The 115,343-nt window shown below is 49.0% G+C and carries 107 protein-coding genes, 1 tRNA gene and 5 pseudogenes (2 of these 113 cut by a window edge); 47 read left to right on the top strand and 66 right to left on the bottom strand.

Features of this window, described 5'->3' with window-relative positions; all coding sequences use genetic code 11:
- The 4 genes in view from AWQ24_RS11930 to AWQ24_RS11915 are tightly spaced (at most 58 nt apart) and all read right to left on the bottom strand, a layout consistent with a single transcriptional unit that may run on beyond the window.
- Positions 1–214: the beginning of a type I restriction-modification system subunit M gene (locus tag AWQ24_RS11930; RefSeq protein ID WP_065716939.1), read on the bottom strand. The gene continues 1,391 nt to the left of window position 1, outside the view; the window shows 214 of its 1,605 coding nt (coding positions 1–214); it begins with the start codon at positions 212–214; its stop codon lies off the left edge, out of view.
- Between the two features lie 28 nt (positions 215–242).
- Entirely contained in the window at positions 243–1,622 is a 1,380-nt protein-coding gene (locus tag AWQ24_RS11925) for a DUF3370 domain-containing protein (protein ID WP_065716938.1), read from the bottom strand.
- Positions 1,623–1,680: 58 nt separating this feature from the next.
- Positions 1,681–2,523 (bottom strand): type I methionyl aminopeptidase, encoded by an 843-nt coding sequence (map, locus tag AWQ24_RS11920; RefSeq protein ID WP_065716937.1) that lies wholly within the window; start codon positions 2,521–2,523, stop codon positions 1,681–1,683.
- Positions 2,520–3,998: a peptidoglycan-binding protein gene (locus AWQ24_RS11915; protein ID WP_065716936.1), complete on the bottom strand. Its 1,479-nt coding sequence runs from the start codon at positions 3,996–3,998 to the stop codon at positions 2,520–2,522. The genes map and AWQ24_RS11915 overlap by 4 nt, the downstream gene beginning before the upstream one ends.
- A 72-nt stretch (positions 3,999–4,070) precedes the next feature.
- Here AWQ24_RS11915 and sbcD point away from each other — a divergent pair, with 72 nt between their 5' ends.
- Entirely contained in the window at positions 4,071–5,297 is a 1,227-nt protein-coding gene (sbcD, locus tag AWQ24_RS11910) for an exonuclease subunit SbcD (protein WP_065716935.1), read from the top strand.
- A gap of 11 nt (positions 5,298–5,308) precedes the next feature.
- Here sbcD and AWQ24_RS11905 read toward each other — a convergent pair whose 3' ends face one another.
- From AWQ24_RS11905 to AWQ24_RS11880, 8 genes and pseudogenes are all read right to left on the bottom strand, one after another.
- Positions 5,309–6,658 carry a UDP-glucose/GDP-mannose dehydrogenase family protein gene (locus AWQ24_RS11905; RefSeq protein ID WP_065716934.1) on the bottom strand — a complete coding sequence of 450 codons (1,350 nt, stop codon included), beginning with the start codon at positions 6,656–6,658 and terminating at the stop codon, positions 5,309–5,311.
- Between the two features lie 39 nt (positions 6,659–6,697).
- Positions 6,698–7,309 (bottom strand): annotated as a pseudogene (locus AWQ24_RS16580) (NAD-dependent epimerase/dehydratase family protein); the annotation flags it as partial.
- A gap of 21 nt (positions 7,310–7,330) precedes the next feature.
- Positions 7,331–7,486: pseudogene (locus tag AWQ24_RS16760) on the bottom strand (LAGLIDADG family homing endonuclease); the annotation flags it as partial.
- A 701-nt stretch (positions 7,487–8,187) separates the two neighbouring features.
- Positions 8,188–8,623 (bottom strand): annotated as a pseudogene (locus AWQ24_RS16575) (GDP-mannose 4,6-dehydratase); the annotation flags it as partial.
- A 66-nt stretch (positions 8,624–8,689) separates the two neighbouring features.
- Positions 8,690–10,180: a BCD family MFS transporter gene (locus AWQ24_RS11895; protein WP_065716932.1), complete on the bottom strand. Its 1,491-nt coding sequence runs from the start codon at positions 10,178–10,180 to the stop codon at positions 8,690–8,692.
- A gap of 48 nt (positions 10,181–10,228) precedes the next feature.
- Positions 10,229–10,651, bottom strand: coding sequence for a YraN family protein (locus AWQ24_RS11890; RefSeq protein ID WP_065716931.1), 423 nt, complete (start codon positions 10,649–10,651; stop codon positions 10,229–10,231).
- A 9-nt stretch (positions 10,652–10,660) separates the two neighbouring features.
- Positions 10,661–11,179 (bottom strand): hypothetical protein, encoded by a 519-nt coding sequence (locus tag AWQ24_RS11885; protein WP_065716930.1) that lies wholly within the window; start codon positions 11,177–11,179, stop codon positions 10,661–10,663.
- Between the two features lie 124 nt (positions 11,180–11,303).
- Entirely contained in the window at positions 11,304–11,846 is a 543-nt protein-coding gene (locus AWQ24_RS11880) for a type II secretion system protein (RefSeq protein WP_012307931.1), read from the bottom strand.
- A 322-nt stretch (positions 11,847–12,168) separates the two neighbouring features.
- Here AWQ24_RS11880 and AWQ24_RS11875 point away from each other — a divergent pair, with 322 nt between their 5' ends.
- A complete protein-coding gene (locus AWQ24_RS11875) occupies positions 12,169–12,477 on the top strand; it encodes a penicillin-binding transpeptidase domain-containing protein (protein WP_049761638.1) in 309 nt (102 codons plus the stop codon).
- A gap of 533 nt (positions 12,478–13,010) precedes the next feature.
- Here the strand turns inward: AWQ24_RS11875 and AWQ24_RS11870 are convergent.
- From AWQ24_RS11870 to serS, 10 genes are all read right to left on the bottom strand, one after another.
- Positions 13,011–14,168: an aminotransferase class V-fold PLP-dependent enzyme gene (locus AWQ24_RS11870; RefSeq protein WP_065716929.1), complete on the bottom strand. Its 1,158-nt coding sequence runs from the start codon at positions 14,166–14,168 to the stop codon at positions 13,011–13,013.
- Between the two features lie 40 nt (positions 14,169–14,208).
- Positions 14,209–14,769 (bottom strand): hypothetical protein, encoded by a 561-nt coding sequence (locus AWQ24_RS11865; RefSeq protein WP_232318814.1) that lies wholly within the window; start codon positions 14,767–14,769, stop codon positions 14,209–14,211.
- 113 nt (positions 14,770–14,882) lie between these two features.
- The gene (locus AWQ24_RS11860) at positions 14,883–15,677 is read right to left on the bottom strand and encodes a type 1 glutamine amidotransferase (RefSeq protein ID WP_065717373.1); all 795 of its coding nucleotides are present in this window, start codon (positions 15,675–15,677) and stop codon (positions 14,883–14,885) included.
- Between the two features lie 55 nt (positions 15,678–15,732).
- Entirely contained in the window at positions 15,733–16,407 is a 675-nt protein-coding gene (locus AWQ24_RS11855; RefSeq protein WP_083993527.1) for an urease accessory protein UreF, read from the bottom strand.
- Positions 16,408–16,448: 41 nt separating this feature from the next.
- Positions 16,449–17,351 (bottom strand): glycosyltransferase family 2 protein, encoded by a 903-nt coding sequence (locus tag AWQ24_RS11850; RefSeq protein ID WP_065716926.1) that lies wholly within the window; start codon positions 17,349–17,351, stop codon positions 16,449–16,451.
- Positions 17,352–17,397: 46 nt separating this feature from the next.
- Positions 17,398–17,967: a hypothetical protein gene (locus AWQ24_RS11845; RefSeq protein WP_065716925.1), complete on the bottom strand. Its 570-nt coding sequence runs from the start codon at positions 17,965–17,967 to the stop codon at positions 17,398–17,400.
- A gap of 95 nt (positions 17,968–18,062) precedes the next feature.
- Positions 18,063–23,462 carry a tetratricopeptide repeat protein gene (locus AWQ24_RS11840; RefSeq protein WP_083993526.1) on the bottom strand — a complete coding sequence of 1,800 codons (5,400 nt, stop codon included), beginning with the start codon at positions 23,460–23,462 and terminating at the stop codon, positions 18,063–18,065.
- A gap of 262 nt (positions 23,463–23,724) precedes the next feature.
- Positions 23,725–24,234: a hypothetical protein gene (locus AWQ24_RS11835; protein WP_065716923.1), complete on the bottom strand. Its 510-nt coding sequence runs from the start codon at positions 24,232–24,234 to the stop codon at positions 23,725–23,727.
- Positions 24,228–26,720, bottom strand: a complete 2,493-nt coding sequence (locus AWQ24_RS11830; protein ID WP_157096864.1) for a hypothetical protein — start codon at positions 26,718–26,720, stop codon at positions 24,228–24,230. Before AWQ24_RS11830 ends, AWQ24_RS11835 begins: the two co-directional genes overlap by 7 nt.
- A 936-nt stretch (positions 26,721–27,656) precedes the next feature.
- A complete protein-coding gene (gene serS, locus AWQ24_RS11825; protein ID WP_065716921.1) occupies positions 27,657–28,940 on the bottom strand; it encodes a serine--tRNA ligase in 1,284 nt (427 codons plus the stop codon).
- A gap of 247 nt (positions 28,941–29,187) precedes the next feature.
- Between serS and AWQ24_RS11815 the strand changes: the two genes are divergently transcribed.
- Positions 29,188–30,840, top strand: a complete 1,653-nt coding sequence (locus AWQ24_RS11815) for an NAD(P)H-quinone oxidoreductase subunit 4 (protein ID WP_065716919.1) — start codon at positions 29,188–29,190, stop codon at positions 30,838–30,840.
- Between the two features lie 164 nt (positions 30,841–31,004).
- Here AWQ24_RS11815 and petF1 read toward each other — a convergent pair whose 3' ends face one another.
- Entirely contained in the window at positions 31,005–31,298 is a 294-nt protein-coding gene (petF1, locus tag AWQ24_RS11810) for a ferredoxin PetF1 (protein WP_012307922.1), read from the bottom strand.
- Between the two features lie 363 nt (positions 31,299–31,661).
- Positions 31,662–31,955, bottom strand: coding sequence for a ferredoxin (locus AWQ24_RS11805; protein WP_012307921.1), 294 nt, complete (start codon positions 31,953–31,955; stop codon positions 31,662–31,664).
- Between the two features lie 116 nt (positions 31,956–32,071).
- Here AWQ24_RS11805 and AWQ24_RS11800 point away from each other — a divergent pair, with 116 nt between their 5' ends.
- Together AWQ24_RS11800 and AWQ24_RS11795 are read left to right on the top strand one after the other, a co-directional pair.
- The gene (locus AWQ24_RS11800; RefSeq protein WP_065716918.1) at positions 32,072–33,073 is read left to right on the top strand and encodes a Gfo/Idh/MocA family protein; all 1,002 of its coding nucleotides are present in this window, start codon (positions 32,072–32,074) and stop codon (positions 33,071–33,073) included.
- A 25-nt stretch (positions 33,074–33,098) separates the two neighbouring features.
- Positions 33,099–33,731, top strand: a complete 633-nt coding sequence (locus tag AWQ24_RS11795) for a hypothetical protein (protein ID WP_157096863.1) — start codon at positions 33,099–33,101, stop codon at positions 33,729–33,731.
- Here the strand turns inward: AWQ24_RS11795 and AWQ24_RS11790 are convergent.
- Positions 33,728–34,093 carry a hypothetical protein gene (locus AWQ24_RS11790; RefSeq protein ID WP_030006827.1) on the bottom strand — a complete coding sequence of 122 codons (366 nt, stop codon included), beginning with the start codon at positions 34,091–34,093 and terminating at the stop codon, positions 33,728–33,730. The two genes, AWQ24_RS11795 and AWQ24_RS11790, sit on opposite strands and share 4 nt — an antisense overlap.
- A 39-nt stretch (positions 34,094–34,132) precedes the next feature.
- On the bottom strand, positions 34,133–34,885 hold the full coding sequence (locus tag AWQ24_RS11785) for a TIGR00297 family protein (RefSeq protein ID WP_065716916.1): 753 nt from the start codon (positions 34,883–34,885) through the stop codon (positions 34,133–34,135).
- 117 nt (positions 34,886–35,002) lie between these two features.
- Between AWQ24_RS11785 and AWQ24_RS11780 the strand changes: the two genes are divergently transcribed.
- Complete coding sequence (locus AWQ24_RS11780) at positions 35,003–37,234, top strand: cation-translocating P-type ATPase (protein ID WP_065716915.1); 2,232 nt, start codon at positions 35,003–35,005, stop codon at positions 37,232–37,234.
- Between the two features lie 91 nt (positions 37,235–37,325).
- Here the strand turns inward: AWQ24_RS11780 and AWQ24_RS11775 are convergent, their stop codons facing one another.
- The 5 genes from AWQ24_RS11775 to AWQ24_RS11755 form a co-directional block, all read right to left on the bottom strand.
- Positions 37,326–37,586 (bottom strand): type II toxin-antitoxin system RelE/ParE family toxin, encoded by a 261-nt coding sequence (locus tag AWQ24_RS11775; RefSeq protein ID WP_065716914.1) that lies wholly within the window; start codon positions 37,584–37,586, stop codon positions 37,326–37,328.
- A gap of 5 nt (positions 37,587–37,591) precedes the next feature.
- Positions 37,592–37,828 carry a hypothetical protein gene (locus AWQ24_RS11770; RefSeq protein ID WP_065716913.1) on the bottom strand — a complete coding sequence of 79 codons (237 nt, stop codon included), beginning with the start codon at positions 37,826–37,828 and terminating at the stop codon, positions 37,592–37,594.
- A gap of 77 nt (positions 37,829–37,905) precedes the next feature.
- Positions 37,906–38,151, bottom strand: coding sequence for a YgiT-type zinc finger protein (locus AWQ24_RS11765; RefSeq protein WP_232318812.1), 246 nt, complete (start codon positions 38,149–38,151; stop codon positions 37,906–37,908).
- A 4-nt stretch (positions 38,152–38,155) separates the two neighbouring features.
- Entirely contained in the window at positions 38,156–38,380 is a 225-nt protein-coding gene (locus AWQ24_RS11760; RefSeq protein ID WP_065716912.1) for a DUF2281 domain-containing protein, read from the bottom strand.
- A gap of 23 nt (positions 38,381–38,403) precedes the next feature.
- A complete protein-coding gene (locus AWQ24_RS11755) occupies positions 38,404–41,148 on the bottom strand; it encodes a DNA methyltransferase (RefSeq protein ID WP_065716911.1) in 2,745 nt (914 codons plus the stop codon).
- Positions 41,149–41,295: 147 nt separating this feature from the next.
- Between AWQ24_RS11755 and AWQ24_RS11750 the strand changes: the two genes are divergently transcribed.
- Both AWQ24_RS11750 and AWQ24_RS11745 read left to right on the top strand, forming a co-directional pair.
- Complete coding sequence (locus AWQ24_RS11750; RefSeq protein WP_030007371.1) at positions 41,296–41,502, top strand: hypothetical protein; 207 nt, start codon at positions 41,296–41,298, stop codon at positions 41,500–41,502.
- A complete protein-coding gene (locus AWQ24_RS11745) occupies positions 41,502–41,909 on the top strand; it encodes a type II toxin-antitoxin system VapC family toxin (protein ID WP_012307908.1) in 408 nt (135 codons plus the stop codon). The genes AWQ24_RS11750 and AWQ24_RS11745 overlap by 1 nt, the downstream gene beginning before the upstream one ends.
- A gap of 92 nt (positions 41,910–42,001) precedes the next feature.
- Here the strand turns inward: AWQ24_RS11745 and AWQ24_RS11740 are convergent, their stop codons facing one another.
- On the bottom strand, positions 42,002–43,384 hold the full coding sequence (locus tag AWQ24_RS11740) for an NAD(P)/FAD-dependent oxidoreductase (protein WP_065716910.1): 1,383 nt from the start codon (positions 43,382–43,384) through the stop codon (positions 42,002–42,004).
- 149 nt (positions 43,385–43,533) lie between these two features.
- Here AWQ24_RS11740 and AWQ24_RS11735 point away from each other — a divergent pair, with 149 nt between their 5' ends.
- Positions 43,534–44,244 (top strand): 16S rRNA (uracil(1498)-N(3))-methyltransferase, encoded by a 711-nt coding sequence (locus tag AWQ24_RS11735; protein ID WP_065716909.1) that lies wholly within the window; start codon positions 43,534–43,536, stop codon positions 44,242–44,244.
- Positions 44,245–44,250: 6 nt separating this feature from the next.
- Here AWQ24_RS11735 and AWQ24_RS11730 read toward each other — a convergent pair whose 3' ends face one another.
- A complete protein-coding gene (locus AWQ24_RS11730) occupies positions 44,251–44,487 on the bottom strand; it encodes a hypothetical protein (RefSeq protein ID WP_012307905.1) in 237 nt (78 codons plus the stop codon).
- 163 nt (positions 44,488–44,650) lie between these two features.
- Here AWQ24_RS11730 and mtnA point away from each other — a divergent pair, with 163 nt between their 5' ends.
- Positions 44,651–45,691, top strand: coding sequence for an S-methyl-5-thioribose-1-phosphate isomerase (gene mtnA, locus AWQ24_RS11725; RefSeq protein WP_065717371.1), 1,041 nt, complete (start codon positions 44,651–44,653; stop codon positions 45,689–45,691).
- 41 nt (positions 45,692–45,732) lie between these two features.
- Here mtnA and AWQ24_RS11720 read toward each other — a convergent pair whose 3' ends face one another.
- Positions 45,733–47,007 (bottom strand): MgtC/SapB family protein, encoded by a 1,275-nt coding sequence (locus tag AWQ24_RS11720; RefSeq protein WP_065716908.1) that lies wholly within the window; start codon positions 47,005–47,007, stop codon positions 45,733–45,735.
- Between the two features lie 100 nt (positions 47,008–47,107).
- A complete protein-coding gene (locus AWQ24_RS11715; RefSeq protein ID WP_065716907.1) occupies positions 47,108–47,722 on the bottom strand; it encodes a hypothetical protein in 615 nt (204 codons plus the stop codon).
- 295 nt (positions 47,723–48,017) lie between these two features.
- Here AWQ24_RS11715 and AWQ24_RS11710 point away from each other — a divergent pair, with 295 nt between their 5' ends.
- The 3 genes from AWQ24_RS11710 (at position 48,018) to AWQ24_RS11700 (ending at position 50,541) form a co-directional block, all read left to right on the top strand.
- On the top strand, positions 48,018–48,368 hold the full coding sequence (locus tag AWQ24_RS11710; RefSeq protein WP_065716906.1) for a hypothetical protein: 351 nt from the start codon (positions 48,018–48,020) through the stop codon (positions 48,366–48,368).
- Between the two features lie 286 nt (positions 48,369–48,654).
- Positions 48,655–49,851: an HhoA/HhoB/HtrA family serine endopeptidase gene (locus tag AWQ24_RS11705; RefSeq protein ID WP_065716905.1), complete on the top strand. Its 1,197-nt coding sequence runs from the start codon at positions 48,655–48,657 to the stop codon at positions 49,849–49,851.
- Positions 49,852–49,860: 9 nt separating this feature from the next.
- On the top strand, positions 49,861–50,541 hold the full coding sequence (locus AWQ24_RS11700) for a pantothenate kinase (RefSeq protein ID WP_071819472.1): 681 nt from the start codon (positions 49,861–49,863) through the stop codon (positions 50,539–50,541).
- A gap of 2 nt (positions 50,542–50,543) precedes the next feature.
- On the opposite strand, the gene AWQ24_RS11695 is transcribed toward AWQ24_RS11700, so the two are convergent.
- From AWQ24_RS11695 to AWQ24_RS11675, 5 genes are all read right to left on the bottom strand, one after another.
- Positions 50,544–51,512: a hypothetical protein gene (locus AWQ24_RS11695; protein ID WP_065716904.1), complete on the bottom strand. Its 969-nt coding sequence runs from the start codon at positions 51,510–51,512 to the stop codon at positions 50,544–50,546.
- Positions 51,513–51,693: 181 nt separating this feature from the next.
- Entirely contained in the window at positions 51,694–53,619 is a 1,926-nt protein-coding gene (locus AWQ24_RS11690) for a penicillin-binding protein 2 (RefSeq protein ID WP_065716903.1), read from the bottom strand.
- A gap of 60 nt (positions 53,620–53,679) precedes the next feature.
- Entirely contained in the window at positions 53,680–54,150 is a 471-nt protein-coding gene (locus AWQ24_RS11685; protein ID WP_065716902.1) for a hypothetical protein, read from the bottom strand.
- A 232-nt stretch (positions 54,151–54,382) separates the two neighbouring features.
- Complete coding sequence (locus tag AWQ24_RS11680; protein ID WP_065716901.1) at positions 54,383–55,918, bottom strand: cryptochrome/photolyase family protein; 1,536 nt, start codon at positions 55,916–55,918, stop codon at positions 54,383–54,385.
- A gap of 254 nt (positions 55,919–56,172) precedes the next feature.
- Positions 56,173–57,753, bottom strand: a complete 1,581-nt coding sequence (locus AWQ24_RS11675) for a Na+/H+ antiporter (protein WP_062436653.1) — start codon at positions 57,751–57,753, stop codon at positions 56,173–56,175.
- Between the two features lie 288 nt (positions 57,754–58,041).
- On the opposite strand from AWQ24_RS11675, the gene AWQ24_RS11670 reads away from it, so the two are divergent.
- The gene (locus AWQ24_RS11670) at positions 58,042–58,419 is read left to right on the top strand and encodes a DUF805 domain-containing protein (protein WP_198161463.1); all 378 of its coding nucleotides are present in this window, start codon (positions 58,042–58,044) and stop codon (positions 58,417–58,419) included.
- Between the two features lie 91 nt (positions 58,420–58,510).
- Here AWQ24_RS11670 and AWQ24_RS11665 read toward each other — a convergent pair whose 3' ends face one another.
- On the bottom strand, positions 58,511–59,611 hold the full coding sequence (locus tag AWQ24_RS11665; RefSeq protein WP_065716900.1) for a peptidylprolyl isomerase: 1,101 nt from the start codon (positions 59,609–59,611) through the stop codon (positions 58,511–58,513).
- Between the two features lie 161 nt (positions 59,612–59,772).
- Positions 59,773–59,846: transfer RNA gene (locus AWQ24_RS11660), tRNA-Arg, on the bottom strand.
- Positions 59,847–59,906: 60 nt separating this feature from the next.
- Between AWQ24_RS11660 and moaC the strand changes: the two genes are divergently transcribed.
- The 5 genes from moaC to AWQ24_RS11635 are packed head-to-tail and all read left to right on the top strand — an operon-like array spanning position 59,907 to position 62,347.
- Entirely contained in the window at positions 59,907–60,416 is a 510-nt protein-coding gene (gene moaC, locus AWQ24_RS11655; protein WP_065716899.1) for a cyclic pyranopterin monophosphate synthase MoaC, read from the top strand.
- Positions 60,417–60,471: 55 nt separating this feature from the next.
- Positions 60,472–60,729 (top strand): 2TM domain-containing protein, encoded by a 258-nt coding sequence (locus tag AWQ24_RS11650; protein ID WP_012307888.1) that lies wholly within the window; start codon positions 60,472–60,474, stop codon positions 60,727–60,729.
- The gene (locus AWQ24_RS11645) at positions 60,722–61,021 is read left to right on the top strand and encodes a DUF3181 family protein (RefSeq protein ID WP_012307887.1); all 300 of its coding nucleotides are present in this window, start codon (positions 60,722–60,724) and stop codon (positions 61,019–61,021) included. Before AWQ24_RS11650 ends, AWQ24_RS11645 begins: the two co-directional genes overlap by 8 nt.
- 13 nt (positions 61,022–61,034) lie before the next feature.
- Positions 61,035–61,490 (top strand): tRNA (adenosine(37)-N6)-threonylcarbamoyltransferase complex ATPase subunit type 1 TsaE, encoded by a 456-nt coding sequence (tsaE, locus tag AWQ24_RS11640; protein ID WP_012307886.1) that lies wholly within the window; start codon positions 61,035–61,037, stop codon positions 61,488–61,490.
- Between the two features lie 47 nt (positions 61,491–61,537).
- Complete coding sequence (locus tag AWQ24_RS11635; protein ID WP_065716898.1) at positions 61,538–62,347, top strand: DUF2993 domain-containing protein; 810 nt, start codon at positions 61,538–61,540, stop codon at positions 62,345–62,347.
- A gap of 315 nt (positions 62,348–62,662) precedes the next feature.
- On the opposite strand, the gene pstA is transcribed toward AWQ24_RS11635, so the two are convergent.
- The 3 genes from pstA to AWQ24_RS11620 form a co-directional block, all read right to left on the bottom strand.
- Positions 62,663–63,574 carry a phosphate ABC transporter permease PstA gene (pstA, locus tag AWQ24_RS11630; protein ID WP_065716897.1) on the bottom strand — a complete coding sequence of 304 codons (912 nt, stop codon included), beginning with the start codon at positions 63,572–63,574 and terminating at the stop codon, positions 62,663–62,665.
- Positions 63,571–64,509, bottom strand: coding sequence for a phosphate ABC transporter permease subunit PstC (pstC, locus tag AWQ24_RS11625; protein ID WP_012307882.1), 939 nt, complete (start codon positions 64,507–64,509; stop codon positions 63,571–63,573). Before pstC ends, pstA begins: the two co-directional genes overlap by 4 nt.
- Before the next feature lie 130 nt (positions 64,510–64,639).
- Entirely contained in the window at positions 64,640–65,701 is a 1,062-nt protein-coding gene (locus AWQ24_RS11620; RefSeq protein ID WP_065716896.1) for a PstS family phosphate ABC transporter substrate-binding protein, read from the bottom strand.
- Positions 65,702–66,584: 883 nt separating this feature from the next.
- On the opposite strand from AWQ24_RS11620, the gene AWQ24_RS11615 reads away from it, so the two are divergent.
- On the top strand, positions 66,585–67,529 hold the full coding sequence (locus tag AWQ24_RS11615) for a spermidine synthase (RefSeq protein ID WP_065716895.1): 945 nt from the start codon (positions 66,585–66,587) through the stop codon (positions 67,527–67,529).
- Positions 67,530–67,578: 49 nt separating this feature from the next.
- On the opposite strand, the gene AWQ24_RS11610 is transcribed toward AWQ24_RS11615, so the two are convergent.
- Positions 67,579–68,433 (bottom strand): type II CAAX endopeptidase family protein, encoded by an 855-nt coding sequence (locus tag AWQ24_RS11610; protein ID WP_065716894.1) that lies wholly within the window; start codon positions 68,431–68,433, stop codon positions 67,579–67,581.
- A 91-nt stretch (positions 68,434–68,524) separates the two neighbouring features.
- Positions 68,525–68,812: an ATP-dependent Clp protease adapter ClpS gene (clpS, locus tag AWQ24_RS11605; RefSeq protein WP_012307878.1), complete on the bottom strand. Its 288-nt coding sequence runs from the start codon at positions 68,810–68,812 to the stop codon at positions 68,525–68,527.
- Positions 68,813–69,037: 225 nt separating this feature from the next.
- On the opposite strand from clpS, the gene AWQ24_RS11600 reads away from it, so the two are divergent.
- The 10 genes from AWQ24_RS11600 to AWQ24_RS11555 all read left to right on the top strand — a co-directional run bounded on the left by AWQ24_RS11600 (position 69,038) and on the right by AWQ24_RS11555 (position 81,191).
- Positions 69,038–69,922: an alpha/beta fold hydrolase gene (locus tag AWQ24_RS11600; RefSeq protein WP_065716893.1), complete on the top strand. Its 885-nt coding sequence runs from the start codon at positions 69,038–69,040 to the stop codon at positions 69,920–69,922.
- A gap of 22 nt (positions 69,923–69,944) precedes the next feature.
- Complete coding sequence (locus tag AWQ24_RS11595) at positions 69,945–70,487, top strand: hypothetical protein (protein ID WP_315862305.1); 543 nt, start codon at positions 69,945–69,947, stop codon at positions 70,485–70,487.
- 90 nt (positions 70,488–70,577) lie between these two features.
- Positions 70,578–71,183, top strand: a complete 606-nt coding sequence (locus tag AWQ24_RS11590) for an SH3 domain-containing protein (protein WP_157096862.1) — start codon at positions 70,578–70,580, stop codon at positions 71,181–71,183.
- Between the two features lie 110 nt (positions 71,184–71,293).
- The gene (gene recF, locus AWQ24_RS11585) at positions 71,294–72,460 is read left to right on the top strand and encodes a DNA replication/repair protein RecF (RefSeq protein ID WP_065716891.1); all 1,167 of its coding nucleotides are present in this window, start codon (positions 71,294–71,296) and stop codon (positions 72,458–72,460) included.
- Between the two features lie 85 nt (positions 72,461–72,545).
- On the top strand, positions 72,546–73,070 hold the full coding sequence (locus AWQ24_RS11580) for a hypothetical protein (RefSeq protein WP_065716890.1): 525 nt from the start codon (positions 72,546–72,548) through the stop codon (positions 73,068–73,070).
- Between the two features lie 29 nt (positions 73,071–73,099).
- Positions 73,100–74,380: a histidine--tRNA ligase gene (gene hisS, locus AWQ24_RS11575; RefSeq protein ID WP_065716889.1), complete on the top strand. Its 1,281-nt coding sequence runs from the start codon at positions 73,100–73,102 to the stop codon at positions 74,378–74,380.
- A 19-nt stretch (positions 74,381–74,399) separates the two neighbouring features.
- Positions 74,400–76,610, top strand: coding sequence for a hypothetical protein (locus AWQ24_RS11570; protein WP_065716888.1), 2,211 nt, complete (start codon positions 74,400–74,402; stop codon positions 76,608–76,610).
- A 59-nt stretch (positions 76,611–76,669) separates the two neighbouring features.
- Positions 76,670–77,461: a hypothetical protein gene (locus tag AWQ24_RS11565; protein ID WP_065716887.1), complete on the top strand. Its 792-nt coding sequence runs from the start codon at positions 76,670–76,672 to the stop codon at positions 77,459–77,461.
- A 159-nt stretch (positions 77,462–77,620) separates the two neighbouring features.
- On the top strand, positions 77,621–79,162 hold the full coding sequence (locus AWQ24_RS11560) for a hypothetical protein (protein WP_157096861.1): 1,542 nt from the start codon (positions 77,621–77,623) through the stop codon (positions 79,160–79,162).
- Between the two features lie 157 nt (positions 79,163–79,319).
- Positions 79,320–81,191 carry an MASE1 domain-containing protein gene (locus AWQ24_RS11555; protein WP_232318811.1) on the top strand — a complete coding sequence of 624 codons (1,872 nt, stop codon included), beginning with the start codon at positions 79,320–79,322 and terminating at the stop codon, positions 81,189–81,191.
- Positions 81,192–81,208: 17 nt separating this feature from the next.
- Here AWQ24_RS11555 and AWQ24_RS11550 read toward each other — a convergent pair whose 3' ends face one another.
- On the bottom strand, positions 81,209–82,828 hold the full coding sequence (locus AWQ24_RS11550; protein ID WP_315862336.1) for an ABC transporter ATP-binding protein: 1,620 nt from the start codon (positions 82,826–82,828) through the stop codon (positions 81,209–81,211).
- Positions 82,829–82,941: 113 nt separating this feature from the next.
- On the opposite strand from AWQ24_RS11550, the gene AWQ24_RS11545 reads away from it, so the two are divergent.
- From AWQ24_RS11545 to AWQ24_RS11525, 5 genes are all read left to right on the top strand, one after another.
- Positions 82,942–83,943 carry a glycosyltransferase gene (locus AWQ24_RS11545; RefSeq protein WP_232318810.1) on the top strand — a complete coding sequence of 334 codons (1,002 nt, stop codon included), beginning with the start codon at positions 82,942–82,944 and terminating at the stop codon, positions 83,941–83,943.
- Positions 83,944–83,998: 55 nt separating this feature from the next.
- Complete coding sequence (locus AWQ24_RS11540) at positions 83,999–85,333, top strand: TrkH family potassium uptake protein (RefSeq protein ID WP_065716883.1); 1,335 nt, start codon at positions 83,999–84,001, stop codon at positions 85,331–85,333.
- A gap of 166 nt (positions 85,334–85,499) precedes the next feature.
- Positions 85,500–86,204 carry a TrkA family potassium uptake protein gene (locus AWQ24_RS11535; protein WP_065717367.1) on the top strand — a complete coding sequence of 235 codons (705 nt, stop codon included), beginning with the start codon at positions 85,500–85,502 and terminating at the stop codon, positions 86,202–86,204.
- 13 nt (positions 86,205–86,217) lie between these two features.
- On the top strand, positions 86,218–86,892 hold the full coding sequence (locus tag AWQ24_RS11530) for a M15 family metallopeptidase (RefSeq protein ID WP_065717366.1): 675 nt from the start codon (positions 86,218–86,220) through the stop codon (positions 86,890–86,892).
- 22 nt (positions 86,893–86,914) lie between these two features.
- Positions 86,915–87,868 (top strand): DUF6208 family protein, encoded by a 954-nt coding sequence (locus AWQ24_RS11525; RefSeq protein ID WP_065716882.1) that lies wholly within the window; start codon positions 86,915–86,917, stop codon positions 87,866–87,868.
- Here the strand turns inward: AWQ24_RS11525 and ribE are convergent.
- Positions 87,863–88,546 (bottom strand): riboflavin synthase, encoded by a 684-nt coding sequence (gene ribE, locus AWQ24_RS11520; protein ID WP_062436645.1) that lies wholly within the window; start codon positions 88,544–88,546, stop codon positions 87,863–87,865. The two genes, AWQ24_RS11525 and ribE, sit on opposite strands and share 6 nt — an antisense overlap.
- 161 nt (positions 88,547–88,707) lie before the next feature.
- Between ribE and AWQ24_RS11515 the strand changes: the two genes are divergently transcribed.
- From AWQ24_RS11515 to bchI, 7 genes are all read left to right on the top strand, one after another.
- A complete protein-coding gene (locus AWQ24_RS11515; protein ID WP_030007331.1) occupies positions 88,708–89,214 on the top strand; it encodes a bifunctional nuclease family protein in 507 nt (168 codons plus the stop codon).
- 22 nt (positions 89,215–89,236) lie between these two features.
- Positions 89,237–90,562, top strand: a complete 1,326-nt coding sequence (locus tag AWQ24_RS11510) for a recombinase family protein (protein ID WP_065716881.1) — start codon at positions 89,237–89,239, stop codon at positions 90,560–90,562.
- Between the two features lie 41 nt (positions 90,563–90,603).
- On the top strand, positions 90,604–90,798 hold the full coding sequence (locus AWQ24_RS11505) for a DUF2862 domain-containing protein (RefSeq protein WP_012307858.1): 195 nt from the start codon (positions 90,604–90,606) through the stop codon (positions 90,796–90,798).
- 158 nt (positions 90,799–90,956) lie between these two features.
- Positions 90,957–91,352 (top strand): hypothetical protein, encoded by a 396-nt coding sequence (locus AWQ24_RS11500; RefSeq protein WP_030007329.1) that lies wholly within the window; start codon positions 90,957–90,959, stop codon positions 91,350–91,352.
- A 274-nt stretch (positions 91,353–91,626) separates the two neighbouring features.
- A complete protein-coding gene (locus AWQ24_RS11495; RefSeq protein WP_030007328.1) occupies positions 91,627–92,466 on the top strand; it encodes a pentapeptide repeat-containing protein in 840 nt (279 codons plus the stop codon).
- On the top strand, positions 92,467–93,225 hold the full coding sequence (locus tag AWQ24_RS11490; protein WP_065716880.1) for a DUF429 domain-containing protein: 759 nt from the start codon (positions 92,467–92,469) through the stop codon (positions 93,223–93,225).
- Positions 93,226–93,279: 54 nt separating this feature from the next.
- Entirely contained in the window at positions 93,280–94,362 is a 1,083-nt protein-coding gene (gene bchI, locus AWQ24_RS11485; RefSeq protein WP_012307853.1) for a magnesium chelatase ATPase subunit I, read from the top strand.
- A 67-nt stretch (positions 94,363–94,429) separates the two neighbouring features.
- On the opposite strand, the gene uvrB is transcribed toward bchI, so the two are convergent.
- Entirely contained in the window at positions 94,430–96,451 is a 2,022-nt protein-coding gene (uvrB, locus tag AWQ24_RS11480; protein WP_065716879.1) for an excinuclease ABC subunit UvrB, read from the bottom strand.
- Between the two features lie 187 nt (positions 96,452–96,638).
- Between uvrB and AWQ24_RS11475 the strand changes: the two genes are divergently transcribed.
- A complete protein-coding gene (locus tag AWQ24_RS11475; protein ID WP_065716878.1) occupies positions 96,639–97,013 on the top strand; it encodes a hypothetical protein in 375 nt (124 codons plus the stop codon).
- A gap of 75 nt (positions 97,014–97,088) precedes the next feature.
- Here AWQ24_RS11475 and AWQ24_RS11470 read toward each other — a convergent pair whose 3' ends face one another.
- The 12 genes and pseudogenes from AWQ24_RS11470 to AWQ24_RS16755 form a co-directional block, all read right to left on the bottom strand.
- Complete coding sequence (locus tag AWQ24_RS11470; RefSeq protein WP_065716877.1) at positions 97,089–97,556, bottom strand: GNAT family N-acetyltransferase; 468 nt, start codon at positions 97,554–97,556, stop codon at positions 97,089–97,091.
- Between the two features lie 94 nt (positions 97,557–97,650).
- Positions 97,651–100,524, bottom strand: coding sequence for an RNA helicase (locus tag AWQ24_RS11465; RefSeq protein WP_065716876.1), 2,874 nt, complete (start codon positions 100,522–100,524; stop codon positions 97,651–97,653).
- 178 nt (positions 100,525–100,702) lie between these two features.
- Entirely contained in the window at positions 100,703–100,951 is a 249-nt protein-coding gene (locus AWQ24_RS11455) for a DUF5340 domain-containing protein (protein WP_041443595.1), read from the bottom strand.
- Positions 100,952–100,993: 42 nt separating this feature from the next.
- The gene (locus tag AWQ24_RS11450; RefSeq protein WP_065716875.1) at positions 100,994–101,989 is read right to left on the bottom strand and encodes a hypothetical protein; all 996 of its coding nucleotides are present in this window, start codon (positions 101,987–101,989) and stop codon (positions 100,994–100,996) included.
- Positions 101,958–102,578, bottom strand: coding sequence for an aminoacyl-tRNA hydrolase (gene pth / locus AWQ24_RS11445; protein ID WP_065716874.1), 621 nt, complete (start codon positions 102,576–102,578; stop codon positions 101,958–101,960). Before pth ends, AWQ24_RS11450 begins: the two co-directional genes overlap by 32 nt.
- 15 nt (positions 102,579–102,593) lie before the next feature.
- The gene (locus AWQ24_RS11440) at positions 102,594–102,824 is read right to left on the bottom strand and encodes a DUF2811 domain-containing protein (RefSeq protein ID WP_030007319.1); all 231 of its coding nucleotides are present in this window, start codon (positions 102,822–102,824) and stop codon (positions 102,594–102,596) included.
- 488 nt (positions 102,825–103,312) lie between these two features.
- Positions 103,313–103,668, bottom strand: a pseudogene (locus tag AWQ24_RS16730) (zinc ribbon domain-containing protein); the annotation flags it as partial.
- Between the two features lie 26 nt (positions 103,669–103,694).
- On the bottom strand, positions 103,695–106,133 hold the full coding sequence (locus AWQ24_RS11430) for a hypothetical protein (RefSeq protein ID WP_065716872.1): 2,439 nt from the start codon (positions 106,131–106,133) through the stop codon (positions 103,695–103,697).
- Positions 106,134–106,176: 43 nt separating this feature from the next.
- Positions 106,177–107,295 carry a PilW family protein gene (locus tag AWQ24_RS11425; RefSeq protein ID WP_065716871.1) on the bottom strand — a complete coding sequence of 373 codons (1,119 nt, stop codon included), beginning with the start codon at positions 107,293–107,295 and terminating at the stop codon, positions 106,177–106,179.
- Positions 107,246–107,701 (bottom strand): prepilin-type N-terminal cleavage/methylation domain-containing protein, encoded by a 456-nt coding sequence (locus tag AWQ24_RS11420; RefSeq protein ID WP_065716870.1) that lies wholly within the window; start codon positions 107,699–107,701, stop codon positions 107,246–107,248. Before AWQ24_RS11420 ends, AWQ24_RS11425 begins: the two co-directional genes overlap by 50 nt.
- A gap of 202 nt (positions 107,702–107,903) precedes the next feature.
- The gene (locus tag AWQ24_RS11410) at positions 107,904–109,034 is read right to left on the bottom strand and encodes a prepilin-type N-terminal cleavage/methylation domain-containing protein (RefSeq protein ID WP_065716868.1); all 1,131 of its coding nucleotides are present in this window, start codon (positions 109,032–109,034) and stop codon (positions 107,904–107,906) included.
- 279 nt (positions 109,035–109,313) lie between these two features.
- Positions 109,314–109,458, bottom strand: a pseudogene (locus AWQ24_RS16755) (IS5/IS1182 family transposase); the annotation flags it as partial.
- A gap of 49 nt (positions 109,459–109,507) precedes the next feature.
- On the opposite strand from AWQ24_RS16755, the gene AWQ24_RS11405 reads away from it, so the two are divergent.
- A complete protein-coding gene (locus AWQ24_RS11405; protein WP_012307843.1) occupies positions 109,508–110,611 on the top strand; it encodes an aromatic ring-hydroxylating dioxygenase subunit alpha in 1,104 nt (367 codons plus the stop codon).
- Positions 110,612–110,620: 9 nt separating this feature from the next.
- Here the strand turns inward: AWQ24_RS11405 and AWQ24_RS11400 are convergent, their stop codons facing one another.
- A complete protein-coding gene (locus AWQ24_RS11400; protein ID WP_012307842.1) occupies positions 110,621–111,013 on the bottom strand; it encodes an SHOCT domain-containing protein in 393 nt (130 codons plus the stop codon).
- A 122-nt stretch (positions 111,014–111,135) separates the two neighbouring features.
- Here AWQ24_RS11400 and AWQ24_RS11395 point away from each other — a divergent pair, with 122 nt between their 5' ends.
- On the top strand, positions 111,136–111,453 hold the full coding sequence (locus AWQ24_RS11395) for a DUF1825 family protein (protein WP_065717365.1): 318 nt from the start codon (positions 111,136–111,138) through the stop codon (positions 111,451–111,453).
- The gene (locus AWQ24_RS11390) at positions 111,453–112,226 is read left to right on the top strand and encodes an HAD family hydrolase (protein WP_065716867.1); all 774 of its coding nucleotides are present in this window, start codon (positions 111,453–111,455) and stop codon (positions 112,224–112,226) included. The genes AWQ24_RS11395 and AWQ24_RS11390 overlap by 1 nt, the downstream gene beginning before the upstream one ends.
- 3 nt (positions 112,227–112,229) lie before the next feature.
- Here AWQ24_RS11390 and AWQ24_RS11385 read toward each other — a convergent pair whose 3' ends face one another.
- The 3 genes from AWQ24_RS11385 to AWQ24_RS11380 all read right to left on the bottom strand — a co-directional run bounded on the left by AWQ24_RS11385 (position 112,230) and on the right by AWQ24_RS11380 (position 114,228).
- Positions 112,230–113,003 carry an ABC transporter permease gene (locus tag AWQ24_RS11385; protein WP_012307839.1) on the bottom strand — a complete coding sequence of 258 codons (774 nt, stop codon included), beginning with the start codon at positions 113,001–113,003 and terminating at the stop codon, positions 112,230–112,232.
- A 26-nt stretch (positions 113,004–113,029) separates the two neighbouring features.
- On the bottom strand, positions 113,030–113,197 hold the full coding sequence (locus tag AWQ24_RS16455) for a hypothetical protein (protein WP_012307838.1): 168 nt from the start codon (positions 113,195–113,197) through the stop codon (positions 113,030–113,032).
- 74 nt (positions 113,198–113,271) lie between these two features.
- A complete protein-coding gene (locus tag AWQ24_RS11380) occupies positions 113,272–114,228 on the bottom strand; it encodes a ParA family protein (RefSeq protein WP_065716866.1) in 957 nt (318 codons plus the stop codon).
- A gap of 184 nt (positions 114,229–114,412) precedes the next feature.
- Here AWQ24_RS11380 and AWQ24_RS11375 point away from each other — a divergent pair, with 184 nt between their 5' ends.
- A protein-coding gene (locus tag AWQ24_RS11375) for an acyl-CoA dehydrogenase family protein (protein WP_071932322.1) crosses the window boundary here: on the top strand, positions 114,413–115,343 show its 5' portion. 170 nt of this gene lie beyond the right edge of the window; only the first 931 of its 1,101 coding nucleotides appear in the window; its start codon is at positions 114,413–114,415; the stop codon falls past the right edge of the window.

The following is a 115,343-nucleotide window of genomic DNA, read 5'->3' as shown; positions in this document are numbered from 1 at the left end:
GATCCTCTTCCGACTCCTCATCAATCTCCAGAAAATCGATCCCATCCTCCGCCAAAATCTCATTGGCATAGAGATGCTGCCGCTCCGAGAGGTATTTGTAGAAGATAAACCCCAGACAATAATCTCGAAATTCATCAGCGTTCATCTTGCCCCGTAGTGTATCGGCAATATTCCAAAGCTGAGTCTTGAGTTTATTTTTCTGATCGTTCGTCATTGTGTCGCCTGAAGTTTGTCGGGAGAATTTACCACTTGGATAATCTTGATGAGTGATTTTTCTTGCCCAAGTTATTCATATTGTCTGACTGGGTTTTGACAGTCAAGACCTGGGGTGGGGTGGCATCGGGGGGATAGCGCAGTTGGATATTCACCAAACGGCGATCGCCTGGGGGCATTTCCAAGGTGACGAGGGGTTCCCCGGCTTGGCCACGCTTTTGTACGAGGTGGAAATAATCGGTACGCAAACGGCCCGTATCGTCTTTGTAGTTGACCCGCACTGGCCCCCGGAAAAAGGTCGCCGTCGGCAGGGGATCAAAAAAGCGCAAAGCCTCGTCCGTGGCATCTTGTTTGATAGGAGTTTCAAGGGCGATCGCCACGGTTTGGGTTGCCTCGGTGGGATTGTGGAGGGGCAGCGTCAAATCGTAGAGCACCCCATAGTTGCCGTGGGCAGCATAGGCAGTATCAGGATAGCGACGCAACATTTCTGCCGTTTGGATTTGACCCGTGCCATGGGTACCGCCGACGAGGGTGCTAATGCCGTAAGAAAAAGCTTCCCCTGGGGCAGGAATCGTGAGATCCCAGGTGGGACTGTCATAAATTTGGGTTTTCCAAGTGCTGCCTTCAGAAACGCCAGCCACCCGACCATAGATTAGTCCCCCTGGAGCACCGGGAACGGAGGGAGGGCGATCGCGGGGGCTAGAAAGTTCTCCGGTTTCTAAGAGCGCTTGCCATTCTGCCAGGGTGGGAGGCCGGAAATCACCTTGACCATCGGGTTTTTCAAAGAGGGCTAAACTCGCCACATACACGGGGCCAGTGCTGTTTAACTCTAGGTAGGTCGAACGGCCATTGAGGGGCGGTTCCAACTCCCGCACCGGAATCGGCAGATCAAAAATCATCTGGTAGCTCTGGGGGGCGATGGTCAACTGCTTCGGGAACTGTTCCTGGAGACGACGGCGCAGCAGATTATCCATTACCCGACTGCCCGGCCCGGCGTAAACATTCCCCCTCGGATTCGGCACTTGGGGATCAAGGGCAATAAAAGGGGCATCCGGTTGACTTAAATAACTGGCTCCATTGAGAAAATAAAGGGTAACGGGTTGATCGCTCGGATTGTAGGCGATCGCCCCAATGTGCAGACTGCGTAGATCCTCCGGGGAACCCTGGGCGACGTGGTGGGCAAACAGATCAAACCGTCCTGAAAAAGGAAAATCTAGGTGGGCATCTGGATGGGTTTTGCCAGTGGCGGGAAATGTGGACAGCAGAATTCCTTCCCCCAACACCTTTTCTGGGCTGTTGCTATTAAACACAGGGATTTGGTCTAACTGCCCTGGTAAAACTCGTACTTCCTGGGGACGGACAATTTCAACTGGGGGCGGCGCTTGGGCAATAAAGAAGGGAAAAAACATACCAACATTCCACACACATTGCCGCCCATTGTATTGAGTTTTTTCGCTTTTTGGGTAATTACACCAGATCGCGATCCGTGAGGATTTCGTAGCCCGTTTCCGTCACCAGCACCGTATGTTCAAACTGGGCCGACAGGGACTTATCGGGGGTAATCACCGTCCATTTGTCTTCGAGGGTAATGGTTTCCTTGGTTTTAGCATTGACAATCGGTTCGATCGCCAACACCATGCCCGCTTCTAGGATGACATTGGGCAGGTCACGGGTACGGAAGTTAAACACCGATGGCTCCTCATGGAGCGCTTGGCCGACCCCATGGCCTGTAAAATCTTCCACCACCTGGTAACCGTAGCTGTGCACATGGTCTTCCACGGCCCCGGCAATATCCAGGAGCGTATTGCCTGCTTTTACCTGCTCAATGCCTTTGTAGAGCGCTTCTTCGGCTGCCTGCATTAGCCGTTTGGCCTCTGGTTTAATCTTTTTGCCAACGCCGACGGTAATACAAGAATCGCCATGGTAGCCATTGAAGAAGGCCCCCGTATCGACTTTGACGATATCCCCTTGGTGGATGCGTTTATCGGCCCGGGGAATGCCATGGACGACTTCATCGTTGATCGAGATACAGATCGAACCGGGAAAACCGTAGTAGCCTTTAAAGCTCGGTGTCGCGCCCATTTCGCGGATCCGCTGTTCGGCATAGGCATCCACTTCGAGGGTCGTCATCCCCGGCTTGATGATCTCACTCACTTCCTTAAGGACGGTGGCGACAATCCGCGCCGATTGCCGCATAATCGCAATTTCAGCGGCGGTTTTGATTTTGACTTTGCTTTTTTTACGGCGACGGGGGAGGCCCACTTGGGCTTTTTTGGGTTCGGGAATGAGGAGGTTGAGTAACTGTTTCAATGGAGTACCTTGAGGAAATCAATGGCAGATTGGGCAATTATTGCGGCGGCGGGATCGAGATCTGCGACAATGCGCCGGGCATGGTAAAAATCTTGGCGATCGCCATTGAGGTAATCGTCTAATTTTTGGCCCGTAAACGAACCGTCGCGTAGCCCCAGCACGAGGATGCTCGCCGCGAGGTGAGGTTCGGCAGCAAAGTCTGGGTGATCGACAAGGTTAACCCCGGTGCGATCGCCCCACCGGGTATAGTTTAACCGACCCGCAATTTTTACGAAGCCCCGGCCCTGGTAGCGCAGTCCATCACCCGGTTGGATATTCCCCAAATCGCGGCGACTTTCGAGGTTTGGGTCTGGGGTCGGCTCCACAAGACTGGCACCAAAATCGCCTGCATGACCCGCCGTAGCGAGAATATAGGCCACCTGGGTCGGTTCGATGATCCCGCAACGTTGGCAAGTTTCTAAAAGCATCGGGATCGTTTTGCGGGCGGCATCCTGATGGGGATAATTTTCTAAGGAGGCAATCAGGCGATCGCCATAGCTTTTGAGGGGGCGTAGGGGCAGATAAACTTCCACCCATTGATTCAAAAGCGTCATCCAAGTTTGAGCACCAACGACGCCATCAATGGTTAATTCTGCAATCATCTGAAAGCGTTTAACCGCCTGTTCGGTTTGGGGGCCAAAGTGACCATCAATGGGGAAATGCTCCAGGGACAGCAGCCGCTGCAACAAGCGTTGTAAATAACGCACCGAGGCGTGGAGTTGAGGCGTCGCTAAACCATCGCCCAAGTGAAGGATGGGATATTTGCGGTCACTGGCTTGAAATTCCCCACTGGCAAAATGTTGCAAATCAGCATATTTTTTGGCGATCGCCTTTTGATCCTGAATAAACTGCTCTAAAGCTTCCCAGGTAGACAGCCCCACAATCCCATCGGCCACGAGTTTTTGGCGCACCTGAAAAAATTTCACGCCATTTTCCGTTTGCCGACCAAACTTGCCGTCCAGCTTGGCCGTTTCTGGGATAAATAAACCCCGTTGCAATAATTTTTGCAGATAATATACGGCCTGCTGTTGGGGCGAAATTTCAAAGCCTGCCCCCCGTCGCAACAGGAGTTTTTCGGGCCTATCTTGTTGGAAAAATAGAGCGGGTTCCGGAGCCTGTTGGGGTGGAGGTTCAGCCGTCGCGGGAGACGTTAAAAATAATCGTTGGTAGCGTTCAATGGTTTGCCAGGTGCGGGGATCAACGGTGCCTGTTTTCGGCAATTTATTCGCCCGTTGAAATGACCGAACCGCCGCTTCTGTGGTGCGCCCAAAAATACCGTCAATCACCGCTGAACGGGGTAAAAATCCGGCGGCCCGCAAAAAAGTTTGCAAATAACCCACATTATCATTGGCGATCGCCTGGCATTGCAGTTGTCGGGGGCGTTTGAGGGAGGGACGTTCACAGACAGTGCTGGCGGACTCACGGTGACGCTTCATATTATGATTGGGGGTGATGGGAGGGGCGATCGCCTTCCATTGTAAGAAATAAAAAAATCAACCACCGCCACCATGTTTAGAATTCTTCACTTCGCCGATATCCATATGGGCAGCGGTTTTTCCCATGGTCGAGTGAACCCAGAAACCGGCCTCAATTCCCGCCTCGAAGATTTTGAACAGACCCTAGGGCTTTGCATCGACCGGGCGATCGCCGACCTCGTAGACCTCGTTATTTTTGCCGGGGACGCTTTCCCCGATGCCACCCCAGCCCCCTATATCCACGAAGCCTTTGCGGGACAATTTCGCCGCCTCGTCGCCCACAATATCCCGGCGGTGCTCGTCGTCGGCAACCACGACCAATATTCCCAAGGTAATGGGGGGGCTAGTTTAAATATCTATCGCACCCTGGCGGTGCCTGGTTTTATCGTGGGCGATCGCCTCCGCACCCACACCCTCGAACTGCCCAAAGGCCCCCTGCAAATCATTACCCTGCCCTGGCTGAACCAAGCCACCCTCCTCACCCGGCAACAAACCGAAGGCAAAACCCTCAACGAAATCCACCAGATCCTCCTTCAGAAACTCGAACCGATCCTCGAAGCAGAAATTCGTCGCCTCAATCCCGAAATCCCCGCGATCCTGGTGGGTCATCTCATGGCCGACCGCGCCAACCTGGGGGCCGAGCGCTTCCTCGCTGTAGGCAAAGGCTTTAATATTCCAGTGGCTTTCTTGAACCGTTCTGAACTCGATTATGTAGCCCTCGGCCATGTGCACCGCCACCAAAACCTGAATCCCAGCAATGATCCCCCCATCATCTATCCTGGCAGCATTGAACGGGTTGATTTTAGCGAGGAAAAAGAAGCAAAGGGCTATGTTTTAATCAACCTCCGCAAAGGTCAAGCGGATTGGGAATTTGTGCCCCTCCCGGCCCGGGCGTTCCGCACGATCAAAATCGATGTGAGCGACGTAGACGAGCCAGAAACCGCGATTCTCAACGAAATTGCACAGGTTTCGATCACCGATACCGTTGTCCGCCTCATCTACAAAATTCGTCCCGAACAAACAGAACTCATCGACCAACGTGCCCTCAGAAAAGCCCTCAAAGCCGCCCACCAAGCTTCCATTCAAGCGGAACTGGTGAGCCAACTGTCCCGGCCCCGTCTACCGGAACTGGGCATTGGTCAATCCCTCGATCCGATGAATGCCCTAGATACTTACCTCACGAACCGCGAGGATTTGCAGGATATTGCCCTGGCTATGCGCGAAACCGCCACAGAACTGATGTCACAAACCTCAACTTGAAGCTTACAACACTAATGGCCAATACCCACATAGCGAAACCCTAGTGCTTCGAGGGCGTCTCGGTCGAGGAAATTCCGGCCATCGATAATCAACCGATTTTGGAGGCGATCGCCTAACTGTCCATAGTCGAGGTGCAAAAATTCTTGCCAGTCCGTGACTAAAACCAGAGCATCACAGGTATCTGCTAACATTTCTGGGCTATTTTCAATCAATACGCCCGAAAGACCGTGACTAATGCCATTTTGGGACACAATCGGGTCATAGGCTTTCACCCGTGCTCCTAGACGATTAAGTTCTGCAATCAGCTTCAGGGATGGAGCATCGCGCATATCATCGGTGTCTGGCTTGAAGGTTAACCCCAACAAACCAATGGTTTTCCCCTTAAGAATTTTCAATTCCTGTTGAAGCTTTTCGACGACGATTAATTTTTGCCGATTATTCACCGTCACTGCCGCTTCGAGGAGTTGCGCTTGGTAGCCATAATCTTCGGCAGTGTGTACTAAAGCGGCCACGTCTTTCGGGAAACAGGAACCGCCCCAACCCAAGCCTGCCTGGAGAAATTTATTGCCAATGCGACTATCGAGGCCGATGCCCTGCGCCACCTGGAGAATGTCTGCCCCCACGCGATCGCACACATTCGCCACTTCATTAATAAAGCTAATTTTCGTTGCAAGGAAAGCATTGGCGGCATATTTAATCATTTCGGCGGAATTTAGGTCAGTTTCCACCACCGGAATCGGTTTGGGATGTTCTGGCGCGCTAAATTGCCCTTGGATGAGGGGATCATAAAGCTGTTTCATCAGGGCGATCGCCTTGGAGTTGCTGCTACCTAGAACAATCCGGTCGGGGTTAAAAGTATCGAAAATTGCTGACCCTTCCCGCAGAAATTCGGGGTTACTGACCACATCAAACTGCACCGTATGGCCGTTTTGCTTCTGTTTGACTCCATCGAGGACAATCATCCGCACCCAGTCCCCCGACCCAATCGGAACCGTTGATTTGTTAACAATTACTTTGTAACTATCGGCGGGTAAATGTTCACCAATACCCTTCGCCACGGCCTCCACATAGCGGGTGTCGCTTTCCCCCGTTGGCAAGGCTGGGGTACCCACAGCGATAAACAGAATTTCCCCATGATTGACACCAAAACTGAGGTCTGTACTAAATTGCAAGCGTCCGGTGGCCATTTCTTGCTGCATTAGTTCCGCTAGACCGGGTTCATAAATCGGCGATCGCCCCGCCTGCATGAGCTTGATTTTCTGCTCGTTATTGTCGATGCAGATGACATCATGGCCCATGTGCGCCAGGCAAACCCCTGTGACCAAGCCCACGTAACCCGTTCCAATTACACAAACTTTCATCGCAATCTCTAGTGAATTTCTCGTGTTGTTGTCCGTAAATTATTCTGCGAGGCGATCGCGGAAATAGGCGATCGTTTTTTCTAAGCCCACCTTGAGGGGCACCGTTGGCTGCCAATCCAAGTAGGTTTTAGCACGGGTAATGTCCGGTTGCCGTTGACGCGGATCATCCTGGGGTAGCGGCTCAAAGGCGACTTCAACATCAGGATTGACCATATTCTGAATCGTTTGGGCCAACTCCAAAATCGTGTACTCATCGGGATTCCCTAAATTGACGGGGCCGATAAAGTTTTGGTTCATCAAACGAATCAAACCTTCAACCAAATCACTCACATAGCAAAAACTGCGGGTTTGGGAACCATCCCCATAGACCGTCAACGGTTTCCCCTGGAGCGCTTGAACGATAAAGTTACTCACCACCCGCCCATCATTCGGCAACATATTGGGGCCATAGGTATTAAAAATTCGGGCGACACGGATATCAACATTATTAGAGCGGTGGTAATCAAAAGCCAGGGTTTCCGCCATCCGCTTCCCCTCGTCGTAACAGTTACCACAAAAAGCAACCCGACCATTACGACGTACCAAAACCACATGGTTTTTGACATTGACGCAGTACACATTCCCTTTGTAAAAAACTTTTTCTGGTTCTACCAGAGCCGCATCTTTAGCTACGCGAATATTAACCCGATATAAATCCCGTCCGACCGCATGGGACACAACAGAAGCAGCAAAGCCACACCGTAAGGCTAATTCTTGTACATTATCCGCTAGTTGCTTTGATTTAGAGTAATAGGTAAAACAATTACCCCGTTGAGAACCGTCACCCATGATCAGCGCATCAAACAAAATGCGAGATTGCCGTGGTGATAACCGCAGATATTCACGGGGAATATATTTTTCACCAGATTTACCCAATGGCAATAGAATCTCAGCAAGTTGTTTGCTACAAATCCTAAATTGATGATGATCAGAATCAAAATATTTAAAGCCCAAACGATTTAAACAAGCAGCAATCTTGGTGCGTCCTTCAGGATTTTCTTGGGCAATCAGAACATTATAATCAGCAACGTCGTAATTACTGCCATTTACCACCCGTACACGACGACGAACGTGGGTGCAGCCTTCGGACAGATAATAGCCCAGGAATTCCAGCCAATCGTCCATGAAAACAGTATTAAAGCGAACTTTGGCATTTAGAGGGGGGGGACCAAACGTAAAAGTTTTAAGCTCTTCACCTTGAAAAATTGCGCCTGTAATGACTTTCCATGAATGCCAGTGACGCTTTTCATCAGCCTGAAGAAATTTGAGTTTTCCTGTCTTACTGCGGACGTACATTTTGTGGTTTGGAGTCACACAAAGATCGAATTTGCTGTTATTAAATCTCAGCAAGTGACCAAGATAGGGTTGAATAATGAACTCATCGGGAAGATGATATTCCACTTGGTTTTGTTCGTTGAGGGTGGCAACTTTTTGGTTGGGTTGTAATTCGGGGAAGAGTACCCAACCGGAATCAGTCAAAATTTCGGTTTGGTCGTCGTAACAGGAGCGAACCCCAATTGGATTCACATTGCCATGGTAAGTCTCGGGCTGGGGATGGACATCTGGATCGCCATAGACTTCAGAGGTGGACGCCAACAGAATTCTCGCTTTGACCCGTTTGGCTAACCCCAGCATATTTAGGGTGCCCATGACATTGGTTTTAACGGTTTTGATGGCGTTGAACTGGTAATGGATCGGTGAGGCAGGACAAGCGAGGTGGTAAACCTGATCCACTTCGAGGCGGATCGGTTCGGTGATGTCGTGGCGCACCATTTCAAAGTAGGGGTTGCCAATCCACTGCAAAAGGTTATGCTTGCGGCCTGTGTAAAAGTTATCGAGGCAAATGACTTCATGGCCTTCGGTCATCAGGCGATCAATGAGATGGGAGCCGATGAACCCTGCGCCGCCGGTCACTAGAATTCGCATGGTTAGTTCTGGAACGATGACTGTTCAGATGGTTTTCCTAACGGTAGCGAGAGATAGACACTTTGTCTAGCCATCTAGTTCTCCTTCGAGGATCGTGGCGATCGCCTGCCTGGTATTTTCTTTGAATTCGTGGATATTCACGTTATTGAGAATAAAAATGGCACTGAACATCCCCACGGCTTGGAGCACAAAAACAGAACTGTAGGCCAAGAGGGGGGTTTGAAAAATTGCCCGCCCAATATCTAACACGACTCCCCCCATTAAAGTGGCGATCGCCCGGGACATCGCTTGGGCCAGCGCCCAGGTGCCAATGAAAGTACCAGCGGTTTCGGCGGCGGTGAGATCAAGCATTAAACTAATCGCGCCAATGGTGCCGATCCCCGTGGCCATCCCAAAGAGAACGAGGGCATATCTGAGGATCTGGGGCTGTTGGGTGAACCCTGCCAAAATAATTAAAAAGAAACAAGCCGCTGTGAGCAAACAACCTAAACGGGCAGTATTTTTCTTCCCTAGGCGCGGCACCACCAAAAATCCGGTCACGCTATAGCCCACGAGAACACCGATCCCCCAGTAGGAATTGAGCAGGGTACTTTCGCCGATGGACATCCCAAACACTTCACCGCCATAGGGTTCCAGCACTGCTTCTTGCATAAATAGGCTGATTGTAAAAGTTACCAGAAAGCTAAAGAAAATGGCTGTTTGTGGACTGCTACGGACGACTTTAATAGAATCCTGAAAGGTGATTTGGTCTTCCCGCGTTGTGGGGGCAGTCCGCCGACTAAAACGAGAATATTTGCGTTCGATCCCAAGGATACCGAGTAACCCTAAACCAAAGGCGATCGCCGGCACGACTAGAAACAGAGAATTAATTGGCCCCTGTAAACTTTCGATGGGCGTATTCAGGAGCTTTTCCCCTTGGGTGATGATTGCTCCGGCATTGGCCCCCAGGATGACCCCGGCCTGTTGTACCTGATCGAGGAAAATACTGCCACTAATCCCGCCAATCACAACCCCCAGCAACAACATCGACCAGACCACCGCCACAATTTTTGAGCGATTATTTTCATCGGAAATATCCACTAACAACGCCGTAAAGGGGGTGGACGTAGAGCTGAGGGCCAGGCCATAGAAACCGAGCACTGCCCCCAGGGCGATCGCCCACAGCAACATCTCTCCAGACCAGGCCCAGCCGCCATTTTCCCGCACCGCTAGGGCCAACTGCCAGACAATTTGTACCGCCACAAAGATTGCCGAACCGAACAACACCGTGCCAATCCAGACATAACCACTGCGGTGGAGCTTAAAAATCTTTTTGCTGTCGGACAGTTGCCCGAACCACACCCGCGCTGGAGCCATAAATTGTGGTACCGCCAAAGCCCCCGCCGTCACCGTCGCCGGAATATCCAGTTCACTAATCATCACCCGGTTGAGTACCGCCAGGGTCAACACCGCCATCAGACCCAAGCCCAGGTTAAAAAGTCCCAGGCGAAACATGGTAAAGGGGCCAACGGTGGGTAAATTTTGCGCGGAGGTGGGGCTAAGTTCAGAAGTGGTCATGGGGCGATCGCCACAGGGCTTTAAGAATCACGGAAAACACCCTACATTCTAGGACGCATCGGCCTCGAATGCCCCTTCCAAGTAAGTAGCTAGGCGGAAACCCTGGGGAAAGGTTGCAGTTTTGCTATGGGTAACAAGGGCCACATCAAAGCGGCACCCGTAGGTTTCATATTGGGGAAATTCACTTAAAAATTGCATCGCCGCCCGGACAGTTTTGCGTTGTTTGCTGGGGGTGATCGCCAGTAAGCCTTGATAATCCAAGCTGTGCTGTTGGCGGGTTTTTACCTCTACAAAAGCGAGCATTTTTGTCTGGGCATGGAACGCAACCAGATCCAATTCTCCCCAACGACAGCGCCAACGGGTTGCGACAATCTGCCAACCTTGGCTTTTGAGATGCTGCTGCACAAAAAGCTCTCCCTGCTCACCAACGGCAAGGGCCGCTAATTTTTCGGGTGAAGGGGTGTCGGCCATGGCAAATGCTTACATCCCTCCAGATTCTGAATAGCCCTGGAGATTTTCCGGATTTTGCTCCTGGAGTAGATGGGTCACCAAATCGCGGTATTTGTTCAACTCATATTTATAAATCACGAGGTATTTCCCTGCATTGAGGCGATTACGATAGGGCAGGGCATCGCCACTCCCCACCGCCAAGCCAACGGTTGTGCCAACGAAATAGCTCCCCATGGCCCCGCCAACAGCTCCAGCGAGACCCCCGACAATATGATTACCCGGTGTGCCAGCCCAGGCGAAGGTATCTAACCCCGTAATGTAATCGAAGACAAACCCCCCAAAGAAGCCGAAGGGGATTAGCCAATAGGCCATCAATTTTGCCCGCTTGCGCCCCTGCTTAGAGGGATCGATAAAGCCAAATTCATCGGCGGTTTGGTAGCCTTGACCAACAATAGCTAGATTTTTGGTGGGAACTTTAGCTTTTTCCAGTTGGGTATAGGCTTCTTCGGCGGTCATACGGTCTGGGAATACGGCGATCAGATAATTCATAGCAACGACAAACCAATGGAATCTTCAAAGTTTGATTGTAGGCGATCGCCTCAACCTCCGGTTCAAAGTTGTAAGAATTTAGGCCTAGTTTTATATTGGTTACAACTTAAAATGAAATATTTTTTTAATCACAGGGACTATCAGTAATATCCACAACCAAGACCAAATCATCATCAGTTCCATCATAGAAATGAAATCCAGTGGTGGATATTTCATTAATGGCAGCTTGAGTAAATCTTCTCAGACCATTTTTGCCAAAAAATGTCACCGCAATATAACAGCCAGAATTGTAATCCCAGCGTTCATAATCATAGACAGAATGAAATGGAATATCTGTATTATTATTTCGATTGATATCCGGTCTATCCCTAACATACCCTGTATGTACCTTAAAACACTCAGACCCAGGATAGTAAGGAACATTTCGATTTTGATCCGGGGGGTAACTGCCGTGATTCAGGCGATAAACTTTGAGCTCTTGAAGCATACAGCGCATTTGCAGCCGCGCTTTAGCATATCGGGACTTGTCCACTTGATTTAAAAAGGCAGGCAAGGCGATCGCCGTTAAGATGCCCGTGATTATCATTACAATCATGAGTTCAATCACGGTGAAACCTTGGAAATCTTGGGCTGCTTTCTTACGATGGAGAAAGAGAAGACGCAACATACATAAAGATATTTTTTGGAATTTTAAGAGAACTTTAGATTTACAATACCCAATTTATTTCTGACTCCATCTTTTACGCTAAAGAAAATTTCTATTGACCATGAAGCTACAGATCTCTACTTGATTAGAGGCCACAGTACTCGCTCATTACAATTGATTTTTAAGTAAAAGCTTACTTGTTTCTTTTATTTCTAGCCTACCTAAAATTTTAAAGAATTTAGTCCATCAGAAGTAAGAGTTTATGGCGTATAACGGGTGCTGCATCTGTAGTGATTTTAAGATTGAGGCATTTGACTTAGGATGCTCAACAGCAATAGATTTTATGCGTGGAGCCCTCCGTTTTACGGCAGCTTTGTCTTGTATGGAAAGATTATTTATGTCGATGGAAAGCTCAGTCAAAGAGATCATGATCGCTGAACAAATCCCCAATTACACGATTCGAGCAAAAACAGGCTGGTTTGGTTTTGGGAACCCCGGAGTTCAGAATATCGGTTGGTATGTGGGCTATGCGGAACGGGGCGATGATGTGTACTTTTTTGCGACCAACATTGATATCAATAGTCCCCAAGATGGTTCCGCTCGCCTGGAGGTTACCCGTCGCTGTTTACAGGAATTGGGGATTTTGCCTTGACCGCTTCCGCCCTTCAGCGTGGCAATTGATCAATCGGCTGTATTCTTTCCATCGCACCATACTGTCCCAGGCAACTACAGGTTTGTCCGCCAGAGTTCTGTGGCGATGTGCTGCTGGATTGATAGCCATGATAACGACAATAGTCGTGACAACGTTCTTGTGGAGATTTGGGGCCGAGGTTGCCATTACCCAACTGATGGAGCAAGATAATCGCGATTGGTAGTAAGGTTGCCCATAGAGATAGCCAAAGGTGTTTGCTTTTAAACCCTGACCTCGCCTCTAATTTTTTGCCGACACGGTAGCCCGCTACGGTAATTGTTAGCCATGAGCCAGAGAATATTAACAAAAACAAGACAGATATCAGCGGCTCTATCCACGTTGGCCATGGATTGTCGCCAAAGACATATAACCAGAGTATTCCGAGGACAGTACCCATTATTATCCAAGTACCCAGTAGAGAGACAGAGAAGCCAGGTAATAGGAACAATAATGAGTAGATATAGCGCTGTTTCATCTAAAAGGTTTTGGGAGCCTCAGGTGAGGGTGGTGAGGGCGATCGCCAATTGGTCGATGTCTGCGGGGGTGGTGAAGTAGTGTGTACAGGCGCGGATACAGTCCGGGAAGCGGATCGTCCGGAGACAAAACCCCTGGGCTTCGAGGGCTTTGACAATATCACTGTGGCTTTGGGCGGTATCGACTTGAAAGGAGACTAACCCCGAAGTGGGGGGGGTGGTTTTGAGACATTGCACCTGGGGGATCGCGTTGAGTTTTTCCCAACAGTAGGCACTGCGATCGCAGATTTGTTGATAACGGCTGGCCGTATCGCCCCATTGTTGGTGGAAATGGATCGCCTCCATTAAGCCAACGTAGAGAGGATAAGCGGAAGTTGCGACTTCATAACGGCGGGCATCCTGGGCGAGGGCTACTTCAGTTGTTTTCTCCCACTGGGTTACCCCCCGCCAGCCAATAAAGGTCGGTCGATGCTGGGCGATCGCCTCGGTGGAAATATAAAGTCCGCCGACTCCAGCCGGGCCGCACCACCACTTATGACCCGTAAAGGCATAGAAATCGACCCCCAAGGCTGGCAAATCAAGGGGTAGCATCCCGAAGGATTGGGCCGCATCCACCAGCACCAGGATATTTTGGCTATGGCAGAGGGTACAAATTTCCTTTAAAGGCAATATCTGGCCTGTATTCCAAAAAAGATGGCTAATCACCAAGAGGCGAGTTTGGGGGGTTAAATGTTGGGCGATCGCCGCCGTGGGATCACCCCCATTGAGGGTGTCGAAGAGGGGACAGATGCGAATCTTCACGTCGAAGCGGGCCGCAATCTCCTGGACAATGCCAACAATGCCTGGATGCTCACAATCACCGAGGAGGATTTCGTCCCCCGGTTGCCAGTCGATCCCCCAGAGGGCAATGTTGCAGCCAGCGGTTACATTTTCGGTGAGGGCAATATTTTGGGGTTGAGCTTGGAGTTCAGCGGCGATCGCCCCCCGCAATTTTTGAATGATGCCCGTTTCCCATTGACCCTGGGCGAGGGAAAAAGGCCCCTGGCGATCGCCCTGGTGATAACTGTCTAGGATGCCATTAAGGCTCGACTGGGGTAACGGCCCCTGGCCACCGTAGTTAAAGTAAGTTTTGTGGGCGAGGGCAGGAAACTGTTGGCGATGTTGGTGCAGATCGGGCATGGGAGAATGAATTAAATTATGGGGGTAAAAACGAACAGGGTTATTGCTGGGGCGAAAACTGACGGGTATTGGGATCGTAGCGCCAGGAAATATTATCGGGATCTTTAGCCTGACTCCATTCAGCAAAATTATCACGGCCCCGGCGTTTGCGGAGGGTGCTGGGATGCACGGAAAAACGTTTCGCCAATTCCGTTTGAATCATCGGCGCTGGCGGCGATTTTGGCGCTAAAGATGATGGGGGCGTGGATTCCTGGGGCTCTGGCTCTGGGATTTCGGGATCACTGCCATTGAACATACTGCCTAGGGCACCGCTGGTCAAAAAGTAATAAACAATGCCTGTTTTTTGATAAACAACAGCCTGGGCGGCGTACTCCTTTGCTTTGCGTTCGAGAAACCAACGGACATCATTCCCCGATAAGCCCGTAGCAAGGGTTAAGTCGGCTACGGTAATTTTTCCTTGGTTTACTTCGATCAGGCGACGGAAATCGGGGGTGAGGGTGATTGAGAGTTGCTGCCAGCGGTACTGTTGCCAGAGATACCAGGCCACCACACAGGCGATCACCACCACACAGATCGTCCAAACACTGAAAAATACAGTCATTAACAGGGTGCAGGGAATGATCAGGATCAAGGGGCTTTTCGCATCTTTCTCCATTGGTTTTGTCAGGCAATGCTGGTGAGAAGGGTCTACTTGCTAAGTTTAAACGGGGTTGCCTAAACGGGGCTGCTCGGTACAGACAATGTAAGCCGCTGGAACATGGTCTGGCGCGCTTGGCGAGCCAGTTGATCATCGAGGGGATCAAGGTGAATTTCGGTGTTGTACTTCCGTTCCAGGGCTTTTTCGAGGAGCCAATCGGCCAGGAACGGATTTTTCGGTAGCAGTGGCCCATGGGCATAGGTGGCGATCGCCTTTTGGTAAAACGCTCCTTCCCAACCATCTTCGCCGTTGTTACCATAGCCCTTGAGGACTTTCCCTAGGGGTTGCACCTCTCCTAAGTAAGTACGCCCACCGTGGTTTTCAAAGCCGATGGCAATGGGGCGATCGCCGAGTTTTGCTTTCAATTCTGTAGCGAGGGGTTCGGCGGTGATTTCAAAGGCGACATTCCCGATGCAACGTTTTGCCCCAAAGCCTGGATGTTTGCTGACAAGATCTAAGATGCCGAGACCTTCGATGCGTTGGCCGAGGGCAGGTTCATAATATTTACCGAGCAGTTGTGGTGAGCCGCAGGTGAAGACCCCTGGCACTTGATCTTCGATGAGGGCTTTTAATTGTTCGGCCTTGGCTCCCTGGAGATCCCGCATGACAATCTCCTGTTGGCGATCTTGGGCGCCGCCGCCCACAATCAAATCTACTTCTTCCCAAACGTTTAGGGGCGCTTCTTTATCGAGGGGGATCACTTCAACGGTAATCTGTCGCCATTGGGCCCGTTTTTCTAGGCAAATCACATTGCCGCGATCGCCATAGGTGCCCATGAGGGTGGGGTAGAGCCAGCCGAGCTTGAGGTGCATCGTCATTGAGCCATTCACCGAAAAAAAGAATGCCCCTTATCTTAACCCCTGGGGGTCAACTCCGAAAAAGGCGGGTGTATTGGGTTTCATGGTTCATACTCGCCAAACTTAAACCCCAGGTACAGGCATAAAGATCCATCTCTTTTTGCGTCACCAAAGTTTCTGCCGTCTCAATAATTAGGGGTTGTAACTGGTAGATGATCCGTTGGCCTTGGGTTTGTCCGAGGGGAATCAACTTTACCCCCGCACTCACCAAGTTATTCAGCCAGCTATGGAGATAACCTAAAACGGCCTGGTGCGGCTCAATGTCCCAGAGGGCGATCGCTATCCCAAAGGCGATCGCATAATGGCAGCTTTTGCCGATCTGCTCCCGGCAAGCCCCTAGCTGTGGTCGTTTGTTTTCGTCTAAATCCCCCAACAGTTTCAACAAACTATTGCCCATCTGGATACTTTGTTGCCGGAGTTCCTTGGTTTCCCGCGTGCCATTGAGCCAAGTGTTCCAGTAGCGAAGCTGTGTCCAATCATCAGCGGCGATCGCCCGCACAATAATCAGCATTACTTGGGTATCAAGACGAATTGAGCCATAGGTCAACTCTCTTTGTAACCACTCCTGAAACGTCGTCAAAGAATGATCTTGCCGAGTGCATTCGATAAAAAACTCTAGCCCTTCTGAATAGTTATATGAGCCTAAAGGAAAACTAGAATTAATAATCTGAAATAAAAAGCTCATACTGTTTGTTCCAAGCATTAATGGGTTTCGATATTAAAGAGTCAGTGATCTGACATTTTAAAAACCTGGGGAAAAAGAGTATTGTAGGCTTCTCTTTTTTTCTCAAGTCGCATCAATACGTCTTGATTGATAGTCCTTAATTTTTCTTTAAACCATATATTGTCAAATTCCTGCTCATGGGGTAGTTCACCGACATACTCTCCATAGGGAAGTGACACCCTTGGCATTTGTTTATCAATAGCATTACCAGGGTATCGTTTATACTCAACCGTCTCTACGTCATAAAAACGACCTGACTCAAAAAAATGATCTAACATTTCTCGATAAAGACAATCTTCACTCCCTCCCATGATTTTAAAAATAGGTTCTTCAGAAAAGCCATTAATAAATTCGTGACAAGCACGATGTACACAGATGTTAATTGTTAGACTATTCGCTAAAATTTGCTTCCAGGAAGAATGAATTTCTGGATCGAGTTTTACACCTGTCGCCACATATCCTATTCTTTTTTCGGGCACTGAAACTGTCCAATGATATGATGGCGCTTGAACTTCAACTATAGATTTTTTTTCTAAATTGGCGTTAAGAATTGAATAACAAAAAAGAATATGTTCAGCTTCAAAAAAATCATCTCCGTCACAAAAAAACAATATTTCTCCTATTGATGCTTTCACGCCTGTATTTCTGGCAACTGAAGCACCACGATTATGAGGATGTGAAATAATCTTGAGTTGATACTCACCAGTGGAATGTAGCAAGCTTAAAATATCAGGAGTTTTATCTGTGGAACAATCATCAACTATAATCACTTCAATTTCAACGGGTTCAGAACTATTAAAAGATTTCTGAAAAAAAACGATGCTTTCTTCTATTTTTTGAAATGTTTTGACAATTCTATATCCGCAGTTATAACAAGGAATAATAATAGATATGGATTCGATCATAACTAGCTCTCCATAGCCAAAATCCAAAAATATACCTTCAAGTAATCTACTTGATAACTACCATTTTTATATGTACTTCCCCAAAAACATTATTGAAGTTTCTAGCAGCTTGGGATAGTTCATCTAAGGTGATACTTTTTTCATTCCATCTGCTAGCCCACTCTCCATCAGGTACATAGGTTGCAGAAGTGACTTCAAAATCAACATCCAAATATAACCCTAATGTTGTTGTCGCTACGCCTGCTGCTTGCCACTGAAGATTTGCTTTTTTTGAAAACATCGTCAAGCCTTCAACGGTAATTGGTCTAACATGGGTTGGATCAATAATAAAGTTGTCGTGGCGGTGGTGCGGTACTTGAATATCAATAACGGCTTGGTTTTTGCAGATACGATAAATCTCTTGGATAATTTTCAAGTAGGTATTTGTATCTTGACCTAAATGCTCTAGGACATGATGCATGACAATTTCGACGACACTATCATTTTCCCAAGGCCAAGGAAAGGTTTCTAAATCAAAAACAACATCAGGATTGCCATATTTATCGACATTAATATAGTCTGGCAGGATTTTGTGGCCACATCCTAAATGAAGTTTGAGGTTTTCTTGGTTTATCATTCTGAATTTTTTAGGATTAAATTAATAGAAATGCTACGTGATTTTAGCTACTAATATCAAAGTCTATTTTAGTTCTAAAGTGGAGTTAAAACTTGCTAGTATGACAAAATACTTTGAATGACATTTAGTGCCTTGTATGCTGCGGCTTGCCAAGACCAGTCTTGCCTAACTTGAGCCGATGAGGCGATCGCCTTTTGTTGATAGTGTGAATAATTTTGATAAACAGCCCTCATTTTTCTACGGAGATCCTGGGTTTTTGGCATTGCCCAGGTACCATAATCCCCATCCATTCGATTAAAAAAGAGATCTACATCCTGAATGGGAACATCGAAATAATCAAGTAGAATCGCATTATTTTCATTGGCATACTCTGTAACGGCGCTATAGTTCGTGGCAATCGTCGGTTTACCGAGAGCCATCGATTCAATAATTGGTAATCCCCATCCTTCCGCTTTGGTTGGAAAGACACCACAATGGCAAGCATTCACAATTTTAGCAACGTCTGCATAATCACTTTTTCGAGAAATATAAATAAACTTATGATAGTTTCTAAGCCAAAGGTTTTCAACGAAAGCTTGCATATTAAACTGGTGCACAAAAACATTGTCACAAGCTAGCACCAAATAAACATCAGGATCGGCATGAAACTCTAAATCAAACGCCTTGATTAACTCGGCTGTACTTTTACGTGGTTCACATTTGCCAACGGTAAAAAATTTGAATTTACCATCGTTTTCTAGAGTTGGGTCTGCCGGAAGTTCAGGATGAAATAGATTACCGTTTACACCTTCGGGTACGACAAAGGTTTTTTCTGGTTTGATACCATTTTTAATTAAAACTGTCTTCCCCCAATGGCTGGCAGTCCAAACATAATCGCAGTGGTTCAGATTTGGAACCCAACTATCTGGCAATTTGGTCGATTCCCAAACGGTGTAGGCAATTTTAATGCCTGGGAATGGCTGGAGTTTTTCCCAACAATCGTAGCCCATGCCAATAAAAATATTTATAATTGAACACTGAGACTGCTGCAAGTATTGGCAATGGTTAGTCATTTCTTCTTGGTTAAGCAAATCACTGACCAGCACTTGGGTATCGCCATCGCAACATAAACTATCGAGTGCTTTAGCAAAATTAAAAGCATGGATATTATATCCAGTATGGCCCAATTCTGGATGGCCACGAAAATGTGAAATCAAGTGAATAATTGTTTTGGTTGATGACTTTGAGATATGTGCTAGTTGCAACTGACTATCGCGCAGATAAATGGGAATATCTTGGATAATTTTTTCGGTGAACTGTGATTTTTTTTGATTACCTTTCTTTCTTTGTAGATTTTCGATACTAGCAACTTGAACATCGGTATCGAACAAGTTTTTTTGTGACGGCTGTGAAGATGACGATAATGCCTCTCCCATGTTATTGTTCTCGATTAAACATTGGGCAAGAAATGTTTTGATCTCATTATTCTCAGGATCAACAATCATCGCTTGCTTAAAAGCTAAAATTGCTTGTTGAGTCGCACCATTGGCTTTCAAAATTTTGCCGTATTCTTTATATATTTGTATTTGGCTGATTTTATTTTCTATAAAAGAATACAGTGCTTCTACTAATATTTTAGTATCAGAAACCTGATTAGATAGATAACAAATATTATTTACTGCGCCATCATGGTCTGGCTTACTCTGTAGTGCTTTTTGATAATTTACGATTGCCTCTCTATATTTGGCTTGCATTAAAAATGTGTTGCCAAGATTAAAGCATAGGTTGGCATTTTCTGGTTCTAGACTTAGGGCTTCTTGAAATTGCTTTTCTGCTTCTAAATAACTTTTGATTTCGTAGAATAGGTTGCCTAGATCATTATGCAATTCTGGGTTATTCGGTTCAACTTCAATGGCCTTTTGATACATGGCGATCGCCTGCTCAAAGTCTCGGGCGGCTCTGAAACTTTCTGCAAGGCTACGATAGGACGTTACTTCCTGGCTACTGTTGATTTTTGGTGGAGTTACGGAGCCTGCGTTAGTAAACACTGTAGGTTTTTTATCTGGGTTTTCTTGGTGCGTTACTGAGGCTGTCCCCGATAAAGCTTCTAAAATCAATTCCCCCACAAGTGCCGCGTATATTTGACCAAAAACACCTTGCCAATCTCCGGCAATTCCTTGGCGAAATAAGCGCATTGTCGGATACCAGGGGCTATCTTCCCGTTCTAACTGCCAACGCCAATCAGGAATATGGGGTAACATCACCCAAACAGATTTCCCCAAGGCCCCAGCTAAGTGCGCCACAGCAGTATCAATCGTAATCACAAGATCTAATTGCGTGATAATAGCAGCGGTATCGTAAAAATCTGTAATTATAGAGCTGAGATCAAAAATCCCCGAATGGCTCAAAAAAGGTTGGACTTGTGCTGCGTCTTCACCAACTTGTAAACTCCACAGAGTAATTTGTTCGGTATCTAATAAATCTTGAAAAACTGGAATAAATTCTTGGAGCTGAATTGCTTTACTCCGGTACATTTGCTGATTTTCAATCTTGCTCCCCCAGACAAGACCTATTTTTTTTCCTTTTGTCCTTGGCAATATTAGACTATCTGAAATGTCTGGCACTGTCAGATAGGGGATTGTTTGAGGAATGGATGTTTCTGTACTTTGAAAAATATAGGGCAGACTCATCAAAGGACAGTGGTGAATATTTGGATCAATTCCTTGTAACTGATCTTGATCGATAACATTTACAGTGACGTTTAAGCATTTTTGAAAAAGACGTTTTAGGGAATTACGAGTGCCTAAAATCACATCAATTCCACGATCAACGCAGAGGGCAACGTACCGCACAAATTGAATTGCATCGCCAAAACCTTGTTCACTCCATAATAAAAGGGGTTTGTTCTGAAGTGCTTCCCCTTGCCACATGGGTGTGGGTAGGAGTCGATTACTTAAATCTTGGGGGGAAAAGCGGTATTCGTAGTGATTCCAGCCTTCTTGGAGTTCACCAATTAATAACAAAACCCAGCCCAAGTTAAAATTAGCATCTTTGTGTTCTGGTGCTTGTTGTAAGATTTCACGATAAAACTGAATTGACTCTAGGAAAAAGCCATTTCTTTGGAGAAGATTGGCTAAATTATATTTAATTGCAATGCTGTCTGGTTTTAGTTGCAGGGCATACCTTAGTTTTTGAATGGCTTCTGGGCCTTTACCTTGCTCCTGTAAAGCGGTGCCGATGTGGCTAAAAGAGTCGGCATCGTCGGGGATAAATTCAAGAATTGCCTGAAAAGAGGCCACGGCTTGATCATATTGTTTGAGGCCCATAAAGGCATGACCTCGGTTATTCCAAGTGTTGCGGTCTTGGGGATCTAGCTGCAATGCTTTGTCATAGCAGGCGATCGCCTGGTCGTATTTTTCTTGAAGCAAATAGGCATTTCCTAAGTTGTATTGCAGTCCGGGGGCGTTCGGAGCCTGCTTGACCGCGGCTTGGAACATGGTGGTTGCTTGATCAAGCTGATTTGTTCGGTGGAAAAGATTGCCTAGGGTATTGTAAGTTTCGAGAGGATTGGGTTCGAGTGTTAAGAGTTCTTGATAAACGGCGATCGCCGCCGTTAGTTGCCCCGTCCTTTGGAGTTGTTCGCCCCGTTGATGTAGAGTCTGCCGCTGATTTGTTTGGGATTGCGATCCAGCTTTTGGCCTCGGTAAAGGTTGTTGTGGCACTGTTTTAACTGGTTGCGTATCTGTTACTGGGACAAACTCAAGGAGTGCGGCCCGGACATTGTCAAATACCGACTCCCAATCGCCCAGTGCGGGCTGACGAAATAAGCGCATACCCGGATACCACGGGCAATCATCCCTCTCTAGTAACCAACGCCAATCAGGTACAAAGGGCAACATCAACCACACTGGTTTACTCATCGCTCCCGCAAGGTGAGCCACCGCAGTATCTACGGTGATCACAAGATCGAGTTGCTGAATTACACTTGCTGTATCTGCAAAGTTCTGTAGTTTGTGACTCAAATCAAAAACAGAATCAAACGCTAACCAGGGTTCGATTTGGGCTGCATCTTCCCCAACCTGGAGACTCCAAAAGGAGTAGTTGCCTGACGTTAACAAATCCTGCCGTCCCTGAAAAAAATCCTCTAGGTGAATTGACTTTGATTTATACAAAATAGGATTGATTTTTCCCCCGGCCCAAACTAAACCAATCTTTGTTGCGGATGATTGGGGTAACTGTAAATGTTCGGGAATTTGTGCTGGCGATCGCAGATAAGGAATCTGATTGGGAATGCTGTGTAGATCCGTCTGAAAAATCCAAGGTAAACTCATCAACGACACATGATTTTGATAGTTACTGAGATCCTCAGAATCTTGACTGATCACCTTAATTTTTGGTGACAAAGAAGTCCTAAATAGTTCCAATAAAGAGGCACGAGTCGCTACAGTAACTTGATAACCTTGTTGTTGCAGCAATAATGCATAGCGAATAAATTGAATTGAATCCCCTAGCCCCTGTTCACTCCACAGTAAAATTTCTTGATTGGCTAAAGGTTCACCCTGCCAAGGTTCAGTTTGCAATGAATTTGGAACCACTTTAGAAACCAGCAAGCGCCATTCGTGTTCTTGCCAACCTTCTTGAAATTTTCCATTTAATAGTAAGCCTAGGGCATAGTTTAAATGGGTACTTGCGGACTGGGGCTCTAGTGCGATCGCCTTTCGATAGGCAGTTAAAGATGCTTCAAATTGAGCTGTTTTTTGGAGTGTATTTGCAATATTGTTATAAACACCAGCATTGTTTGGATCCTCTGCTAACAGTGCCTCGTAAATTTCCAGGGCTTCTGTGTATTTTTCTTGTTGTTGTAGGGCATTGCCGATATGCTTGCGGGCATCTATATCACCTGGTTTAAGCGTCAATATTTTTTGAAATTGGGCAATAGCCTCGTCGTATTTTTCAAGACCGTGGAAAGCGTGCCCCAAATTATTATAAATTGCCGTATTTTCAGGATCTAAATGAACTGCTTTTTGGTAAGCATCAACGGCTTCATGAAAACATTTTTGGTCGAGAAACACATTCCCCAAGTTAAACCTCGCGTCCACATAGTCAGCTTGGGTCTGGATTGATTTTTGGAAACTGGCGATCGCCTTTTGGACATCCCCCCGGGCGAAATGGGCATTGCCCAGATGACAATAATATTGGGCTTCACAGGGATTAACTTGAATTGCGGCTTCGAGGGTGGCGATCGCCTCATCATGCTGATTCAGGTGATTGTAAGTTGCCCCCAGCAAAAAAAGCACCCGATCATGCTTGGGCTGCAATAAAAGTGCATTTTGAAAATAACTAAAAGCTTTATTAAATTGACCAGACTGATAAGCTTCTATCCCCACCTGAATAAGAGCATCACAGGAGCTTTCAGACCCATTAAAGTGATTCGCTTTTTGATTTTTAGATGCCACGTAACTTTTTCCAGATTTACGTGTAGCATTTTGACGTTTTCTTTTGCGAGATTTGCCCATCAGTTTGATAATTTAATTTTATTTTTGGGATTTCAAAATAGTCTAGTTTGCTTGACTCTAAATTCCAAAATACTTTGGCTCTCAAGAAAGCTCAGATACTACAAAGTATAACTTTCTATATCAAGATTAACAACCCAAAATAAGAAAATGAATACTACATATCAATACATCAGAAAATTCCGCTGATTTCATAATAAAAACCAGCTCCTAGAAAAAAATCCAGAAGCTGGCTCTTATAAGCAGATCAAGAGAAAAATGCTAACTATTGCGCTCCAATCCCGATTGTGAGGGTATCAATGCGAAAAGTACCATTAATCAATTGATAAGCTAGTTCGAAATTAATTTGAGGTTGTGTCGGAAAATAGCCCGTAACTAGCAAATTATTCTCTGCATTTAGCATCGGCTGAGATGTAAATGTTGGTTCGTACTCTGTAACGGCAGTAAAATCCAGATTTGCTTCCCGAGTCGAACGAAAAATCCTCGACAAATCTTGCTCTGTATTTCTCATCTGAAATCCAGGAGAACCTAGTTTTCTCAATACCGAATAATCTTGAGTTTGGTTCGCTTGGTTCAGAGATAACAAAGAAGACTTAATAAGAGAGTGAACAAATATTCGGTCATTCTCAGTTGTAATTGCCGCTCTAGTTTGGGCAACATCGGACTGAGCCAATACAGGAGTAAGAAAAGCCTGTGGTGTTGTCAAAGGCATTAACCCCAGAGTTAACACCACGAAGGCTTGTAAAACAGAGTTGTTCTTCAAGGGACTTACCATTGGAGAGTTAAACCGGCCGCAGCACCAAATGTATCTTGAGTTAAACCAAAACCAGCACCGACATTAAAGAGTACTTGTGTGCCGTCGCTGTTCGGGTCAGTAAACAAGAATGTACCGTTAGCAGCAATTGATACTTCGCTCTTGAAAGTACCAAAGGCAACCCCGATGCCGTAGCGCTTACCTGGCAACAAGCCTTTGTTAAGGCTAGAAAGTGCCAGGGCCATTGCGATACCGGAGCTATTTTCTTCGATTTCATCAAAGGCTTCATCGATTCGCCGACGATTTTCAGCAATATCAGCCGTGTTTTGTGCGATGTTCGCACTGTTAGTGGCAATATTACTGCGATTTTCAGTAATATCCGTCGTGTTTTGCGCAATATTACTGCTGTTCGTCGAGATATTCATGCTGTTATCTGCGATGTTGCTGCTGTTCATCGAGATATTCATGCTGTTGGCTGCAATGTTCGACTTGTTATCCGCAATGTGAGAACTATTCGCGGCGATATTCGAGCTAAAGGTACCAACGGTGGAGCTGAGGTTACCCACATTGGAACTTAGACCGGCAATATTACTGCTGTTGGCCGCAATACCAGAACTGAAGTTACCCACAGTTGAACTTAAACCAGCGATGTTGCTGCTGTTCGCTGCAATACCAGAACTGAAGTTACCTACGTTAGAGCTGAGGCTTGCAATGTTGCTGCTATTGGCTGCGATGCCAGAACTAAAGGTGCCAACGGTGGAACTGAGGTCACCCACATTGGAACTTAGACCGGCAATGTTGCTGCTGTTGGCTGCAATGTTCGACTTGTTATCCGCAATGTGAGAGCTGTTCGCGGCGATATTCGAGCTAAAGGTACCAACGGTGGAGCTGAGGTTACCCACATTGGAACTTAGATCGGCAATATTACTGCTGTTGGCCGCAATACCAGAACTGAAGTTGCCTACAGTTGAACTTAAGCCCGCAATGTTGCTGCTATTGGCTGCAATGCCAGAACTGAAGTTGCCCACAGTTGAACTTAAGCCCGCAATGTTGCTGCTATTGGCTGCAATGTTCGACTTGTTATCTGCAATGTGAGAGCTGTTCGCGGCGATATTCGAGCTAAAGGTACCAACGGTGGAGCTGAGGTTACCCACATTGGAACTTAGACCGGCAATATTACTGCTGTTGGCCGCAATACCAGAACTGAAATTGCCCACAGTGGAACTTAAGCCAGCGATGTTGCTGCTATTGGCTGCAATTCCAGAACTAAAGGTACCGACAGTAGAACTGAGATCACCGACATTGGAACTTAAGCCCGCAATGTTGCTGCTGTTTGCTGCAATGTTCGACTTGTTATCCGCAATGTGAGAGCTGTTCGCGGCGATATTCGAGCTAAAGGTACCAACGGTGGAGCTGAGGTTACCCACATTGGAACTCAGGCCGGCAATGTTGCTACTGTTGGCCGCAATACCAGAACTGAAATTGCCCACAGTGGAACTTAAGCCTGCAATGTTGCTGCTATTGGCTGCAATGTTCGACTTGTTATCCGCAATGTGAGAACTGTTTGCGGCGATATTCGAGCTAAAGGTACCAACGGTGGAGCTGAGGTCACTCACATTGGAACTCAGGCCGGCGATATTACTGCTGTTGGCCGCAATACCAGAACTGAAATTGCCCACAGTGGAACTTAAGCCAGCGATGTTGCTGCTATTGGCTGCAATGTTCGACTTGTTATCTGCAATGTGAGAACTGTTCGCGGCGATGTTACTGCTATTTATTGCAATATTCGAGCTATTGGCAGCGATGTTCGAGCTAAAGGTACCGACAGTAGAACTGAGAATATTAAAGTTGCTGAAGAATGAGCCACCATCTGTAAATAGTTGGCCGCTTGCAGAGTCTACAAAAAGCAGTTCATTGTCATCGAGATCAAGCGCTGTGGGATCAGCAGTGCCAGGCAAACCAGGTAAGAAATAGGTGTTGTTAGTATTCCCGATGACAGCTTGGTTGGCTGTGGCGGTAACACCAGCACCAATGGCGATCGCATTATCTCCGGTAGCTTGGGCACCTGCACCAAAGGCAGAGCTATTGAGTCCAGTGGCCTGGGCACCAAAGCCAAAAGCAGAGCTATTTGTTCCTGTGGCTTGAGCACCAATACCAAAAGCTGTGGCATTGTCATCACCCGTTGTTCCTGCGACTGACCCAGAACCACAGGCTAAATTTGATGAGCTTGTACCGTTCGGTGTCGCTGTATCACTTCCACTTCCTGCACCAAGGGTCGTTGGATCGATAACAGAAATATTTTCGATACCGAGAATATCAGCAAGATTCAGCCCAAGTGTTCCAATGTTGAGACCAAGATTGAGACCAAGACCAGTGACATCTAGGCTGACATCTTGATCAAGATTTAAATTCAAAAGATTAGTCTGTGTTAAACAGACTTCTGCTTCTGCGGGCTTAGTTGCTGTAGGACTAATGACGCTACCTACAGCGAGAAGAGTGGTCAGCAATGGCGAGCTGAGAACTGCCAGCCTAAATCGATTGAGTGGTTTCATAATTTTTCAACAAATTTTGTACATGACTTAAGCAAAGTTTTTTCGATCACAAAAAGTTGGCCACTTTTTCTATGTTGATAGACGTCATCTATCAAAAGGAATAAAATATTCTTCTAATGCTTTAATCGGCGAATGATTGTATGAGTGCAAAATTCAGACAAAGGAACCAACAATGACGACAATTTAGCACCGAAATTGAATTTGAATCAACACAAAAACAAGCATTTTATTTGATCCTAAAAACTCCCAATGCTTTCTTTTGAGAAAACCCCTAAAATCCTTGACAGATAGCATTTTCAGCAAAAAAAGCAGCCGCATTTTTGCTTATTTTTTCAGGATGAAATACTCTTGAAATACTTTAGTCACCCAAAACAAATTACAAAAATCTCAAAGAGCCCGAAAGTATTTGCTATCAAGGATTACGCTGTCTAAAATGAATTTTTATGCTTGTCTAAGTCAGAAATATCCTTACTGAAAAACTGATTTCCGTCAGTGATAAGTCGTATTTTTGTCGCCTATTTTTTGCCCAAAATAAATTTTACTGTTGTTTTTTTAGAAACATATTAATTTCTTTTATGATGCAAAAAAAATAGCCCAAGCAATTTTGCTGAGCTTTAGTAACACTTTGAATCAGAGGCCACTCAAAGCGTTTTGTGTAGTGTCTACGAATGAGTTTTGCTACATCCTGTTAATTTAGATCAGTTGTTTTTTGAACTAAGTTTAGGTTAAGAAATTACCAGAAAAAGTTAAGGCACAATAATGGCGATCGCGCCCAAGAATTGGAATATCTATTTTGTAGACAAAGTCTTTTATCCGCCGCCTGTGTCCATAGAAGCCTCCGTTCGTAGGCAGTATCAGTCTTTGCCTAGAAGTCCTTGATACAAGTTTGGACTAGAGAAAATCACGCTGAAGGTAGGGCCGCAGCACCTCTGGCACCGCCACCGTTCCGTTCGGTTGTTGATAATTTTCGAGGATTGCCGCCATGGTGCGACCGATCGCCAAGCCAGAACCGTTGAGAGTATGGACAAACTGAGTGCCTTTTTTCCCTGCTTCCTTAAAGCGAATCCCCGCCCGCCGCGCTTGGAAATCATAGAAATTAGAACAACTAGAAATTTCCCGGTAGGTGTCTGCGGAGGGGAGCCACACTTCCAGGTCATAGCATTTTCCGGCACTGAAACCCAAGTCGCCACTACAGAGTTCGAGAACGCGATAGGGCAGCTTGAGGGCTTGGAGAATCGCTTCGGCATTGGCGACGAGTTTTTCGTGTTCTGCCGCCGAGGTTTCAGGATGGACAAATTTTACAAGTTCGACCTTATTAAATTGGTGCAGCCGAATTAACCCACGGGTGTCTTTGCCATAACTACCTGCTTCCCGCCGGAAACAAGGGGTGTAGGCACAGTGGTAAATGGGCAAATTTTCCGCTTCGAGGATTTCATCGCGGTAGAGATTTGTGACGGGCACTTCAGCAGTGGGAGTTAGCCAGAGATCATCGTCGGCACAGCGGAAACTTTCCTCGGCAAATTTTGGCAATTGCCCAGTCCCAGTCAGGGAATCACTATTGATCAACACCGGGGGCATGACTTCTACGTAACCCGCCGCAATTTGCTGATCTAACATGAAGTTGATCAAAGCCCGTTCTAGGGCTGCTCCTGCACCGACGAGGCTCACAAAGCGACTTTGGGCGACTTTTACTGACCGGGCAAATTCGAGAATACCGAGCTGTTCACCAATTTCCCAGTGGGGCAAGATGTTTTCATTGGTGGGCTTATGTTCTTCTCCCCAGCGGCGCACTTCGACATTTTCAGTTTCATTGGTGCCCACGGGGGTGCTTTGATCCGGCAGATTCGGCAGCGCTAACAGCAGATTGTAAATTTGGGCTTTGAGTTCTTTTTCCTGGGGTTCGAGGTCGGCGAGCTTTTGTTTTATTTCATTCCCCTCCGCTTTGAGGGTGGCAATTTCTTCGCCTTTGGGATCGGCACCGCCTTTAATCTTTTGGCCGATGAGTTTACCGATCTCATTGCTGCGGGCCTGGAGTTGGCTGCGATCGCCTTCGAGGGTGCGTTGTTGAATATCTAGATCAAGAATTGGTTGAATATCGTATTCTCCCGCTTTACGGGCATCGAGGCGTTCTTGGACAAGGGTCGGATTTTCGCGGAGGAGTTTAATGTCTAGCACGGACTTTGCTTTGCTGCGGTTGAATCACCCAACATTATTCATGATGGGCTAGTAATAATCAATCGAATTCTGCTTGGTACCCCCTTCTGGCTCCCCTATGAGGGGGAGAATGGCACCCTCCGGTCTTCGACCACCTCCCTCAAGGGAGGATTTGGGCAGGGGGATTGCGACATTTTGCGGAGAAAGCACACCTCTTTGGTATGATGCTGGGATTCTAAACATTTCTACATATAGAAGCGAACAACTCATGGCACCAGATTTCCCATGGTTGACGGCAATCATTGCCCTGCCAGCTCTTTCGACCCTATTGATCCCGTTGCTTCCTGATAAAGAAGGAAAAACTGTACGTTGGTACGCCCTAATCGTCGGTTTAGTCGATTTTGTGCTGATGTGCTTTGCCTTTTGGCAACATTTTGACCCCCAGGCGACGGAGTTTCAATTGGCAGAAAGTTATAGTTGGCTGCCGTCCCTGGGAATTCAGTGGAGTGTCGCAGTGGATGGAATTTCCGCGCCCCTTGTTCTCCTTGCCGGTTTTGTGACAACCCTCGCGATGTTTTCGGCCTGGCAAGTTAATCAACGCCCCCGGCTTTTTTATGCGTTGATGCTGCTGCTCTATTCGGCGCAGATTGGGGTATTTGTCGCCAAGGATTTATTTTTATTCTTCCTAATGTGGGAGATCGAACTGATCCCTGTGTATCTCCTCGTTTGTATTTGGGGTGGGAAACGCCGTCGTTATGCAGCGATGAAGTTTCTCCTCTACACAGCCGCAGCTTCTATTTTCATTCTCGTTGCGGCCCTGGCTTTGAGCTTAAATCTTCCCGGTGGCCCGAATTTTGACCTGGGGGCGATCGCCCAACAGGATTATCCTCTGGGATTACAAATGTGGCTCTATGCTGGGCTGTTAGTTTCCTTTGGCGTAAAGTTAGCAATTTTTCCCCTCCACACCTGGTTGCCCGATGCCCATGGCGAAGCTTCCTCTCCCGTTTCCATGCTCCTGGCTGGCGTCCTGCTGAAGATGGGGGGCTACGGTCTCATGCGTTTCAATATGGAACTGCTACCCGACGCCCATGTGCGGTTTGCGCCCCTGTTGGTGATTTTGGGGGTGGTCAATATTGTTTATGGCGCGTTTAGTTCCTTTGGCCAGACCAACATGAAACGCCGCCTCGCCTACTCCTCTGTGTCCCACATGGGATTTGTCCTGATTGGCATTGCCTCCTTTACGGATCTAGGGATCAATGGGGCGATGCTGCAAATGCTCTCCCACGGTCTGATTGCGTCGGTGCTCTTTTTCCTCGCTGGGGTGACCTATGATCGCACGAAGACGATGGTCCTCGCGGAAGTGGGGGGCCTCGGTCAGGTTATGCCGAAGGTTTTTGCGATGTTTACGGTGGGGGCTTTGGCTTCCCTGGCGCTACCGGGGATGAGTGGTTTTGTGGGGGAACTCTCGGTATTTGTGGGCCTCGCCACCAGCGATACCTATAGCGCAACCTTCCGTACAATTACGGTTTTCCTTGCCGCCGTTGGCGTAATCCTCACGCCCATTTATCTGCTCTCGATGCTCCGGGAAATGTTCTATACCCGCGAGATGGATCTCAGTTGCGATCTTGGTCAACCGACCAATGTGGCGATCGCCGGGAATGCCCCCGTGTGTTTTGGGAATGACTGCGTATTACCGAGCAATGCCATCTACGAAGATGCGCGGCCCCGGGAAATCTTTATTGCCACTTGTTTTACCGTTTTGATTATCGGCGTGGGACTCTATCCGAAACTGCTGATGCAAATGTACGATGCGAAAACCCAAACCCTTAATACCAGCGTGCGTCAGGCCCAGGCGATCGCCAAACAACCCAGCGAACCCATCGCCGCTTTACAAGCCCCAGAATTAAGCCCCCTGCGCTAAATCTGTGTGCAGTTTTCAATGAAGTAATATCCCTAAGTCCCCGATCCGTCGGGGATTTTTTTGTGCTTGAACCAACCCTAGGCGCAAAAAAATAGAAGCGCTTCCCAAGGGAAACACTTCTAAATGTTCTATTTATCTAATTGCCCAAGGTGGGCCGAGAAATTCTAGTAGAGTTCTTCCTCTTTGTTAGTTTCGATGGTGACATCAGATTGAGGATAAGCAATACAGGTCAGAACGTAACCTGCTTCAATTTGATCATCATCGAGGAAGGACTGTTCGGATTGGTCAACAGTACCGGAAACGATCTTACCAGCACAGGTGGAGCAAGCACCGGCACGGCAGGATGCAGGAAGGTCATAACCAGCATCACCGGCGGAGTCTAGAATGTATTCATCATCGGGAGCGTCGTAGGATACTTCGCCGTCGGGAGTGATGAGTGTAACCTTATATGTAGCCATTAGTGTTTCCTCTGGTGTAACAGGGTGTTTACAAGGATTTCATCCGGCCATTCGAGAGCGTGCCTGGGCCTAAGCCTTGGGCAACCCACTAAATGCCTTCTGAAATTGATGGATCATTTTCTGATGATAAAGGAAAACAAAAGAGAACGAATGTCGCATTAGGAATGAAGTTAGCCCACACACTTTATATAAGACTGGCTTATGTTTTTTGGAGCAACAAAATTAGGGCAATAGAAGAATCCCTATAGCTTGCAAATCCGAGTGCTTCAGCGACCTAAGTCATGGAATGTGGTTATCGCCCCTTGTCATCTTCCTTTAAAACTGCATCAGGAATACTTATGCGATCGCCGCTGGATCGCCCAATTAGTAGAGATCTTCTTCTTTGTGAGTCTCGATCACACAGTTAGATGTGGGGTAAGCGATGCAAGTAAGCACATAGCCTGCGGCCACCTGTTCAGGGCTGAGGAAATTTTGATCACTCTGGTCAACGGTGCCTGAAATAAGTTTCCCGGCACAACTAGAACAAGCCCCGGCCCGACAGGAATAGGGAATATCGATCCCTTGGTTTTCGGCTTCGTCGAGGATATACATATCATCGGGAACGCTGACGGTATATTCACCTTCGGGGGTTTTCAGAGTAACTTCGTAACTTGCCATTGCGGTAATGTAATTTTGCAACTAGGGTTTTCAGTTTCCATTAAACCCGTTTGGGGGCTCCGGGAAAATACCTGCCCCAGCAAGCACACAGCAGTTTGAGGAAAAAGCGTTAGGCGATGGCAAAATTTCGAGTGGGCATTGTCGGTACTGGTTACGCAGCGAAACGGCGGGCAGAGGCCTTTTTACGGGATGGACGGGCAGAACTAATGGCCGTGGCGGGTCAATGGCAAACGGCACGGGAGCAGTTCGCTAGTAACTATGATTTAGCAGCGATCACCACCTGGGAAAACCTGATCCAGCGGGACGATCTCGATTTAATCGTCGTGTGTACGGTCAACCGACGCCACGGGGCAGTGGTACGGGCGGCCCTCGAAGCGGGCAAACATGTAGTGGTGGAATATCCTTTATCCCTCGATCCCACCGAAGCGGCTGAATTGATTCAACTAGCCGAGGCGAAAAAACGACTCCTCCATGTGGAGCATATTGAACTGTTGGGGGGACTGCACCAAACGATTCGGCAGACCTTACCGGAACTGGGCGCGATCGCCTATGGCCATTACATTACCCTTGCTCCCAAAGCGAAAACCCTACCCCACTGGACATACCATTACGAGGATTATGGTTTTCCGTTTGTGGCGGCCCTGTCACGGGTAAACCGATTGCTAGATCTCTTTGGCACGGTCGAAACAGTCACCGGGGCGGCCCAATTTCTCCCGGCAGAGTTGCCAGGCTACTACCAAAATTGTCTCTGTACGGCGCAACTGAAGTTTCAAAGTGGTGTGATTGCCCATCTCACCTACGGTAAAGGAGTCTTGATCCCCAAAGGCGATCGCCGTTTTAGTCTCTATGGCGAAAAAGGCACTTTAGAATTTAACGGCAACCAAGGCACCCTAAGCCAAGGCGAGCGGCACACAAATCTGGATGCAGGTAGTCGGCGTGGCGTCTTTTTGCAGGATACGGTGGCGGTGCTGGATCATTTAACCGCAGGCAAACCTCTCTATATCCAGCCAGAACAAAGTTTGTACGCTCTCCAGGTGGCCGCCCAAATCCAACGGGCTGCCCTGCCTAAATATTTCCCCGACTTCGCCGCTCTCGGCCCATGCCGCTCGATAAAATAGAGTCATGATTTACCTTGGGAAAATTATGGTTGCGTTGTTCTCTGCCCAACACAGGACAAAATTTTGGGGGCCAGTTCTGCTGCTGACTTTAATGCTGCTGAGTAGTTGTGGTGGTGAAAATTCCCCAGAAGAGGCCGTTGTCCCTGAGCCTCAACCCCTGCCCACGGAAGAAATCCCCGTAGAAAATGCGCCCCAAGTTCCTAACGCGAAAAATAACAATAGCCCCCCCAAAGATAATCTGGTGGTGCAGGGGGAGCCGATCCGAAGTGCGCCCGCCGACAGTGCCGCCCCCAAGATCACCAATAAAACGACCCTAGAGGCCGGGGCCTATTGCTACCGCACCGAAGAGCAAACCATCCAGGCGATCGCCGAACTGCTCGTAGAACCCACAAACGATGTCAGTGGCACTATCGAAGCGACGATTACCAACGATGCAGCGGGCTATTACACTTCCTATAACCAGAGAATTGCCGGGGTCTTGGACACAGAAACCCTAAGCGCCGCCGTTGTCACCAACATTGAAAACGATGTGCAAAACTCCCAGGAAACCTGGACGTTGAATCGCAATGTGTTTAGCAATGGCCGGGATATGAACCTAAAGCGGGTGAGTTGCGAAGAAATTATCGCCCTGAAAGCTAACCGCAAAAATAGTCCCTAGTGGCTGTGGTCATGGCTGGGTTCTGCCAGCGGTGCAGCGGTGGGCATGGTTGAATTTTCGCTCGGTAAACTGTGTTGGTGGGGTTGGTTGAGGGTCATATTTTGCCGCCCAAAGGAATAAAGCCCCATGGAAACGGCCCCCACACTCAAGGCTCCCATGGAAACCAGGCCACAGGAGATCACCCCCATCGCCACCACTCCTAGGGAAATAATGCCGTGGGTCGCGACCCCAATCGCAACGATTCCGTGGGCAGAGATACCAATTGCAATGGTGCCGTGGGCGGAGATGCCAATGGAAAGAAATTTGGTTTTCGAGAGGGGAGAAGGCTTGGTAATTTGGGTTTCTGGGTTAAAAGTCGTCATCGGTACTACACAAAATAATTTAAAAAGAGGATTTAAAACCTAAGAAGTTACCGCCCAATATAACGAAGCTAAGGCGATCGCCACCGTTGCCCCCACCAAAGTATTGAGAATGTTCACCACCTCATTGGTAAGAACCGCAAATTTTTCTTGAACCGTTGCGCCGATCACGCTTTCGATATTCGTCGCCACAAAAGCCGCTACCACACACCAGAAGATTCCCAGCAGATCGATCAGACCAACGCCATACCCCACCAAGGCGATCGCCACCGAAGCCACCATCCCTGCCAGGGTTCCTTCTAAGCTCACGGCCCCTTCTGTTCCCCTGGGGACGGCTTGGAAAGTGGTGATTAAAAATGTGCGTTTCCCGTAGGCTTTACCCACTTCACTGGCGCTTGTATCGGAGAGCTTCGTGCAGAAACTCGCCACATAACCGAGCAAGAGTAGAGGTTGAATCGTTTCTGGCGCAATTAGAGTGCCCAGGGCGCAAATGGTGCCAATTAAGGCCGACCCCCAAACATTTTCTGGCCCCCGCAAGCCGCCTCGACCTTCAGCGATCCCGGCAGCTTCTTTAATGTTTTTGCCAATTTTTGTCACCCCTACCCCCACAAAAAAATAAAATAGTACGACGCTATAGCCCTGCCAACCCAGACAACCCCACACCAGCACCCCCAACAGCCAAGCGTGGAGATAACCCCAGGAGGTCAGTAATTTTTTCGGCACTAAAAAGGCGATCAAGATCAAGATCGAATTCAAGGCGATCGCCACGAGCCAGTTATTTGTCAAAAGATCCATTACAAAACCCAAATTGATCTTTCCATATCTTATTGAATCGTCCTGTCCCCTTGACTCTCCAGCGCACTAGAGCTTTTATCCTGAAGCCAGCACTTGAATCATCGAGGAAAGTTCGCCATGGAAACCCGCCAGTTTCAGATCAAAGGGATGGGCTGTGCTGCCTGTGCCACCACCATCGAAACCGCCCTCCAGAACACCGCCGGGGTACAGGTTGCCCAAGTGAATTTTGCCGCCGAGCAGTTAAGGGTCGAATTTGACGGCAGCCAACTCAATGGCGAAACCCTCCAGCAAGTGGTCAGTGATGCAGGCTATGAAGCAATTCCCCTCATGACAGGCGATCGCCAAAGTCAGTTAGACCAACAGGAACGGGAACAGGCGCGGCAACTGCGCCAACTCAGCCGTAAGGTTTGGCTGGCGGGAATTTTAAGTGCGGTGCTAGTAATCGGCAGTCTACCGATGATGCTGGGGGTCAATATTCCGGGGATCGCCCATTGGTGGCACAATCCTTGGTTGCAGTGGGCCTTAACGACGCCGATTATGGTTTGGCCGGGCCAGGGCTTTTTTACAGGGGCGTGGAAAAGTCTCAAAAATCGTACCGCTGACATGAATACCCTGGTGGCCCTGGGGACGGGGGTGGCCTATGGTTATTCGGTGCTGGCGACGGTGTTTGCGGCTCAATTCCAGACTTGGGGTTTGACGGAGGATGTGTATTTTGAAAGTGCGGCGGTCATTATTACCTTGATCCTCTTGGGGCGCTTTTTAGAACGACGGGCCAGGGGGAAAACGGCGGCGGCAATTCGCGAACTTATGGGCCTCCAGGTGAAAACGGCGCGGGTGCTGCGGGGTGAAACTACCGTTGATATTCCCGTAGAAGAGGTGCAGGTGGGCGATCGCCTTTTGATCCGACCGGGGGAAAAAATTCCGGTGGATGGCGAAATTTTAGAAGGAGATTCCACCTTGGATGAAGCTTTGGTGACGGGAGAATCGTTGCCCGTGGAAAAAACCGTGGGCGATCGCGTGATCGGTTCAACCTTGAATAAAACAGGTCGTTTGATCCTAAAGGCGACCCATGTGGGGGAAGATACGGTTTTGGCGCAGATTATTCGCCTCGTCCAGGAGGCCCAGGGCAGTAAAGCGCCGATCCAAAAGTTGGCGGATCAAGTGACCGCTTGGTTTGTGCCCGCCGTGCTGGTGATTGCGCTGGTTACTTTTAGCCTTTGGGCGATCGCCGGTAATCTTTCCCTGGCGATCACGACTTTAGTGAGTGTTTTGATTATTGCTTGCCCCTGCGCCCTGGGTTTAGCGACGCCCACCTCGATTATGGTTGGTACGGGGGTTGGTGCCCAGCACGGCATTTTGATTAAAGATGCCCAAAGCCTCGAACTCGCCGCCCACCTCAGCACCATTGTCCTCGATAAAACGGGCACTCTCACCCAGGGGAAACCCAGCGTCACCAACTGCCACAGCCTGATTGATGAGGCGCAACTGTGGTCTTGGGTCGCCAGCGTGGAACAATCTTCGGAGCATCCTTTGGGGGAAGCAATCTTTCAGCATGCCCAGGCAAAGGAGATTCCCCTCGCTTCCCTAGAAAATTTTCAATCCCAAACGGGGCAAGGGGTGCAGGCAACGATTCAGCAGCAAAATATCTACATTGGTACAGCCCATTGGCTACGGGATCTCGACATTGACACAGAACAATTACAGGCCCAGGCCACAGCCTGGCAAAATGAAGGGAAAACGGTGATTTGGGTCGCCATTGACCAGCACCTCGCGGGCCTGATTGCCTTGGCTGACCAGCTTAAACCCACTAGCCCCAACGTCGTCAAACAGTTGCAAAAACTGGGTTTAAAGGTTGTCCTCCTCACCGGAGATAATACCCGCACCGCCGCGGCGATCGCCAAACAGGTGGGCATTGATCAGGTGCAAGCGGAAGTGCGCCCCGACCAAAAGGCCGCTGTGGTGCAACAATTCCAAAATCAGCGGGAAATCGTCGCCATGGTGGGGGATGGCATTAATGACGCTCCAGCCCTGGCCCAGGCGGATTTAGGGATTGCCATCGGCACGGGTACTGATGTGGCGATCGCCGCCAGTGATCTCACCCTCATTTCTGGGGATTTAGCAGGAATTTTAACGGCGATTAAACTGAGCCGTGCCACTCTCCGCAATATCAAACAAAATCTCTTTTTCGCCTTCTTCTACAATGTCGCCAGCATTCCCATCGCTGCGGGGATTCTCAGTGCTTGGGGGATTTTCCTGAACCCGATGATCGCTGGGGCGGCCATGGCCTTTAGTTCTGTTTCGGTGGTGACGAATGCTCTACGTTTGAAAAAAGTTAGTCAACGGCTTTAAAAGGTTATTTATAAAGTCAATAAATCTCCCCCAAATTGGGGGCCGGGGGGCTTTTTAGACATCCTGTAAAAAGGCGATCGCCTTTCGTAGATTATTGGTAAATTTCTCGGCGATGTCCAATTTTAATGATCAGAATAATGAGCTTTTCGTTTTCAATTCTATAGATAATGCGGTAATTTCCCACTCTAATCCGAAAGCGACCATTACCATTTTTAAGTTTTTTGGTATCTGGTGGATACGGATCATTGATCAGAGCTTCGATTTTTTCAATGATGCGCCTCTGAGTATCTTTGGGCAGTTTAGAGAGTTCCTTTTGAGCAGTCTTCAAGAACTCAATGCTGTAGCCAGCCATAATTCCTAAAGTCCTAGTTCTTGTTTAACAGTCTCTAAAGAAATGCGTTCTTGATTTTCTGGGTTGGTTTCGGCTGCGATCGCATCATGAACATCTAATAAATCTTCTAATTCTTCAGCATCGATAATAGCTAATTTGCCTTGAATAATTTGTTTAAAAAAATCATCGACAGAAAGGTTTAGTTGTGCGGCAAGGGTAGAAATACCCTGTAAAGATTCGGCTGAAATCTGTAGTGAAGTCATGGCTTTTACTTGTAAATAGTTTCTTCTAAGGCATTACTGATGCTTTCTATAAAATGTTTTACAGATTAAAGCAAGGTTTAAGAGGCGGCTTGATAGGAGAAAACGTCCATTGTGATTGTTCTTGCTGGCTGTTGATCTTCATGGAGCATTTTGCGGATTTTTTCTGTTGTTTCACGACTAAAAGTTTCTTCTCCGCACTGTTGGCAGACTTCCACAGGGATGTTTTCAACTAAATAAAATTTACCGTTGATTTGAAAAGCTTCACTGGTCACTTCTTGTTTTGAATGCTTAGATTGGCAAATATGACATTGAAAAATTTTCACTTCATTAAGCTGGATTTTTAAATAATTGAACAATATCTTCGGGTAGTGGCTCGTCAAAATCATTAGGAACAATAAATTCTCCTTCACATAGTCCAAAAGGACGTAATTTTTTTGACTGGTCAATATTCGATTTTTTTTGTTTCTCTTCGAGTAGGATTTCCAGAATTTTATGGACTAAATAGTCTGGCAGTTGTTCGATTTCTTGGATCAATTGTTCTCTTTCTGTCATGGGTCGATGCTCGTGGTTCTAATTTATTTTGGTGGGTTATCGATCGCCCAGGGGCCAACTATATTCTCGCCATTTTTTTCTTTTTCGGCCAGGGCGAGGTTCAACTCTAAAAGTTTTTCGAGGATGTCGTCGTCTTTTTTGAAGCCATAGGCTTTGAGCACAAGGGCATCGAGCTTTTTGTGGAGTTTATGGAGTTGGCTGGCGGGTTCGTCGAAAAAGGCGTTGTAAAGTTTGGTGATGCCCCATTGTTTGGCTTCCATTTGGGCGGTGCGATATTCGTGGAGGTCGATCATCCCTTGGCGGATCTGTTGGGTGAGTTTTGCGCTTGCCACCTGGGGAAAAGGAAAAGTTTCAAAACAAGTGTTGTGGGTGTAGCGGGTATCACCTTTTAGAGTTGAGCTTTGGGCTTTAACCCATTGGCGATGAACATCTGATGTCAAAATTCCCAACACATAAAAATCATCGGAAGCCACTACCTTTGTTGAGTCACTCGGCAAATATAAAACATTTAACGGGACAAAAGTAAACCATTTTGAATGTCTGGGAATTATAAAATATAAACTTAAATTCTCTAATTGTTGACGCATTTCTTCTCTTGGTCGAGGAGAAAGCCACCATGATTCTCTTGTCTTCTGATCTCGGTTTTTATCTCTGACAGGCTTAACATGAATTTTAATATGTTCAAAAGGTTGTGAATAATCCATGGCATCTTCTAAAGTCTTGCCAAAAAAATCAATAATCCATCTGTTGGGCTGAAGAGTTGAACTATTTGTTAGGGTTCTTGCATCCGCAAAAGGCTTTAAAACACTTGCGTTTTTAGGATTTTGTGCTATCCAATCCAATGCCATTTCAGGAGGAATCAGAAAACCTTTACCTGTTGGTTTTACCCCTTCAAAACACATTGAAAAGTTTATTGACAACCTTTTTGCGTGAGAAACATCTGTGTCGGAATTAAGAGAAGAGTTTATTCTTTTAACTACTTGACTATCTAAATAATATTGATTTGGAGGCTGTTTTGACCAATTGACTATGCTGACATGGACAGCCGCATTTCCTGACCATTCTTGAGTGGAAATAGCTTCGTGAATATAGCCATGATTTTCTAAAATATATTCTAATGATGCTTTTCTACTGACTCCTTGACTGATCGTATTTGTGCCAACTAAGCCTACTCTCCCATCTTGATCAATATGTTTATGTGCTAGATAAAACCAATATGTACAAAAATCAACTTTATCTTTGACTTCAGGAAATTTACTTGCAAGCTTTTGGGCATAGTCATCGCCTAATTCTTGTCGAATACGATAGCCACCTAAAAAAGGCGGATTTCCAATAATCGCGTCAGCCTTTGGCCAGTCATTAAATAGCGCATCTTGGCAGACAATATTTTGATCCAAAGAATCCAACGGCAAAGCAGGCTCAGTCAACCCAAACTTATCAATCGCAATCTTCCGGGCGATCATCATCGTCACCCGCGCCAACTGCACCGCAAACGGATTCGTATCCATCCCAAAAAACTGCAACGGCGTCACAATCCCAATTTCTTCCTGCTGTAAAACTTCCCCCTGGAACCGTTTGCGCCGCTCATAGATTTTGTTGAGCAAAACCCGTTCCAGCCGCTTCAACTCCTGATAAGCCACATAAAGGAAATTTCCCGAACCGCACGCCGGATCCAAAACCCGATATTCCCGTAATTCCTGCTTCAGCTTTTCGAGATCTTCGTAGGTCGTCGCCTCGTCGATTTTCCCTTCCCAATAGTCGGCGATCGTCGGGCGCACAATCTGCCGGATATCCTTCTCAGAAGTGTAATGAATTCCCCTGGCATGGCGCTCATCCGCATCAATGGCACTCTCAAAAATATTTCCAAAAATCGACGGTCGGATATTCGCCCAATTATCCCGCGCACACACATCGAGAATTTCTAGCTCGTTCTTTTCTAAGGGAATCGGCTGAATTTCCCCAAACAAACCCCCATTAAAATAATCCACCCCCTTGTAACGACCCTGGGGCACGATCCCCGGCAAGTTCATCGCCCGAAACAAACCACTAAAGGCATCGTAGGCATTATCCCGCCCCGCCAAACAGTCCTGCACCAACCCCACAAATAGATCCCGTGGCAGGAGATTCCGGTCTTCGGCAAACATCGCTAGCACACATTGCAGGGTAAACCGTTGCAGTTGCGCTTCTGTGAAATAAACAAACTTTTCCCTTTCGCCCCGCGATCGCACCAGCCGATAAAATTCCCCCATGCGCTTGGCCGTGCGTTCCGTAACTTCGACCTGATTATTCCGAAAGATCGGCTCCCGACCACCGATCTCCATAAACGAAAATGTCCCTACCCGATTCGGGAGATCTTCTAGCTTGACTCGATCTACAGGCTCATCGACCTGGTTGTTAAAGTCATAGACCCAAAACTCATCAAAATTACAGAGAATCGAATAGCGTGGTTTTGGGGTCAGCCGCAGCCAATATTTTTCGAGCTGAGAATAATGCAGCGCTAGATCCGTGCCCCGCTTTTTCATCTCCACCACGACTCCCTTTACCCCAGGGGCGGGCGACCAGACCAAATCCGCAAAACCTGTTTTATCTTTCTTGCTCGCTTTTTTGACCCGCTCCTCAAACTCGGCCCCTACTTCCTTGATTCCCGCATGGCCAAAAGCTTGGAAAAATCGCGTTAAAAATGTCTGTGCCTCTGACTTCTCATCCCCTTGGATATAGGCATTACAGTAATCCACAAACACCTGGAGAGAATCACGGGTTACTGCCATTGGTCACTCAGCCCACAAGAAAAAACAATACAAAGATTCCTCCATAGTATCGCCCAACCCCAACACCATCCACCCAAAAACCACCGACAGAATTCACTGTGAGCAAGTATGATAAAAGTCATACCCTGCAGCTTGAGTCAAGCGCCCATGAAAAAGACACTGTACATCCCGGATGAGCTGTGGCAGCAGCTTGATCAATACCTCCAAACTCACCCCGAAGAAAATGCCTCTAGCCTCGTCCAGAGCGCCCTCAGAGATAAGTTACGTCCCCGGAATGGTCAGGATTTGCTAGATTTAGCAGGCCTAGTTCGTAATGCCCCTGTAGATGCTTCGACGAATCCCTTGGAGCGTTGATGGAACGACTGGTACTCGATGCAGGCCCTCTGATTGCCCTCGTTTCTCGCCAGGATCGATATCATGAGCTAGCTCAGTCCGGCTTTACCCAAATCCCAAAAGCTTTTGGAGAGATCATTACCCCTTTACCGATTGTTTTTGAGGTTTACAAATTTGTTTCACGCCGTGAGTCAATTCAAGCGGCTCAATTCCTTTTGACAACTTTGCAGACAAATACAGTCATTCAGACTATTTCTCCAACGGATTTTCAAGAGATTTACGAACTCAGCATTCGTTCACCCCAATGGCGAGGCAGTTTAGAAGATGCTTCTGTGCTGGTTGTAGCAAAACAAATGCAAGCAAAGGTTTGGACAATTGATTACAGAGACCTCGGCTTCTTTGAAGATATTGGTTTTTGGCATCCCTGAAAAAAGATTGCATCATAAAATCCCCCACAAAATTATTACTCTACGAGAATGTCGTGGGGGAAGTGCATTAAGATGCGCTATTCAGCTTGGCGTCAGGCTTCGACTTTAATGTTGACCTTCGTTTCTTTGTCAGCAGTTTCTTGGTAGAGCTTGAATCCAGAGACGAGATCCTTTTCTCCGGTAATCAGACGGGCACCCCGACCTCTGGTGAAATAGTTCCAACCCCACTGGAGCATTACCACCATCTTGTTATCAAACTCAATCAAGTAGTACACGTGGGCAAAAATCCAGATTAACCAGGCCAGGAATCCAGAGAATTTCACAAAACCGAGATCCACAACGGCGGCATTTTGCCCAATGACAGCTAGGCTACCCAATTCCATATAACGGAAGGGGGCCATCTCCTGACCATTGACCCGTTGTTTGATCAGTTTTGCCACATATTCCCCTTCCTGCATCGCCACCGGTGCAACCCCAGGTAAAGGCCGTTCATTTTGGTGGGGGAAGTTGGCCAAGTCCCCAATCACAAAGACATCGGGGTAGCCCGCAACGCTCAGGTTCGGCTCGACGATGACCCGACCAGCTCGGTCTAGGGTCGCCCCCAAACGGTCTTCGAGGACTTTACTCATGCCAGACGCTTTCACCCCAGCGGCCCAGACAATAGTTTTCGCGGCAATTTCAAGCTGGTTATCGCCCTGCTTAAAGGTGACAAGATGGTCTTCGATATTCGTCACGAGGCTCTTGGTTTGTACCTGAACCCCTAAGTTTTCCAGGGATTTTTGCGCTTTTGCCGACAAACTTGGATCGTAGGGGGGCAAGACCCGATCCATCCCTTCTAGGAGGATAATCCGGGCGCGGGTGGTATCAATTTTGCGGAAATCTTTTTTCAGAACGCTGTAGGCAATTTCGGCGATCGCCCCGGCCAATTCTACCCCCGTCGGGCCACCACCCACGATCACAAAGGTCAACCAAGCCTGTTGGAGTGCCGGATCTGTTTCTTTTTCCGCCGCTTCAAAGGCCATAAAAATGCGGTGGCGAATTTCGAGGGCATCTTCAACGGTTTTTAGGCCCGGTGCGTAGGGTTTCCAATGGTCATTCCCAAAATAGTGGTGGCTGACCCCCGTGGCGACGATCAAACTGTCATAGTTGACGATCCCTTCGTTCATCACCACCGTTTTGCTATCGGGATCAATGTCAACGACTTCATCGAGGAGCACATGGGTGTTTTTGTTGCCGCTGAGGACACCGCGCAGGGGCGAAGCAATATCCGCCGGGGAAAGGGTTCCCGTTGCCACTTGGTACAGCAGCGGTTGGAACAGGTGGAAGTTCCGTTTGTCGATCAGGGTGACATCCACGGCAGCCTCATATTTACCGAGGGTTTTCGCGGCATAAAGACCACCAAAACCGCCACCGATAATCACCACTTTATGCTTGTCTGTCTGGGGGGTGAGATTGGGGAGTTGGGTATTGACCATGGGTTCGCTGGGGTTGGGGAAAATATAAACTTTTATTTCAATCGGCCTGTGTTAGGTAAGAATACTAACAGAAATCTACCCAAAGAGATAAAAGGTGAGATTTCAATGGTGCTATTGCTCGAAAAAATAGGGCGGAGACGGTTAATTTAATGCAGCGTTTGGTGGTTTCTGAGGCGCAATTTACTGATCTTTCTAGGGTTAATTTAACGACAGAACAACGGCATTATCTGCTAAGTGTGCTACGGTTGCGCGCGGGCGATCGCCTGGTTGTGTTAAATGGTTTAGGCCAAGCTTGGCTTGGTGAACTGACAGAGACTGAGCAGATTCAATTAATCGAATCCCAGCATCTCCAAACAGAATGCCCGATTCCAGTGAAATTAGTGGCAGCGTTGCCGAAAAATGGCTTCGATGAAGTGGTGCGGTGCTGTACAGAATTAGGGGTGACCCATATTTATCCGGTGATTTCTGAGCGGACAATTTTAAAACCGAGTGAGAACAAGTTAAAACGCTGGCGTAAAATTGCCACCGAAGCCGCAGAACAATCGGAACGGGCGATTGTGCCAGAAATTGCCGCACCCCAACCTTTTTTAAAACTTTTAGAAACCCTTTCCCCAGAGCAAACCTATCTCTGTGGCGCACGGGAAAAGTCATTGCATCTCCTGGATGCGTTACCCAAAACGCTGCCCCCAGCAATTACGGTACTGATCGGGCCGGAGGGGGGCTGGACGGAAACGGAAATCCAACAGGCGATCGCCAAAAATATTCCGGTGGTTTCTTTGGGAAGCTCCATCTTACGGGCTGTGACAGCCTCAATTACGGCGATCGCCCTAGTGAATAGTCACTGTCGTCCAGGAAATTAACTGGATTTAACTTTGGGAATCCCGCCGGGATTTTTCGATGGCGATCAAGGTTTTGCGGAGGGACTCAATTTCCCCCTGGAGCTGACTCGTATAAGTCGCGTTACTCTGGGCTGCCGTGAGGAGTGCCGCCGCCTGGAACGCCGTATCGGGGGTGATATTCCCCTTATAGGTCATCATGATGCGTTGATAATGTTCGCCAAGGTCATCGTGCATGATGCTCATAAAATCAGCGAATTCACTCATTTTCCCGCTTCTCCAAGCCGTTAGGGGGTTTTAGTTACCTTACATGGCCATGGTAGCGGAGATGCAAGGCGATCGCCGGAGAAATTTACCGAATGTATTTTTTTTCGTCCTCCCTCAGGCCACAATAGGGAAGATTTTTCACCGTTGGAATTTTCCCAGTTTAATGAGCAACTCCATTAACCCCATCGTTTGGCAAGAAGACCGCGTCCTCCTCGTGGATCAAACCCTGCTCCCCCTCGCCTGTAAAGTCGTCGAAATTAAAACCTACCAGGCCATGGCTGAGGCGATCCGCACGATGATTGTCCGGGGAGCACCTGCCATCGGGGTTTCGGCGGCCTATGGTCTATACCTGGGGGCAAAGGAGATCCAAACCACAGACCGCACCATTTTTCTGGAAAAACTGGAGGCGATCGCCGCAACCCTCCGGCAAACCAGACCCACCGCAGTTAATCTTTTTTGGGCCATTGATCGGGTAATGGCAACGGTTCAAGATGCGACTGGTAGTATTCCTGAGTTGCAAAATTTAATTCTTGATACCGCCAAGGCGATCCACAATGAAGACCTCGCCACCTGCCAGGCGATCGGTGATCAGGGGTTGGCGGTTCTTCCCGAAACTCCCGAAAAATTAACGCTCCTCACCCATTGCAATGCGGGTGGTTTAGCCACGGCGGGTTACGGTACGGCTTTGGGCGTCATTCGTTCAGCTTGGCGGGAAAATCGGCTGGCAATGGTCTATGCTGACGAAACCCGACCCCGGCTCCAGGGTTCCAAGCTCACCACCTGGGAATGCGTCCAGGAAGGGATTCCGGTGACGCAAATTTGTGACAACATGGCGGCTCACTGTATGCAACAGGGTCGCATCGATGCGGTGGTGGTGGGGGCCGACCGGATTACGGCCAATGGCGATGCCGCAAATAAAATTGGCACCTACAGTTTGGCGATCGTCGCGAAGGCCCATAATGTCCCTTTTTTCGTGGCGGCACCCTTATCGACGGTGGATTTTTCCCTCAGCGATGGTAAGCAAATTCCCATTGAGGAGCGCGATCCTAAGGAAGTTTATCAAATTGGTGATACGCGCATCTGTCCGGAAGGGGTGCAATTTTATAATCCGGCTTTTGACGTGACCCCGGCCCACCTGATCACAGCGATCATCACAGAAAAAGGCGCCGTGGCTCCCGACCAGTTGATTAACTTCAAGGGCTAGAAACCGACCCCTCTATCCCCTCCCAAGCGGTGAAGATGACTTCAAAATAGCTGGGTCAAAATGGGCAGTAAGCCCAACACACTAAAGCCCAGCAAAAAATACAAACTTTGTTGGCCCGTTTGGCGATCGCCAAAGGAGCGGGCATAAATTCCTTTGACCGCATTGTTACTCGCCGTCGCAATCAAAATCGAAATACTGGCTAGGGGTAAAGACAAGGACTGGCCCGCCGATTGGGTCAAGCTCAGAATAAAGGGATCTACGTCGGTGATCCCCATAATCGCCGCAAAAGAATACACACCGCGATCGCCTAAATAATCAACAATGTACCGGGTCAAGAGGGAGATCACCACAAAGAGCAGCGCAAAACTAAAGGCCGCCTTTAGTTCCAAGGGGTTGCCCTGGGGATGGGTCGCGGCGATCGCCTGGGGATCCGTCCCATTTTTTTTCCGGAGGGCGATCGCCAAGCCCCCCACAACCCCTACCAGCCCTAACAGGAAAAACGGACCCATCAGCCGTTCCGACAAAGCTCCATTAAACAATTCCAACAGCAGAATTAAGCGCCAATACATCATCCCCGAAGCCATCACCATTCCCCCCACATACCGCTGGGAATTTGCAGGATCGACGCTGGAACGTTTCGCCAGAGCGACGGTGGTCACAGTCGAAGAATAGGCTCCCCCCAAAAGAGCCGCCAGCGGAATGCTACCTTGACCCTTGATGAGCCTTTGGAGCAGAAAGCTGCCGTAGGAAACGGTACTCACAGCCACCACCACCAGCCAAGTTTTAAAGGGGTTGAGATCAAAGGTGGTTAGGGCTTGATTGGGCAAAATGGGCAAAATAACGATGGTCAGCAGCAGAAATTTGGTGAAGGTGAAAATATCCTCCTCAGAAAACCGCTCGGCCAATCCTTCGAGAAAAGTCTTCAGTTCCAACAAAATCAAACTGGCGATCGCCAAGGAAGACGCCACCCAAAAATGCCCATGGTAGACTAGCGCCCCCAGAATATAGGTCGCCAAACCTGCCATCTCCGAAGTAAGACCAACCCGTGACGTTTCCGCCTTGTGCCAGTAGGAAATCATCATAAAGCCACCAATCACCGCCAAACCGCCGATCACTGCCAGCATTTGGGTTTGGGCCAAAAAAGCGACACTATAGCCAATCAGACCAATGAGCGGATAGGTGCGCACGCCCCCAAAGGCATAGCCCTTATTGAGTTTGTGTTCCTCCCGTTCGAGGCCAATGAGAAACGACAAAAATAAAACCACCAGAAGCTTATAGGCATCTGCTGGGACGAGGCTGAGGAGTTGGGAGCCCATTACCAAAAATGTGTTGTGATTTTACGATAGCGATATTTGCCGCTCCGCACCCAATGACAAGCAAATGATTGTGCTTGGGGCCGAACGCAATGTACTCACCTTACCAGCAGCCGAGGTAGTAAACATCTTCGTAGTGTTCGGTGCAACCTTCACTGCCAATATTATTCAAAATATTCATGCTGGTGTTGTGGAGCATTGAACTGACATAGGATTGCTGTTCGGCGGAAACCGTAATGCCTCCACTCGCCATTAGCTGGGCTTGGTATTGCTGGAGGTAGGCGATTAAAACATTCACCATCACCCCCGAATAGGGCCAGGGGGTAATCGCCGCTTCGATAGTGTTTGGGTCAACGGCGATCGCCTGATTATTTTGCATTCTGTAGGTGGCAGTGGGGGTCAGGGCATAAAGAATTTTTGGGTCATTATTGGCGTTGGCCTGGGCGAAAAAAACCGTCACCTGACTCGGTGAAAAATAACTGATCCGCCCTTGGGCATCCAGATAAATTAAACTCTGATCATCGGAAAAAGGGCCGATAATCCCAGTATTGGGAGGCACAGGAGGAAAGCCGAGCTGTTGGGCCACAAAGACGGCATTGGCATCCCCTTGGAACTGAATTCCCACTGGATTAGCTTGGGCTGGTGCACAGATAATTTGCCCTATGAGACAGCCAAGGCCCACACTGGCACTCAGATAACGACGCAAAACCTGGAACATCACAGCTTCTCCCTCAGTAATACTTGACTTCAAACAATCACAACAGCATCGGGGCACTTTTCAGGATTTTTCCGCCGCCCGAAAATCTGCTCCATTAGTATAGTGAGCTTTTCCCAGAAGCCTTTTAGATTGCAACAAAAGACAAAATTTTCACCGACAGCCCAGGGATAAATTCGGTAGCGATCTGATGGCCTTGGGGAACGAACTGCATAGGTTCTGGGGGGCCGCCACTACAACCCCGTGGAGGTTAGTCCCTAATCTCTCAATTTATTCTCCTTTGCAATGGAGCAAAACCATGAAATCAACACAAGGTATTGGCGTACAGTTGTTGGATGGTCTGTCTTTGGGGTTGATGGTGCTGTTGTCTAGTGCCCCAGCGGCGATCGCCACCCCCACAGAAATGACCTGTCCAGAGGGATGGCGTCTCCATACCCAAGAACTCAATCCCCAGATCCGTATCTGTTTACCCAAAAATATCCACCTCCCAACGCTCGCGGATCTCAGCCGACAACCTGCCCAGGTGCAGGTACAACAACTGCGAATTATCCAAACTGGCGCTCAGATCGATCCGAGCCACCCCAAGGAATCCCACATTCAAAGTTCGAGCCGTACCTCAATCCAGGTTTACCAACATACCAGCCAGTAACAATTTGGCGAGTTGTCGGGGGTTGATATTGTGCCAGAGTCAGCAAGCTCTGGTTTTTTGTTGGCGAAAGTGACTGGGGAGATTTTTTCTGATCTAGATATTCCTTGGAATGGCAGGAGTATTCAGGCCGTTGGCAGCCGATTTTTTTAAAAAGTTTTTTAAAAATTGACCGCAATTAACAAAAGAGGTTTTCTGGGCTGGTTAAAGTAGGGAATCAAGCAAGATTTTTGCCATAATTTTAAGGCAAGCTTGCGTTTATCTTTGCGCCTCCAGTCTCCTCACACCCATGCTAAATCAATCTTTTCGTCAGTGGAGCCTCTACACGACTTTCCTTATCCTCGGGGGAAGCCTGGGGTTTTTGGGCCATGCCTATTGGTTCCAAAGACAGCTAAATGCATCTTTGCAGGCCTATGGTGAGTTTCGTCAATATGAGCAATCCCTGGCTGCGCTGGATCTCAACCAAGACTCGGTAAATTTTATTGCTGAAGCGGTCAAAACCGTTGGGCCGACCGTCGTGCGCATTGATGCCCTAGATCAGACGGAGGCCTCGGCATCACCCACACCGTTATTTAAGAGGTTTTTTCAATTAGAAGAGGGCTTTCCCACCTTTGACGGCGATCGCCAACCCCAGGGCACGGGCTCCGGTTTTATTCTCAGTAGTGATGGCCAACTGGTGACCAATGCCCATGTGGTGGGAAATAGCTCTAAGGTAAAGGTGACTCTCAAGGATGGCCAGGTCTTTGAAGGGCAAGTGATGGGTGTTGATGAGCTAACGGATATTGCCGTGATTAAAATCGACGCCACGGGGTTACCCACCGCAACATTAGGGAATGCGGCGAGTCTGACCCCAGGGGAATGGGCGATCGCCATTGGTAATCCCCTCGGTTTTGACAACAGTGTCACCGTCGGCATTATCAGTGCCCTCGACCGTCCCAGTGCCCAGGTCGGCATTCCGGACAAACGGGTACGTTTTATCCAAACCGATGCCGCCATTAACCCTGGTAATTCCGGTGGCCCCCTCCTCAATGTGCGGGGGGAAGTGATTGGCTTAAATACAGCGATTCGCGCCGATGGCCAAGGTCTGGGATTTGCCATTCCCATCGAAACCGCCCAACGCATTGCCCAACAACTCTTTACGGAGGGGAAAGCGACCCACCCTTACCTGGGGATTCGAATGCTGGCATTGGACGGAGAAGGGAAAAATCGATTGCGGGAAACCCTGCCTGCCATGGCCCAGACGCTTGATTTAAATCAGGAAACAGGGGTGTTGGTGATTGAGGTTGCCCCAGATTCTCCGGCGGCGATCGCCAATATCCAGGTGGGAGATATCCTCAAGCAGGTGGGGGATCAACCCGTCCTGACCGCCTTTGATGTCCAGGATGTCGTAGAACGGAGTAGCATCGGTGCTGATTTACCCATTGATCTCAAGCGCCGGGGCAAAATGCGGCAGTTAACCGTCCAGCCCACGGAGTTTCCGAGTTAGGCCAGGGTTATGGATCAATGGTGGGCCTTAATGATTGGCAACTCCCGGCTCCATTGGGCGACATTTACGGGGGATACCTTGCAAACGGTACACCACACAGCCCATGGCACTTGTCCCCCTGCCGTTAAGCAGTTGCGCTATGTGGCCTCGGTCGTCCCCCAACAAAGCACTTGGATACAGGCTCATTTTCCCACCGCCAAGCCCATTACCTTGGCCGATATTCCCCTCGAAAATCTCTATCCCCAATTGGGGATTGATCGCGCCCTAGCAGTTTTAGGAGCCGGACAACGGTATGGCTTTCCCTGTTTAGTGGTTGATGGGGGGACGGCCTTAACCTTTTCGGCGGCCAACGGCGATCGCCAATGGATCGGTGGTGCGATTCTACCGGGTTTAAACCTCCAGTTTCAAAGCCTCACCCAGCACACTGCCGCCTTACCCAAAGTTCATTTACCGACGCAATTGCCCCCCCGTTGGGCCAATGATCCCGCCGGGGCGATCGCCAGTGGCATTACCTACACAGTCCTCGCTGGGGTCAAAGATTTTATCCGCGCTTGGCAAGGCGAATTTCCCCAGGGTCAGATCTTCAGCACCGGGGGGGATGGGGCGTGGCTGGCCCAACAGTTACCTGTTTTGCATTACGATCCGGGGCTTATTTTCCACGGATTTGCGGCCTTGAGACGTAATCGCTGATCCTAACGGAGTTGGTAAACCTTGCCATCGAGCAGTAGGCGGGTAATGCCTTTGGCTGCGAGACAACCGCTCGTTTTGAGGAAAAGGTCGCCATTGGGAATTTTGATGATTTTTTGGGTGCGCCCCCGGATAAACCGCTTGGCGACACGGTGGTTATCAAAAATGGGGAGGGTTTTTTGGCTGATTTCTTCGTCGGGAATTTCCCCTAAATCCTGAAAATCCTGCATTGGCCGGGCGATCAACTCCGACAAACGATCCGTCACCACATAACAATTGCGGGGGAACTGAGCCGCTTCGAGGGGCAAAATTTCCACCGTTTCTGAGTGGGCGACCGGGGTCACATCAAATTCTTCATCGTCGTCGTCATCATCATCAAATTCCTCATCGTCGTCATCATCATCAAATTCATCGTCATCACCGATGTCTTCCCCCAATAATTCCTTGAGGGCCTGTTGGCGATCGCCCAACTGAATTTCCTGGGCTAGGGCGAGTAAATCCGGATTAATTTCGATCTCCTCAAAGGTTGCAGCTTCTGGTTCAGGCTCAGAATCCTCTAGGGCCACTGTCGTCGTTGCATCGGCAGTGTCAAGCTCTGGGATTACCTCTGGCTCTGGGTCACGGGATTTACGCCTGGTGCGCCGCCGTTCCGTTTTGGGTGGCGTGTCCTCGGCTGTATCGGTAGATTCTGGAGCTGTCTCAACCCGTTTGACTAGCTTTGGTTTTTCCACGGTTTTAGCCGTCGATGGCTCCGGGTCGGGGGTTGATTTTGTCCCACGGTTGCCACGACCCAGGCGTTTGCGTTGGATCAATTCCTCATATTCACTGGCACTGAGACGACTCTTAAGAAAGCGACTAATGGTAGAGCTGCTCACGCCATAGCGGGACGCCAAAGTAGAAGTCGTTTCTGCCGTTTCACGGTAGGCAACGAGTAATTCTTCTTTATCATGGTCGGTTAGTTTGCGGGGGCTCATAGCGTCGATACAAAATGCAGATAAAGGTGAGCAGCCTGGGTCAAAGCGTGCCAGCACATTAGTTTAACCTGTGTGCTCTATTAGTGTATCCCTTCAAGGAACCAGCGGTTGCGGGATACACAGAATTTCTCCAGAAATTCCTGCAATTATCGCGGTGTCGGGAATTGTAATTGGTTTTTCTCTAGGGGGATGTTTCTGTGGAATCTTCTGGTACCACTGTAGGGCCAGTGGGAGGGATTTTTTCGCGGACAATTAGGGCTTGGAGCACATCATGGACAACGGGAGCGGCGACAGTCCCCCCAAAGGAATTAGGCTCTGTGGGTTCATCGGCAGCGGCAAAGACCACATAGCGGGGATTATCAATGGGGAAGATACTGACGAAGCTTGTGATGTAGGCTCCCGGAATATATTGACCGTTGCGCGCTTTTTGGGCCGTGCCTGTTTTCCCACCAATCCGATAGCCGGCAATTTTTGATTTTTCGCCACTGCCATCGTCCACAACAGTTTCCATCATGTCGAGTACAGTTCTCGCCACCGCCGGGGAAAAAATTTGTGGGTTCTCCGAGGCTGCCGTTGTTGCCGCAAGCTGCTGGGCACTGTTGGGGATTTCTGCTTTGGGAGTGACGGTTTGGGGTTCCCCTTGGCTGTTGAATAGTCCCCGCACCAGATGGGGTTCGACGAGGGTGCCGCCATTGGCGATCGCCCCGTGGAGTTGCACCAGCTTGATGGGCGTCACAGTTAACCCTTGGCCAAAGGAATTCACGGCTGCTTCGACGGGGCTAGCGGTAAATTTTTCGCGACTCTTGAGGGTGCCTGTTACTTCCCCCGGTAGATCAATGCCTGTGGGTTCAGTGAGTCTCAAGCTTTGCAGTCGGTCATAATAATCATCCCGGGACAGATTTTGCATCAACCGAATCATCCCCACGTTACTAGAAACCCGCAAAATCCCCGCCACATCAATCACACCGTTTCCGGCACCGTTGTAGTTTTTCATCCGGTGGGGGCCAACCTGAATTGATCCCGGATCATTCACCGACGTGTTGGGGGTAATCACCCCGGCATCGAGGGCGAGGGCGACATTGATCGGTTTAAAGGTAGACCCCGGTTCATAGAGATCTGTGACTGCCCAATTTTTAAAAACACCATAATTTTCAGGCTGAACTTGGGCGTAATTGTTGGGATCGTAGTTGGGTTCTGTCACCAGACTCAGCAGTTCCCCAGACTGGGCATCCATGACAATGACAACACCCCGTTTCGCTTTGTAGGCAGCCATCTGTTTTTGTAGGGCTTGGCGGGCGGCCTTTTGGAGGGGGAGATCGAGGGACAGTTCCAATTCCCAGTCATCATATTTCATCGCCTCTGCCTGGAGGTTCCCCGGCAGGATCGCCCCATTGCCATTGCGCCGGAGACTCAGGGAAATGGGCTCCCGTTGGATTAAGCTTTCCTGGGCAAGTTCAATGCCAGCCCGGCCCAGGTGGTCGTCTTTTTGGACATAGCCGGTAATTTCTGCGGTCGCGTCCCCCTGGGGATAGAACCGACCATATCGTTCCACCAGTTCCAGGCCATCAATACGTAATTGGCGAATGGCGCTGACCTTGGTGGCGTCGAGGCTGGCCCGCAACAAGATCCCGCTTTTTTGGCGGTGTAAGGTGGTCTCTAGGTCTGCGGGGGAAACATCCCCCAAAATAGGAGCGAGATAATGGGCAACGGCCTTCGGGAGGTCTGTGGGGGCGATCGCCTCCGGGAGATTGTCTACTAGCTCCTGGGGAAGTCGGAAACCGACGGGGTGGGCGTAGAGGGTATGGGAAATGCGGTCTAGGGCTAGAATATTGCCTTCGCGGTCAACAATAGTCCGTCGGGGAATGTAGGGGCGGAGAGTAATCTGATGCTGGGACTGGGCGATCGCCCCTAGCTTGTCGTAGTCAATAATCTGTAAGTAGAACACCCGGACAGCCAAGGCCAATAACCCCACCACAAAAATGCCCCAGATGAGGAATAAACGCCGTTGGAGCAGCTTCGGTGCGGGCGGCCGAGACCGGATGGCTTGTTGCTTGCGCCGATACAGTTGCCGTCGTTGTTGGTGGGAGTGGGGGGAAGGCATGGTCATCGGTTTGACCCCTGATTGCTAAGGGCAAATCTGCTCAACACTCTACCAAGAAACCAATGATTAATAGCCAATGGGAGATTGTTCGCGGACGTGGGGGAGAGTATCTTGGGGCGCGGCGGGGAGAGAGACCTGGGCAGGCGTTTTGACATAAACGCTGTGGGCTGGGGTTGGCGCCACAAGTCCTGCGGTCGGTTGCTCTGCCTGGTGCTGGAAAAATTCTCCGAGGCTGGCACTGGTGGCGATGAGATCTGCCTCGTAATCTTGGAGTTGGAGGAGGTGACTAAACGCTTCACTCCAGCCCTTTTGGTAATAGGCTTTCCCGGCATATAAACCCATGGCCGTTGTTACGGCGGCGATCGCCACCCATTGGGTCACCTGCTTACTGATTCGGAGCGTTTGTACCAAAGGGGTTGTAGAGGGCTGTTCTGGCCGCGCTGGCAAGCTGCGAACCTTGAACTCTACCACTTTGAGGGGTCTGGATTTTTGCGGACGGGAGGGGGAAACCTGCCAGGGTCGAGGTGCAACTGCCATATCTACTTTCTATCGCCTCACACAAAAGATGTTGTCATTATGGGGTATTGTAGTCGCGCCTTGATCGATTTTCCCGTGTTTTTTTCGATTTTTACTAATTTTTCAAAAAAGCAATATTGATGTACTTTTCTTTCTAAGAAAAATATAAAGAAAGATATCAATGGGCAAAAAAAGTTCCCTGATTTTTATGATTTTTATGAAGTGGTTATGGCGAACAATCGGTGGCGATCGCCTATGGTAGTTCCCCTTGTGGAGCGGGCTTTAGGCGGTTTTGCCAAGTTTGGCCCTGGGCGCGGATGGCCTGCAATTCATCTGGGGAGAGCCGTTCTAAATTTTTGAGGATTAAATTCATCCGACCTTGGCTGCGGAGTTGGCCTTGGTGGCGGTCGAGGAAGTGCCAGTAGAGGGTATTAAAAGGACAGGCATTTTCTCCGTGGCGATCGCCTTTGTGGTAGCGACAGTCGCGGCAGTAATCACTCATTTTATTGATGTAGTTGGCGGAGGCGGCGTAGGGCTTACTGGCAAGGATTCCCCCGTCAGCAAACTGCCCCATGCCAATGACATTGGTTTGCATCACCCAATCGTAGGCATCGATAAACGCGGCGTGGAACCAAGCTTCTAGGGCTTGGGGATTGACTCCCAAGATCAAGGCAAAATTGCTGAGGATCATCAAGCGTTGGATATGGTGGGCATAGCCCGTTTGTTCTACTTGTTGTAAGACCTGTTTGAGGCAGTTGAGATCGGTTTTGCGGCTGTCCCAATAAAAATCCGGCAGGGGCTGTTGGTGGTTGAAATGGTTTTTCTGGGCATAATCAGCGCCCACGTAATGGTAGAAGCCATGGAGATATTCCCGCCAGCCCAAAATTTGCCGGATAAAACCTTCGAGATTATTGAGGGCGATCGCCTTTTGTTCTCGGATTGCCTCTGCTTTTTTGATCAATTCCCAGGGATCCAACAGACCCAGATTGAGATAGGGCGAAATCAGACCATGCCAGAGGGTATATTCCCCCGTGACCATCGCGTCTTGGAAAGTGCCAAATTTTTCTAAGCCCGTAGCGAGGAAATGCTCAAAGACCTGGAGGGCTTGGGTGCGGGTCACGGCCCAACGGAAAGGTTCAAGCTGCCCGTAGGTGACAAGACCTAAATCTTTAATCCGGTTGATCACGGCTTGGGTCAGCTCATCGGGCGCAAAGGTCAGCGGTCGGGGAGGATTGAGGTCTTTTTTAGGAGGCTTGCGATTGTCCTTATCAAAGTTCCACTGACCCCCAAGGGGTTGCTGCGCTTCATCGAGCAGGATATTAAACCGTTTGCGACCCGCCCGATAAAAGTCTTCGAGGACGAGGCGTTTACGATTCTTGGCCCAGTTGTGAAATTCTGCCCGCGACCACAGGAAGTGATTATTAGGAATGAACTTGAGGGAACAAGGGAAATCTAAGGTCTGGATAAAAGTCTCGAAGGGGCGATCGCTAGGCTGCATCACCCACAATTCCGTAATCCCCGCAGTGGCAATCCAGTCGGTTAGGGCACTTTGAAAATCAGCGGCGATCGCATAATGCACAGACCAACCGGCCTGTTCTAGCTCCTGGGCAAAGTGACGCATGGCCGACCAGACCAGCACCAACTTTTGACCGTGGTAGGGCCGTTGGCGGGCATAGTCTGCCGCTTCGATCAACAGAACCGGCGTTGTTGAGCGTTGGTCTTCCTGTTGTTGGAGGGCGGCTTGGGTGGCCCACAGTTGATCCCCCAGTACCCAAATCCCGACGGTCATGGGCTTTTCTCTCCCGAAAAATGCTGTTGGAGAGTGTAACACAGGCTTTTTGGGGACTGCGACAGCTTGATTCAAAGACAATTAAATTTCTGTGAACCCGTGGGTGATCGCCAGAAAAACCCTTTAACGTGAAAAGGAATCCCCACAATTACAGGTATTTTTATGTCCGGCGAAGAACTTTTAACCCTGGCGACCCTCCTTAGCCCTGGGTTGGCCCTGTCGTTTATTGTGATGATCTGTTTTGCGAAGGGGGGCTAGCTTTGGATTGTTTTTTCGGTGGCTTTGATCAAGGTCTCCTGGAGGAGGGGCGAAAGATCTTTATTTAAACGGCCCACCCGGATAAATTCGGCATAGGTGTCCGCCTCGATATCCAGGAGGGTATCGCGCAACTGCTTCATATCCAGTTCTTGCAGTTGGGGATGGCTGCCTTTGAGTTTTTCAATTTTTTCTTCGATGGTTTCCAGCTCCCCTTCGACGAGATCCCGTTCATAGCGGTAAAATTCCTCGTCCACATCGGCAGCGAGGTTTAACTGGTCGAGGTAATTTAACACTCGTTTGAGGGCGACACGACGAGCAAGATACTCGGAATATTTCTGACGAATCGGTTGATCACCAATCAAATCGAGTTTTTCTAGAACCCACTGGGTTGTCAGGCCTTGTACCAGGAGAGTGAATAGCACCACCCCGAAAATGATGTTGATAATTTCTTGGCGATCGCCGAGCACCACAGGCACGCTTAAGGCTACGGCAATGGAAACTGATCCCCGCAGACCGCCCCACCACAGCACCGTTTGTTCAGAGAGGCTCAAGGGGTTATTGCTAAATTGATTGGAGAGCCAACCCAAACCATAGACGGAAATGGCCCGCGTCACCAACACAGCGGCGATCGCCACAAAAATTGCATCTAAGCTTTCCCCCAGGGTGCCAAAATTGACCTGATCACCAATCAGCAGAAACACAATTGAATTCACAAAAAACGCGAGGAATTCCCAGAATTCCGAAACGACTAGGCGAGTGCGGGGATTCATCCCAATATTCGAGCCAAAATTCCCCAAAATCATCCCCACAGTCACCACCGCAATTACCCCAGAACCGCCCAATTCCTCCGTCAATAGGTAAGTACCATAGGCAGATACCAGGGTTAAAGATTGCTCCACGAGGGGAATATCAAATCGTTGGGTCAAGAAAGAAATGCCAAAACCAATCAAACAACCGAAGCCGACACCAATGCCCACAAAGACTAGGAAAGTTGCCACCGTCGCCGACATCGAAAAAGTCTGGGTACCGAGGGGAATTCCCACCAGCAACAGAAACGCTACGACTGCGACTCCATCGTTAAAGAGGCTTTCCCCTTCCATCACCATCGTGAGTTTTTTACTGGCCCCCAACTCCCGGAACAAAGCCACCACCGACACCGGATCCGTCGCCGAGAGGGCCGCCCCCGCTAGCAAGGCAGAACTCAGGGCCAAGCTCGTCCACTGACTGAGGGCAAAACCAATCCCAAAGATGGCGATCGCCACCCCAGCCAAGGCAAACAACGCAATCGGCAACCATTGTTTCTGGAGTTCGCGCCAACGAATATTCCAAGCAGCTTCAAACAAGAGCGGTGGGAGGAAAATTTCAAGGATTAGCTCCGGCGAAAGATTCACTAAACGCACATTAATAAAAGCCAAACCCAGCCCCACAATCACCAACAAGAGGGTATAGGGGATCTGACGCAACCAACTAAAAATCCGTGAAAAGGTTGCAACGGTTAGGGAGATCGATAAAACCAACACAAACTGTTGCAAGTTTGTTGAAATCGCCGCTTCTGCAAGTTCTGCTAAAACAATCATGACCAAAGGCATGTCTAGATAATCTCTACAGATGCTAACAGGCATTGACCTCTGTCATCAGAAATATCAAGAGTCTTTAAATTTTTGAAGGCGATCATTAGCCCAGAACATCTTGTATTTCAAAGGTATATTGCATAGAAAAGCATTTAATTCACGCTTCCGTCACCTTGTTGTTTTTGTGTCAATTTAATAATTACAAAATGTTGACTTTTAGCATTGACTTGAATTCTTTATGAATCTTTTATGTAGAATAAAAGCCCAATCAATTGTTAATACAATAATAAAACAATGGATAAAAGTATATTTGAAGAATTTATCGATTATTACATTAAGGCTTGGCAAAATTATACAAACTTTAGTGGTAGAGCCCGCCGCAAAGAATTCTGGTATGTTTTTATCATCAACCTTTTGATTTCCCTTATCTTGGGTGTTTTCCAGGAAACATTTCTTGGGGCGATCGCCTCTTTGGTTAGTATTATCTATTCCTTAGCCTTTATTTTACCTGGAATAGCCCTTAGCATCAGGCGTTTGCATGATACTGGCCGCAGCGGTTGGTGGCTCTTAATTGGATTTGTACCGCTTATTGGTGTAATTGTCTTAATTGTCTTCTTTGCTTCCGACAGTCAACCAGGACCCAATCAATATAGTGCTGACACGATGGCATAACTTTTAAAAACTAACCTGCAAAAAGATAAACACCCTAAACCACTGTTGGTAAAGGGTGTTTTTTAAATCGAAAAATTAAAGGATGATCAATCTAGTTGGGGACAACTAAATTTTCAGAGCCATTAACAACTTTAGCCGCAATGATCTTGTCAGCTTTGCTGAGGCTTTCGAGAACATCCTGGCCAGCGACGGTATAGCCAAACACAGAGTAACGACCATCCATTAAGTTAAATCCGGGCGGCGCTAATTCATTGTCAAATTTGAAGAAGAAAATCTGGGAAGAACCACCATTGGCATCATCGGCGGGACGGGCCAGAGCCAAGGCACCATAGGCATTAAAAGGAAGATTGATCTCTGCTAGGTAAATACCGAGGTCTTCTAGGGTTGCCCCATAGGTCGCTTCGTGGTCACCAGTGAGCATAATTTCCATGGGGATGGCGCGATATTCATTGGTTTTCGGGTCAATGAAACCATCGGCATCACCTTCGGGATCACCCGTTTGCAGAATGTAGAGATCTTCAGCCCGGTTAAACGGTAGGCCATCATAGAAGCCCCGCTGCACCAAATCAACAAAGTTTCCGGCATTAATCGGGGCGTTGTAACCGTCAACGACAACAGTAATGTCCCCTTGGGTGGTTTCGAGTTCGACGGTGGCCCGACCTAATAAGCGCGGTAGATTGGCATAGTCTTCAGGGATCGTGGTCGGATATTCGGCGATCATATTTTCTTCGATCACGCCGACTTTGTTGAGGATTTCCCGACGTTTTGTCCAGATCACTTCACGGTCTTTGGCGGCGATCGCCTCTCTCATGGTGGCGACATCCTGTTCCATTTCGCTCAGGAGCGTTTGGGCCTGTTCCTTAAAGCTCGGTACGACATCTTCGAGGATGCCATCTTGGCTAATGGAGAGGACGCGGCTGGCTTTCTTGGCATTGGCGGCAATCGGCCCCCAGCGTTTCGCCCGTAGATCCTTGGACATAAATTCCATGCTGTCCTGGAGGCGGCGAATGGGCTGATTTTCAATGGGCAGGGCGTAGCGGAGGATGGCTTCGGGATCAGTGATCGCATCCCCTTGGGCGAGGGAGGCGAGGGTGAAACTCGGTTGTGGTAAAGCCGAGGCCGGTTGGGTCACGCCAAAACAAACGGCGATCGCCAAAGCCACAGATAGGCAATAGTTTAAAAATTTGGTCATGACGGAGGGAAATGAGTTTGTTTGAAAGAGTGCAGTTTGACTGGTCTCTTGTCATATTCTGCGTTTCCCTCTGGGCTTGTCAACAAAACATCACGACTCTTCAGATTCTTGCCACAACAAACCCCCCTGGGCTAACCTAGGAGGGCTGTTTTCTCTTCTTACGAGCCTGGAGAGATTCGAACTCCCGACCTGCTGATCCGTAGTCAGCTGCTCTAATCCGCTGAGCTACAGACCCATGCAGAAGAGTTGTGTTGTTTGACCAACAGTCATCTAATCTAACAGACGTTTTGGGTAAATGCAAGAGTTTTCTGAAAAAAAGATTTCCCTCCCTCCCCTGAGCCATCTCAACGCCCACGGTGAAGCGCAGATGGTGGATGTTTCGGAAAAGAACGTGACGAAACGGGAGGTGATCGCCACGGGGATAATCACCATGACCCACGCTTGCTTTACGGCGATCCAAGCGGGAGATGCCCCCAAGGGTGATGTTTTAGGCACAGCTCGCATTGCTGGGATCATGGCAGCGAAACAAACCTCGAACTTAATCCCCATGTGCCACCCGCTACCGATTAAAAAGGTGACGGTAAATTTTATTGCTGACGCAAACTTACCTGGTTATCGCATCGAGGCCAGTGTGACGACCAAATCCGAAACGGGGGTCGAAATGGAGGCGTTGACAGCGGTTTCCGTAGCGGCCTTAACCCTTTATGACATGGCGAAGGCAATGGATAAAGGGATGGTGATTTCTGAGATTCAACTGCTGAAAAAAACCGGGGGCAAATCCGGCGATTATACCCGACAAGCCTGAAGAAAATCCTTGTGATAGGATCACCTGTGTTCCGTAAATGTGATGGGTAAAACCTATGCCTCGCAGTTGGCCGCGCAAACCTGACCGTAAAACTGATCCTGAATTCCGTCGCGCCGAAGACCGGATGAATTTTATTGTCCATGTGATGGTCTACCTCGCGATTAATTCGCCCATTTGGTTTACTGCCATGATTCAAACGACGGTAGAGCGTCCCTGGGTAAAACCGTTTAGCCTTGTTTGGCTGGGCATTCTAGGGTTACACCTGCTTTACATTACGGCGATCGCCGATTATTCGGAGGCTTCCAATGGCTAGCACAATTCAAATCGAAAAACTCGCCGCAGAGATTGGTGAAAATATTTATATCGATGTGTCTGGGTGGCATTTATATTTAGCCGATGCCCATTTACACACCACCGTCGCTGAGAAAATTTTCCCGGCCATTGAAGACCGTACAGTGGACGAAGCAAAAGTGATGGATGTTTTACGCTCGATCCAAGTTCCCCTGGGTGGTAAACAAGCTTTTGTCACCCTGGCCCAACTGATCCCCACCGCCGGCCAAGGGGATCTGCTCAAGCTCCTCGAAGACTATCAAGACAATTGGTAAATTAAAGCGATCAATGGCAGAAATTATTCTGTTAGAAAATGCAGCCGCCACCCAAGCTCTTGGGGTAAAGCTAGGGCAAAGGTTGCCAGAAAATTCAGTAATCTTGCTCAAGGGCGATCTAGGGGCCGGAAAAACAACCCTCACCCAGGGCATCGGTCTCGGCTTGGGAATTACCGAGGCGATCGCCAGTCCGACTTTTACCCTGGTGAACGAATACCACACCGGACGCATTCCCCTCTATCACTTGGATTTGTACCGTCTTGAACCTGCCCAAGTCGATGGTCTCTACCCCGAAACCTACTGGGAAGGCGAAGAATGTGACCCTGGCCTGACGGTCATTGAATGGTCAGAACGCTTACCCTATCTCCCGGAATCTTATTACCAAATTGAATTGAGCCATACCACCAATGACCAGCGGCAAGCGACTGTGTCTGCGGTCAATGCGGATTTAAAATTGCTTGTCTCTTAGAAATTTTCAGCTAAAGTTAAGGACGAACCATCAGCCTGGGGCGCACCATGGAATTTCTCGCAATCTTGATGTCCGGTTTTCTGACAGCCCTTTCCCCAGTGGGCTTGATCCTAGAGGAGGTCAGCGGTAAACGCATTGGCGATCGCCTCCAAGCCGCAGAAACCTTTGAAGTACGGGTCGATAATGTTCCTAGTCACCAACTTCTCAAGGGCAAAATTGACCGCGTTCAGATTGCTAGTCGTGGCGTTGAACTTTTTCCTGGCCTACGTTTTGAGGTGCTAGAACTTGAAACCGATCCCCTCAGTTTTGACCTGGCTAAAGTTCGCAGTGGCAAACCTGGCCCCGGTGTTTTGGATCAGCCCCTCCAGGCAGGCGTGCGCTTTGTTCTCACCGAAACTGATCTAAATCAAGCCTTAACGTCTCCACAAGTTACGGCCTTGATACAACCTCTCATTAATCGTCTGCTCACCCGTCCCGGTAGCACCAATCCACCCCGTTTCCAATTAGAAAATGCCACCGTCGATTTCCTCGGTGAAAACCGTCTCCGGTTCACCGGAGAAATGTTCCAGATCAATCCTGAAACAGGCGAAGCAGAGCGGGCGACGCTCCAACTCAGTTTTACCCTCGGCCTCGCATCTGGTAGCCAATTCCAACTCACAGACTTTGAAGGGGCAGTGAATGATCAACCCCTCCCTCCGCCCCTCCTTAATGGCTTTGCCCAGGGGTTTAGCCGCCGCTTCAATCTGCGGATCTTCCAAGACCGGGGTTTAACGGCCCGCTTTCTCCAACTTCAAACCGGCGATCGCCAAATCCAGGGGGCGATGTTCGTTCAGTTGGCTAACCCCACCCCCCAATAAATAACAAAATCTAATCACAGCCCTCAAAATTTTTGAGGTTTTTCTTTGCCCCAATCCATAGATATAAGAGTATAGTTTACCTAGATTGCATAGCTTAAAAACAATACCTAGGACACCGGAGCTCAGTCACCATGGATCAAAACTGGATTGCTTTTCTCATTACCGCTGATGTCATGGCCTTTTTGCTCATTTTGGGATTGCGGACATGGCTCTTACCAGAAGAAAAATAAAAGCTTTCGTCGAATAGCGCAAAAAGAAATCCTCCATACTCTGGAGGATCTAAATTGCATAAATCTAGACTTTTAGTGCGGCGTTTTATTTCTGGAATTTATTCCGGAGAAAAATAGCTGTGCCATTCATCGCCAACAACACCACCATCAAAACAATAATCCCCGCTGCTGCCACCGTGTGAAACTCTTCTTGGGGGCGGGAAACCCAGTTGAAAATTTGGATCGGCAGCGCCGTAAATGGCGTCTGGAGGCCTTCTAAGGATAAAGAAGGCAAGAAAGCGATAAATGTTAAGGCCCCTAGGGTGATCAGTGGGGCTGTTTCACCGATTGCACGGGAGAGGGCCAAGATAGTCCCTGTTAAAATCCCCGGTAGGGCGAGGGGAAAAATTTGTTCGCGCACCACTTGCCACTTGGTCGCTCCGAGGGCTAGACCAGCTTGTCTGAGGCTATCGGGTACAGCCTTGAGGGCTTCGCGGGTTGCGACAATCACAATGGGCAAAATCAATAGGCTGAGGGTTAAAGCACCAGCTAAAACACTGCGTCCCCCTGTCATTGGAGAAAGGAGCCGGACAAAAACCTGTAGCCCCAAAAGACCATAAATAATTGAAGGAACGGCAGCGAGATTGTTGATGTTGACTTCAATTATTTTCGTGAAAGTATTTTCAGCGGAAAATTCTTCTAGGAAGATCCCCGCACCCACACCGATGGGAAAGGTGATTATGGCAGTTAGGATCATTAACCAAATTGTCCCGACAAGGGCTGATTTGAGGCCGGCATCTTCGGGGCGTCTAGAGGGAAAGGAAGTTAACAATTTCCAATCGAGGCGCGGCAGACCATCGAAGAAAACGTCGATCAAGAGAACGGCCAGCACCACAATGCTTAAAATTACAGCGATCCAACTGAGAGTTTGAAATACGGTATCCCAGCGGTAACGGGTTTTAAGACGAGTATCGAACAGGGTGTTCGTATTTTGGGAATTGGGAGGGTTACTATTCATTCGTATTTCTGTCTATAGCGACGCACAACCCAGTAACTGAGGATGTTTAGGGTCAGGGTGATTAAGAATAAAGATAAACCAACGGCATAAATGGTCTTAAAAGCCAAACTGCCAGCCGGGGCATCCCCAAGACTAACTTGAACAATAAAAGCAGTCATGGTGGCGATGGGCACCGTGGGATTGAGGGTGAGGGTCGGGTTTAAACCAGCGGCAATGGTCACAATCATTGTTTCTCCGACGGCCCTAGAAATAGCCAAAATAAAGGAAGAAACAATCCCGGACAAGGCGGCGGGTAAGACGACATTCACGATGGTTTCTCGTTTGGTGGCCCCCAGTCCGTAGGAACCTTGACGTAGGCTATCGGGCACGGCATAGATTGCATCTTCACTGAGGGAGGCAACCAAGGGCAAAATTGAAATCCCTAACACTAAACCGGCACTCAAGGCATTAAAGGGAGAAAGCCCTGGAATAATCGCCCGTAGCGCTGGGGTCACCAATAACAGGGCAAAATAACCATAGACAACGGAGGGCACCCCTGCCAGAATTTCGAGGGCGGGCTTGAGCCATTTTCGGATCCCAGGGGAAGCATATTCACTTAAGCAAATAGCGGCCAACAGACCCAACGGCAAGGCCACGGAAATGGCGATCGCCGTCGTCATCAGGGTGCCAGAAACCAGCACAAAAATACCAAATTGTGGATCGACAAATAGCGGCGTCCAGCGGGTATCTGTTAGGAAAGTAAACAGGGAAACCTCATTAAAGAAGCCCGCCGCATCGACGACCAATGTGATGACAATTCCAAACGTGGTTAACACTGACACCAGGGCAAATAAACCAAAAAGCCCCACGATTAAACGTTGGCTCCATTTACTAAATGTCCGTGTTGTCCGCCAGAGTCCCGCATCAGCAAGGGGGGGGAAAGGACTAGTTGTCATAATCTTTAAATACTTATGATTTATCTACCAACACCACTGCAAAACAGCGGTATTCATTCAAAGCATAAAGGGAGTCGGGCCTTTTCTGAATGAATCTGCCCCACTCCCCAGCGAAACCTAAAAATAAAACCTAGAGAACTTCACCCAATCGAACACCGACGGTGGAACCACCTTCAAAGACAGAGCCAGTCGTGCGAGCGGCAAGGCGTTCCTGGGCCTTGGCGTAGATTTCAGAATTGAGGGCAACATAGCCAACTTCAGAAACGAGGGAAGAATTTTCTTCCGCCGTGTAGAAGTCCATGAAAGCTTGAACCTGGGGCTTATCCAAAGACGCCGCGCTGACGTAGATGAAGATCGGCCGAGCCAAAGGCTGATAGGTAGAGTCATCTACCGTCGCCACACTGGGGGCCACACAACCTTCACCATTACTGGGGTCGCCGTCATCAATTGCAACCGCATTCAAGTTATCAGCATTTTCTTCATAGTAAGCCAAGCCGAAGTAGCCCATGGCATTGGGATCATTCACAACCCCTTGGACAATAACGTTGTCATCTTCGCTGGCGGTGTAATCACCCCGGCTAGCCCCTTCTTCACCATTGATGGCGTCGGTGAAGTAATCAAAGGTACCAGAATCAGTCCCTGGCCCATAGAGGTCAATCGGACTGTCAGGGAAGCCTTCCCGTACTTGACTCCAGTTGTTAATTTGAGAATCAGGAGACCAAATGCTAGCCAATTCTTCGGTGGTTAAACAAGTGGCCCAGTCGTTTTCGGGGTTAATAACCACGGAGATTGCGTCATAGGCGACGGGAATTTCGACATATTCGATGCCAGCCTGTTCACAAGCTTCAATTTCTTCTGCTTTGATCGGGCGAGAAGCATTGGAAATATCGGTTTCGCCAGCGCAGAATTTGGAAAAGCCACCACCAGTCCCAGAAACCCCAACAGTTACACGGGTATCAGGGTTCGCGGTCTGGAATTCCTCGGCCATGGCTTCGGTAATCGGGAAAACGGTACTAGAACCATCAATGAGGACATCGCCAGACAAACCAGACGCACTATCTGCAGGAGCATCAGTTGTGCCAGTGCCTTCAGTCGGTGTTTGGGTAGTGTTACAAGCTGCAAGTGCAGCGGTAAGGGTGAGGCCAGCAAGACCCAAAGATAAGGTACGGAGGCGAGTAGCGCTCTGTTTCATAGTTTCCTCTATTGTGTACTGTGCAATTAAGCGTAAGTGAGCGATGGATTAAAACTTTTTAGCGAGATCGAGGCTTTCAGGCATTGACTGCTAGTCAGAGATTAAGATTAGAGCGATTTTTCTAGGCTTAAACTCTCTGAAGCTCTGATGAATTTGTAAATCTTCGAAAAAATGAATTGAGATTTACAAAACTTTTCAAGATGTTTATACCATAACTACAGAAAATCAATGCAGAATTTATGTTTGTTTTTTCTCTCCTCTCTCCAAAAAGTCCATCAGCCTTAAGCAAAGTTTTTAGGGAGGTTAAATGAAGGTTAATCTTTGCAAAAGTCGAGGTAAATTCAGGGGGAGATTTTCAGCCAAATATCAAGGCAGTGGCCAGTTTGATTTGATTTGACTGCTAAAAATTTTAGGCGACATTCAGGGCAGCATGGGAGGCATTTAGATTGTTGATGGTTTAGGAAGTAATCTTTTTTTGAAGGACTAACTTAAATCGTGAAAAACCAGTTCACAATAGCATTATTTTAGCAATCGTAAATAGTTTTTATGCCCAAAAAAATAGTTCCATTTTGACTAAAAGGTAATGTACTTTTTCTAAAAATATTGTACTTTCAGTTTTTATGGAAAGCTGTGGGTTCGAGATAGCAGAAATGAAGTTAATTCCCAATGGTTATTCACGGCAAGTTTACGGCTCAATTCACTGATTGTCTTTTTGGCGATCGCCTTTTAGCCTAGGGAGTTACTGACGCGGGTTCAATCCCCAGAGTTTTAGGAAGCATAAAGTTTTAAAAAGCTTACCGGACAAGGTTTTGGGGGGCGATCGCTAAAAAAATGAAAAAGTCTGCGATACTGGTATCCGGTCAATTGTCAGAAGGGAAAAATTATGGCAGGTAGCGAAGTCAAAGCCGACTATTGGATTAACGAGTACATTACGCCCTGGGATATTTATAGCCACGGGATCACCAAGATTTTGGCCTATAAACAAACCCAATTTCAGGAGATGGCGATCGTTGAAAGCGGTGCCTATGGTAAAGCCCTGGTGCTGGATGGAAAATGGCAATCCTGTACCGGCGATGAATTTCTCTACCATGAACCCCTTGTTCATCCGGCGATGATTGCCCACGGTGCGCCGAAAAAAGTGTTAATTCTCGGTGCTGGGGAAGGGGCGACTGTGCGGGAAGTGCTGCGCTGGCAGTCCGTCGAAAAGGTGATGATGGTCGATATCGACGGCGAAGTAGTAGAAGCCTGTAAGGAATATTTACCGGAGATGCACCAGGGGGTCTTTGATGATCCGCGCCTCGATTTGCGCATTGAAGATGCCTTTAAGATTTTAGAAACCACCACCGAGAAGTGGGATGTGATCATTTCTGACCTGTCTGATCCCATCGAGGAAGGCCCTTCCTTTAAGCTCTTTACCAAGGAATATTTCACGCAACTGAAGGATGTGCTCGCGCCCGGTGGGGTTGTGGCAGTGCAGGCTGGCCCCACGGCCCCGGCGAATCTGCGGCTCCATGCGCGGCTGGTGAACACTCTCAAAGCCGTTTACACCAATGTTTCCTCCTACTCGACGCCCATTTCGAGCTACGGCTCCCCCTGGGGTTTTGCGATCTGCACCGATGGGGATTTGAATCTGCGCCCCGACCCGGAAGCGGTAGATCATCTCTTGGCCGAACAAACCACGGGTGGCTTTAAAATTATCGATGGCTTAACCCTGTTGGGAATGTTGCAAACTTTCCGCCATGTCCGCGAGGCGATCGCCACCCACACCGAAGTTTTTACCCTAGCGGAACCGCCGAAGTTTTTCGGGAAAGGTCACAAAGCTCAGTAGAGACATTTTTCTAAGTTCTCTTCAGTTTAAAACCCCTCTAGTTCCCCCTCTAGCTCCCCTCTAGGGGAGAAGGTTTTTGGGATTTTTGGGCGGCACGGGCCATGATCCAGGCGAGAACGGCCAGGAAGAGAATGCCCCAGAGGCCGCCGAGGGGATTACCATCAACGCCCGTTAGCCAAGGAGAAACACCTTCTTTCTGCTGGATTAGTCCCCCCACATTGAAGATGTAATAGCCCCAAACCAAGCCTCCATGAAGACCGATGGGTTTGCCGAGGCGACCAAAGCGCGATCGCTTCGCCCAAACCAGGGTTAACCCCAGCAGCACTAAGCCCGGAAATACTGGCAGCGTTCGGATCATCTCCGGGAGGGGTTTCAGAAAATGTAAAACCGCAAAGGCGATCGCACTGCCCCAAAGCACTATTTTTGAGCCATAGTCCCGCTCTAGCTCGTCATAAACCCAGCCCCGAAAGACCAATTCTTCTGCGAGGGCCACCCCCAGACCGCTCAAGGCTCCTTCGATCACAATGCGAATCAAGGCCGTTGTAGGCGGAATAATCTCGATAAAACCCAACAGATCTTCAAAAATCAGCAAAGCCCAGGTGAACCCCAGGCCATAGGCCAAACCTGTAACCAAATCCACGCCATTCGCCCGTTGCCATACCAAACCATAGCGCTGGAAAGGTTGCGTTTCCCCGTGGACTTGTTTCACCCAGAAGGGAAGATAGACCAGAAACTCAAGGAACAGCAGTCCCATGGTTAGGATGGTGGTTAGATTATCGTCGGCACGAAAAATCAGGTACAACGGGGCCGCGAGGGGAAGCCAAATGATCCCCAAACTCAAGAAAAAAAGTCCCAGCCGCAGGGGTGCTGGGGTGGTTTTACAGAGATGCCAAAATCGTTTCAAGGGAAAAAGTCGTTGAGGTTTGCCACCTTCTATTTAATCTGTTTCTGGGCCGCAATCTGGCGATCGCCTTCCCTAAAAAAGAAAAATATCTCTATTCGTCCGGCTCGATGGTGCTGGTGAGGCCGTGCATTTTCAGGGTTTCACAATAAAATTCTGCGTGTTCCTGCACACAGGTGATCACCAGAGCGATGCCGTTGGTGTGGGCTTCCATCATGATGCTGACCGCCTGGGGTTGGGTCAGACCGGCCACCGTTTGCATCAAGGTCTGTACCACATGTTCCATGGAGTTGAAGTCGTCGTTATGGAGCAGTACCCGGTAGCGGGGGGCTGGTTTACGGATGGTCGAAGTAGAACGTTGTTCGATCACACCGGTAGACATGATGAATAAACCTCCTGGGGGCTATGGCTTGAACAATAAAAAAATTAATTTTGACCGCTTTGGCAAATGTTGAGGGCTTGCTACAAGGTGCGGCATCACAATACAAACTGTCGCTTAGGTTATAACACAAATTTCAGAGAAACCTCACCCGGCGATCGCCCCAGAACCCCCCGGAAGAAAACGATACAATGGCTGTAGTTAACATTTATTTACAAAAAATCTCCGATGAGTGCGACCGTTTCCCCCCATGTTCTCGCTGAAAATCCCCCCAGTCAGTTTTGGCGGTGGCGGGGTTACGACATCCACTATGTCCAGGCAGGCACCAGCCAAGGCAAACCTCCCTTGCTCCTAGTCCATGGCTTTGGGGCTTCGACAGACCACTGGCGCAAAAACATTACGGTACTGCAACAGGATTTTTCGGTGTGGGCGATTGATTTACTCGGCTTCGGGCGATCGCCAAAGGCTCCCGTTGTTTACAGCGGCGCTCTGTGGCGGGATCAACTGCGCGATTTTATTAACGAAGTCATTTGTGAACCCGTGGTGTTAGCCGGGAATTCCCTGGGGGGTTATGCGTCCCTCTGTGCAGCCGCCCAATGTCCAGAGGTGGCCAAGGGGTTAATTCTCCTCAACAGTGCTGGCCCCTTTAGTGACCAAGTAAAAGCCCAACCTGCACCCTGGAAAAAAGCCCTCCGTAAGGTTCTGTTTAGTCCCCTTTCGACCCGGCTTATTTTCCAATACACCAAACGGCGCGCCACCATCCGCAAAACCCTGCAAAAGGTTTACGTCAACCAAGGGGCGGTGACCGAACGTTTGATCGACGAAATTCAGCGCCCTTCTAACGATCCGGGAGCAGCCAAGGTTTTCGCGGCGGTTTTTAACACCCCAGAAGGAGCCAAAGTCGATCATCTCCTAGAAGAACTAGAGCGACCGTTATTGATGATTTGGGGTGAAAAAGATCCCTGGATTCGGGCACGGGAGCGGGGCGCAAAGTTTAAACAACACTGTCCTAGCCTCGTGGAACATTACCTGGAGTCGGGCCACTGTCCCCACGACGACACACCGGAACTGGTCAATCCTTTAATTCGCGATTGGCTCAACCGAACGTTTTAGGAAATCAAGCAATTTTGGTGCAATGACGATGGCGACCACTTTTAATCTTTCACCCCTCATCCGCATTACCCTATTGAGTCTCTATGTTTCACTCACAGTTCCAATTCCGTTTTTAGCGGACGTCACCCAAGCCCCTGTTTCGCCAGCACTTCTCTGGGTTGGTTTGGGGTTGGGGGCGATTTTTCTTTACGGTGCCCTCAGTGAAAAAGTCTGTCTGGATGAAACCGGAATTACCGTCACCTATCCGACTTGGTTCCGCTGGCTGACCCGTAAGGGCTGGTCATTGCCCTGGGAAAAAATCGACCAACTGAAAATACGCACCACGGGTCAAGGGGGCTTGGTTTATTATTTCGTCACCCCAGAACGCGATCGCGCCTATTTGTTACCGATGCGGGTAGCAGGTTTTGCGAAGATGGTGGGCTTGATTGAAGCACAAACCAATATTGATACCAGCGATGTGCGGCCCCTGTCTCAACCGTGGATGTACATGATTTTGCTGGGGTTTACGGTGCTGCTGTGCCTCGTGGATGGTTGGGCGATCACCACCGCCCTGACTTTGTCCTAAGCTCCGGACATTATCTGCGGTTCCGGGCTTCAGATCTGAGATTTCCTTCTAATGTGGAAACAAAGTCATCTGCAAGGGAAGGAAAAAAACATGGTGCGAGTCAAACCTTACCTATTTTGTTTGGCGATTGGGTGTTGGCTGGGTGCTACCCCAGGGGCGATCGCCAACCCGGAACCCGGCTGGGAACCCTGGCGACCCAACGAAACAGAAGACGACAACTGGTCGTTTAGTGCGGGGTTTTCTAATCTGGAACTGGGGGGCTACATGGACTACGAATATACCTGCACCCAAGCCGCCACAGCAGTGGAGGAAGAACCCGTTTTTGAATATCGCTTAAATAGTTTAGTCAAGGCTATTGGCACAGGTCAGGTGCAATATCGCTGCCTCGTCAATGATCAAGTCGTTGCCCAACACACCAGTACAGCCACCTTAAATGATCAGCCCTCTCGCGGTTGTTTGATCGTCCAGAGTGATTTGGGGACGGGTCTTAATGTTAGGCAGGAACCCACTGTCGCAGCGCCAGTTGTGGGCTTTCTCAGCAACGGCAGTCAGATTATGGTGACAGGATCGCCCGCCTATCTCAGTGAAGATGCCACCGGACGAACTTGGCTTTATATTCCCTTTCAGCAGGATTACGCCTGGACATCTGTCATGGCCGAAGCCGGTGGTCACATTAATTACCGCTTCTGTGATTAATCAGGCTCAATTTTTGGTTTGCGATTCCCCAGGCGATCGCCACTGCCTTAACCTGGGCATAACACGCTAAAATCAGGGTTCTGTTTCGGGACTTGGGCGACAGAAAAAGAATGTATTTGCAAACCTTGCACCTCCGTAATTTTCGCAACTACCAGCATCAGCACGTTGATTTTTCGGCCCAAAAAACCATCTTGATCGGCAACAACGCCCAGGGAAAGTCCAACCTCCTCGAAGCCGTCGAACTGCTCGCCAGCCTTAAAACTTACCGCACCAGCCGGGACGCCGATTTGGTGAAACAGGGAGAGGTGATCGCCAGCATCCAAGCCCAAATTCAGCGTGGCTATGGCACTGTTGACTTTGATCTGTTGCTCCGCAACCAGGGGGGACGCACCCTCAAGCTCAATGGCGAAACCCTCCGTCGCCAACTCGATGGCCTCGGTACCCTCAATGCCGTGGAATTTTCCTGCCTTGATTTAGACCTCGTGCGGGGTGGGCCTGACTGTCGTCGCCAATGGATTGATAATCTTTTGATCCAGTTAGAACCTGTCTATGCCCGGATTTTGCAGGAGTATCAACAGGTGCTGAAGCAACGCAATGCCCTCTTAAGGACGGCCAAAAAACTCCACCGGAACCAAGCGGCGATCCCCACTGATTTGACCCAACAGTTGACTCTCTGGGATCTGCAATTGGCAGCTACAGGTTCGCGGGTCACCAGAAGGCGATCGCGGGGGTTGCTCAGACTGATGCCCCTGGCCCAAGCTTGGCACCGTGATATCAGTAGCCAAACCGAAACCTTAGAAATCACCTACTGCCCCAATATTCCCTGGCAACAGGATGACCCCCACCATGTGCAACAGGCCTGCCTCGACAAAATAGAACAACGCCGCCAAGCAGAACAACACCAGGGCAGCAGCATGGTTGGCCCCCACCGGGACGAAATCGAATTTTCCATTAACGGCACCCCCGCCCGCTTCTATGGCTCCCAGGGACAGCAACGCACCTTGGTTTTAGCGCTCAAACTCGCCGAGCTGCAACTCATTGAGGCGATCATCGGAGAACCCCCCCTGTTGCTTTTAGATGATGTCCTGGCTGAGCTTGATCCCTCCCGCCAAAATCAACTGCTAGATACGATTCAAACCCGTTTCCAAACCCTGATTACAACCACTCACCTCAATTCCTTTGGGGCAGACTGGCTAAAGCATTCGCAAATTTTGACGGTAAACCAAGGCACCTTACAACCCTACGCCCGTCCCCTGTCGGAAACCTACGGCCCCTGAGGTAGATTGGCTCCCCACGACAGATGACAATCCTGGAATTCGATCATAATGTAAGGGTATTTGCTCTTTTTGGTGTGAGCTGACCATGATTGCCAATCCTTCTAGTTCTCCGAGCTTCGATAACGTTACGCCCCTACCCCAGAGTGGTGCTTCGGTACCCATTTCTGTTTATCAACAACTAGCTGAAAAACTCCGGGCCACCCAAGCGGAGATGACAGCCCTCCAGCAGGAAAATCAACAGTTGCGGGTGCATAACCGGAAGCTATATAACCAGGTGCATCAGGTGGTGCAATCTACAGAGCGCCTCAAGGAAATGGTCAACCGCCATGATTTTGGCATTGAGCCGCTGCCACCGGTTACGCCCCACCACCGTCCCCCACAGGGAAAGACAACTGTGAATAATGTGATCGCGGCTCTACCGACGCCAGAACCTGTACGGCAGTTTACGACGGTACCGCCGGAGCAGTTTGAGAGTGGGACGGATTTTGATGCTGGGGTGAGTGCTTGGGTGCTCTTGGTAGCGGCGATCGCCATGATTTTGACAGCATTTGGGGCAGGATACATGGTAGTTTTACCTCTGCTGAACAATAACAACGCCCCATCCCGATAAGCTGGGATTGGTACTTTTTTCTAGACATAATGGCAACAATTCAAGCTTTACGAGGAACAAAGGATATTTTTGCGCCGGAGATCGCCTACTGGCAGCAGGTGGAGGCGGTGGTGCGCGATTGCCTCGGCCGGGCGATGTACCAGGAGATCCGCACGCCCATTTTTGAGCAGACCAGCCTGTTTGAGCGGGGGATTGGTGAGGCGACGGATGTGGTCAGTAAGGAAATGTATTCTTTCACAGACCGGGGCGATCGCCCAATTACCCTCCGACCTGAAGGGACAGCAGGGGCAGTCCGGGCCTATATTGAGCGGAAATTGTTTGCCCAGGGTGGTGTGCAGCGGCTGTGGTACACAGGGCCAATGTTTCGCTACGAAAGACCCCAGGCGGGCCGCCAACGGCAATTTCACCAGGTGGGGGTCGAGGTGCTTGGCAGTGCGGATCCCCGCGCCGATGTGGAAGTGATGGCGATCGCCACGGAAATTTTGCAAAAACTCGGCCTGAAAAATCTAAGTTTGCAATTGAATTCTGTGGGTAATGGCGGCGATCGCCAACGGTATCGTGAAGCTCTGGTGAATTACTTACTTCCTTTTAAGGCGGATCTCGATGCCGATTCCCAGGAGCGGCTCGAGCGCAATCCCCTGCGCATTTTGGATAGTAAAGATCAAAAAACCCAGGAAATCGCCCAAAATGCCCCCAGTATCCTGGATTATCTGGGAGATGACTCAAAAAAACATTTCGACCAAGTGCAAGCTTCCCTCACGGCCCTGGGCATTGATTATGTGTTAAACCCTTGCCTCGTGCGGGGCCTAGACTACTACACCCACACCGCCTTTGAAATCCAATCCAGCGACCTCGGTGCCCAGGCAACGGTCTGTGGAGGCGGGCGTTATGATGGCCTCGTGGCGGAATTGGGTGGCCCCGAAACGCCAGCAGTGGGTTGGGCCATTGGTTTGGAGCGTTTGGTGATCCTGTTACAACAATTGGGAGAAGCCCCCGGCCCCCAACTTGATTTTTACCTCGTTTCCAAAGGAGAACAGGCCGAGGCCGCCGCCGTGATTTTGGCCCATAAGTTGCGTTTTGCGGGGTTTTCGGTGGAACTTGATCTCAGTGGTAGTGCCTTTGGGAAGCAATTTAAACGGGCTGACCGCAGTGGGGCGATCACCTGTTTGGTGCTCGGTGATGAAGAGGCCGCCAACCAGCAGGTACAACTCAAGTGGCTCCAGACCAAAGCCCAAGAAACCCTGGCCCAAGCGGATCTGCTGGGAAATCTTGAGTCATGGCGTCAAAAAATTCAGCAGGCAAAACATTAGAACCCCAGAGGAGGCGTCGATGGTGCACTGGCAATTTCTGCTACAAAAAAAAGGCGATCGCAATTGGGACATCCTCCAGACCGAGACCTTGAGCTTAGCGCCTGGGGAGTATCGTCTAGCGGCCCGGGGCGACGCCCAAGTAGAAATTCATTGTGAGATTTACTTCCCCAAAGGACAAAGGTCGCAGCGCATAGATGTCACCACCGACCAGGGCTTATTTGCGATCATGCCCCTGCAACACCTCGGCACTGGAGAATGGGTGATCATCTGCCGGAGCCTTGAGGTGACTAACCCCTGGGAAAAACGTCTCACGCTCCAGGTCACCCAGCCAACATTTAAGCCGTTGCCGCTGCCCCCAAACCCCAATGTCTTTTCCTTTGAAACAACGTTTTCCTTGGCGAATAGCCACCCAGAAACAGCCGATCAGTCTACCCAAAAAACAAGCGACGATATTCCCCCTCCACGGGAGGAAACAGCAGCAACACCCGTGATGAATTCTTTGGCCGACGCTGACCAAAGTGCAGCAAACCATGAAACGTTAGAAGAATTAGCCGGAGTAGATGAGGCTCCCACTCTGTTAGAAACATCAGAAACATCTACACCACCAGCATCCCCAGAACTGCGTGAAGAGGAACACGCCACCGCTCTGCTAGAAAATTCCCTCACGGCATTGGATGAGCTGCTCAGGGAAGAATTAGAGCCGATTTGGGCAGAAATGGATCAAGTGGCCCAAGCTCAAATTGCCGCTGCACCACCTGCGCCGCCCACTTTGGATATTCCTCCGGCCCCACTCCCCTATCAGATTGTCCTGGCGCAGACCGTTTATCCTTGGGACACAACCCAGACACCGGAACTCCGGGGAGACATTCAACTCAATCCCGCCGCTGGCGATCGCCAACCAATTTCTGATCCTGGCACCCTAAGGTTTACCATCCGGGATCCCCAGACAGCCACAGTGGTAACCACCTTAACGGCGGCGATCGCCCTTGATGATTTTCCCTGTGCCTTTAGCCAAACCATTACCATCGATGGGTCTTTGACAACTCTGCTCCTGGTCGGAGAAATCACCCTACACACAGAGGCAGGGGCATTACTCGCCCAGCAAACCTTTAGCCTCATGGCAGATTATGGGGCGATCGCCAACCAACTCCAAGCAACCGCGCCCCCAAAACCAGACTCCCCAGTGCCAACTACGCCCACACCCAAACCCCTCAAGCTTCCTACCCCTGAGGCCGTGGCCCCTAGTCCCCAGCCCCAAAGTCAGCAAACCCCGACCATTCTGCCCCCCAAGCTCAAAACCAAAGGTCAAAAGTCAACCACGGGCCTGCAATTGCCCAACTTCACTGCCAAGGCGACTGTGCCTGATGTTCCCCCGTCAGACCAGACTGAACCGACCGATGAAGCACCTGTAAGCTCCTCGGATCATGCCCTAGAAATCTCAGAAGATCATGACCCCCAGACAGCGGCACCAGAGACACACACAGATACTGCTGCACAAGATTCTAATCCCCCTGCTGCCGAAGCCTCAGAAACACCTCCGGCAGAGGATTTGGATTGGAATTCACGGTTTTTTACTCGGTTAAATGCCCTGGCCGTGGATGGAGAAGATTCCACCTGGTTAATGCCGGAGCCGGAGCCGGAACCGCCGACAGCGCCCCCTGAAGCAACCCTAGAAGCAGAGAACCCAAAACCGACACCATCGCCCCGCTTGGAAATTGTTGTCGATAGCCTCTGGGATGAGCAACTTGAAGTCCAAAGCCCAGAAGAGGTACCGGAAGCTACCCCAGAAACAACTGCCGAATTCCCTGAACCGGAAATGCCTTTCGCTCCAGAAACACAAACTGATCCACCACCATTACCGATTCCAGAACCCCAGCTTCACCTTGATAAAACGGCTTACCAGGTGGCAGATTTAGCCGTTGTTGAATTGAGTTTACCCGCCGGGGGCGATCGCCTCCATGGACAACTGTGGCTCCAGGATCGCCAAACGCGGGAACTTTTAGCCGGGCCATTTCAACTAATGACCTTTACCCCAGGCCCCGAAGGACGGCTCTATTGTCGCCAAGTGGTTTCGATTCCCCCCGGTGCTTTGGCGTTGAGGTTTGAGGCGATCGCCCTTGACCCCCACTCCCAGCAAGAAAGCCGTAAAGTGAGCCAAGACTGTCAGGTGTTGCCAACCGCAGCCACGAACGGAGACTGGCCTGCCCTCGAATCTGGAGAATCTTGGTGATGTTACCCTTGGGCAAAGAATCGTTCTACTCGGTTTGTCTGGCATAACGGAGCATTTTGATGAAAAAACCCATCCTGATCATTGCGAGTTCAATTTTGGCCCTCGGTGTAGTGGGGGGTGGAGCTTTGCTAGCAACGGAAAACTGGTTAGGCCAGCGCCTGGAAACGGAACTCGAAAGCGAACTCACCGAGAGCACGGGCATTGAGGCGGCAGTGGGTCAGACCGAGGTGCAACTCCTCCAACGTCGGGTGATGTTTCATGATTTGGCCTTTGCGAACGTGCCGGGCTTTTCTGGGGAAAATCTATTGGTAATTCGTCACATCGAACTGCAAGAACCCCAACTGCAGGGCAAACCCCTCCAGGTGGCGATCGCCAACCTCGAAGGGGTCACGGTCAACATCGAAGGCGATCTAAATGACTTGCCGGATCCGCGCCTTGTGGGTGCCCTACCCAATGTCAACATCGCCCAATTGATCAAACAACTAGAGCCACAGATCCAAGCTTCCACCACGGCCGATGGTCAACCCACCACGACATTTACGGTGGATCAACTAGCGGTGCAAAATATCCAGGTGAATTTAAACCTCACGGTGCCCTGGCAGGAGCAGGCGATCGCCCGGCAGATTACCGTACCGGATGTTAGCCTTACAGGAGTGACGAACCTCAACCTAGGCGACAAATTAGGCGAAAGTCTTGGGGCGGCCCTCACCGAAGAATTATCCTTGTTTTTCTTTGAAGAAATTTTGCCCGGTTCTTTCCAATATGCCCAGGAATCTTTACCCGGAAACCTAGACCTCTCCGGGTTTGAACTGCCGGACACCATCGAAATCCCATCCCCCCAGCGCCCTTAGCCTGACCTTGGGGAACAATTGCGGCACGTTTGAATTCTTGGCTTTGCAACGGGGTCGTGTAGTCCCTGGAAATTTTGGCTATCCTTAAGACGGCAAAAGGCGATCGCCACGATTCCGATTTCTAGTTATTTTTGTCCTTGTTTCAAGTGTGAGTATTTTATGGATCAGCGGCCATCATCAAAGGGAACTTACCCCAGCAAAATTACCCAGGCCCGACAGCAGCCTTGGCGTAACCGTCTCCAGGCCTTTTGCCTCGCCCTTGGTTTGGGCAGCCTTTCCCTCGGTATTGATCCCCTCACCGCCCAGGCCCAACTTAATAACCAGCTAGATGAATATTGTCGCCTCAATGCTGGGGCGATCGCCGCGAAAGATCAACGGCGTGCCGCCGCGATCCAAGGTGATCGTAGCGCCCAAGCCGAGTACCAAGCGCTCCTACAACAACACAAAGATCAACTGCAGCGTTGCCGACAAACCTACTGGCCACGGCACCAGGCCATGTGGCTCCGCGTCTATCCTTGCGACACAAAAGCCGGGATGATTGAGCGGATTCTCGACGACATTGTCAATAAAGGTTATGACCAGCTTTATCTCGAAGTCTTTGCCGATAGTCAGGCCCTGTTACCCAAAAACCAAAACAATACCCCCTGGCCGTCTCGCATCCAAACCCCCGGCCTCGAAAATCGCGATGTGATGGCTGAAATCATCGAGAAAGGTCGGGCGCGTGGTCTAGAGGTCTATGCTTGGCTATTTGGGATGAACTACGGCTATGTCTATGGAAATCGGGGCGATCGCCAAAGTGCCATGGCCCGGAATGGTTACGGTGAAACCAGTCTCGACTTTGTCCAAGATGGTGCCCAAGCCTTCGCGGATCCCTACAATGCGATCGCCCAGGCCGACTATAAAAATCTTGTCAATCAAATGCTCCAGCGGCAACCCGATGGCATTTTATTCGATTACATCCGCTACCCCCGTGGCACCGGTGCCCGCTCCGTGGCGGCTTCCGTGGCGGATCTGTGGATCTATAGCCCCGCCTCAGCCCAAGCCCTCTACGACCGCGCCGAAAATCGCCAGGGTCTAACCCTCATCGAAAAATATCTCCGCCAAGGCAACATTACCGTCGGGGATGTGGCGGCAGTTTTAGCCCAATACCCCGAAGAAGGCACGCCCCGGTGGCAGGGTCGAAAAATCCTGGGGGATGAAGCCGATCTAGACGTCAATGCCCTCCATCAACGCCTCGTGGCTGAACTTTGGTATCTTACCGTCAGCCATGCAGCCCAAGGGGTTGTGGATTTTGTAAACAGCGCCGCCGCCCAGGCCCAAAGTCGTAATATTCCTGCGGGGGCCGTATTTTTTCCGGGGGGTAATCAACCCGTTGGTCAACGGGGTTTTGATTCTCGCCTCCAACCTTGGGATAAATTTCCTGGTTCGATGGAGTGGCACCCCATGGCCTATGCCGTCTGTGGCAACAGCAGTTGCATTGTTGACGAAATTAACCGGGTGCGTCAGTTTGCGCCAGCGGGGACAAAGATTATTCCGGCCTTGGCGGGAGATTGGAACCGTGCCCAGGATAATCGCCCTTCCCTCAAGGATCAAATGGCCGCCATCAAAGCTAGCTTCCCGGACATTACCCAGGTGAGTCATTTTGCTTACTCTTGGCAGGAACCACAATTTGATAATGACCGCAAATTTTGTCGCGTCTAGAATACTGGGGGGATTGGCTCGGTGACGAGGTACTTAGAGATTCATTGCATAGGTGTCATGAACGATTCAAGCACACCCCACAATAGAATCTAGTCATCGGTAGCCAATTATTTTCCCTAATCTTTTCTCTGTGATGGTTTTGTCGTCATTATCTCGTTTGTCTTCCCGTTTTTTGATTCATCAACCGGAACCTTGGTGGAAGCACGTGGTCGTGGCGATCGCCTATTGTGTTACGGCCCTGTTTTCCCACAATTTTACGGTTTACCCAGAAACAGGTTCGACGCCCATTTGGATTCCGGGGGGGCTAGCGGTGGGCTTCCTGGTCGTGTGGGGGTTGCCCATGTGGTGGGGGGTCTTGGGGGGCATTTTGGTCGCAGAGATCGTCATTTACCAAGCTTGGCTCAGTGTGCCTAATTTGTTGATGACCCTCGGCATTACGGCGATCGCCACCGCCGGAAAAGTCCTAGCGGCCTATTGGTTACAATGTCGCAACCAACACCGTTATTTTTTAGACCGACCGAAGACGACCCAAAATTTTATCCTCTACAGTTGCATCCTGAGCCACCTCCCCGTGGCGATCGCCTGTGCCCTCATCGTTTGCCTGGCCGGGAAAGCCCCTTGGTCGCTGTACCCAGAAATTGCTGGGACTTGGTTTCTCAGTGACAGCTTTGGCATTCTCATTTTTGCGCCTCTGATTATTGCTACCCAGCATGGCTACCGTGAATTTATCCATCACCTCAAAAAATATTGGTTAGCGGCCATCAGCATCGCCGCCCTGACCCTCGGCATTAGTCACCTGGTGATCAACGGCTACCACGGTGAATATCTCCTTGCCCCTCTCCTGGTGTGGACAACCTTTCAGTTTAAAGAAGTTGGCGCAACACTCCTGATGGTGATGATCGTTTTGATGGTGGCGATTAGCACCGTCCAGGGCTATGGCACCTTTGTGGGGGAGTCGTTACGTAATTCCCTGCTGCTCTCGCAATTTTTTATTGCCTGCATTGGTCTGATGACGTTGATGTTGATTGCGGTACTAAACGAAAAAAAGCAAGCCAAAGCTGATCTCAAGGCGATGAATCAAACCCTTGCCAGCCAAAATCAACGCCTCGAAGAGCTGGCGACCCAGAAAGAATTGGCCCATCAGCAGCGGGAAAATCTCCTGGTTAAATATAATCAAGCCCTGAAACGACAACTAAACCTTATCCAAGCTAAACAAGCCGCAGAAATGGCGGCCCAGGAAAAGAGTGAATTTCTCGCCAACATGAGCCACGAGATTCGCACGCCCCTAAATGGGGTAATTGGTGTGGCCCAATTGCTACTGACTATGGATCTCAAGGATGATCAAGCAGAATTGGTCGCCATTATTGAAGACAGTGGTAAAACCCTACTGAATATCATCAACGATATCCTTGATTTTCTCCGCATTGAGTCGGGCAGCCTCCGCTTAGAAGCCCGTTGTTTTTCGTTTCAGGAACTGTTGAAATCTGTCTTTACCCTCCTGAAAGTACAGGCCAACCAAAAGGATATTGATTTGCAATATTGCGTGGCGGATTCGATTCCCAATATTTTGATGGGGGATGATCTACGGCTACGGCAAATTTTGTTTAATCTCTTGGGTAATGCCCTCAAATTTACGGCAACGGGATCTGTGCAATTGGTGATCACAAGCCACACGGTGCCGTCCCTGAGCGATCCCCCAACGGAGGAACTGAGTTTTCAAATTTTAGATACGGGCATTGGCATTCAGGTTGCCCAACTCAATCAACTATTTCAACCTTTTATTCAGGCTGATGCTTCCATTAGCCGTCGCTATGGGGGTAGTGGCTTGGGGTTGGCGATCGCCAAACGTCTGGTGAATCTCATGGGCGGCAAAATTTGGGTTGAGAGCAATGGTGAGCTGGCCGGTGATCCACCGCCAGACTGGTTTACTCCCGGTGAATTAGATCCCCAGAGTTATGGTGCTTCTTTTTACTTTACGTTTTTGAGCCATCCCGTCTCGGAGCTAGATGGTGCTCCCAACCCAAATTGAACGAGCGAGCGGGCTAATTACGCGGAGTGGAGTAGGGGAGCCGCGCCCAGGAGTTTTTGGGTGTAAGGGTGTTGGGGATGATTGAAAATATCAACGGTTTGACCCAATTCAACAATTTTGCCCTGGTTCATCACCGCAATGCGATCGCATAAAAATTTCGCCACCCACAGATCATGGGTAATGAATAGATAAGTTAGATTAAACTCCGCTTTTAGGGCTTGCATTAAATCTAAAACCTGGGCCTGGATACTCGCATCGAGCATACTCACGGGTTCATCACAGATCACAAGGCGCGGCTCGGTAATCAAAGCCCTGGCAATGCCCACCCGTTGCTGTTGCCCCCCAGACAATTGCCGGGGATAGCGAGCGTAATATTCTTCAGCGGGCGTTAGACCAACCTTTTCGAGCATTTGCAATACCTTTTCTTTAACCGCTGGCCCCGTCGCTAACTGATGGATATGGAGCGGGTCGCCGATATTTTCCCCCACGGTCATTAGGGGATTGAGGGAGGCATGGGGATCTTGAAAAATCATCTGGAGGTGCCGCCGTTCCGGTCGCATTTGTCCCACTGACAGTCGGTTTAATTCTTTCCCTGCAAAGATAACTCTGCCACCCGTAGGTTTGATCAGTTGCAAAATTGTTCGGGAGAGGGTGGATTTGCCGCAGCCGGATTCCCCGACAAGGCCCAAAATTTCCCCTTCATAGATGTCAAGGGTGATTCCATCGACAGCGCGGATCACCTGGGTTTTTTGGCCGGTGATTAGCCGTTGAAACAGGTTGCTCTCCAGGGTGTAATGTTGCTCTAGGTTTTCAAGGGAGAGGATCGGTTGTTTCTCTTGGTGAGGGGAAATTTCTTGATCGCTGTGGAGGTGGAGGGCGGCTTCCAGGAGGGATTGGGTGTAGGGATGCTGGGGGTCATTGAAGATTTGCTTAACGGGGCCAGTTTCGACGATTTGACCTTGGTGCATCACGGCGATGTCCGTGCAATATTCGGCGACCATGGCGAGATCGTGGGAAATCAGCAACAAGCCCATCTCCCGTTCGGCGCAGAGACGAGTCAGTTCCTGGAGGATTTCGTTGGCAACGGTGACATCGAGGCTGGTGGTCGGTTCGTCGGCGATGATGAATTTGGGATCGAGCAGCAGGGCCAGGGCGATCGCCACCCGTTGACGCATCCCCCCGCTAAATTCGTGGGGATATTGATGCCAGCGGTTTTCGGGAATGCGCACAGCCGTCAGGGTTTCGAGGGCTTTTTGTTTTGCGGCTTGGGCACTGAGGTCGGGGCGGTGGCAACGGAGGGTTTCGAGGCAGTGGTTGCCGATGGTCATCAGGGGATCGAGCCTGGTCATTGGGTCTTGGAAAATTAACCCCACTACTTCGCCCCGGTAGTGGCGTAGGGCTTCGCCCTGTAAATTGAGGATTGGTTTTGCTTGAAAAGTGGCATTGCCAGTGACTTGGGAACCCCGTGGCAGCAGTTGCAACAGGGCGCGGCCAATGGTGGATTTACCGCAGCCGGATTCCCCCACGAGGCCGAGGCGATCGCCTTGATTCACCTGAAAAGAAACCCCAGCAACGGCCCACTGTAAAGCTTGACCCTGGGCGGGATAGGCGATGTGTAGATCTTGAACCTGAAGCAGAGGAGGGGTCATGACAAACTCACCAAGGAACACTGACCCTCTGATTTTAAGGGGATTTCTGGCCCTGCCGAGTATTTTTCCAGATAAACAGTATATTTTTAGAGACTCTTCCAATGGCTACTATGCGATCGCTTTATTTCCTTGTCCCCGGTGTCAGTAAAAAATTTGCCAGCGGTGGTCTCTTTGCCGAAATCAAGACCTGTGAACTGGCCCAACAACTGCAATCCGCCCATTTAGTCACCTACCGAGAAAAATCCCCAGATCATCTTTATTTACCGGAACTGCTGCCCCAGATGCAGCCCCAGGAAGCTATTTTTGTGATCAGTTGGGGCTTTGATATTCCGCGTCTGGTCAAACAACTGCGATCGCATCCGGTGGTTTACCATGCCCACAGCACCGGCTATGGGTTTAAGCTCCCCAGTCGTATTCCCATTTGGGCAGTAAGTCGCAATTCCCTAGGCTATTGGGGACAACGGGCACCGAATAATCCCTTGTTTTATCTACCCAATCAAATTTCCCCGGAGTTCGAGAACTGGCAGCAAGAACGGGATATTGATGTATTGGTGCAAACCCGCAAAACTTCTAGCTATGTGCTCCAGCAACTGGTGCCCTACCTCCAGCAAAGATGTCGCGTAGAAGTGGTAAATTCCTTCGTGCCAGACCTTGCGGCCCTCTTTAATCGCAGTAAAATTTATCTCTATGATTCGGCGGAATATTGGCTGAATAATGCGGTGAGTGAAGGCTTCGGTTTGCCACCCCTAGAGGCGATCGCCTGTGGTTGCCAAGTTTTTAGTAGCGTCAACGGTGCTTTAGCAGATTACTTAGATCCGGGCTTCAATTGTCAAAAAATCAGTACCTATTGTGTCGAATACGATGGCGATCGCCTTTTGGCCGCCCTCAACAATCCCCCAGCCGCCACCAATGCCCAAGCCCTCTTGCAGGAATACCGCACCGAAACGATTCTGATCCGGTTTGCCACCATTCTCCAGGAGGTTAATCATTTCTTTGACTACCAAGGCCAATATCCAGGCAATATCCAACTCCAGCGACAAAATCCTCTCCTGGTGCGCCTCCGCTTGGCCCTCCGCCAACAGCTTGCCCAGTGGCGCGCCTAATGCCATTTCATTTTTTTGATCTTTTATAAATGTTTCTTTGTAATCTTGATCGGCCATGACCATTGCCAGAACTATTTGCCTCGGCTTTCTCGGAGCTATTCTATTGGGTACGCTACTTTTGATGTTGCCTTTTTCCACCGCCTCCGGAGAATGGAATAGTCCCCTCATCGCCCTATTTACCTCGACTTCCGCCGTTTGTGTTACAGGATTAATTGTGGTGGATACAGGCACAGCCTTTTCCAACTTTGGCCAGGGAGTTATTCTCCTGTTGATCCAACTGGGGGGACTAGGCTACATGACCCTCTCGACATTTCTCATGCTGCTGCTGGGGCGTCGATTTGATTTGGCTCAAAAATTTGCCATCAAAGAATCCTTTGACCAACCCTACAACCAAGGGACGCGCAACTTAATTCGTTCAATTATCGCCACGACCCTAATTGGGGAACTGACGGGGATTTTTCTCCTGTTTGGGCGGTTTAGTCGAGACTTTGATCCCGGTGAAGGGTTGTGGCTCGCAATTTTTCACAGCATCAGCGCCTGGAACAATGCGGGCTTTAGTTTGTTTGCGGACAGTTTAGTTGGCTATCAAGATTCCCTTTTGGTGAATGGGGCGATCTCTGGCTTGATCATTTTTGGTGGCATTGGTTATGAGGCGATCATCGAAATGTATCTGTGGTTGCGGCACCGTCTCCAGCGCAAAAGCCGACGCTTTACCTTTTCGTTGAATTTTGAAGTGGTCACCTCTACCACCTTCTGGCTCCTGGGCTTGGGGACTGTGGCTTTTTTGTTTGTGGAATGGGCCAATCCAACCACCTTTGCGGGGATGAGTTGGGGTGATAAGGCGATCGCCGCTTGGTTTCAATCGGTGACCACCCGCACCGCTGGGTTTAATAGCATTGACATCGGCAAGCTGAGTACCGCCGGACTGTTTATCACCATGGGTTTGATGTTTATTGGGGCGAGTCCCAGTGGCACTGGGGGCGGGATCAAAACAACCACCATTAATATCCTGGCGAACTGCACTAAATCCGTGCTCTATGGTCAAACCCGTGTTACTGTTTTTGACCGTGAAATTGCCCAGAGTATCGTTTTTAAGGCGATCGCCGTTGTGTTCGGTTCTGCCACCGTGATCACCATTGCCACGGCGATTATTTCCATCAGCAACCCTGAGATCGAATTGATTGCGATTTTGTTTGAGGTGATTTCGGCCTTTGCCACCGTTGGCCTGTCCACGGGGATTACTGCCAGCCTTTCCGCTGTCGGTCAAATTACTCTCATTGCCACCATGTACTGTGGTCGGGTCGGGGTACTCTTGCTGATGTCGGCCATCGTCGGAGAAATCACCCCACGCCGCATTAGCTATCCCGAAGAAAATTTATTGGTGGGTTGAGCCGCAGCACCTCGGCCAGAGGAATGTCCCAAGGCTTCACCAGCGCTTGAAATTCGAGTAGGATCATCGGTTAAGATGCGGCGATCGCCTCCACAGCATTTTGAACCTTTCGCAATCACATTAGCCACGAGTTAACAACCATTTGGGTTTTGGAGTAAAACAAACGGTGAATTTACGGAATTGGAATTTTCTCTTTCAGGGTTTTCGGCAGGAAGAAAGTCGTCAGTTTGCGGTCATTGGCCTGGGACGATTTGGTCGCGCCGTCTGCACAAAATTACACAACATGGGCTACGAAGTCCTTGGCACCGATATCAACCCGAAATTAGTCGCCCAGGTGGTTTCCGAAAAACTCGTCTCCCACGCAATGCAATTGGATTCTACCGAGGTGATGGCCCTGCGTCAGGCGGGCATTTTTGAGTTTGACACTGTCATTGTGGCGATTGGTAACTATCTCCAAGAAAGCATTGTCACGACCTTGAATGTGAAGGAAGGGGGCGTCGAACATGTGGTGGCTAAGGCCTCCTCGGAGGTACATGGCAAGCTCCTGAAACGGGTGGGGGCCGACCGCATTGTTTATCCAGAAGCAGAAGCTGGGGCCGCCCTCGCGATGACCCTCACAAAACCGTCAATCCTCGACCGCTTTGATATTGACGAAGAACACAGCATTGTTGAGATTAAAATCCCAGAGGCTTTCCATGATAAAACCCTAGCGGAACTGTCCCTACGGGCTAACTACGGGGTGAATGTGTTAGCAGTGGGCAATGAAGAGCATTTTGAAATTAACCCTGGGCCAGAGCATCGCCTGGATAAGTCGCTAATGATGATGGTGATTGGGACTAATGACGCGATCCATCGCCTACCGTTGTCCTAAGTTGCCCCGGCCCATGACCAAACCCTATCAACGGATCCCCATCGCAACAAGTGATGACCCCCTGGTGCCAATCCCCGCAGGTCTTTTTTCTTTGGTGACGCCCCACCCCTACATGGCTTTGGGGGCTGATTATGGGGGGCGATCGCCTTATTTTTTGCGCCGCCGAGTCCTCGACAAACTCATCCAAGCCCAGAATTTCTTACGGGCTGCCCATCCAGAATTCCAAATTCAAATCTTCGATGCCTACCGACCGATCCCGGTGCAGCAATTCATGGTGGACTACACTTTCACCCAGCTAAAAGGCGATCGCCCCTTAACTCCCCCCGAAACAGCCCAGATTTGGGAGCATGTGTTGCAATTTTGGGCCGTACCGAGCCGCGATCCAGCGACCCCACCGCCCCACAGTACCGGCGCGGCCCTGGATGTGCGTTTGGTAAACCGCGCTCAGGAACCTCTGCCGATGGGAGGAGAGATTGATGACATTGGCGATCGCTCCTACCCAGATTTTTATGCCGCCGCCACCAGTCCCTCAGAGCAGCAGTACCATCACAATCGCCAACTGCTCCGGCAAGCCATGGAACAGGCAGGCTTCGTGATTCACCCCAACGAATGGTGGCATTTTTCCTATGGGGATCAGCTCTGGGCCTGGCAAACCCAAACGGCGATCGCCCACTACGGTAGAATCTAGGACACAATTTTTCTGATAAATAATGGCGCGCAAACCCTGGTTAGAACTGCCCTTGGCAATCTTTTCCTTTGGCTTTTATAAAGTCAATAAATTCCTGATTGGCAATCTCTACACTTTGTATTTGGCGCTGAATAAAAAAAATGCAAAAGAATGGCGCATTATTGGAGAAAAATCCCTCCAAAAATTCCTCAGCTTACCCGTTTTAATGACCAAAGCACCCCGCTGGAATACCCACGCCATTATCGGCACCCTGGGGCCACTTTCTGTAGAAAAAGAACTCACCATTAACCTTGAAACTATCCGTCAGTCCACGGAAGCTTGGGTCGGTTGTATCTACGACTTTCCGGGCTATCGCACGGTGTTAAATTTCACGCAACTTACCGACGATCCCAGCCAAACAGAACTCAAGATTTCCTTACCCAAGGGCAAATATACTGTCGGTTTACGCTACTACCACCCCAAGGTAAATCCCCGCTTTCCGACAGTTAAAACAGACTTAAATCTAACCGTATCGACCTTGGTTGTGTCGCCCCAAAATAATGATTTTTATCAAACCCTAGCCCAGAAAACAAACCCTTATTTTCGTCTGCTCCACTACTACATTTTTACGCTATTTAAATTTCGGGATGTCTTACCCGCAGCTTTTGTCAAAGGAGAATTTCTGCCCGTTGGCGCTACTGATACTCAATTTTTCTACGGCGCTTTAGACGCAGCAGAACGTTTAGAAATTATCATCCAATCACCTTGGCTGCAGACATTTGATTTTTATCTCACCTTCTATAATCGCGCTAGTTTTCCCCTGCGTTGGCAAAAAATCACCGAGAATTTAACCTGTGATCCCCTGGGAGAAAAAGGCTACTACCTAATTCGGATGCGGCCCCGCACCCAAGCAGCCGAGGCACAATTACCGAGCGTTGTGGGAAAAGAAACCCAGGTTGCACCCCACCAGAAAAAACTGGCAATTCAGTCGTTATAAATAGCCATGTTCCTGGAGGAAGTCGAGGCCAATGTCCGGGGCTTTTTGCTCCCGTTGGTAACTGACAAATCGCTGGACATATTTCGCGAGGATATCCCCCTCTAGGTTCACCCAACTGCCCGGCTTGAGGTAGGCCAAATTCGTTTCGGCGTAGGTATGGGGGATCACTGCCACTTTGAACCACTGGCCCAGGCGATCGCATTCGGCCACCGTTAGACTAATGCCATTGACCGCAATGCTGCCTTTAGACACCAAACAAGGGGAAATATTCATGTCCCAAGTCGCTTGATAATCGGCGATCGCCGTAAACCACAATTCCCAGGCACGGGCAGTTTCGACAACTTTTTCTAAAGCGCCAATGGTATCCACATGGCCTGACACAAAATGACCACCGATCTTACTGCCCACCCGCAGGGACGTTTCAATATTCACCCAATGGGAGCGGGAAACGGCATCACCGAGGATGGTGCGTTTTAGGGTTTCGGGGGAGGCCGTAGCAACAAACCCCTGTTCGGCAATGGTTTCGACGGTCAGGCAAACGCCATCTACGGCCACACTATCACCGAGGGCTAGATCCGACATCACTTGACTGGCCCCATGGCCCTGGATATCGATGGCAAAGCGATCGCCACCAAGGGCTTTAACGGTACCAAGGGCTTGAATCAATCCAGTAAACACAGGGCGTGATGCGATCGCAGTAAAAGGGCCATTCGATTGTAGCGGGAATTGACTGAAAATCAGGCCCAACATCCCCCCAGAATATCGAAGCTGTAGGATACTAGTTAGTAAGGGAATCAAATATTGCTCCCGTTGCCATCCCTACCCCGAGGCCCAGATCCATGATTGAAATGCACGTTGCTGGCATTGCCCTTGATGCCATTACTCGGAGCCCGATCATTCTCCTGAAGGATGCCTCGGAACGGCGTGCCTTACCGATCTATATTGCCCAGGATCAAGCCCGCTCAATTATGAATGTCTTGGAGCAAAAAACACCGCCACGGCCCCTCACCCATGATCTCTTTGCGGATCTATTGGAAGCTTGGGATCTCACCCTCGATAAAATCATTATCCATGCCCTAGAAGAACACACTTTCTATGCGGTGCTTTGTACCTCCCAGGGGGAAGAAACCCAAGAAATTGACTGTCGCCCCAGTGATGCGATCGCCATTGCCCTACGCACTGAAAGTCCGATCTGGGTTGTGGAGGAAGTGATTTCTGAGGCTTCAATTCCCGTAGACCGAGATGCCGATGAAGAAGAACGGCAAGCCTTTCGCGCCTTTGTCGATCAACTCAGCCCCGAAGATTTAATTCGCCACAGCCAATCCGCCAACCCAGAGGAAAGCTAAACCGAGGGAGGGTTCAAGGCGGATGACAATTTTTTTCTACAGCTACAGTGACCCACTCCTGGATGCCGCCCCAGAACCAGAACTATGGGGGGTCGAGGTCGATCGCATTTATAGCGATTGGGGGCAACGGCAACAGCTCACCCAGTTACTCACGGATCTCGACGCCGGCGATCGCCCTGATTATTTACTACTACGTCGCCTCGATGAATTGGGGGATAACCTCAGCGAGATTGGCGATCGCCTCCAGCACATCGAAAATTATGGTGTGGGGATTATCGCTACCGAGCAAGACTACCAAAGCGATCAACCGCTGGATCAAAAAGCCCTGGGTCAACTCTTTCAAACCATTGGCGATCGCCTCAGACAACAAAAAATTCAACGGGGCCACGCCAAGAACCGCCGCCAATTTCTGCCACCCCCAGGCAAAGCCCCCTACGGTTACAAGCGAGGCCAAGACCGTTACCTCATTGACCGCAGTACCGCCCCCGTGGTGAAAGATTTTTGTGAACATTTCCTTCTCTTCGGTTCCCTGCGGGGGGCCGTGCGTCACCTAGAACAGCGCTTTGGGAAAAAAATTGCCGTATCCACCGGGCGCAACTGGTTAAGCAATCCCGTCTACCGGGGGCAGCTCCATTACTGCGACGGAACAACCATTCCCAAAACCCACGCCGCAATCCTCACCGACAACGAAGCCGCCCAAATTGATCGCCTCCTGCGCCGCAATCGTCCCCTCGCCCCCCGCAGTGCCAGTGCTCCCCGTTGTTTAGCCGGGCTGGTGCAATGTCAAACCTGTGGCAGTGCCCTCACCATCAGCCGTGTCAGTCGGCGTAATCATTCCAAAACCTATTTATACCTGCGTCCCCTCGCCTGTCCCCGCAAGCCCAAATGCCGGGCGATCGCCTACGACAAAATTTTCCGGGCCACCGTACAAAGCATTTGCCAGGAGTTCCCCGCGATCGCCCAGCAATACCAAGGCCCTTCCCTAGATCAGCAACAGGACCAGATTCAACAGGAGATTCAACAAAAGGAAAGCCTCATTGCCGCCCTCCCGGATCTCACAGCCCAGGGCATTTTTGACCCAGAAACGGCTGCCCAACGCCGCTATGTGCTGCGTAGCGAAATTAGCCAACTGCAAACCCAATTAAACCAACTTCCCCCCGCTAACCTGGGGGCGATCGCCAAAACCATTACCCTCGAATCTTTTTGGTATGACCTATCCGAAGCCGAGCGGCGCTTTTACCTGCGGGAATTTATCGAACAAATTCAACTCCACCGTACTAGCCGTGACGATTGGCAAATCCAGTTAAAATTCATTTTTTCGACCAGTTTCCGATACACTGATGAATGATTTAATTCAACTAAACCCTTATTAGTACAGCAATAATTGGCATGGAAATCGGGCAAAAAGTACAAATCTACCGTTTGCGGGATCGTGTTGGTAAAGATCTCGCCGATAAACTCGGTAAAGTAGGCACCATCACAGACTTTCGCGTCACCGACGGTAGCGGCATTGGGGCGATCGTGACCTTTGATGATAAAACCGCCACTTGGTTTTTTGGGGATGAACTGCGTCCTGCATCCTAGGACACATTTTTCTAACTGCCCAATTAGACCACCGAGGCGTCTCCCGTGGGGGGACGTTTTTTGTCGGTGCGCCAAAGCCAAAATTTCACCATAAACCGAGGGTAATTACCCTCACGCCTGAAACTTTTTTGCGGCACAATGGTCATCAAAGACGATCTATGCGCAACTCCATTGCCGATAAGCCCATGAAAAAACCTGCTCTACTAACTCTCATCTGTGGTTTTAGTGTCGCGATCGCCAGTGTGCCCTTCGCGCCGAGCCAAGCCCAAACTGCCAGCGATCTCGAAGGGAACTATCAACAAAGCGAAAATTCTTCCCTCTATGGCAACACAGATGGCTTCAATCCCTACGATTTGATCCACATGATGCGCTTAGGTAATAAGGATCCAGAACAATTCCGCGAGAGCACAAACTCCAACATTAATAACGCAGCTGCCGATTATCGCTCCCGACTACAGGAATATTGGCGTCAGAAAAAACAAGCCGAAACCTCCGCCGTTAATGGAACTCCGGAGGAAAGTTCGCTCATCACCCCCACAGAAACCTTCGAATAAAACCGACTTTTGTGGCCTCGGCCCATTTCCATTAGGTTCCCCATAGATCGATGCTTGATTACAACTCCGGATCGTCTGTGGGATTTTTATTGGGGAAAATTTCATCTGACGATTATCGTTTCATTGCGGCGATCGCCCATCCCCAGACCACTAACTCTACAATGCGATAAAGCAGACTAAAGATTCATAAAACTCATAAAGTTCATATTCGCCATGTCTTGGGTCACAGCCTTGGCCCAGTCACAGTCTCAGGAGGAATACCATTTTGAAACGAATGGATGCGGGAGAATTATTAGAACGCTATGCGGCCGGAGAACGGGATTTCCGGGAAGTAGACCTTGAAGGGGCGTTTTTGGGGGGCGGCAACTTTGATGGGATCAATCTTCGGGAAAGCCATTTGTCCCGGATTGTGTTCACGGGGGCATCCCTTAAGCAGGCAAATTTTCGGGAGGCAGATCTTACCAATAGCAGTCTCCAAGCCAATCTCAGTGAAGCAAATTTAATTTCCTGCGACCTGACCGACGCGAATTTAACCACCGCCCAACTCACCTACGGGGGACTCCGGGCAGCCAATTTAACTAATGCTCAACTGGTCTCAGCGGATCTCAGTTGTGCCACCCTCAACGAAGCGATTTTGCGGGAAGCCAATCTCACCAACGCGACCTTAACGGATGCATTCATTGGGCGAGCGAACTTAACCCAGGCCAACCTAGAAGGGGCCAACCTTGCCAATGCAAACCTCACCAGCACGATTTTGATCGGCGCGAATTTAAAGGGAGCCAACCTTTCCCACGCGATTATGCACGGGGTCAATGCCACCGGGGCGATCGCCGACCACGCAGATTTTAGCCAGGCGAAACTTAATAGCGCCAACTTTACCAACGTTAAACTGCGCCAGGCGGTACTCCGGAAGGTGCAAATGGCCTGGACAACCATGCGCGGAGCGGATCTGAGTGAGGCGCAACTTTTCCGCAGTAAGCTTTATTGGTCAAATTTCACCAGTGCGAATCTAACCCGGGCCGTGCTGCTAGATGCAACGGTGGATCAAGTAAATTTCCACAACGCGATTTTTGATGGGACAATTCTCCCCGAAGGTCTTGATGTGGGTAATTAAGTGAAATTTCTGGGGGTTGATTTTGGTTGGACGTCCGGTGCCAGTGGTTTGTGTTGTTTAGAAATACAAGATCAGCAATTGGCGATCGCCCAGTTTGATCTGCTTCTTGATCCCGCCGAAATTGTCACTTGGGTTGATCAACTGCTCCCGAAAGAAACAATGGGCCTCGTTGCGGTGGATGCGCCGACGATTATCCCCAACGAAACGGGAACGCGCCTGCCAGATCGCCTCACCCACAAATATTTTGGGAAATACCACGCGGGTTGTTATCCAGCGAATTTAAACCGTCCCTTTGCGCCCCGCACCACCCAATTGGGCTTGGATCTTGAAGCCTTAGGCTTTGGCCATGCCCCGGAAATTGACGCTCGAAAACCGGGCCGTTACCAGATTGAGGTGTTTCCCCACCCGGCGATGGTGCGTCTATTTCAGCTAGAGCGAATCATCAAATACAAAAAAGGAAAGTTAGGCGATCGCCGCCAGGAATTATTACGTTTGGTGAGTCTAATTGAAGCAGTATTGACGATCCTTACCCCGCAATTGACCCTAAATCACCGCTGGGACGATCTCGTTCAACCGATCCCAACGGCCAAAGGCAGTGATCTCAAGGAAATCGAAGACCGCATCGATGCCTTAGTTTGTGCCTATGTGGGAGCCTACTGGTGGTACTGGGGCCAGGCGAAAAACCAAACCCTCGGCGATCGCCACTCCGGTTACATTATCGTCCCAGCACCTGTTACGATGGGTGATCAGCAATCATAAATTGTGAATTTTTAAGATAAAAAATTACGTTCCCTTACAAAAGTTTCTATTGATATGACAGTAACGGCTGAAGCTCCTCCCCAAGAAAAAGTAAAACGTCGTGTGGTGTTCCCCTTTACGGCGGTAATCGGCCAAGATGAAATGAAACTGGCCCTCAAACTCAACATCATCGACCCCAAAATCGGCGGCGTGATGATCATGGGCGATCGCGGTACCGGAAAATCCACCACCATCCGTGCTTTAGCCGATCTCCTACCCGAAATCGAAGTGGTTGCCAACGATCCCTTTAACAGCGACCCCAAAAACCCCGAACTCATGGGCGATGAAGTGCGGCAAAAACTCGAAAACAACGAACCAATCGAAGTCGCCCGCAAAAAAGTGCCGATGATTGACCTGCCCCTCGGCGCAACAGAAGACCGGGTTTGTGGCACCATCGACATCGAAAAAGCCCTCTCCGAAGGGGTAAAAGCCTTTGAACCGGGCCTGTTAGCAAAAGCCAACCGAGGTGTCCTCTATGTGGATGAAGTTAACCTCCTCGATGATCACCTGGTAGACGTTCTCCTCGACTCCGCCGCTGGCGGTTGGAATACCGTTGAACGGGAAGGGATTTCCATTCGTCACCCTGCCAGTTTTGTCCTTGTCGGTTCCGGCAACCCCGAAGAAGGAGAACTGCGGCCCCAACTTCTCGACCGTTTCGGGATGCACGCTGAGATCCGCACCGAACGCAATCCCGAACAGCGCGTTGAAATTGTCGAACGTCGTTCGGCCTTTGACCAAAATCCCACAGAATTTCTGCAACAATACGACGCCGAGCAAAAAGCAGAACAGGAACGCCTTGTCCGCGCCCAGGAACTTTTACCCCAGGTCACCATTGATCGAGAACTAAAGGTGAAGATCTCCGAAGTTTGTTCCGAAGCGGATGTGGATGGTCTCCGGGGTGATATCGTCACCAACCGCGCCGCCAAAGCCCTCGCCGCCTATGAAGGCCGCACCGAAGTGACCGTGGATGATATTCGCCGGGTGGTTACCCTTTGTCTGCGACACCGTCTGCGGAAAGATCCCCTTGAATCAATTGATTCTGGCTATAAGGTTCAGAAAATTGTCGCCCGCGTCTTTGGTCTAGAAGAAGACGAGTAAACCATTTTTTGATTGCATAACATTACATCCTCAGGGCTGGAGAAATTCTCTCCAGCTTTTTTGTTTGCTAGTTATCGTGACTCCCTAAAAGTTGATGGCGGAGTTTTTTAATTTGATCGCGGAGTAGAGCGGCCTGTTCAAATTCGAGATTTTTGGCGGCTTCTTTCATTTGCTCTTCTAGCTGCTTAATCACATCGGGAATTTTTTCGAGGGGGACTTCCTCCATGTGTTCAACAACTTGTTGTAATTGCTGGGTATTTAAGCGGCGGGAAATATCGAGAAAAGATAAAATTGCATTTTCGTCCCGCTTTTTGATCGGTTGGGGGGTGATGTTGTGTTTTTTGTTGTAGGCGATTTGGATAACGCGACGGCGTTCTGTTTCGGCGATCGCCTTTGCCATACTATCGGTGAGATTATCGGCGTAGAGGATCGCCTGACCCCGCACATGGCGCGCCGCCCGACCAATGGTTTGGATTAAAGACCGTTCCGCCCGCAGGAACCCTTCCTTATCGGCATCCATAATCGCGACGAGGGAAACCTCCGGTAAATCTAAACCTTCTCGGAGTAAATTGACCCCAATTAAAACATCAAATTCTCCCTTGCGGAGCGCCTGCAAAATTTCAATTCGTTCGATGGATTTAATCTCAGAATGGAGATATTGCACGGCTACTCCCTGGTCACTGAAATAATCCGTTAAATCCTCCGCCATTCGTTTCGTTAAAGTGGTAATTAAAACTCGTTCTTTTAATTTTTCTCGTTGACGAATTTCCCCTAATAGATCATCCACTTGTCCGTCGGTGGGGCGCACATCAATTTCTGGATCGACAACGCCTGTGGGACGAATGACTTGCTCAATAACCCGCGCTTCCGATTGCTCGATTTCCCAATTACCGGGGGTCGCAGAAACAAACACACATTGATTGACTTTTTGCCAAAATTCTTCAGACTTTAAAGGACGATTATCGGCGGCACTGGGTAACCGAAAGCCATGGTCAATTAAGACTTTTTTGCGGGCTTGATCACCGTTATACATTCCCCGAATTTGCGGCACAGTGACATGGGATTCATCAACCACTAAAAGCCAATCTTCAGGGAAATAATCAATTAAACATTCGGGGGGCGATCCGGCTTCCCGTCCGGCTAAGAAACGGGAATAATTTTCGACACCATTACAATAACCAACTTCCTGTAAAAGTTCGAGATCATAACTCGTTCGCTGCTTTAAACGCTGGGCTTCGAGGAGTTTATTCTCTGCTTCTAAAACTGTGAGTTGACTATCTAATTCGGCTTTGATTTGTTCACAGGCGATCGCCAACTGTTCTTGGGGCGTAACAAAGTGGCGGGCGGGATAAATATTAACCTGATCGAGGCTTTGTAAAATTTCACCCGTGACGGGATCAAGGAGGCGAATCGCATCAATTTCATCGCCGAAAAATTCGACGCGAATCACCCGATCTTCGTAGGCAGGGACAATTTCTAAAATGTCGCCCTTCACCCGAAAATTGCCGCGACTTAAATCGGTATCGTTGCGGTTATATTGCACGGTCACTAGTTGCCGCAGTACCGCCCGCTGATCCAATTCTTCCCCTACTTTGAGAGAAATAGCTGCCTTTAAATATTCGCTCGGAATCCCTAACCCGTAAATGCAACTAATGGAAGCCACCACAATCACATCCTTGCGTTCAAACAGCGATCGCGTGGCGGAGTGGCGCAACATATCAATTTCGTCGTTGATCGAAGCGGTTTTTTCAATATAAGTATCGGTGACGGGAATGTAAGCCTCCGGTTGGTAGTAGTCGTAATAACTAATGAAATATTCCACGGCATTGTAGGGAAAAAATTGCCGCAACTCGTTACAAAGCTGTGCCGCGAGGGTTTTATTGTGTGCCAAAACGAGGGTGGGCTTTTGCATCTGGGCGATCACCGCCGCCATCGTAAAGGTTTTGCCCGTACCCGTCGCCCCCAAAAGGGTCTGATATTTCGCTTGGGATTCTAAGGATTGCACCAGTTGGGCGATCGCCTGCGGTTGATCGCCGGTGGGTTCAAAAGGGGCATGGAGACGAAACAAAACATTACTCCCGTTAGACATAACTTAAATTAATGAGATACTTTAGAAACAATGTTGCGGATTTATGACGAAATGTGTCTAAGATTAGCGAAGAATCTTTGTCCCATCATTTGAGATAATTAAAGTAACGACAAACTTCTTAAAACATAATCCTACTTAAAATTTCGATTCAGTAGGTGTTGGCTCAGATACCTCAAGGAGAAATCCCATGACCACCGAAAATTCCACTTCTACCCCCGCGAACGATAGCACAACGAAAAGTTCCACCCGCTCCCGCAGTACGGCGAAAAAAGACGAGGTGGTTGCCCTCTCTGTAAAAGAGCCTGCTAAATTAGGTTTGCCCAATAATCGCCCCATTGAACCCAGCCACCTGAAAGTGACCAGTACCTACCGTTCCGTCGGTGGCGATCGCCCTGTGACTGCGGGCACGATGGATATTTCTAGTACGATGACTGTTTCTGGGAATCGCCCGATTATGGCCAGCCACCTCCAGGTCAGCGACACCATCGTCATTATGGGGAATCGCCCCGTGGCCCCCAATGAAACCGATGATATGGCGACTTTGATCGGCTACCTCGACTAATTCTAAAAAGTGGCGAAACAATGGCGATCGCCAAACCATTTCCCCTATCCCCTAGGGGTTTTTTTGTGGAAAATTTTAACGGAGGTGCTTGATCATCCGGTAGTTCGTTAATGTTTGTTGGTGGCGTTGAACCTGTTGCTCTTGGAGAATCCGAAACCCCAAGGCTACAAAAAAAGGTTTCGCGGTAATACTGGCTTCAACGGTTAGGGTGCTGAGTTGTAACTGGTCTGCTTGGGCGAAGAGTGCCTGATAGAGTTGGCGACCAATGCCCCGCCGTTGGTGATCTTTGTGGCAATAGAAACAGCCAATGTGACCCGCTGGCGAAAGTTCCGCAAACCCAAGGATTTGTTTATCCTCTTCGGCAATGTAAGTAAAGCAAGCATGACAACGGGTTTCCCAATCGCGGAAATACAGGTCATCGGGTGCCCAGGCTCGCAGTTGGGCCGGGGAATAGTCCTGGGCATTGACGGTATGGACAGTGTCGTGAAACAGTTGGGCGATCGCCGGAATATCCTGAGTTTGAAACGGACGAATCGTAACCATAACAACCCTTTAGACATTTTGTAGAAATGGGAAAATTCCTGCCTTCCTCTTTGGGGCAATTACTCACAGATGATTGGCTTCCGCAAGGGTGAACCTAAACGGGGAAGCGTTTCATTTTGGCGATCGCCTCTTTGGCAGTGCGCATGAGAACAGGTTTAATCTCCGGGATTTGGGGGATTTGCCAGAGAACATCGACTGTGCGCCGCAACATCCGCACAATGTCCCCTTCATCAAGGCTGGTATTTTCACAAAGTTCAGTCCACTCGACCCCCAAGGCCCATTGTTCCACGAGGCCGATAAATTTACTTTCAAGCCAAACGGGCATGGTCACACCGCAATGTTTTTGCACTTGGTACAGTTGCCGACGCAGTTCCCACAGGCTAACGGGGTTATGGCCTTGGTCTTTTTTGCGGATGCCCAGCACTTCTAAAACGGCATTGGGTTGAGAATAATCTGTCCAACTATCACCCCGGGGCGGTTCGCTGATGATCGCACAGATAGCGGCAGCCAAATGTTCCGGTGCGAGGTGATCTAATTGGCCAGAAAGCAGACACAGCGCCAACCATAGTTCGTTTTCCCCACGAATTGTTGCCGCAGTACGCCCCAAAACCGTTGGCGTATAGCCGTCGAGGGCGCGAAATTCCTGCAAGACTTCAATCAGGTTCAGGAAATCTTGCCAGTAATAGGAACGTTTGTTGGCGTGTTGACGGTAGAGGGTTTGACGACGATTTAATTCTTTGCGGAGGTCTTTGCGCCGCTGGTGACGTTTGAGGAGTTTACCAGGTTTGTCCTGCTGACTCAGGGGAGAAGCGGCAAATTTGGCCTGAACAGCGGCGAAGCGTTGTTTTTGGGCTTCTACTTCAGGGGCTTCGGTGAGGGGCAGAAGGTAATCGGCGATCGCCGCCACGAGGGGAAAAGCTTCAGGATCAATTTTGCCATTTTTCCCAAGGGTAAGATTTTGATCAATGGGTAACGGAATTTGCGCCAGTTGATCGGCGGGAAAAAGACCTTCATTGAGGGCCACCACGTCCGTTTCTTTAATTAGGTACCAACGTTTATCGGTGCCCAAACACAGAAATTGCTGTTCCTCAGTTTGTTCTACAAGGACGGCGGGAACCGCTTCTTTGACCCGCAGGTTTTTCCCTTTGAGGTGCAAAATAGAGCCGAGGGGGAGCTGATCCAACAAAGGGGCCAACAGTTTACGGTTTTCGAGTTCCGCCTGCTCCCGGAGAATCCCCAATAGCCGTTCTTCTTCCTTGAGCCGTTCCTTGAGTTTGCTGTAGCGTTCAAACTGCCGTTCATCAAAGGCCGCTAGGTCAATGTCGAGGCGGGCAATTTCCGTAGTCAGTTCGGCGATCGCCTCCTGTTCCGGGCTGAGTTGTTGTTGTACCTGATATTCCGCAAAACTCCGGGATAAGAGTTCTTTAGATTCTTCCAGGCTATGTTTTTGTAAAAGGTTCAACACCATACCGTAGGAAGGGGTAAACCAACTGCGCAACGGTTCTGCACTGGAGAGGGCAAGGCGGGAGGCTTCTTTTGCCCCTTCAAAGGGCGTTTCCACAGTGACCACATAGCCCACTTTATCCATGCCCCGACGACCCGCGCGACCCGCCATCTGCAAAAATTCCGAAGGTGTCAGCATCCGGTGTCCTTCATCGGTGCGTTTTGAGAGGGCAGAAATTACCGTGGTGCGGGCGGGCATATTGATCCCTGCGGCCAAAGTCGCCGTCGCAAACACCAATTTCACGAGGCCCATTTCAAACAGCTTTTCGACCAGTTCTTTCCAGGCTGGCAGAATCCCCGCATGGTGAGCGGCGATGCCCCGCAGTAGAGGTTCTACCTGTTCGGGACGGGCAAATTTTGACTGCTGGGCGAGGTATTGCCAAAGCTGTTCGCGTAGGGGGAGATTTTCCTGGAGATAGTCCACTAGCTTTTCGGTAGAAAAGGGATTTTTGGCGATGAAATCCAGCACCAGGGCTTTAAATTCTGGGGTGTCATCACATTGATTGAGGAGCTTTTCCTGGAGCTTCCCTTGGTTATCTAAGAAAAAGTGCAGCAGGGTCGCTTCCAAGAGTTTGGCTTCTTCTGGGGAAACGAGGGTGATGTCGTTGAGTTGGGTCACCGAACGATCGCAGCCCCGCCGACTAAAGATAATGTAAATCGCGGGCAGGAGATCCTTCTGGCGGAGTTGGCGCACAATGGCAAATAAACTAGGACAATCTTCCCGTTGGCGTTTTTTGCGCTTACCCTGGGGGGCATTGGTACGCGATCGCAAGCGCGAATTCATTTTGCTCCCTCCCTGATCCAGGAGCGGGTACAAGCCTTTTTTATTGCTGTAAAGAAACTCTAGAGGTACGGGGCGGTGGTCAGAATCGACTAATTCGCAGCGGTGTTCTTTGCTGTTGGGGTGGTCTTCATGGGCCGCTTGGCGAGTTCTATTAATCCAGGCGGTAAAAATCTCTGGGTTGCCGATGGTCGCCGACAGGCCAACAATCTGAATTTCTGAGGGGCAATAAATAATTGATTCTTCCCAGACAGTGCCGCGACCGCGATCGCTAATGTAGTGGCATTCATCCAAGACGACCGTTGAAACATTTTCCAGGGACGTGCCCACCTGACCAATGGGGGTTTCGTAGAGCATATTCCGGAAAATTTCCGTGGTCATGACGACGATGGTCGCCTGGGCATTGATGATGATGTCGCCCGTGATCAAACCCACTTGTTTTTCGCCGAAGGTTTCGCCAAAATCCCGGAATTTCTGGTTAGAGAGCGCCTTCAGGGGAGTGGTATAAAAAACCCGTTGTCCCATGGCGAGGGCCCGGTGGATCGCATATTCGCCAATGACAGTTTTACCGGAGCCAGTCGGCGCACAGACCACCACGGATCTGTCGGCATCGAGAGCGGCGATCGCCTGTTTTTGAAATTGATCTAACTGAAACGGAAAAACTTGATTTAAATCTACTTGCAACCTAACCCACCTTTGCTCCTGATCCGGTACTTTGGCCTAACGAATTCGGTCTACCGAAATCAAAAAACTGTTTATGCTATGAATTTTTTGTTCAAAATCCATTATAAAGGGGAGTCCTCCAGGCCCAGCGGGAAAATGCCAACCCAGCTTGCCCAAAAAACGGTGGAGCGTTGAGATTCTATGCTTCTGGGCTGTGGTCTGGCGTTTGATTGCTGAGGGACCAATGGTACTCGTAGGGGATACGGAGCTGGTCACAACTGCGCTCTAGTTGCTTTTGTTGAGAAAAAGCCTTGCGCAGGGTGAGGATCAATTGTTGGATTTGGGTCTGGGTCATGGGATCTTTGGCGGCGACCCGTTGGGCTTTGCGCTCCAAAATTTGCAGGATCGTTTCGTAGTGGATGTGGGAAGGCAAGGGTAAAGGTTCCATAACAATCAAAAAATATTGCGCAGACTTTGGAGTCTCACTATATCAAAGCTTTGGGGGCAACTTTTGGACGGGTGATCGCCAACCCCAAATTCCCAGGGGCAAAATTTCTGCCAGAATACTGACCCCCCGCATCAAGGCCACGATGGTTAACAGGCTGCCAACACCGGCATTTGTATTTCCCACGGTTTCTAAAAGGGCGAGGGCAACCACTTCAAATACCCCCAATCCCCCCGGTGCCCCAGGAATAATAAATCCGGCCAGCCACGCCCCACTAAAGACCCCCAGCAGTTGGGGAATCTGGGAGGCACTCAAGGGGGCGATCGCCCACCAAGTTAAAAGAAATCCCGTCCCCCGTAAGCCAATGAAAACCAGTTCTCCCAGCAGGGGTTGCCAAGGGTAAATGTTCAACTGCACCGGGTCATGATCCTGGGTTTTCCCTTGGGAAACTTTTTGGATGACAGGATTAAAAAAGTATGGATGAATGCCACCGAGGACACCAATCAAGCCCAGGGGCACCAATAGTTTTAAAAGCGGCAATTGCTCCAGTTGCGCGAGGCTAAACCCCAACCCCAAGACCATGGCGATCGCCGCCGCCGCTGCCAATAGAAGGGGTTCCAATAGCACTGCTAAACTAGCTACGCCCCAGGGACTCCCCACCGCCACAATGCGGGTCATTCGCCCATAGAAATGCCAAATATTCCCCGGCAAATACTTCGCCATGTTCGTCCGCAGATATAAGGCGATCGCCTCCCCATAACCAAGGGGCACCCGGAACAGCGTGAGAATCCGTCCCCACACCAATGCCGACCATATATGGGATGACGTCGTTACTAAGACACTTGCCCCCACCAAGAGCCACCCCCGGCGATCCAGACGAATTTGGGCCACCTCTTGCCAATGATTCCGGAGGGTTGCCAACAAAAAAAAGAGCGTCAGGCCAACAATAAACCAACGCAAATAGGGCTTAAGCCGCGATAACTTTCCTTTCAAAATTCCTGCAATACCCTTATGACTGACTCGATTCAACACTGCGGGCATTATAGAGGCTCATGGCCTTCTCCACCCCTTCCCGGAGACTCAGGGCCAATGCTTCTTCCGCAAGCCCTAGGACATCATTTAAAACGGGCTTTTCTGCAGGTGCAAACTTCCCAAGCACGTGGGAAATGGTGGGTCGGTCTCCTTTGAGTTGGGTTTTGCCGATGCCAATGCGTAAGCGGGGAAATTTCTGGGTGCCGAGGTGGGAAATAATGGATTTGATCCCGTTGTGACCCCCTGCTGATCCTTGCAGACGCAACCGCAGTCGCCCTAGGGGGAGATCCATATCGTCATAGACCACCAGCACCGATTCCGGGGGAATTTTGTACCAATCAATCACAGCCCGTAAAGACTGCCCAGAACGATTCATATAGGTGGTGGGTTTGAGCAAACCGAGTTTCTGGCCGTTGCGGCGCACCTCCGCCCAAACCCCTTGAAATTTTCGATGATCCTGGAGGGTCGCACCCCAATCTGCGGCGAGGCGATCGACAAATTCAAAACCAATGTTATGGCGTGTGTGATCATACTTTGGTTCTGGATTTCCCAGTCCCACAATCAACTGGGGAATGACGAGTGGTTTGTCTTGACCCATAACCTCACAAAATACTTAGTAGGACTTTGATTGCTCAAAGAGCGTTTCTAAGTATACTCTGGCGCAGGTACGGTAATTTTCTGCTTCCCGTGGGGTTTGTCCTTCCCCGGTTTGGAGCAGAAACTGGGACAATGCCGCCGCAAAAACCCGGTCTTGATCCCAATTGGGATGGGTTTCTAGGTAGTCGGTTAGGGATTGGTGTAGGGCTTCGGGAATTTCGGCCAAAATGCTCACGGTGGGGTTCATCATTAACTTTAGCTCTGTCGGAATCTGCGGGACGGAAAAATCAAACTAGCGAGGGACGAAGGAACGGATTTCGGAACTGCTAAAAAAGGGTCTTGGCGTTTTGTTCGGTTTCGTCTGTCGTCGCCCTATTGTTGTCTATGGAGGGGTGGGTTTGTCAATATTGCAAAATGTTACGCCAAGGCGATCGCCTTTTGGTCATCCACGAAAAATCAAGGGTTTCAGGCGTATTTTGTTTACGGTTCTTTACATTTATGCGCCCTTGCAGTGTGGATCTTGAGTTCAAAAAGAGAATTCCCCAGACCAATGCCAAGCCCCAAGAAAATCGTTTTGAGCTGTGGAAAACCTGGGGAAAGTTGTGGAAAAAATGAAATAGATTGGGGAAACCATGGGGAATCATTGGGGGAATTTTTGCGGGAAAAATAAGAATTGCAAATTTGTGAGGAAAGATGAATTTTGTCAGGATTTTTGTGTGAACTACCCGACGCTCATTACCGGGCAATAGAGCGCGGGCTTCCTGTTTCAACGGGAATCGCATCCAACAAAACAGACGTTTTACGGGTTGTCTTACATTCCCTCCATTCCCTCTATAGGCCGTATCGCTGGTTCCTAACGACAATACTTGTACTGAGTCCAGTCGAAGTATCCGCAAGCCTTCATTCTTGATATTGATTGCCACATTAACGTCTCGATCACGGCGGGTACCACACCCATCACCAGTCCAGGGCCCATACATCCAACGGTAAACTCTCTACCCGGTTTAGACACACATGGCAGGTCTTAGAACTGGGAAAAAGCGGTCAATCTCCAGATATGTTTTTCCCTCCCATTCCGCTTTGTACTTGATCTTGGGCAAATGGTTGATTGTTCCGTTTAGTCAAGATAACGTTCAAATGCAGACTGCTTAACGTGAATAAAACGTGGTGACAGAGGCGGCAAGGCACCATATTCGTTAAATGACGTATCGTATTCCCAGTCACGGTTAGGCGCACCATATAGCTGACTACTCCAAGTGCCAGAAACATACCTGGGTGTGCCCAAGCTTACAAAAGAGCCACGATATCTTAGTGTTCTACCACCCCAGTTTTCAGAAAAGCGTGGATAATTTTCTAAACCGCCGTTATAACCACTTGTCGCCGCAGAGTTGGTAATATCTGTATTCGCCAGGAAAGCGCTATTGATTTCGGTGTTCACTGCATTTGCTTTATTACCTCCAGGGTTATTAATATCAGGGTTACAGCCCCTACCAGAAACCTTATTGACCAGGCCATCTTGGTTTCGACAGGCTTCAGATAAGACATTAAGAGAGTCAGCTAATACACTGGCAGGCTGTTTATTCACAGTATTGTAGTTGCCTTGTACATAAACAGCTTGATCGCTGGCAAATGTCAAACCAGTGGGATTACGATTATTTGCGGTACTTGACAAAGCCATTAATTGTTCACCACCACTCAAAATAAAACCATAGGGGCTATCGGAGGTTTTCGCTTTCGAGTACTCATCTTGGTCAATTGTTCCATGGAAAACGAGTCCGCCTTCACTCTCATCTTGAGCGGCCAAGCCTAATTTTTGAAATGATTTATTAGGAGCACTATTATCAGGATCTGCGCGTTCAAATAGCAATTCATCTGCTTTTTCATATTGATCTAAATTGCCCTGATTATTGTTGAAATCCACATAAATACCATCACGATTCCACGCTGCCAAACTCTCAAAATCAAACTGTAACAATCTCATATCACGGCCTTCGCGGTCGTTATAGAAACGGTAAGTAGAATTATGACTGGAATTGTCTCGACCAATATCCCTAATTGGAGCCGGAAGGAAACAGCGTTGGCCTTGTTCAATATTATTTGAATCTTTGTAAGAAATGGCAGCAACTTGCTTTGGTGTCAAGTTGAACAATGTGTTTTGCTGCGATTGAGTAAGGCTTATCCCCAAACGAGTTTCTACTGTTGTTTTAAAAGCATTTTTTAGATTGCCTAAATCATTTATTTTAGAGTCAAGTTTAGAAAACTGAATTGGTTCAACTTGAGCGGCGATCGCCGTTTGTAACGATTCAATGATTTTGCCTTTTTCTTCATTATTACTGGTAATGGATGAAATATTTGGGCTAGAAAGAGCCGAACAATAGTCCGCATTTTTTAAATCATTTCCCAGCATTACTGGCTGTCGCAAACTTCGTAATTGTCCTTCTGTAAGGTCTCGATACGTCCCTGCGCTATCACGAACTTGAATTTCAAACGGAACTTTTTGCAAATAATTATTTGAACTCGTTGCTGCAGGTTTATATTCAATCCTCAAGTCTGCCTTCTGATAATAAGCGCCGGAAGTATCAAGAAATGAAGGAGAAGGAATAATAACAGGATCAACACCAACTTGTACTTGCGTTCCCCAAGCCGCTTGAACACGGTCTGGATCCATTGCGCTAGTAGTTTGGTTGGTACTGCCGGTGCCGTTGCGGAGGAGATTGAGCCAATTACCAGCCGCATCTCTAATTCGTACTCTGCCGTCAGGATAAGTATCATTATTATTTTTACGTCGATTGAATAAGCTGCCACCAACGGTTACTTGTTCAGGTAAGTTTAGTCCATTGTTGTTATTTGCCCCTAGATATAAACTGCCATTAGTATGTACGGGCCCTTGTAAGTTCATTGTTGGCCCTGGCAAGATTTCTAAGTCATTTGCATAAAAAGCAGCAAACTGAAACATTGGAATTAAGCGGCTTGTGATATCCATTTTCAGGCTTGCTCCGAGTTCTGAACTAGGCGCTGCTGTTTCTTTTGCGACTGAATGAATGGCAAAAGCATATTCCAACATACTGAGATTTTGGAATAGCTCACCCCTTGGTACGATTCCTGGACGTGGTTCTCCGCCATTTTTGGCGATGATATATGAAGCAGACTCAAAAGGTGATTGATCCCTCGAGCTTTGCCGAAATGTTTCAATCTCACATCCAAAGTCTCCCGAACCGTCATTATTAGAATTGTCATCTAAACAGGCTTCAACTGATTCTGGAGGTGCGCCACTCGGTGTGTTGTAACCTGTAAATGTTTGACGAATGCCCTCAACTCTCAAATTGAGGCTGGCTTCAGCAGCATAAAAGGCACTATTCGTATCAGCAGAGGCATTGGAACGGAATTTTTCGGTTTGAGTAATCCTTGCATAGGCAGTCAGCAAGGCTAGGGTTGATAAACAGATCACCAAAACAACAAAGAAAACATAACCATCTTCTTGCTGATTTTTTGTTTTTAGTGATTTACTTACAGTTGTAAAATTCAGAAAATAAACCAATTTTAAAAGCGTATTCATAGCTTGCTATTCCAGAAAATTATTGACTTAAAATATATGTAAATTAGTAATTAAAAATATTACGAGGAACAAAACTTCGCGATAATTGAAGCGCTTCACAATTGTTAGGGTCTTCACATCTTCTTTGTAGGGTTCTCGCCGCCGATGATTCAGGATCTACCTGTAAAGTTATTTCTATTGACCTAATCTGTGACCAAGAATAATCATTAGGAAGTTCTTCAGAGCAGTCATCATCACTGACTGGAGGAATGATTAAACAGTTGTATGTTTCATCTTCTTGTACAATTACAGCCTTTACTTCTAGCAGACTAATGTCGTTGGTAAGATTAAGTATATTTTCATTATCGTCATTAATGACTAACTGAAGAATATTATTTTCATCATCTATTTGATAGCGACGTTCTTCGATTAGATAAATGCGGCTACTACTGTCTGCATTGTAATCATTTTTCCAGGTGCCTTCGCTTCCATTTCCTAAAACAATGTACTCTAGATCTTCGGAATTTGTAACTTCATTATTATCTTCATCAAAAAGAAGTTCATTTTGATAGTCAAAAAATTCTCCTTTGCCATTGCCATTGTATATAAAAGCTCTTACTTTTCCGCCTTCAATTAGACGATAATTACGAATATTATCCCATCGATCTGGCCAACCATCATTATTAATGTCGGAGGCTAAAACTACTTCACATCCAGGAAAAGGAGTTTCATCGCCATTTTGATCAAGAATGACGATATCATCACGAGAACCAGCCTTAATATCTTGGCAAACAGGCATAGATGCAGGTAAAAGTTGGCGACGAATTACCAATTCAGTCGGATTTGTATCTAATAAAATAACAGGAAAATTTGGATCACTAGTAGTTAGTCCCTCACCGGCTTGTCGAACATCACCACCAATGGCATCCAAGGGAAGACGCAAAGCCTGTGTAATGTCTGAACGAGCTTTATCATTAACAAAAACTTGGCGATTAAGCAGACTACCAAAAAGGGCTAAGCTAACTACCAAAAAACCAATTGACAATCCTACTAAAAGTTCAGCCAGGGTAAAGCCATCTTTACTCTTTCGTTTCTGAAAAGTAAGTAGGTTGAGATAGAGTTTTAATGCGCTTTTATCGAAGGGCAGTGTAGACGGTTTCCACTGTATAAACTTTGTTTTCATTATATTCTACTTCTAGTAATATATATCTTATCGGATTACTGGGATCTTTCTCTATACTACAGTCAATGGAGCCATCATCTGTAGTTTCGATTTCTTTGGTGCATATGTATAAATTATAGTTATATTCTTTACCTAAACTCCTGCCTGGTTTATCTTCAACTTTTTTAGGAATACTGATGTCTGCCCGAATTGTGTCGAGTATTTGTTGAGATAATGAGACTGCACCAGTCCGAACTTCGCTGTCGATATTGCTTTTTTGTTGCGTGAAAAACAGAGGTGCAGAGACCGCAAAGATAATGGTAAAAACAGCTAGTGCAGCCATCGCTTCAATCAAAGAAAAACCTTTACTGCAGTGTTTCTTGAGTAAGAGCTGTTGATGTATTTTTACTGGATTATAGTTAAACATTTAAAAATCACCAACTAAATTTTTGAATAAAACACATGATTTACTAAATAAAACAGTATATGCTTTTTTGCTTTTATAAAAGATTTCAGCTTAGAAATAAACCAAGCAGAAAGTATGATTATGGCAAAAGTTCTGGTGCGTTTTAGATTCCCCAAAAAGCCAAGAATCACTAATTTAAATTTTGTTTTAAAATTTATCGATGTCAATTGATCCCCAGACATATTTCCTTCTGCTGCCCAGTAAGTGCATTACATGACGAGGCCTGGTTTCCTGCTTGGTTTTGAGAATTCGCTCCACCAGACTCACATTGAGACCGCTCCTGCCCAGTAAGTCCTTTACATGATGATGCTTGATTTTGAGAATTCGCTCCATCAGTTACTACATCAATAGTCATGATCCCTTGATCGATCTCCACTTCAAGTTCTGCTTCTGATGCTGTATCATTATTTTCTTCAGTCGATACTTCAATTGGTGTTTCTTCTTCGTTATTTTCTGGTGGATCCGAAGGAAGATCTGGGGAAGATTCAATAGTTTTTCCTTCCGATGCTTGAACTATGACTGAATCAATCATGCCTCCTTGAAAGACGATGACTTTCCAGACATTGTTGTTTTTTTCATTAGCTAGCGTGATTTCTAAATCTTCTTTGCTCACACCATCGCTGTCACTAATAGTGGCAATCCCACGACTATCAAAACAAAGCTCCCAATCATCGCCAAGATTGCTTTTCATGGCGATGTTATCGGAAAATTCTAGATCTTCATCAAAAAATGTACGGTCATTTCTCCAGGTTTTAAGAATGCCGATCTCTGCACCACTGTTTTGAACTGTGCCAAGGGGCTTACCGAGCGTTATTGTAGAAAGACGACTATCAGTGGTCAAAACAATATTTTCGTTTTCGTCACTGCCTATTGTGAGGTAGTCACCAGGTGCAAATCCTTGTACAGAAACAACTTTTAACTCCTGGGAAGTCGTTGTTGCATTTGCTGCAAGCTCAGTTGAACTCGTGTCACAGCTACGGGTGTCAGATGTTTCTACAAGTAGTAGGCGTTTGGGATCTTGGGGATCTGGACGAATTCTTAATGCTGAGGATACGGCGATCGCCCGTGACCGTGCCTGTGACAAAAGACCACTAACTTGATATGTTGCATTTTGTAGCGGATTATTAATCCACCTGATTATGGGCACCGCAATTACCGATAAAATACCAACTATGGAGAGAACAGTCAGCAATTCTATTAAAGTGAAACCTTGTTCCTTACTCTTCACATAAAGTTCCTCATCATTACGAGAAAAAATATAATAGGCGTGTTTCACAAGCAAGAAATCGTTCATGCGTACTAGACACTTGCCAGATTTTTATTTTTCCAAGCTCATCTTACCTAATAAAAAGATGTCTGAGAAAATATTGTAGGGATTAAGCCAAGTGGATATGTAAATTGATTTGCATAAGTGGTCAAATCAACATAACTTGTTCGTCGATATCACAGTAGGATCGCAGCCATCAATCTCTATCGGAGTCGTTTCAATAAGGTCTTTCAGGTGTTTGGCACGGTAGACTTGGTCGGGAAGAAGAGCATTACAGAGGATCTTCAGATAACCTAGGGCGTGTCATTAAATAAGCCAGATGATGTAAGAGACCATGTAAGCAGCACTGAAAAACGTCTCTGCTAGTTTTGTCATAACAGGTGGCAATCCCTCTGTATTGCTTCAGTTTGGCAAAGAAATTTACATACCCATACACCCTACGTCGCGTTTTTATCAGTTAAATTTTAGAATTAAAATATCCTCCGGTACTCCCCTTCCCCATGCACAATCGCCACCCCCAAGCCGTTGCTAGTTCGAATTCTGTGACCCCCCAAAAGCTTGATGTGCGCGCCTGTGGCATCAACAAAAACCATTGGTATGTGGCGGCTCGCAGTGCCGAGTTAACGGATCAGCCCTTGGGTTTTACCCTCTGGAATGAAGATTTTGTGCTCTACCGGGATCAAGCCGGTCAAGTCCAAGCCCTCGAAGACCGCTGTCCCCACCGCCAAGTGAAACTCAGTTCTGGCCAAGTGGTTGGGGATAACTTGGAATGTGCCTACCATGGCTGGCAGTTTGATGCGTCTGGAACCTGTGCCCATGTGCCCTATCTCGCGGAAAATCAAAAACGGCCTGCTTGTAAGATTCGCACCCTCCCCGTGCGGGAACAGGATGGTTTTATTTGGGTTTTTCCGGGGGATCCCGAACGTTTAACCGACGAAGCCATTCAACCGTTGCCGATTCCAGAATGGGAGCATTTAAACTACATCGTCAGCGTCACAACCATTGACTGTGAGGGACATTTTTCCTATCTCATTGAAAACTTGATGGATATGTACCACGGTCACCTCCACGACAATTACCAAGCGTGGGCCTCGGCAAAGTTAGAGGATATCCAGGTGACTGAGCAGCGGGTAGATGCCCACTACGAAGCCCAGAGCTATTACAAAATTGATAAGATTTGGTCGATCTCCCAATTGTTTTTTCCGGCCCTGCGCAAGCTGCACCCGGAACCGTTGGATGTGAGCTATGTTTACCCCAACTGGAGCGCGACTTTGGGGAATGATTTTAAGATTATGTGCTTGTTTTGTCCGACCCACAGCAGCCGCACCCGTGCTTATCTATTGCATTTCACTTCCCTCAATGCCTTTTGGCGACTCCATAAGCTACCTGTGCCGTTTCGCCGTTGGGTAAAGGATCTCTGTTTCAATGCGGCAAAGGGGTTACTCGACGGCCTTGTGGAACAGGATGTGTTGATGATCGAGCAGGAGCAAAGGGCTTATCTGGAAAATCCCCAACGCCAAAATGTAGAACTGAACCGAGCATTGATGGCGGTGCAACGATTGATTAAACAACAGGCGATCGCCCAAGATCAGACCAGTGCTTAATTCAAGTGCTTAACTCAGTAGCTGGCGACGTTTTTGCTCAAATTCATATTCGGTGATCAAACCTTCCACCCGGAGTTTTTCGAGTTCCCGGAGCGCTTCGGCAATGGCAGCAGTTTGTTGGACAGCGGCGATCGCCTGGTCAGACGCTGGAGCTTTTGTTAAACCAAACCGGGCTTGGAACGAGTCAAAATCTTGCAGTAGGTACCAGACCGCTTCGATGGCACAGGCAATTTGGGGGATCGGCGTTGACCAGAGGAGAATATACACAACGCCCCAGACTGGTTGCCCGACATAAAATTTGTGGACGCCGGAGAGAGGCGTTACCGAACCAAGGAGGGCGAGACCGACAGCAACTTTTCGGTCTTTGGGCTGGGTCAAAAATTTGGCGATCGCCTGTTTCATGGCATTTAGATGTGGAAAACCATACTTTGCGACGGGAAATGCCTCCACTAAAATTTAAGGAAGACACTCACCCCCTATGGTAGAGCAACTTATCCAAGCCGCAGCAGTGCATAGGAGTAATGATGGGATTTTTTGATTCAGAAATTGTCCAGCAAGAAGCCAAAACTTTATTTGAAGACTACCAAAACTTAGTCCAACTCGGCGGTGACTTTGGTAAGTTCGACCGAGAAGGCAAAAAAATGTACATCGACCAGATGGAAAGCGTCATGGATCGCTACAAAATTTTCATGAAACGCTTTGAACTCTCCGATGACTTTATGGCCCAAATGGCCGTTGAGCAGATGAAAACCCAGCTTGGTCAGTTTGGCATGACCCCCCAACAAATGTTTGACCAGATGAATCTGACCCTCGAACGCATGAAAGCCCAAATCCCTGACTAATGGCAGCAAAAACAATTATCGCCTTTGACTTCGACGGGGTAATCTGTGACGGGCGTCCTGAATATTTCCATTCCGCTTCGCTTGGCTACCAAAAGATTTGGCCGGACGAACCCATAACCCCAACGGCAACCTTGCAGGGGAGTTTCAATGATCTACGCCCTCTGATCGAAACAGGTTGGGAAATGATTATTCTTTTGCGGGCGCTGCAGCAGGGCATTCCCACAGTTCAACTTTGGCAAGCATGGTCGGATATTGTTCAACGAACTCTACAGCAGGAAAATCTCAGTGCTACCCAGTTAATGGAAGCTCTTGATCAGGTGCGCGATCGCCAACTGCAAACCCAATTAGACCAATGGCTGGGGCGACATTATTTTTATCCGGGAATGGTGGCTTTACTGCAAAATTTATTGCAGCAAAATGACGTAACGCCTTACATCATCACGACGAAGGAAGCCCGGTTTACGCGACAGTTACTCCAGCACCAAAACGTCGATTTCCCGGCGTCCCAGATTTTTGGCAAAGAGCAAAAACAGCCCAAAACCACTACTTTAAAACAATTGCTTTCTCCAGAGGTAGAGACTTTTTTATTTATTGAAGATCGCCTCAAAACCTTAGAAAAAGTCCAACAGCAACCTGAATTAAGTACCTTGCAACTGTTTCTCGCGGACTGGGGTTATAACACCGCCCCTGAGCGATCTAGCGCCACACAGCAGGGGATTCCCGTCGTAAATTTGTCCCAATGGGTTCAAGCTGTCACTGAAAAAATTTCTTAAAGTCTACAATTGCCGTTCCACTTGGATCATCCGCCGATAGGACAGCCAGCCGCCCCCAATCATCGCCAAGGCAAAAATGCCCAAAAACCACAGATGATTGGCGATCGCCCCGATAGTTTCCCCCTCAGCCCAAAGACCCACCAAAGCTTCATTCATGTGAAAAATCGGATTGTATTGGGCCGCATTGAGCAAAGCCTCCGGGAAGAGGGAAGTCGGTAAAAAAGCACCGCCAAGGATCAATAACGGCACGCCGAAGGTCGCGACTAAAGCGTTCACATCCTCGGTGCGTTTCGCCAGTTGAGTTCCCAGAATAAAGCCAACCCCCACATAGGCGATGATACTCAGGAAAATAATCCCAATGCCCACCAGCACCGACCCCGTGAAGGTCGCCCCCACAAAAATGGCGATCGCAAAGACCAATAGTGCTTGACCAATCCCAATCAAACAATGGGCCAGGAAAATTCCTAAAAAATAGGCCGTCCCACTCAACGGAGAAATAAATAAACGCTTGAGGGTGTGCTGTTCCCGTTCCGAAACCACCGTTGCAATACTCCCCCCCAAGCAGCTAAAAAATAAAGCTGCTCCTACCAGCGTTGAGGGGGCGGCAAATTCCATGGCTTCAGCCAAGCTCAAACCTGCCCGCTCCGCCAAAATAAATCCATTGAGGAACAGGAGAGATACCGGAAATAAAATCCAAAAAATTAAGCTCCGTCGCCGCCGCCACAACTCCAGTAAGATTCTTTGGCTCACGGCGATCGTTTCGTACCAATATTTCATCCGTAAAGGTGCCTAGCGATCATGGCCTACAGGGTTTGATCCAACTCCGCAATCAATTCATCTAATTCTTCAAGGGCTTGGTTAACATCGAGCCGCAGAGTGCCAATATTCGGATTTTCAAGCAGCTTGAGTAATACTGTTCGTTTACCTTTGATCGCGTCAATTTTTGTTTTGAGTACAGCCAGATCTGTCATAGCACTTCAAGATTTGTAGGAATAAATACTATCCGCTAAAGACCATACCCCAAAAAATGGGAGCTTGCCCAGGTCTATTCGATATCCGCGAGGTTAATTCGAGAAGGACGCTGCTCTGCGAGGCCCCCTGCTTCCTTGAGTTTCGCCAGGAACTCTTCTGTGAGTTTCATAAATGCCTTCGCTCCAGCCGTATTTGGCATCGAAACAACGACTGGCTGAAATGTATCCAGGGCCTTGGCGACATTCACATCCATGGGAATTTTGTATTTAAAAATTTGCGTACTGGTAAAGTCATCACTAACCCGTTTCATCACTTGGTTATAGTAGCGATTGAGCAGGCTCCCACCAGAAAGAATAAAAACGATGCCCAATAGATCTAATTTAATCGGATCGATATTTCTAGGGTCAGTATCCTGATGGCTATCCCGTAAGGCACGGATTCGCCGTTGCAGTAGTTGAATTCCCACCACAGACAAAGGTTCGGGGCGGGCAGGCAAAATATAAAAATCGCTGGCGGCCAATCCACTCCGGGTTACCAGGTTATAGCCGGGGGCACAGTCCATAATGATGAAATCATATTTATCCATTACCGGGGCCAGGATCTTACGAATTAAGACCAGCTCAAAATTGTTCCAGATGGCTTGAAAGTCTAGGCTGGGATCTTTATGGGCTTTTTGGTGCAGCATCTCCGAGACGAGATATTCGTCATAAAGCTCAATGTCACCGGGAAGGAGGTCTAGGCCCTGGACGTTGGCAATGTAAGGGCAAATGATGTCGTTGATGTCCAGGCTTTGTTGGAGGGTCGGCTTGATGGCCATTTCGATGAGATGGCTAATGGTACGGCGGCCTTTGCGGATCCGGGCAAAATCCTGGGGGGGCATCAAACTGAGGGTGGCACTAATCTGGGAGTCGAGATCAACAACAAGTACGCGTTTTTTGTGGTGGCGGGCAAGGCAGGCGGCGAGGTTGACGGTGAGGGTGGTTTTACCAACGCCCCCTTTCATGTTGACGGTACTAATGATGAGTGCCATAGGAACCTGGGAAATAGGTGGTTGGGTGAGTGGATTGACGGGGAAGTTAAGGGTGTTAGGTTAAGATTTTTAGTTATTGTACCGCCATCTTCTAGTTTCCTTTGGGAATTAGGGCAACCGCAAAATTGAGGATGCTAATGGTCAGGGACTCTGTAAAAAAGTAGGGTTAAATTATTTTTGATCAATGGGTCAGTTTACCTGGGAAAATTTAGCAGAATATCTCCGTTTATCGATTGCGCCCCAGGCGGAAAAGCTGGATCAAGATCCCCTTGCTCTCGGTCGAGCCCTTGATGATCTAGGCGATCGCCACCTCCTGGCGCTCCGGGTGCCCGAAAATTTAGGGGGTTCTGGGCTGAGTACGGTGGAATATTACCAAGCTACGGTAGCGATGGCGGCGGCTTCGGGAGCTTTAGCTTTTCTGCAAACCCAACACCAGAGTGCGGCCAGTCGCATTGCCCGGTTCGGCAACTCTGAGCAGCAACGATTATTACCCCAAATGGCCAGGGGAGATGTGCAAATTGGTGTGGGCTTTTCCCATCTCCGGCGGCGGGGCGAACCGGCAGTACAGGCGATGCCCCAGGGTGATCGTTATTGCTTAACGGGGACGATTCCTTGGGTGACAGGCTATGGTTTTTTTCAACAGGCGATCGCCGGAGCCACATTACCCGACGGCTCAGAATGGTATGGTCTGATTCCCCTTGAAACGTGCCAACAGTCGGAGCAGGGAGAGATTTTTTGTAGTCAACCCCTCCCCCTCGCCGCCATGGGAGTGAGCCAAACGGTGGCGGTCAAACTCCAAAATTGGTTAGTTCCTACCACAGATGTTCTGGTAATCCAGCCTCCCGGCACGATTCACAAAGGCGATCGCCAACAGGTCTTGCACCATGGCTTTTTCGCCCTCGGTTGCGCGCGCGGGGTGCTCGATTGGTTGGTAACGACTGAATGTGATGATTTAGCGGCCCTAGAAGATCATTGGCAGACACTCCATGACCAATTGTTTCGTGCCATTGAAGAACTCCAAACAGAAAGTTTCCAAACCCAATTAGCGTTGCGTCTAAGCGTGATCCAAATGGCCCAAACCTTCGCCCAAATTGCCCTTACTTGGTCCGGGGGAG

It is taken from the genome of Picosynechococcus sp. PCC 8807 (assembly GCF_001693295.1).
GTDB lineage: Bacteria > Cyanobacteriota > Cyanobacteriia > Cyanobacteriales > MRBY01 > MRBY01.
Note: the sequence above shows the minus strand (reverse complement) of the source record. Positions and strands in the feature narration are given on the sequence as shown.

Bases quoted from the DNA above. Each gene is read 5' to 3' on its own strand.
- AWQ24_RS11440 (WP_030007319.1), bottom strand. From the start codon at position 102,824: ATGAACCCCACCGTGAGCATTTTGGCCGAAATTCCCGAAGCCCTACAC.
- AWQ24_RS11775 (WP_065716914.1), bottom strand. From the start codon at position 37,586: ATGGCTGGCTACAGCATTGAGTTCTTGAAGACTGCTCAAAAGGAACTC.
- AWQ24_RS11760 (WP_065716912.1), bottom strand. From the start codon at position 38,380: ATGACAGAAAGAGAACAATTGATCCAAGAAATCGAACAACTGCCAGAC.
- moaC (WP_065716899.1), top strand. From the start codon at position 59,907: ATGCAAGAGTTTTCTGAAAAAAAGATTTCCCTCCCTCCCCTGAGCCAT.
- AWQ24_RS11745 (WP_012307908.1), top strand. From the start codon at position 41,502: ATGGAACGACTGGTACTCGATGCAGGCCCTCTGATTGCCCTCGTTTCT.
- AWQ24_RS11530 (WP_065717366.1), top strand. From the start codon at position 86,218: ATGACCAAACCCTATCAACGGATCCCCATCGCAACAAGTGATGACCCC.
- AWQ24_RS11570 (WP_065716888.1), top strand. From the start codon at position 74,400: ATGGTGCACTGGCAATTTCTGCTACAAAAAAAAGGCGATCGCAATTGG.
- AWQ24_RS11475 (WP_065716878.1), top strand. From the start codon at position 96,639: ATGACCACCGAAAATTCCACTTCTACCCCCGCGAACGATAGCACAACG.
- tsaE (WP_012307886.1), top strand. From the start codon at position 61,035: ATGGCAGAAATTATTCTGTTAGAAAATGCAGCCGCCACCCAAGCTCTT.
- AWQ24_RS11870 (WP_065716929.1), bottom strand. From the start codon at position 14,168: ATGCCCGATCTGCACCAACATCGCCAACAGTTTCCTGCCCTCGCCCAC.
- AWQ24_RS11560 (WP_157096861.1), top strand. From the start codon at position 77,621: ATGGATCAGCGGCCATCATCAAAGGGAACTTACCCCAGCAAAATTACC.
- uvrB (WP_065716879.1), bottom strand. From the start codon at position 96,451: ATGTCTAACGGGAGTAATGTTTTGTTTCGTCTCCATGCCCCTTTTGAA.
- AWQ24_RS11650 (WP_012307888.1), top strand. From the start codon at position 60,472: ATGCCTCGCAGTTGGCCGCGCAAACCTGACCGTAAAACTGATCCTGAA.
- bchI (WP_012307853.1), top strand. From the start codon at position 93,280: ATGACAGTAACGGCTGAAGCTCCTCCCCAAGAAAAAGTAAAACGTCGT.
- AWQ24_RS11865 (WP_232318814.1), bottom strand. From the start codon at position 14,769: ATGACTGTATTTTTCAGTGTTTGGACGATCTGTGTGGTGGTGATCGCC.
- AWQ24_RS11795 (WP_157096863.1), top strand. From the start codon at position 33,099: ATGGTTGCGTTGTTCTCTGCCCAACACAGGACAAAATTTTGGGGGCCA.
- AWQ24_RS11815 (WP_065716919.1), top strand. From the start codon at position 29,188: ATGGCACCAGATTTCCCATGGTTGACGGCAATCATTGCCCTGCCAGCT.
- AWQ24_RS11790 (WP_030006827.1), bottom strand. From the start codon at position 34,093: ATGACGACTTTTAACCCAGAAACCCAAATTACCAAGCCTTCTCCCCTC.
- AWQ24_RS11600 (WP_065716893.1), top strand. From the start codon at position 69,038: ATGAGTGCGACCGTTTCCCCCCATGTTCTCGCTGAAAATCCCCCCAGT.
- AWQ24_RS11545 (WP_232318810.1), top strand. From the start codon at position 82,942: ATGGCTACTATGCGATCGCTTTATTTCCTTGTCCCCGGTGTCAGTAAA.
- AWQ24_RS11420 (WP_065716870.1), bottom strand. From the start codon at position 107,701: ATGTTTAACTATAATCCAGTAAAAATACATCAACAGCTCTTACTCAAG.
- AWQ24_RS11665 (WP_065716900.1), bottom strand. From the start codon at position 59,611: ATGACCAAATTTTTAAACTATTGCCTATCTGTGGCTTTGGCGATCGCC.
- AWQ24_RS11755 (WP_065716911.1), bottom strand. From the start codon at position 41,148: ATGGCAGTAACCCGTGATTCTCTCCAGGTGTTTGTGGATTACTGTAAT.
- AWQ24_RS11565 (WP_065716887.1), top strand. From the start codon at position 76,670: ATGAAAAAACCCATCCTGATCATTGCGAGTTCAATTTTGGCCCTCGGT.
- sbcD (WP_065716935.1), top strand. From the start codon at position 4,071: ATGTTTAGAATTCTTCACTTCGCCGATATCCATATGGGCAGCGGTTTT.
- AWQ24_RS11710 (WP_065716906.1), top strand. From the start codon at position 48,018: ATGAAATCAACACAAGGTATTGGCGTACAGTTGTTGGATGGTCTGTCT.
- AWQ24_RS11785 (WP_065716916.1), bottom strand. From the start codon at position 34,885: ATGGATCTTTTGACAAATAACTGGCTCGTGGCGATCGCCTTGAATTCG.
- AWQ24_RS11515 (WP_030007331.1), top strand. From the start codon at position 88,708: ATGATTGAAATGCACGTTGCTGGCATTGCCCTTGATGCCATTACTCGG.
- AWQ24_RS11885 (WP_065716930.1), bottom strand. From the start codon at position 11,179: ATGAATTATCTGATCGCCGTATTCCCAGACCGTATGACCGCCGAAGAA.
- recF (WP_065716891.1), top strand. From the start codon at position 71,294: ATGTATTTGCAAACCTTGCACCTCCGTAATTTTCGCAACTACCAGCAT.
- AWQ24_RS11700 (WP_071819472.1), top strand. From the start codon at position 49,861: ATGGATCAATGGTGGGCCTTAATGATTGGCAACTCCCGGCTCCATTGG.
- AWQ24_RS11855 (WP_083993527.1), bottom strand. From the start codon at position 16,407: ATGAGCTTTTTATTTCAGATTATTAATTCTAGTTTTCCTTTAGGCTCA.
- AWQ24_RS11580 (WP_065716890.1), top strand. From the start codon at position 72,546: ATGATTGCCAATCCTTCTAGTTCTCCGAGCTTCGATAACGTTACGCCC.
- AWQ24_RS11405 (WP_012307843.1), top strand. From the start codon at position 109,508: ATGCACAATCGCCACCCCCAAGCCGTTGCTAGTTCGAATTCTGTGACC.
- AWQ24_RS11425 (WP_065716871.1), bottom strand. From the start codon at position 107,295: ATGAAAACAAAGTTTATACAGTGGAAACCGTCTACACTGCCCTTCGAT.
- AWQ24_RS11410 (WP_065716868.1), bottom strand. From the start codon at position 109,034: ATGAACGATTTCTTGCTTGTGAAACACGCCTATTATATTTTTTCTCGT.
- AWQ24_RS11720 (WP_065716908.1), bottom strand. From the start codon at position 47,007: ATGGGCTCCCAACTCCTCAGCCTCGTCCCAGCAGATGCCTATAAGCTT.
- AWQ24_RS11805 (WP_012307921.1), bottom strand. From the start codon at position 31,955: ATGGCAAGTTACGAAGTTACTCTGAAAACCCCCGAAGGTGAATATACC.
- AWQ24_RS11395 (WP_065717365.1), top strand. From the start codon at position 111,136: ATGGGATTTTTTGATTCAGAAATTGTCCAGCAAGAAGCCAAAACTTTA.
- AWQ24_RS11780 (WP_065716915.1), top strand. From the start codon at position 35,003: ATGGAAACCCGCCAGTTTCAGATCAAAGGGATGGGCTGTGCTGCCTGT.
- AWQ24_RS11905 (WP_065716934.1), bottom strand. From the start codon at position 6,658: ATGAAAGTTTGTGTAATTGGAACGGGTTACGTGGGCTTGGTCACAGGG.
- AWQ24_RS11430 (WP_065716872.1), bottom strand. From the start codon at position 106,133: ATGAATACGCTTTTAAAATTGGTTTATTTTCTGAATTTTACAACTGTA.
- AWQ24_RS11705 (WP_065716905.1), top strand. From the start codon at position 48,655: ATGCTAAATCAATCTTTTCGTCAGTGGAGCCTCTACACGACTTTCCTT.
- pth (WP_065716874.1), bottom strand. From the start codon at position 102,578: ATGGGTCAAGACAAACCACTCGTCATTCCCCAGTTGATTGTGGGACTG.
- AWQ24_RS11850 (WP_065716926.1), bottom strand. From the start codon at position 17,351: ATGATCGAATCCATATCTATTATTATTCCTTGTTATAACTGCGGATAT.
- AWQ24_RS11860 (WP_065717373.1), bottom strand. From the start codon at position 15,677: ATGCACCTCAAGCTCGGCTGGCTCTACCCCACCCTCATGGGCACCTAT.
- AWQ24_RS11840 (WP_083993526.1), bottom strand. From the start codon at position 23,462: ATGGGCAAATCTCGCAAAAGAAAACGTCAAAATGCTACACGTAAATCT.
- AWQ24_RS11730 (WP_012307905.1), bottom strand. From the start codon at position 44,487: ATGAGTGAATTCGCTGATTTTATGAGCATCATGCACGATGACCTTGGC.
- AWQ24_RS11500 (WP_030007329.1), top strand. From the start codon at position 90,957: ATGCGCAACTCCATTGCCGATAAGCCCATGAAAAAACCTGCTCTACTA.
- AWQ24_RS11750 (WP_030007371.1), top strand. From the start codon at position 41,296: ATGAAAAAGACACTGTACATCCCGGATGAGCTGTGGCAGCAGCTTGAT.
- petF1 (WP_012307922.1), bottom strand. From the start codon at position 31,298: ATGGCTACATATAAGGTTACACTCATCACTCCCGACGGCGAAGTATCC.
- AWQ24_RS11895 (WP_065716932.1), bottom strand. From the start codon at position 10,180: ATGACCACTTCTGAACTTAGCCCCACCTCCGCGCAAAATTTACCCACC.
- mtnA (WP_065717371.1), top strand. From the start codon at position 44,651: ATGAGCAACTCCATTAACCCCATCGTTTGGCAAGAAGACCGCGTCCTC.
- clpS (WP_012307878.1), bottom strand. From the start codon at position 68,812: ATGTCTACCGGTGTGATCGAACAACGTTCTACTTCGACCATCCGTAAA.
- AWQ24_RS11695 (WP_065716904.1), bottom strand. From the start codon at position 51,512: ATGAGCCCCCGCAAACTAACCGACCATGATAAAGAAGAATTACTCGTT.
- AWQ24_RS11525 (WP_065716882.1), top strand. From the start codon at position 86,915: ATGGCGCGCAAACCCTGGTTAGAACTGCCCTTGGCAATCTTTTCCTTT.
- AWQ24_RS11715 (WP_065716907.1), bottom strand. From the start codon at position 47,722: ATGTTCCAGGTTTTGCGTCGTTATCTGAGTGCCAGTGTGGGCCTTGGC.
- AWQ24_RS11590 (WP_157096862.1), top strand. From the start codon at position 70,578: ATGGTGCGAGTCAAACCTTACCTATTTTGTTTGGCGATTGGGTGTTGG.
- AWQ24_RS11680 (WP_065716901.1), bottom strand. From the start codon at position 55,918: ATGACCGTCGGGATTTGGGTACTGGGGGATCAACTGTGGGCCACCCAA.
- AWQ24_RS11495 (WP_030007328.1), top strand. From the start codon at position 91,627: ATGGATGCGGGAGAATTATTAGAACGCTATGCGGCCGGAGAACGGGAT.
- AWQ24_RS11675 (WP_062436653.1), bottom strand. From the start codon at position 57,753: ATGATTGTTTTAGCAGAACTTGCAGAAGCGGCGATTTCAACAAACTTG.
- AWQ24_RS11880 (WP_012307931.1), bottom strand. From the start codon at position 11,846: ATGTTGCGTCTTCTCTTTCTCCATCGTAAGAAAGCAGCCCAAGATTTC.
- AWQ24_RS11770 (WP_065716913.1), bottom strand. From the start codon at position 37,828: ATGACTTCACTACAGATTTCAGCCGAATCTTTACAGGGTATTTCTACC.
- AWQ24_RS11505 (WP_012307858.1), top strand. From the start codon at position 90,604: ATGGAAATCGGGCAAAAAGTACAAATCTACCGTTTGCGGGATCGTGTT.
- AWQ24_RS11800 (WP_065716918.1), top strand. From the start codon at position 32,072: ATGGCAAAATTTCGAGTGGGCATTGTCGGTACTGGTTACGCAGCGAAA.
- AWQ24_RS11450 (WP_065716875.1), bottom strand. From the start codon at position 101,989: ATGCCCGCAGTGTTGAATCGAGTCAGTCATAAGGGTATTGCAGGAATT.
- AWQ24_RS11835 (WP_065716923.1), bottom strand. From the start codon at position 24,234: ATGGTAAGTCCCTTGAAGAACAACTCTGTTTTACAAGCCTTCGTGGTG.
- AWQ24_RS11595 (WP_315862305.1), top strand. From the start codon at position 69,945: ATGACGATGGCGACCACTTTTAATCTTTCACCCCTCATCCGCATTACC.
- AWQ24_RS11615 (WP_065716895.1), top strand. From the start codon at position 66,585: ATGGCAGGTAGCGAAGTCAAAGCCGACTATTGGATTAACGAGTACATT.
- AWQ24_RS11385 (WP_012307839.1), bottom strand. From the start codon at position 113,003: ATGAAATATTGGTACGAAACGATCGCCGTGAGCCAAAGAATCTTACTG.
- AWQ24_RS11510 (WP_065716881.1), top strand. From the start codon at position 89,237: ATGACAATTTTTTTCTACAGCTACAGTGACCCACTCCTGGATGCCGCC.
- AWQ24_RS11670 (WP_198161463.1), top strand. From the start codon at position 58,042: ATGGATAAAAGTATATTTGAAGAATTTATCGATTATTACATTAAGGCT.
- AWQ24_RS11400 (WP_012307842.1), bottom strand. From the start codon at position 111,013: ATGAAACAGGCGATCGCCAAATTTTTGACCCAGCCCAAAGACCGAAAA.
- AWQ24_RS11845 (WP_065716925.1), bottom strand. From the start codon at position 17,967: ATGATAAACCAAGAAAACCTCAAACTTCATTTAGGATGTGGCCACAAA.
- pstA (WP_065716897.1), bottom strand. From the start codon at position 63,574: ATGAATAGTAACCCTCCCAATTCCCAAAATACGAACACCCTGTTCGAT.
- AWQ24_RS11915 (WP_065716936.1), bottom strand. From the start codon at position 3,998: ATGAAGCGTCACCGTGAGTCCGCCAGCACTGTCTGTGAACGTCCCTCC.
- AWQ24_RS11685 (WP_065716902.1), bottom strand. From the start codon at position 54,150: ATGGCAGTTGCACCTCGACCCTGGCAGGTTTCCCCCTCCCGTCCGCAA.
- AWQ24_RS11390 (WP_065716867.1), top strand. From the start codon at position 111,453: ATGGCAGCAAAAACAATTATCGCCTTTGACTTCGACGGGGTAATCTGT.
- AWQ24_RS11890 (WP_065716931.1), bottom strand. From the start codon at position 10,651: ATGGCCGACACCCCTTCACCCGAAAAATTAGCGGCCCTTGCCGTTGGT.
- hisS (WP_065716889.1), top strand. From the start codon at position 73,100: ATGGCAACAATTCAAGCTTTACGAGGAACAAAGGATATTTTTGCGCCG.
- AWQ24_RS11690 (WP_065716903.1), bottom strand. From the start codon at position 53,619: ATGACCATGCCTTCCCCCCACTCCCACCAACAACGACGGCAACTGTAT.
- AWQ24_RS11635 (WP_065716898.1), top strand. From the start codon at position 61,538: ATGGAATTTCTCGCAATCTTGATGTCCGGTTTTCTGACAGCCCTTTCC.
- AWQ24_RS11470 (WP_065716877.1), bottom strand. From the start codon at position 97,556: ATGGTTACGATTCGTCCGTTTCAAACTCAGGATATTCCGGCGATCGCC.
- pstC (WP_012307882.1), bottom strand. From the start codon at position 64,509: ATGACAACTAGTCCTTTCCCCCCCCTTGCTGATGCGGGACTCTGGCGG.
- AWQ24_RS11735 (WP_065716909.1), top strand. From the start codon at position 43,534: ATGCAGCGTTTGGTGGTTTCTGAGGCGCAATTTACTGATCTTTCTAGG.
- AWQ24_RS11380 (WP_065716866.1), bottom strand. From the start codon at position 114,228: ATGGCACTCATCATTAGTACCGTCAACATGAAAGGGGGCGTTGGTAAA.
- AWQ24_RS11875 (WP_049761638.1), top strand. From the start codon at position 12,169: ATGCGTGGAGCCCTCCGTTTTACGGCAGCTTTGTCTTGTATGGAAAGA.
- AWQ24_RS11620 (WP_065716896.1), bottom strand. From the start codon at position 65,701: ATGAAACAGAGCGCTACTCGCCTCCGTACCTTATCTTTGGGTCTTGCT.
- AWQ24_RS11540 (WP_065716883.1), top strand. From the start codon at position 83,999: ATGACCATTGCCAGAACTATTTGCCTCGGCTTTCTCGGAGCTATTCTA.
- AWQ24_RS11740 (WP_065716910.1), bottom strand. From the start codon at position 43,384: ATGGTCAATACCCAACTCCCCAATCTCACCCCCCAGACAGACAAGCAT.
- AWQ24_RS11455 (WP_041443595.1), bottom strand. From the start codon at position 100,951: ATGGAACCTTTACCCTTGCCTTCCCACATCCACTACGAAACGATCCTG.
- AWQ24_RS11925 (WP_065716938.1), bottom strand. From the start codon at position 1,622: ATGTTTTTTCCCTTCTTTATTGCCCAAGCGCCGCCCCCAGTTGAAATT.
- AWQ24_RS11645 (WP_012307887.1), top strand. From the start codon at position 60,722: ATGGCTAGCACAATTCAAATCGAAAAACTCGCCGCAGAGATTGGTGAA.
- AWQ24_RS16455 (WP_012307838.1), bottom strand. From the start codon at position 113,197: ATGACAGATCTGGCTGTACTCAAAACAAAAATTGACGCGATCAAAGGT.